Here is a 112,664-nt window from a genome sequence, read left to right as displayed (position 1 = left end):
GGCCTCGGCGAGCGGCATGGCCAACGCACAACCTTCACCCGCAACCTGATCGACACGCTGCGTCGCCGCGAGTTGGAGGCGCTCGGCAAAAAGCTCTCGGCCGAAACCGGCCAGCCCTTCAACCGCACCCGCGGCGGCGAGTTTGTCGCCGGTTCCTACCGGCGACGTTTCACGCTCGCCTCCGGCCGCTTCGCCATGATCGATGACGGCCTCGGTTTCCAACTGGTGCCTTGGACGCCGTCCCTGGAAAAGCATCTTGGCCGCCACGTCTCGGGCATCGCCCGCGATGACGGCGGCATCGACTGGAGCTTCTCCCGCAAGCGGAGCCTCGGTCTCTAACCTCATGTTGAAGAAAGGACCGCTTCTATGTCCGCCACCAAGATACTCTGGGGCCAGATCCTCGCCGTCTTGATGATTGTGCTAATCACCACCTGGGGCGCGACGGAGTGGGTGGCCTGGCGCCTGGCATTCCAGCCCGAGCTCGGCAGGCCATGGTTCCGTGTCCTGGGCTTTCCGTTTTACCTTCCGCCGTCATTCTTCTGGTGGTGGTATGGCTTCGATGCCTACGCGCCGTCGATCTTCGTCGAGGGAGCCTTTATCGCGGCTTCCGGCGGTTTCGCCTGCGTCGCCGTCGCCATCGGCATGTCGGTCTGGCGGGCACGCGAGGCCAAGAAGGTCGAGACCTACGGCTCCGCCCGCTGGGCCGACAAGCAGGAGGTCAAGGCAACGGGCCTTCTCGGCTCCGATGGAGTGGTGCTTGGGCGGTTTGACGGCGCCTATCTGCGCCACGACGGACCGGAGCATGTGCTGTGCTTTGCGCCCACACGTTCGGGCAAGGGTGTCGGCCTCGTCGTCCCGTCACTGCTGACCTGGCCGAGTTCAGCCGTCGTCCACGACATCAAGGGCGAAAACTGGCAGCTCACCGCGGGCTTCCGCGCCAGGCATGGCCGTGTCCTGCTGTTCGATCCAACCAATCCGAAATCCTCATCCTACAACCCGCTGCTTGAGGTGCGCCGCGGCGAATGGGAAGTCCGTGACGTTCAAAACATCGCTGACATCCTCGTCGATCCCGAAGGCTCACTCGAGAGGCGAAACCATTGGGAGAAAACCAGCCATGCCCTTCTGGTCGGCGCGATCTTGCATGTCCTCTACGCCGAGCAGGACAAGACGCTTGCCGGCGTCGCCGGTTTCCTCTCCGATCCGAAGCGTCCGATCGAATCGACGCTGTCGGCGATGATGAAAACAGCGCATCTGGGTGAGGGCGGTCCGCACCCGGTCATCGCCAGCGCCGCGCGGGAGCTCTTGAACAAATCCGACAACGAGCGCTCTGGCGTGCTCTCCACCGCCATGTCGTTCCTTGGCCTCTATCGCGATCCTGTCGTGGCAGAGGTGACCCGCCGCTGTGACTGGCGCATCAGCGACCTCGTCGACGACAAGCATCCGACGACACTCTACCTCGTCGTGCCGCCGTCCGACATCAACCGGACCAAGCCAGTCATTCGCCTGATCCTCAATCAGATTGGTCGTCGCCTGACCGAAGATCTGCAGGTGAGGGCGCAAGGGCACCGGCTGCTCCTGATGCTTGACGAGTTCCCGGCGCTTGGCCGTCTCGACTTCTTCGAGTCTGCGCTCGCCTTCATGGCCGGCTACGGGCTGAAAAGCTTCCTGATCGCTCAATCCCTCAATCAGATCGAGAGGGCATACGGCGCCAACAACTCGATCCTCGACAACTGCCATGTCCGGGTAAGCTTTGCCACCAATGATGAGCGCACCGCCAAGCGGGTGTCCGACGCGCTGGGAACAGCGACCGAGATGAGGGCCATGAGGAACTATGCCGGCCACCGGCTGTCGCCGTGGCTCGGTCATCTCATGGTCTCCCGCTCCGAGACGGCTCGTCCGCTGCTCACACCTGGTGAAGTGATGCAGCTGCCGGCTACAGACGAGATTGTCATGGTCTCGGGGGCGCCGCCGATCCGCGCCAAAAAGGCGCGCTATCACGAGGATGCTCGCCTCCGGGAGCGTATCTTGCCGCCGCCGGTGCTGATGGCGGCGGCGGAGGAGGGGAGGCCCGACGACTGGACGAAACTGCCTCTGCCTTCCCGTCCGCAGATTGCTGAAGCCATGTCGGCGCCGTCGGTCACTGATGACGACACAACTGATTCCGAGCGTCGTCGGCAACCCGAGCTCAGTCGCGTTGAGCCGGTCGTGAAGCCTTCGACCGAGAACGAATTCGAGATCGATCACCAGGACGACGTGGAAGACAGTGTTGCCCGCAATCGTCGACTGACGCGCCTCATGCAGGGCATTGCGCGGCAGGCGTCGCTCGACCCCGGTGACGGCGTGGATATGTGAGGACCCCATGGTAAAGCCACCCCGCAAACAACGCCTTTCCGTCTATCTCGATCCAAAGGTCATGAGCAGGCTGGCCGAACATGCGGCGCGCCGAGATTTTTCGCGGTCGCTCGTCGCCGAGGCAGCCATCGAGTCGTTTCTCTCACCCGATGCCGCCGAGCGACAGGAGGCGGCGATCACCAAGCGGCTTGACCAGCTCGATCGCCGTATGACACGCCAGGAGCGCGATGTCGCAATTGCCGTGGAGACGCTCGCCGTTTTCGTCCGCTTCTGGCTGGCGACAACACCGGCTTTGCCCGAGCCAGCGGCACAGGCCGCCCATGCCAAGGCGGGCGGGCGCTATGATGCCTTTGTCACCGCACTCGGCCGGCGCCTGGCGAGAGGTCCAAAGCTTCGGCAGGAGATCTCCGAGGACATCGGTGGCGGTCTGGACACACACCAGCCCGGCAAGCCCGTGGGCTAAATGGACTGGCGGACTGAGATTTTGCAAGCCTCGACCAGGATTCTTGGTTGAAAATTATAGTCTGTATGCTATAAGGCGAGGAACGATGAAAGACCAAAAGCGCACCGTATGGATGGGATCACGAAGGGCGACCTGCGCGAGTTTCCGCTCGATGTTCGCCGGTTGATGGGTGTCGCAATCAACGACGCCCAGAATGGTGAGGAGCACCCGGCTGTCAAAGCCCTGAAAGGGTTTGGGGGCCGCAGCATCCTCGAGGTGGTCGACGACTTCGACGGCGATACCTACCGCGCGGTCTACACCGTCCGCTTCGCTGGCGTGATCTACGTCCTTCATTGCTTCCAGAAGAAGTCGAAGAAGGGCAGGGAGACACCCAGGCACGAAATCGACCTCATGACAGTGCGATTGAAGGCCGCCGAGGCGCACTACCGCGAAAACTATGGGAAAGGAACAAAGTCATGACAGAAGACATCACCGCCGAAGTGAGCAGCGGCAACGTGTTTGCGGACCTCGGCTTTGACAATCCCGAAGAGGAATTGCTCAAGACCAAGCTGGCCCGCGAGATCCGCGCCATTATCAAGCGCCGGCGCCTGACCCAGGCGAAGTCGGCCGAGCTGCTCGGGATGAAACAGCCGGATGTCTCCGCGATCGTCACCGGGCGAACGGGCAAGTTTTCAATAGACAGGCTGGTTCGCTGTCTGGACCGGCTCGACTACAAAGTCGACGTGGTGGTTCGCCACAAGACTCGACGGTCAACTCGTGCTGAAGCCGCTTGATCAAACGGCTTTGCCGACGAGCGGACAATTGATATCCAGGTTTGGATGGGCGCCACCGCAACCAGGACGGTAGGATTAGCGAAAAGCTCGCAGCTGGGCTCTCTAAGCCCCGTACCCAAGGCGCGCGATTAGATCTCAATCCAAGCGTAGGCGGCACCAAAGATCCCGAGCGTCATAGCAATAAACCAAGCCCATCCCTTCAACGAGGCGCGCACGTCTTCAGGCTTTGCGCCTTTTTCGTTGTCGTATTCGTCCATAATCAGGCTCCATGTTTTCGATCTTGGGTTCGGTACAAAATCAAGAGACGCTGGGCAACCCTCCTAGCTGTCGCAGCGGATTCGCCTTTGTACGGCGTGATATGCGCAGTCTAATACGTGGATTACGGGTACCGGCCTGTCGAGGACCATATAAATAATCGCCGTACCTAAAGCAGAACTAATAATCGCCGCCTCGCGCCGTTTACGTCGGCACCGCCAATCTCCTGTATTTGCACGCTACGCCACTACGCCTCGATATAGATGTTGAAACCACTCGAGATGTGGCTCTCTTAATCGTCCCCGTCCAGGGGCCGCCCATGTTCCCCCGGATCGAAACGGGGACAGGATGGCAGCTTCGCCTCACAATTCAGAAGGTCTGGCGCGCGGCGCACGCATGTTGCGCACAGCGCTCGGACCCGCGATCGCGCGCTATCTCGACGACGCCGGCATCGTCGAAGTGATGCTCAACCCCGATGGGCGTTTGTGGATCGATCGTCTGTCCGAAGGGTTGTCCGACACAGGAGAGCGTCTGTCGGCGGCGGACGGCGAGCGTATCGTTCGCCTCGTTGCTCATCATGTCGGTGCCGAAGTCCATGCCGGCGCCCCACGCGTCTCGGCCGAGCTGCCCGAGACGGGGGAGCGGTTCGAGGGGCTTCTTCCTCCCGTCGTCGCGGCGCCCGCCTTCGCGATCCGCAAGCCCGCCGTCGCCATCTTCACCCTTGAAGACTATGTCGCGGCAAGGATCATGTCGGCGCAGCAGGCGGACACACTGCGCCGGGGCGTTGCCAACCGCGCGAACATCCTCGTTGCAGGCGGCACATCCACGGGCAAGACCACGCTGATCAACGCGCTGCTCGCTGAGGTGGCCAAGACCGCCGATCGCGTGGTCATCATCGAGGATACGCGCGAACTGCAATGCGCGGCACCCAATCTCGTGGCAATGCGCACGAAAGACGGCGTCGCGTCTCTATCTGATCTTGTTCGCTCATCGCTGCGCCTGCGCCCCGACCGCATTCCGGTCGGCGAGGTGCGCGGGGCCGAGGCGCTCGAACTGCTCAAGGCCTGGGGCACCGGCCACCCCGGCGGCCTCGGCACGATCCACGCAGGCAGCGCCATCGGCGCGCTGCGTCGGATGGAGCAACTCATCCAGGAAGCCGTCGTCACCGTCCCGCGCGCGCTGATCGCCGAAACGATCGACCTGGTTGCTGTCCTTTCCGGCCGCGGCTCCGCGCGCCGGCTGTCCGAACTCGCCCGTGTCGATGGCTTGCGTCCAGACGGTGATTACCAAGTCGCGCCAGCCGTCCTCGAGGGCGACGACAGCCCGACCTTGCTCATCCAAAGCCCTGAAGGAGAAAATCCGTGATCCAACGCCTGCGCCTCGCGCGCCATCGTCTTGCCATGACCGTTTCGGTTGCCACGCTCATCCTCGTGATGGCCGCGCCCGCTTTTGCCTCCGGCTCGTCGATGCCGTGGGAACAGCCGCTGCAACAGATCCTCCAGTCGATCGAGGGCCCTGTCGCCAAGATCATGGCGGTAATCATCATCATCGTCACCGGCCTGACGCTCGCCTTCGGCGACACGTCTGGCGGCTTCCGCCGGCTCATCCAGATCGTGTTCGGCCTGTCCATCGCTTTCGCGGCGTCGAGCTTCTTCCTGTCGTTCTTCTCGTTCGGCGGCGGAGCGCTGATCTGATGGCGGGTTCGGTCGAACAGAGCGGGTCAATGCCGGACTACGCAGTGCCGGGTTATGCGGTCCTCGTGCACCGCGCGCTGACCGAGCCGATCCTGCTCGGCGGCGCCCCGCGCGCCATTGCCATCATGATCGGGACGCTTGCGGGCGCCGTGGGGCTGGGGCTGCGTCTGTGGCTCGTCGGCATCGCCATCTGGGCGATCGGCCATGTTGCCGCCGTCTGGGCCGCCAAGCGCGATCCGCTCTTCGTCGACGTCGTTCGCCGGCATCTGCGCATCCCCGCGCATCTCACGGTCTAAGCGAGGTCGCGCCGATGATGAACCTTGCCGAATATCGTAACCGTAGCAGTCGGCTCGCCGACTTCCTGCCCTGGGTGTCTTTGGTCGGCGCCGGCGTCGTCCTCAACAAGGACGGCAGCTTCCAGCGCACCGCGCGCTTTCGCGGTCCCGATCTCGACAGCGCCGTTCCGGCCGAACTGGTTGCCGTCGCCGGCCGCCTCAACAATGCCTTCCGGCGTCTCGGCTCCGGCTGGGCGATCTTCGTCGAGGCGCAGCGCCATGCCTCGACCCGTTATCCCGACAGCAGCTTTCCGGATGCGGCCTCGACGCTGGTCGACGCGGAGCGCAAGGCGGGCTTCGAGGAGGCTGGCGCGCATTTCGAGTCCAGCTACTTCCTGACGCTCACCTATCTCGCGCCCGCCGAAGATACTGCGCGAGCGGAACGCTTGCTCTACGAAGGCCGCGAGAAGAGGGGCCTCGACCCCAATGCGGTACTGACCGAGTTCGCCGATCGCAGTGACCGCGTCCTGCGCCTTGTCGAAGCCTTCATGCCGGAGTGCCGCTGGCTCGATGACGCCGAGACGCTGACCTATCTGCATGGCTGCGTCTCGACCAATCGCCACCGGGTCCGCGTGCCCGAAACGCCGATGTATCTCGATGCCATGCTGGCCGATCAGCCGCTGACCGGCGGGCTCGAGCCCCGGCTTGGCGCGTCGCATCTGCGCATTCTCACGGTCACGGGGTTCCCGACCGCGACCACGCCGGGTCTGCTCGACGAACTGAACCGGCTGTCCTTCCCGTATCGCTGGTCGACACGCGCGATCCTGCTCGACAAGACCGATGCGACCAGGCTGCTGACAAAGATTCGGCGTCAGTGGTTCGCCAAGCGCAAATCGGTCGCGGCGATCCTCAAGGAGGTGATGACGAACGAGGCGTCCGTCCTCGTGGACACCGACGCCGCAAACAAGGCCGCCGATGCCGACATGGCGCTGCAGGAACTCGGCGCCGACTATGCGGGCATGGCGTATGTCACCGCGACGGTGATGGTTTGGGACGATGAACCCGGCATCGCCGACGAAAAACTGCGCCTGGTCGAAAAGGTCATCCAGGGCCGCGATTTTACGGCGATCATTGAAACCATCAACGCCGTCGACGCCTGGCTCGGCAGCCTGCCGGGTCACGTCTACGCCAACGTCCGTCAACCTCCCATCTCCACCCTCAATCTCGCCCACATCATCCCGCTTTCCGCGGTGTGGGCGGGGCCGGAACGGGACGAGCATTTTGCAGCGCCCCCTCTGCTCTTCGGCAAGACCGAAGGCTCGACCCCGTTCCGGCTTTCGCTTCACGTCGGCGACGTCGGCCACACGCTGATCGTCGGCCCGACCGGCGCGGGCAAGTCCGTGCTGCTGGCACTGATGGCGCTGCAGTTCCGCCGCTATCCAGGGTCACAGGTATTCGCCTTCGATTTCGGCGGCTCGATCCGCGCGGCCGCACTCGCCATGGGCGGCGACTGGCATGATCTCGGCGGCGATCTCAGTGATGGGGCGATCGACAGCGTCAGCCTTCAGCCGTTCGCCCGTATTCATCATGTCCCCGAGCGCGCCTGGGCCGCCGACTGGATCGTGTCGATCCTGACGCGGGAGAACGTGGCGATCACGCCTGAGGTCAAGGAGCATATCTGGACGGCGTTGAGCTCCCTGGCCTCCGCGCCTGTCGAGGAGCGCACCATCACCGGTCTGGTCGTCCTGCTGCAATCAAATGATCTCAAGCAGGCATTGCGTCCCTATTGCGTTGGGGGTCCCTACGGCCGCCTGCTCGATGCCGAGCGCGAACATCTCGGATCGGCGTCGGTCCAGGCATTCGAAACCGAAGGACTGATCGGAACGGGTGCTGCGCCCGCCGTCCTGTCCTATCTCTTCCATCGCATCGAGGACCGGCTCGATGGCTCGCCAACACTTCTCATCATCGACGAAGGCTGGCTTGCGCTCGACGATGATGGTTTTGCCGGCCAGCTCCGCGAATGGCTGAAGACGCTACGCAAGAAGAACGCCAGCGTCATCTTCGCCACGCAGTCGCTCAGCGACATCGATGGTTCGGCGATCGCGCCGGCGATCATCGAGAGCTGTCAGACCCGGCTTCTCCTGCCGAACGAGCGCGCCATCGAGCCGCAGATCACGGCGATCTATCGCCGCTTCGGCCTCAACGATCGGCAGATCGAGATCATCGCGCGGGCGATGCCGAAGCGCGACTATTACTGCCAGTCCCGTCGCGGCAATCGGTTGTTCGAGCTCGGCCTGTCGGATGTGGCGCTCGCGCTCTGCGCCGTATCCGCCAAGACCGACCAGTCCGCGATTTCCCGCATCGTCGCCGAGCATGGCCGCAGCGGTTTCCTCGCTGCCTGGCTTAGCCACCGTGGCGTCGGCTGGGCCGCTGAACTCGTTCCCGCCCTAACCAGCCCCGCCGTCACCAACAAGGAGAAGTCCCCATGAAACTGCGCCGTTCACTTGCCCTGCGGTTCGCTGCAGCCCTGCTTTCCGCACCCCCCGCCTTCTCGCCCATCCTGGCGACGCCGGCACACGCCTTGATCGTTTTCGATCCCTCGAACTATTCGCAAAACGTCCTGACGGCAGCGCGCTCGCTCGAGCAGATCACCAACCAGATCACCTCGCTTCAGAACCAGGCGCAGATGCTCATCAACCAAGCCCGCAATCTCGCAAGCCTGCCGTTCTCCTCGCTGCAACAGCTCCAGCAGTCCGTGCAGCGTACGCAGCAATTGCTGGGCCAGGCGCAGAACGTTGCCTATGATGTCCAGCAGATCGATCAGGCCTTCCAGCAGAAATACGGCAACGTCTCTCTGTCGGCTTCGGATCAGCAACTCGTCGCCGACGCGCGTTCGCGCTGGGGCAACACGGTCGGTGGCCTTCAGGATGCCATGCGTGTGCAGGCGGGCGTCGTCGGCAACATTGACACCAATCGCAGTGAGATGTCGGCGCTGGTCGGCCAGAGCCAAGGTGCGACCGGAGCGCTTCAGGCAACACAGGCCGGCAACCAGCTCCTCGCGCTTCAGACGCAGCAGCTCGCCGATCTCACCGCGGTCGTCGCCGCGAACGGCCGGGCGCAGGCCCTGCAATCGGCCGAGCAGGCCACCGCTGCCGATCAGGGCCGCGAGCAGCGCCGCCGCTTCCTGACGCAGGGCTCGGGCTACCAACCCGGCAGTGCGCAGATGTTCTATGGCACGAACTGAGGCCGGCGCGATGGATGGCAAGACCCTCGCTCGTGTCAGTGCAGTCGTCTTCATCGCGGTCGCTTTGACAGTGACCGCGATCGAAATGAGCAGCAAGGACGAGCAGCCTGACGCTATTGCGACGGGGGACCGTTCCATCGCGTCACAAGACCCGCTCGCGGCCGAATTGCGCAGCTGTACCGGGATCGGCGAGGCCGGCCCTCGCGATCCCGGCTGCCTGAAAGCGTGGGCAGAGAACCGGCGCCGGTTTTTCGGTCAACGTGACCCGGCAACCGCGCCTGCTCCGGTAGCGCCGACAACGCTGTTTCCGAATGTGCCGGCGTCAGACCGGAAAGAAGGGAAGCGGACGGAAGTGACCGCTCCGGCGATGCAGGTCGAGCCGGCTCGGCCGGAGGCTCGCTGACATGGGCGGCATGGGGGTCATCGACCATTTCCTCGAAGTCTTCACGCGCTACATCGACAGCGGCTTCGGCCTGCTCGGCGGGGAGGTCGGCTTTATCGCGACGACCCTGATCGTCATCGACGTGACGTTGGCTGCGCTCTTCTGGTCCTGGGGGGCGGACGACGACATCATGGCGCGCCTCGTCAAGAAGACGCTGTTCGTCGGCGTCTTCGCCTATCTCATCTCCAACTGGAACAATCTCGCCCGCATCGTCTTCGAAAGCTTCGCCGGGCTTGGCCTGAAAGCTTCGGGTACGGGTTTTACCGTCAACGATCTCATGCGCCCGGGCAAGGTGGCGCAGACCGGGCTCGATGCCGGCCGGCCGTTGCTGGACTCGATCTCGAACCTGATGGGCTATTGGTCCTTCTTCGAGAACTTCATCCAGATCGCCTGCATGTTCTTCGCCTGGGCGCTGGTGCTGCTGGCCTTCTTCATCCTGGCAATCCAGCTCTTCGTCACGCTGATCGAGTTCAAGCTGACGACGCTCGCCGGGTTCGTGCTCATACCCTTCGGTCTGTTCGGCAAATCCGCGTTCATGGCCGAGCGGGTGCTCGGCAACGTCATCTCGTCCGGAATCAAGGTGCTCGTGCTCGCCGTGATCATCGGCATTGGCACGACCCTCTTTTCCGAGTTCACCTCGGGATTCGGCGGGACCACGCCGTCGATCGACGACGCCATGGCGATCGTCCTGGCCGCGCTGTCGCTGCTCGGCCTTGGGATCTTTGGACCGGGCATTGCCAACGGTCTCGTCTCCGGCGGCGCGGCTGTCAGCGGCGGAGCTGCAGCGGCGGCTCGTGGCGGTGCTGCCACCGCGGGTAGGGCATCCACAGCCTACGGCCTCGGCGCGGCCGGAGAGTCTGGCTTTTCCAGCGTTGCATCCGGGATCGGCGGTGTCATCGCAGCCGGCGCGCAGGGCGCCATCTCACCGCTCAAGCGCGCGGCCAACAATGCGGCCGGCAGCATGAAGCACAGCTACCAGTCGGGCGCTCGCGCTGCCTTCGAGACGACGGGCGGATCATCCACCGCTGGCACAATCGGCGCGAACGCCCCCGAATCCGGCTCCGCTTCCGTCGCGTCCTCCGCAAACGAAAGTCAGCCCGCCTGGGCGCAACGCATGAAGCGCTCGCAACAGATGACCCACGGCGTCCAGGCCGCCGCCCACGCCGTTCGCAGTGGCGACAGCCATGGCGGCGGCTCCTCAATCAACCTCTCTGAAAGAGACTGAGCATGTTCAAACGACCGTCCACGCACTATGGCAAATCCCCACAGCCCGAGACACCCTACCAGCGCGCCGCCCAGGTCTGGGACGAGCGCATCGGTTCGGCTCGCGTGCAGGCGCGCAACTGGCGCACCATGGCCTTTGGTTGCCTGGCGCTCGCTGCGGGGTTCTCCGCCGCGCTCGTCTGGCAATCCGCCAACGGCTCGATCGTGCCTTGGGTGGTGCAGGTCGATCGTCTCGGCCAGGCGCAGGCTGTGGGGCCTGCGGCCGGCGACTATCAGCCGAACGATCCGCAGATCGCCTTCTACCTGGCGCACTTCATCGAACAGGTGAGGTCGATCCCCGCCGATCCGGTCATCGTGCGGCAGAACTGGCTGCGCGCCTATGACTTCGCGACGCAGGGCGGGGCGCTGGCTCTCAACGACTATGCGCGCGCCAATGACCCGTTCACCAAGGTCGGCAAACAGCAAGTCGCCGTCGACGTGTCGTCGGTCATCCGCGCATCGCCGGTGAGCTTCCGCATCGCGTGGATCGAGCGCCGCTATCAGGATGGTTCACTCGCTTCCACGGAGCGCTGGTCCGCCATTCTCACCATTGTCGTGCAGCCCCCGCGCGACGCCGACACGCTGAGGAAGAATCCGCTTGGCGTCTACATCAACGCCATCAACTGGTCGAAGGAGCTTGGACAATGATGCCCGCATCCTGCAATACCGCCCCCCGGGGGTGTCCGGCTTTCCTCGTTCGCGCAATGCCGACGTTCCGTAGGACAGCCTTTCCAGCACTTCTGCTTTTGACCTTGGCGCTTGCGGGCTGTGCCACCAGGCAGAAGCCGCCGGAGATATCCTATGACAATCCTATCCCGGCCGTGCAGGCGGTCGATCCGTCCCCGCCCGTCAAGGTGGTAGAGCTGTCGAAGCCGCTGCCGCTTCCCGGCCAGTTGAAGCCGGTCGGTAAGGACGCAAGGCCCGACCCGGAACCGACCGATCCGACCGCGCGCGTAAATCTGGCAAACGCGGCCGCGCGGGTCCAGCCTGTCCGCAACGGCTTCATCAACTCGATGCAGGTCTATCCGTGCGTCGATGGCGCGCTCTACCAGGTCTATGCCTCGCCGGGGCAGATCACCGACATCGCGCTGCAGCCCGGCGAGCAGCTCGTCGGCTCCGGTCCCGTCGCCGCCGGCGACACTGTGCGCTGGATCATCGGCGATACCGAGAGCGGTACGGGCGGGGCCAAGCAAGTCCACATCCTCGTCAAGCCGACTCGCGCCGACCTGATAACCAATCTCGTCATCAATACCGATCGGCGTACCTATCACATGGAACTGCGCTCGACGCCGTCGACCTATATGGCGTCGGTCTCCTGGCAATACCCGCAGGACCAACTCATCGCCTTGCGCAGGCAGAACCAGCAAGCTGAGGCTGCACAGCCGGTCTCGACAGGCATCGATCTTTCTCGCGTCAATTTCCGCTACGAGGTGACGGGCGATCGCGCACCGTGGCGGCCGCTGCGCGCCTTCGACGATGGCAAGCAGGTGTTCATCGAGTTCCCGCGGGGCATCGGCCAGGGTGAGATGCCGCCACTCTTCGTGGTAGGGCCGGAAGGCGACACGTCCGAGCTGGTCAACTATCGCGTGCGCGGCAACTACATGATCGTCGACCGGATGTTTGCCGCCGCCGAGTTGCGCTTCGGCGCCGGCAAGAACCAGAGGCGCGTCCGCGTCTCCCGCACCGATGGGGTAAGGAGCAGTCGATTTTCATGGATGCATGGCCCTGGTGAGACCCCGCCAGCGACGAACCTCCGAACAGGCAGGGGAGGGTCGTCATCATGAGCGACAAAATGGATCCCGGGAAGAAAGAAGGCCGGGGGCCGGCGAATGACGCCCGGCCGGAGGCACCGGTCGAGGATGACGCCCGGCCGTTGACAGGTGAGCCGGCCGCGGCCATGCGGCTGCGCGCCGAGCCGTCGCGCGTGACGCGTCTGTCCCGCAAGGCGTTGGCCGGATTGGGGCTCGCCGCTAGCCTCGCTGTCGGCGGTGCGCTGATTTACGCGCTTCAGAACCGTCAGCAAGGCCAGGGTCAGGAGCTCTATTCAACCGATAATCGTTCGACGCCCGATGGGCTCGCCGGTCTGCCAAAGGACTATACGGGCGTTCCAAAGCTTGGCCCACCGCTTCCCGGCGATCTCGGCCGCCCGATCCTCAACGCGCAGAATGGCGGCACCGCGCCATCGACAGGCCCCGTTGGACCGGACCCGGAGGAGCAGCGCCGGGAGCTGGAACTGGAAGCGGCGAGGACCGCGCGTCTGTTCGCGTCCACGCAAACGTGGCCCGCAAGCGACGCGACCGCCGCTCAGCTTGGAACAGGCACGACAGGCACCATGCCACAGACCGACCTCGCCAGCCTTGGCCTCACGCCGCAGCCGGCGACACTCTCGGCGCAGGACCGCCAGCGCGCGTTCCTCGATCAGCCGCCGGACAAGCGCACGGTCTCAGCCGATCGCGTCGCGGCGCCGGCGTCGAAAAACGTCCTGCAGGCGGGCGCCGTCATCGCAGCCGCCCTCATCACTGGCATCCGCTCCGACCTGCCGGGCCAGATTACCGCGCAGGTAACGGAGAATGTCTATGACAGCCCCACCGGACAAGTCCGTCTCATTCCGCAGGGGACGCGCCTCATCGGCCAATATGACAATGGTGTGGGCTTCGGCCAGCGTCGCGTGTTGCTGGTCTGGACCAGGCTGATTTTCCCCAACGGCCGCTCCATCCTTCTGGAACGTGAGCCTGGCGCGGATGCCGAGGGCTATGCTGGTGTCGAGGACGGCGTCGACTATCACTGGGGCGAGTTGTTCAAGGCTGCAGCACTTTCCACGGTTCTGAGCATCGGGGCGCAAGCAGGCTCATCGGGCCAGGAGAGCGACATCATGCGCGCTCTGCGCCAGGGCGCCTCGGACAGCATCAGCCAGACAGGCCAGCAGATCGTCCAGCGGCAGCTCAACATAGCGCCGACGCTCACCATCCCACCGGGATTCCCGGTGCGCGTCATCGTCACGCGCGATCTCGTGCTTGAACCTTATGGAGGCTGAAATGGCCAAGCTGAAGCTGGGGCCAATCGCTGACGACAAGCCTGTCAAGGTCATGGTGGAACTACCCGCGGCATTGCACCGTGACCTGATCGCTTATGCCGAGATACTCGGCCGCGAAGCGGGGCAACGGCCAGCCGATGCGCCGCGCCTCATCGTTGCGATGTTGGAGCGGTTCATTGGAACGGATCGGGGCTTTGCCAGGGCAAAGCGCTCGGAGGGTGGTTGAAGGCCGGACGACTGACGTCGAACCGGGTCAGTCGCGCCCCGTTCATGGAGTTATTTCAGGTTTCGCGCTTGACGGGGGTAGGCCCGGGTCGCGTTGCGGTCACCAGGTTTCTTGCGGTCCCAACCAGCCGCAGGAGTGCACGCTTTGGATTAGATTCCAGCCACACTGCCTTGATCGAACTGGTGCTGCTCTGGCCACTGATGGGTTTCCACACTGTAGCGTCGATGGCGACGGTCCTGGCAAAACCTTCGCCGGCCAGAGTAACGCCTTCACCGAGTTGCACCTTGAGGGTGACGGTCGCTTCGCTCGCGGAACATATTTGAACAGCGGGGCCACCATCCGCGGCAATCTTTTCCAGCAAAACCGGATCCTGCGGCGAACCGACCGAAACCAGCAGACAAGTATCTGCAAGATCCCTCCATCTGACTTCCGGCCTTCCAGCGAGCGGATGGCCACCGGGCAGGAGAACAAACAAGCGCTCGTGCCCAAATAGCTCGCTGCGGCATAAGGCGCCGTTCTCGAGCCCGTGCGTGAAGACGATGTCAAGGCGCCGGCGACGTATTGCCGCCAGACACTGTTCATGGGGAACGTCCTCGATGGCGATGCTCACGTCCGGATGTAAGCTGCGAGATCGATCGACAATCCGCGCCACGAACGCCCGGCCTATCTGGCCGCACAACCCTATCTTGATTGTTTTGGCATCATGGTCGCCGCGACCACCTCCGGCCAAGGCATCTTGCAAGCCTTCATAGTGAGCCCGGACGAGGTCAGTCCAGGCCCGGCCTGCTTCAGTCAGCCGAACACCATGGACGTCGCGATCAAACAGCTGCATGTCCAGCAATTGCTCGAGAGCAACGATGTTGCGGCTGACACAGGATTCCCTCACTCTAAGGACTCTTGCTGCCTGCCTGAGGCTACCATGGTCGACAGCTGCGAAGACATGGTCCAGACGGCGCAACGTGTTGTTGACCTGTCTCAAGGCTCAAGCGCCTATTCCTGCGCGGCGGCGACGCTAACCGGCAGGGTCAGACTGGTTTCGTAGACGTACTCGAGCGGAATGGCTGGAGTGGCCATCTGGGAAAGGTACCGGTTGAGGTTTTCCGCGCTATTGCTCGCAGCGAGGCTACAGAAATTTCCGCTGTTCCACGTCAGGGAGCAGTAGCTGAAATGCGCGCGTATTGCGCCGGCCATCTCTGCCAAAGTCACCTCATTGCCGAACATCGTATTCAGAACGAGGCTTTGCTTCTTCTCGATTTCGTCTGGGGGAAAATAGCGCGCCTTGAAACCAAAATCCTTCTGATATTCGCGACGCCTGTAGTCCGGCTCCTCGGTTGCCCGGAACTTTTCGACGAAGACGAAGATTCCGTCCGCCTTGAGGTGCTGGGTCACGAACTCGATCTGGCTTGCTCTGTTGGGCGAGTACATCTGGAAGGTCGTATCTTCGAGAATAATATCGAAACCGCGGGCGAAATTTGCCAGTCGCGGATCCGAGCCCAGGACGTCCTTTGTCAAATGATGAAAGGGACCAATGAAAAAGTCGGCGTGCGGTGGTTGGCCATAGGCCATGAAGCATTTGTAATTCTCCGCGTTTGGGCTGCACGACAGCGTGCGTATTTGTCCCTTGGACAGTTCGGACAACGTTCTCGCCATCGTGCCTTCCGCCGTTCCAAGGCTGTATAGCGAAAGCGGAGCGCCGCTATGCCCTGCGTATTTCAGCACTGCGTAGGCCATCCGGCACTCTTCCTCCAATCTGTAGGGAATGCTGCCGTGATAATGCTGGTCGAAAAAGCCTTGTCGTGCCGCATGCAGTCTGACTAGGCCGCGCAGCAGTTCATCGCTCGGCAGAAGGCGGGCGTCGGCGACGGGCTTGCGGATTGGCATCCCGCTCTTGCCAGCGGCGGTCGCGGCGAAAAAGCCGGCTAGCCCGTTGATCCGTGGGCCATGGTCGCACTCAGCCAGAAAGTCGTCGAGTCCACGCATCGCAGTATGCCTCCAGCACCGTTCCATTGGTGAGATGCCGATACGTCGATGGGGGAAATTCCACTAAGATAAGTGGGGTCTAATATTTCGCCGGGCTCAAGTATTGGCTGAGCCAACTCGTAGTCCTGCCGGATACAGGCGGCTTTCACTCGTTTGCCATTTTTTCGCTAAAGTCACATCTTCTACCAATCCAGAGTTATTTGCGTGTTGTTCAGCAACCCATGGTTCGCCACATCATGCGACGACTGGTCACTCGCCAGTAAGGAGGCTGTGGATACGTGAATACTCTTGCCCTCGACCCGACCGAGAATCGCCGGTCACGTCACCAATCGCTTGCCCACAAGTATGAGAGTTGGGGGAGCGTGCGGGCGGACGTAGTCAAAAGAACAGGGCTTGAGCGCCAGGAGACAAGACTCCTCCAGCCAAACCATGTGTTCTTGATGAACCTGAAAGGCACAGCAAGCCGCGGCGAAGACATTGTGGACGGACGCCGGATGGCATTTTCGCCGCGCCGGGCCGGTTCGATAATCTTCATGCCGGCCGGCACTGATTGGAATGGGTGGGACGAGGGGGACGCGACCGCTTCCTATCTCCTGGTCTCGATTGAAAAAGGGTTCGCCGACGATGTGTTTGCGGGAATGGCTGCCCATCGCCCGGCAGTGCTGCCGCCTTCGATCGGATTTCGGGACGGCACTGTAGAGCTGGCGTTGCAGAGGATTGCGTTGGAGCTCAGGCAGCCTGACCCCATCAGCGCAACGATGGTGGAGTGCCAGGCCACGCAAGCGCTCGGGCAAATGTTCAGGTTGAACGGCTTCCATCAGGAACCGGCAAAAGGCGGTTTGTCATCGTTCGATCTCAAGCGAGCGGTGGGAATGATCGAGGCGTTGTCGGACGGCAGACCTACGCTCGCCGATCTGGCAAAAGAGATTGGGGTTAGCCGGTTCCATTTCTGGAGGGCCTTCAAGCAGTCGACAGGCATGACGCCGCACGCATTCATTGCGCAGCGACGGTTGGAGCAATCCGCGGACATGCTGCGATCAACCAATTTGTCGGCGACGGAAATCGCGATGGAATGTGGTTTCGGCAGCTCGAGCCATTTCACGACCGCCTTTAAACGGGCCTTCGGCGCGGCGCCCATGGAATTTCGACGTAACTGCAGAATCTAGGCCGCCGCTTGTCGGTTCTCAGCAAGTATCGGAAAACCCCGACATCACAGTAAAGCAGGGTTGGCGGAAGAAGGTATCCATCGGCGGTCAGCCGGATACGCCGCTCATGTCAAACCTGGTTCGAATTCATCATGGCAAAGGACGGCCCAACCGGGCCAAACCCTGCCTCGGATTGCTGGCCAGCACGCTATCGGCGGCTGTTGCCCGAAACGGCTACTACATCGCATCCGCCTGGATTCTCGTCGAGCGAGGGTACGGAACCGCCGGTGTCGCGACGTTCCTTGCGATCGTCAGCGTTGTCGAATTCATCGCGAGCCCTTTGGCCGGCGTAGCGGCGGATCGATTTGACAGGCGATGCTTGAACGTTGCGGCAGACCTCAGCCGCTTCCTCCTTATGCTGGCTACCGCTTGCGCGTTCCTCTACATGGACGTGTTTCTGATCATTTGCCTGTCAGCGGCCTTCTTTTCGTTTTGCGACCGTGTCGCGCTAACGAGCTCTCAATCAATGATCCCCGTGATAGCTGACGGCCGCGATCTTGTAGCCACGAATTCCGCCGTCTTCTTCGTCATGCAGTTTGGCAACCTCGGCGCAGCTCTGCTTGCAGGGCCGTTGCTGCATGAGCGCTCCCCAGCCCTGCCATTCACCGTTCTTGCTGCCTTCTTCCTGTTTTCAGCGGGCTGCCTAGCCTTGATGCGGCTGCAACCGGTTTCGCGCGATGTCCGCATCGCCAAAATCTCGGCAGCCCAAATCGATCCGAGCCTGCGTCGTCTCATTGTCGTCTACGCGCTTCTCTATACAAGCGCGGTGCTTGTCAGCGTCATGGGATCTAGCTTCGTCTTCCAGGAGCAGAAGGGTACTGCCGTGAATTTCGGCTACCTTGAGGCCGCATGGTCAGCGGGCTCACTGATCGGCGCGGTCTCTCTATTCCGGATTGAAAGATCGATGAGCACTCATGCGCTCCATCTCATGCTGTTGGGCTTAACGGCGCTGGTACTCATGGCGCTGGCATCTCTGCCCACGCCCTGGACAGTGATCCTTTTTGCCGCGCTCGGATTTATATACAATCTTGGACGCGTCAGCGTTGAATGCACATTGCAGTCGCTTATATCGATCTATCTGTTGGGCCGGGCAAAAGGCATTATGCACAGTGTGGCCGTGGCGCTCGGACTACTCATCTTCGGCATCGCCGCCGCTGTCGGAGATCGAGCATTTCCTTCGACGATTTTCTTCAGCTTCGGAGTGGTGCTCCTCATCAGTATTTTGTGTTTGAGCGTCGGTGCCGGTCAGCCGGAAGAAAAGGGTGAATCGTGAGGTGGAAGAGCTAACAGCAGGCGTAGATGCGAAACAGGCAGTCTTGGGGTCGCTGGAGGCACTCTACCCCTGGATGAAACCTTATCATTCCCGGCCGATCCGCGATTATGCGTTTCGCCTGTTTACGACGCCGGCTTCGGGTCCCATGCCAGAAATCCGGCTCCAAGCCTTCACCAAACTACTCGGCATCATCAGGAGGGCAGCGACACGAAACGGATTGTCGACCGACACCGCCTCGGAAATCTGCAGGGATTTCGAAAGGCGCCGCGTGTTGCAGACAGGCCCTCATTTGTTTCTCCTTATGGAGCCAGAAGCCTATTACACGCATATCTTCAGCCTCCTTGGTCTCTCGGCGCATGGCTGTTCGACCTATGTTTCCTACGCCGTTTCAACGGTGAACCTTGTTGAAAAGCCACGCAAGGGGCCAGGCTGGCTCACCATTGACGGGAAGCCGGTCAACGTCTTTGGCCTGAGCCGAAGCCGGATGATCGGATACAGCCTGCTAGCCGGGCGGGGACCCTATAAGTTCGAGTTGTTACCGACGGAACCAAACACTGGGGGCGACGCGCTCACGCTGCTTCGTGCCGTTCTGCCGAAGACGCAGTTCGAGCGCCCCGCGCATGCCATCAAGGCAGCCAATCTCATCCTTTGGCCAAAAATGTTCGGAGGCCACTTTGCCTTCCTGCAGATCGACGACGAGGATATCACCGACCTGGTGGCGGCCCATCTGTCGGACGAAAATTCGTGGCTGCGTATGAGACTGCTGGAAGACCCGAAGTTCGCCTCCAATATCCTTGCCGGCCTCGATGGGCTTGCGTCCGGCCCCTGGAGTGGCTGGCTCTCGCGCGGTACTGATTTCTTCTGGCTCTATGAAAATGGTAAACGCCATCCGCTGCGCCTGATCGCCGGCGAACTCATCGATCCTGCGACCGGTAGGAAGGTGGCGTGCTTCACAGCCCCCGACATCCTCGAGCGGCTGGCAAACCGCAGCCTTGTCCCAAATCTCCTGCTGATGTTTCTGGTTTTGTCGATCCTGCCCGGCGTACGCGCGCTTGGAGGCAGCTACCAACCGATCTACTACCCCCTGATGCGCTATGTCGTCTGCCGGGCGCTCGAGGCCGCAGGCGTGGATGAAGATCTACGGCGGGCTCTCGCAACCGACGACGCACCGGGTGCTTGGGGACATCGGGTAATTGAGTGTGATGATGATCCGCTTGAGCTATTCCTGAATGGCGGGAACGGCGCGATGAGTAATCTTATCGACCGTTTGGGCGACATTTCCTTCGCCGAGGCATGTGGAGGCATGAAAGGCTTCGTGTCAGACCCGTCGTGGCATGAACTTCACAGCCGCCTGCGGAACGGGCTGGTCACGCCGGCCGACGAGGAATGGGCCTTCTCCTGAACTGTTTATATGATCTAGCGGCTGGCATATGTGCCGGGATGCGAAGTGCTGCTTTGCGCCTCATCTAAGCCGCTCCGGATCGAATCAGCTGATCCCGAAACCTGCCGTAAGTTCACAATTAGCATGGCCGCATATTCTGGCAGGGCACGTATGTGTTTGAGCAGCTTTTTGCTCGTCGCCTCTCTCGAACGTAGCAACGGGGGAATTTTCACTCCAACGTACTTCCCGCGTGAATCGCGTGCGCCACCAGCTGCGTTTACATGCATACCGAAGCGTTCCTGAAGTGGGCCGTTGCGGGCAAAAAAGCCTCGTCGAGCGGCCCTGCCAATTCTTCAGAGCGAGGCACCCATAGGTTACCGTGCCGGTGCATCGGGAGGTGCGGAACCGGTGTGGGGTCCCAGCTGACTCGCTCGTGGACAACGTGGCCATCTACCGACCAAATGATGGTGTTTGGTCGCCATTCAATCGCATAGGTATGGAAATCTTCAGTCGCGTCGAAGCCTAGTTCGATACGGCACGGAGACCCTCGGTAACCGAAGCCCATCGCACTCCCTTCATCACCAGGGTTGAAGTAAACATTGACCAGCATGCGCTGCGGGTCGTTTCCGGAAAGCTCGACGTCGATTTCTTGTCGCGGGGACTCTCGATGAAGGAAGAAACCGGTTACGAGGCCCGATCCCGGGGCGGCCTTGATTTCAGCCTCGAAACGCCCGTGACCGAAGGGGCGCGTTGAGGCGAAAGCGCCAGACTGAAATGGCCTGACTCCGTCGATCGCCTTTGACAGGGTGAGCTGGACGCCATCGGGCCCGTGCCGGAGCCCCACCGTGGCGAACGAAGCCAGATTGCCTGGAAAGGTCTCTACGAGAGTTTTTAGCCAAGGACTCGGGCTGTCCATGCCGGCTGCCAAGACGGTCGTCCCCGGTGAAGACATGTGCCGGTTCGATACCCGCCCGCGCTCCCATATGGCCTGTGCGGGCAAAACCCAAGGAGAGTCATCGAGTAGGGACACCTCCGTAAAGGTTCTCGCAATCGCTGTAGGGGAGCCATCCGATCGGTCGTCGCGGAACATCCTCCACGTACGGGGCGTGCCAATCGGGAAGGCGTGTACAGGTTCGGTCAGACCTAAAGGCGCGCAGAGCTGCGCCCAGGTCCGGCCATCTTGGCGCTCGTTCAGCACCGTTAATCGGGAAGGTCGCTTCAGCTCAAGGGCTGTCCGGAACGCGGCGTTCGGCTCGACAATGAATTTTGTCCCACTTTGTTTGATCGCCGCAGACAGGGCTTCGGGCGTCAGCGGGGCATCGACGAGAGCGTCGAAGATGCCTCCGAGTGCCGAAAGCTGCTTGGCATCGATTGGCTTTTCGTCGCCGTCGAAGGCTCTCACACGCAGTCCTAGCATCGACAGTGCCATGGCCAGGCTTTCCTGTTGACCGCCGGAACTCCAGGCCAACACTTGGCCAGACGGCGCTTGGTCCGGCCGCATTGCGCCTGATCCGGAATCCACAATTCCCGCCCGAGCGAGATAGGGCAACACCGAGTAGGAATTGTCCGACGGCCCGTCCTCTCTCTGGAGGATCGCAGGTGATGCCAGGGCAAGTGCGCCGAGTTCGGAGAGCCGATGGTTGATCCAGAGGTCGGCCGGTCCCACAACCGGCATCGATCGTAAAAGCGCTGCGGCCCCGTCGGGCGACAGCACGTAGCCCGACAGAAACCAGAGACCGCGTACGGGGCGAAACAGTGCTTCGCACTCGTCGATTCGTTCCGCAGTGCCTCCCGCGTCCCGATAAGACAGGTAGAGCAGGGGCGGTCCGTGATCTTTCCCGCAGCGCTCCAATGCTGCGCGCCACCCTCGGTCGATAGCGGTGGCAGCGCCGCGTCGGAACCAAATGTCGTCCTCCAGCACTAGGACGTGCCCATCAGATCCGTTCGCAATGGCCTTCCATGCCTCGATATGCGATCTCGCGACGGCGACTTCCTGCCGCGTCATCCTGATCGGCTCGTCCAGCCCGAAACACTCCTGCAGCCGCGCGTCGGGTTGCACGAACAACTGAGCGCCCATGCGATATGTCGTGTCGACATCGGCGGTCGCGGCTACGGCCCTTCCATCGCGAGCATCTATCGCGGCAAGCCGATGGGCTATTGATGTCAGCGAAGCGCCATTGTGTGTTCGGAAACGACCGAGTTCCCGGCAAACGCGCCTCCATCTGTTTGGCTGCCTGTCCAGGTTTATCACCACGATAGACTCAATCCTGTCTTTGCCCGGACCGAACGCTAAGATCCGAGGGCCGGGGATGGCACCCAGCGCCGCACGAGATATACGGAAGGTGAGTGCGCGCAAGGAACTCGAAGCTTTTAGAAGGTTCATTGAGCCAAACTTCCTGACATGGCAGTCTCAGCAGACGTCCATATTCCGCCAATTGCGAGCATCGTTTCGATAGGAAAGATCCCAGCGCGTTTCCGCGATCACGCTCCAGTCCCGGATCAGTTCAAAGTCCAGATCGGCGCCGACGCCCTGCAACGCATGTGCATGTGCTGCGAGGCTGGCCGTAAGGTTACCGGGGCCGGTCGTAGACTGGATTTCCGGTCGCGGGCGTCTGCCCAGCAGCCTCTCCGTTGCGCGGGCGAGAGCACGTCGTAAAAGGGGGTGCCTGGGTGGCGCTATGATGGGATTGTTGTTGACGTAAAATATGCGATTGGCGGTGGGCAGATCGTGTTGCCAGATCTGTGCCGCCGTAATCATTTTCCCGGTCGGAATGTCGTAGCAGAGCGGCTGCAGCTTTAACTTGCTGTCAAGAAGCAATTGCTTCCAGCCGTCGCCCACCAGCACGTCATCAGCATCGACGTACAAGCCACCCTCGGCCAGCATGACGCACATCCGCAAATAGTCGCTGCGCATCGCCGGATGCCGACATCGCTCGAACGCCGCACGCTCGGGGGGTCCGTATACATCACTGATGTATGCAGCGGCTGACGCGTCATGAAAGGTTCGAAACTCGAAGCCCTCCTCCTTCTGCAACGGGTTCCAACTGTTGAGGCATTCTCGCACGTCGCCCGGTACATCGTTCGGATCGTGCCAGTATCGCACCAAGATGCGGGGGATCGCCGCATCATCTATCGTTTCGTTGATACTGGGCAAAGAGCATTCATTGAGCTTTTGCAAGGTGAGGTACCGAATGAAGGCAGACCGTAAATGATCGTCCTCCTCGAAGCCGGGTTGGTACATGCCGAAGGCGCCTCTTTGGTTGTGAACGATTTGACTGCAAAGTGGCGGGAAGATGGGCTTGTAACAAGGTCATGCCGGTAGAGGCGGTCGGCTCTTGTCGATAAGCAGATCGCACAGGAACCCCGCAAGTGGATATTCCGCGACCAAAATAGGCCACCGCGCAATTCGTAACTCATGGCTAGTTCGACCGCTTTTTAAATAGGTCGTCAAAAATGCGATCGGCACCCCATGCCTGGGCGGATGTGAAGGCGAGCAAGCGTTCGTCCTCAGGGTTAAGCGGTTGCTCTCCTGGCTTGTAGCCGAGATCGTGCTCTGCTTCGGACCATGCGTGCTGAAAAAGCGTCTTGATCTGCAGCTCGAAGACATCCGGGACGAGGGCCTTGTCCTCAGCAGCGCCATACAGGTCGCTCGGCATTAGGAGAATGTGGTGCCTACCAAAGTATCCAAACTCCCATTGGTGCTGAGGAACGACGTGTTTCGATTCGATTGGTCGAAACTCCCGAAGGATGACCTCTTCGATCACCGGAACGTCGCTCGAATAGAAGGCAATTATCCTCGCGCCGATCTGATCTTGAATCTGGTTGAGCGGGTCATCGTATTTCAGCTTATCGCCGTCCGCCTTCTCCGCCTTACTCATGAAGCGATCGATTGACTTTGGACGTGCGGTCACGCGGTCAACGCGAGGGGTGCCCGCAAAAATTTCGGTCAGATTGCCGATCAACGCTGTCGCTACTGGCGTCAGCGCTTTGGTGTACCGATTCGTATAGTCGGTTCGAAGGTCCGTCATTTTGACCTCGCTATCTTTTCACTCACGACAGAACCTACAGTGGAGTACTTGTATTCTCCGTCAACTTCAGCGTGGACCGGCTCCTTCGTGAAGACCTCATCAAAGTCGGCCGACGGCGCGGTAAGCACCGCTCCGGAGCTCAGCTCCACGGTGCGGTAAGGCACCTGCTCAGTGAACACAGGAGCGTCGAAAACGAAATTCTCAGCCTGGATTGCCGGATCCTTTATCTCGGCGAGGATTGCGTTTCGGGTGGGCTCAGAGAAGTGGAAGTGGTCGAGAAAGCCGTTCACGCTGGTGGTCTGTCCCTGCATACCTGGGCCGAGAGTGACCGCCGACGCGATCTCACTTTTCACGGTTACGTCCTTGGCTTTGCTGACCGCTGCTTTGAGCGCGAGCGCAAGCCGGCGCGTTCCGCGCGTAGGGGTCGTTCGAAGGCCGGAATCGAGGAAATCGTTGATCCAGTATTGAGAGACCTCACGCTCTCGACTCTCGATCTGTTTGTCGATGGCGCGGCCCGTCCAGAAGCCGTTGGTCAGCGACGTATGCTGGTAGACGACCGCTTTGTATGAGTAAGCGTTTCTCATAAAGACGCGCTCAAGAAAGGCGAGGGTCAGGGTTGCCGCCTCTGCCTCCGCCAACACTGCACTGTGAGCTGGGAAGCGCGACACGACGATCTTACGGTTTTGGCCGTCCTGACCCGCCACGAGAAACAGCAGTCCCAGGCCTGACCGTTTGGTGGTGTGCTGCGCCAGCCGCTCGGCCAATAGACGGCCGGTGTCGATCGTCCCGTTGGTGAGGTGATTGATCAGAAGTGCTCGGCATGGGTTCGTCTGGGTGCCGTCTGCTCCCAGGCTGAACGCAATGTCGATTGTATACTCGTTATCTGATCGCAGATATACCTCTTCCAACAGGTCGAAGAGCTTACCCTGTAGTGGGACAGCAGAGCCATTGATAGCGTCGACCTCGCCGGCTCCTTTGCCGGGATAGACAAGGTATGTATAAATACTTTGAATAGGCACGCTATTCCCCCCTGAAGTAAGTGCAGAAAAATCGCAAAATCGCCCCTTTGCTGCGGCTTACTCCGCCACATAGAAGCTTCTAGCACGGAATGTATCTCAAACATTTGCCTGAAGATTGTCAAACGGCAGGCGCTAGAATGCGCTGCAGAAAGGAAAACGACCTCCCCATGATGCGATCTCCGTCAACGGGAGCTCTCATCGGGCCATTCTCAAACCTTCGCTATTCGGGACAGAAGGGCGGCTATCGCTGATGAGCGATGCCGACATCTGCCGGTTCGCTACCCGCCCAAACGCTGAGGGCGGCAATGCGCCTCATGTCGGCCGTTTAGACCCATTTTCGGCGTTCCCAAAAGCGGACATTGCGAGCGCTAGGCGGCACATCTAAGTGGCGACACACCGGACATTGATCGCGAGGATAGCCACAACACAATGGACTAGCGCTGCTACTGACGGCCGTATTTCTTGAAGGTCGCGTTCCTTCGCGATCCTCTGAGGTGCATTACGCATCGCCGCGACGAAGGCAGCGGCCTCAGCGCCGCAGTTGATCATTGGGCAAATCACTCCGTAGGCTCTGGTGCTCGATAGGGCAGGGACTATTCTAGCCGCCAAGACTAAAATTCGGTGGGCACACCCACCTGAAGTCGCATAAAATGCAGTCCGGAACTCAATCAGGACCAAGGCCAACAAGAGGCCACAAACAGGGTTAAGCGCCGGGAGGCTTGGCGGGCGAGATGAGCGTGCCATTCGAAAATCTGCCGGCGCAGACAGAAGTGCATCCGGCATCATCCCTGTTTCCAGGACGGCCGTCATCAAGACTGTCGATAAGCGAAGCGGCGAGATCCATTCATTGCTGCAAAGGTGGATCGGAATAGCGTGTGCCAAAGGTCAAAGGTCAACCGCGGTGCACGCAGCGAGTTCGTCGACGGTCCCGGGTGCTGACCGAGATATGCCCTCATATCTTGGTCCGCTCGCGCCTTGCGCGGAGCGAGCCACCATTCACCAAGGGAACCCAATCCAGCGGTCGCCCGTTTATTCACGCCAGGGCCTTCCTGGTTGCTCCAAGCCTTTGCCCGCTGGCTTCGGTCTCAGCAGCTATCGTACTTCTCGCGCGCGCCGGAAACTCTGCACTAACGAGAAATTCGAGCGATTCCCGGCGCGAGGCTCGCGGAGAACGCGGCTCTACTTAAACGCGGCTCTACTTACATGACCGAGACGATCGCAGGGGCCAGCGCCGCAACGCGCATCTCCGCAATCGCTCCCGGCGGAAGCCCATGCTACACAATCCGTACAAACCGCTTCAAGCTTTGTTGGAATTGCTCATGCCTCTTCCGAGAGCAGGAGTGGTTTTCGCCCACCAAGAATATAGGCGACGGATTCGAGGATGATGCCGTTGGTGTTGACGTCGCTGACCCGGATGGCCTTGCCTGTCTTTTCCGAAATGCCGGAGGAGAAGCCCATGCCCGGCATTTTCGCTCGATCCCTGACCAGGTCGACCAGGATGGTCGAATAATCACCGGGGCGTGACGCGTGCCAGAGATAGGCGCCCTTGGCGCTGACCAGACGCAGGGAATCAGCCAGTTTTGCCGCCTTGTCCGGGGCCGAGGTTTTCATCGTGTCGACCGTGAAATTGCCGCCAATGTCGGTCAACTGATACCCCTGATAGGTAAAATAGGGTGGGCCGACCATGGCGCTTTCCGAGACGCAGGTGACAATGCCGGTCTCACGATAGCGCTTGAGCTGGGCGGCGTAGAGGATGTCGGCCATCAGGCGGCCGTGCGGTGAACCGCCCAGCTCGATCACCTCGGTGACGTGAGGTTCGGTGGCGATCCGCCCGCGGCGCTGGATTTCCCCCAGCGCAACAACGGCCTCGTCCATGTTGCGGTCCGGATGGGCTGTATCGAAGACCGGCTTGAGCTCTTCGCCCCACATGCTGTAGCCGCGGCCGGCATAGCCGGCATAGCTGTTCGCATGCGCGGACGAAATGCGGCCCTTGTCGCTGACGACATGCATTTCGCCGCCCTTGAGTACGGGCTTGAACGACCAACCCGACACAAGGTCGAAAACAGGGAACGCGCCGGACGTGTAGTTGTCGAGGATCTTCAGAGCGATCAGCAAGCGTCCGGTGTCGGCGCTGTCGAAGCCGTCGCGCTGGCCAGCTTGCGACTTCAAGGCGCGCTCGGTGTGCGGCAGTTTTCCGCCTGCATAACGGAAGCTGGTTTCGCCCAGGAAAGCAATGATCCGGCTGACGGTCGTCTCGAATTCGGTTTGGCCGATGATGCCGAGACGCTCGGCCGACAAGGCGGCGAGGATGTACGATCCGACATCCCACATCGTCGTGAACGGGTAGCCCGTCTGCTTGCCGAACTCGATCCATGACGTGGCCGGAACCATGCCGTTGTAATTCTTCGCGCCCCAGTCGAAATAGCTCCAGGCCAGTGCCGCATCTGCTTTCAGCACGCCGTCGTCCAGCGGATACGGATCCGGTTTGATCCAGTCGCGCACCGACACATCGGCGCGCGCGCTGCGAATGCGATCGACCTTCGGCATCGCCGGACTGACGGCGCGACAATATTCGTCGAAGTTGACGAGTTTCGTGCCGGGCTGACTGGAAAGCTCGGCCAGCATGTCGAGGACCAGCGCCTGCTTTTCCGGCGTGTTGGCAGTCTGCGGATGGATGCAGAACACCGCATCGTTGTGGGTGCCAAAATAGTCGAGCACCTGCTGCCTGGTGAAATAGGGGAGGTCGGGGGTCCAGGCTTTCTCGAATTTCATGGTGTTGGAGACGTGCAGGATGCCACGCCTGTCGATCCCGCTGAACCAGCGCAGATCGCCCTTCTCGGCGCTGAAAACGGGCGTGCCGGTGGCAGCCACAGCATTCAGCGTGTTGTCGTCGAAGGCGTCGTTGGGCGGGATGTAGGAAGTCGGGAACTTGCCCGTGGAGCGATAGACCTCGCTGATACCGTCCCTGATCAGGTCGAAGTCCTTTTGCGACGAATTGCCGAGCAGTTCCTGTGGCGTATGGTTCCAGCCATGTGCGGCGATATCGTAGTGCTTTTCCGGCAGCATGGCGCGCAGAAAGGCCTTGATTTTTTCATCCGTGGACAAACGGCCCGACCGCGGCGCGGGGATGATCGCATCGGTGACGGGATAGCCGGACTCGATCAAATCGTAGACAAAAGCCATATGGCTCGGGTCGGTGTCGCGGTCGACGCGGAGATCATCGACCCGGACGACGATGAGGCGGTTGGTCTGCTTGCTCTGGACGTAGAGTTTTTGCGGCAGAATGCTCCGCACCTTGCCGCTCGCGATGGCATCGACCGCCGCCTGTGCGACGGTCGCCCCATAACCGGCCAGATCGCCGTCGCTGAGGCCTGCCAGTGCCGCAAACGGGATATCGACAATGATCGGATTTTTGCGGTCGGTCAGGCCGGCAATGTTGGCGCCGAGGGTCGGCACATCCATCGGGCCTGAACTCGCGGCCGCCGGCCTGGTCGAGGTCAGGGCGGAAGCGAAGACATTGACCAGGTTGGTGTCGGTGCTCCAGTAGCCGCCATTAACCGGCTGCAGCCCGACCTTGTCCTCGAGCCCGCCATGCAGCCTGATCAGCGAACGGATACCGGCCGCGCGCAGCGACGAGGCGTCCTGGTGCGACCGCAACGGCGAATTGGTTGTCATTGTCAAAGCCGTGATGACCGCCTTCGACTGATATCTCTGGTACTCGTTGGCCAGATAGGAAAAGGCGGCCTGGATGTCGCTGGCCTGCCGCGCCTGGAAATAGGGATCCGCAGAAGTGATGGTGTCCGTGTGCGCGCCGAATTCGATCCCGCCCGTATTGAGCAGGATCGTCTGGCGCAGCCATTTGGCCACGTCGGAATTGTAATCAAGCAAAGCACCAGTGGCATCGACGGGCGCGATGGTGACCAGGATCGGCACCTTGCGGGCCAGGAACGCATCGGTAAGTGCTGCGAGCCGGGCCGGCTTTGCCCTGGCATCAAGTCCGCTGATGGCGACGATCAGCGGGTTGGGCAATGTCTCGGCGGTCGCGGCCCGCGAAATGCCTTTGCCCGCGAATGCGAGCAGCGGCATCGCAAGACCACCAAGAAGGGCAGTCCGTCGGGTTATGTTCATGTTTTCCTCCCGTCGAGGACGACTGGCACGTATCGTTCCGGACTGATCCAGCGGCCGTCCGATTTTGCGGAAAGCGACTTGAGCAGCGCGCGCAGGAAAAGAGCAGCGTCGAGCAGCCGGATGAATGGAAATGCAAGGCCATAAACAAGCAGACTTGGACGGCACTCAATGACGGCGACGACGAAGGTGAGCGAGTAGTCGACCGCAAGGAACAGGGCCAGCAGGCCGAGTGGAGACACCGGATGCACAGCCAATTCATTGAGCGAGATGGCCGGAATCTCGATACCCGTTGCGAGATAGAAGATCGCGGCGAAAGGCAGTGCCAGCGCAAACAATGAGATGACCATCAACTCCGTCAGCAGTCCGCCCAGCGACAGCCAGAACCGGCTTGGCCAGATCCCGTGGCGCCATACGGTCTGCCAGAAGCCGAGGTACCAGCGCTGAACTTGCTTGCGATAGTCGTTTAGTGTGAAGGGGTCTTCGGAAGAGCAGCGGGCCAGTGGCGAGTAGGCAACACGCCCCAGCCGCTTGTGCTGGACCTCGAAGGTCATATTGAAATCCTCGATGACAAGTCCGGGCGCGGTGATATCGATGAAGCGCAGCGCGTCGGTGCGATACATGCTGGCAAAGCCCGGCGCGATATAGGTGACATTGGTCCATTTCCAGGACTGTCCGTATTGAAATGCTGTCTGCAGAATCCGATAGAGCCGCGTCCGGTAGGCCGCAAACAGCATGTCAATGCTTGGCCAGCGGTGGTCGCGCCAGCGCGACAGGACATGGCCTGCAACTGCCGCCACACCGGGATCGTCGAACAATGGCAGTGCGTGGCGGAAATAATGCTGATCGATTTCGGAATCCGCGTCCTGGATCAGCACGGCCTTGTATCGATCGCAAAGACGGTAGTGCCGTATCGCCTGGTCGATGGCCTTGGCCTTGCCGCCATTGGGCTGGATGTCGAGAGCCCTGCAGCCGGCAGCGCGAGCAATCGCCACTGTGGCGTCGCGGGAACCGTCACTGGCCACGTAGATTTGTCTGGCCGGAATGATCTGCTTCAGCGCTGCGATGCATTTCGGCAGGGCGATCGCTTCATTGTGCGCGGGAATGACGACGGCTACATCGGCGAGGCGGACACTCGGCAGTGCGCCCGTGGCATTTCGCGATCCGAATTCGCTCACGAACCTGATGACGCCGATCGTGCACCAGAAGATGATGTTGATGCCCAGCGAAGCGCTGAGCACCATCATGGCTATGTTGGCCGCCGCGACCTCGTTCATGTCAGGGCCGGTCGCAGATCGGGATCGAGTCCTGCGGAAATTCGACGTCCCAAAAGCTGACTGGTCACCGCGCCGTTGCTGCAGGGCGGATGAGCGTTGATCGATGCCAGCAGATCGCGATGGCTCTGGCGAATGCCGTCGGCGAGCGAGACCTGCGGGCGCCATCCCAGCGCCCGTACTTTTGCGGTGTCGGGGCACCGGCCGCGATGATCGGCAATGAAGTGTTTCTTGAACTGTGCCTTGCCCGCGAGGCCGGTTGCCGTCTTCACCAGCTCGAACAAGTCGCAGATGGTGATCTGCGTATCGCCGCCAATGTTGTAGACCTCGCCTTTCTTGCCTTTTTCCATGACGGTGACCAGGCCGTCGACCAAATCGTCGACATGGAGGAAGGTCCGGGTCTGGGCGCCGTCGCCATAGATCGGCACCGGCTTGCCGGCAATCAGCCGCGACAGCATCTGCGGGATAACCCGCTGGTCATCGGGCGACATTGCTGCACCGTAGGTGTTGAAGATACGCACAATGCGGACATCGACATCGTACTTCTGGGCCCAGAAGTGAGCGAGGGCTTCGCCGAAGCGCTTGCCTTCCTCATAGGGGCTGCGCGGGCCGACAGGATCGACCTTGCCGACATAGCTTTCCGGCTGCGGAAAGATTTCTGGGTCGCCATAAACCTCTGCGGTGCTGGCGAAGAGGTAGCTGGCCTTTGACCGGCGTGCGACCTTGAGCAGGTTCAATGCGCCAATCGAAGAGGTCATGAGCATTTCTTCGCCGAGCAACGCAATATTGGGTACGCCGGTCGGGCAGGCAAGGTTGTAGACGTGACTGTAGCGGCGCCGCAGCAAGCGGTCGCAGGATGCCGTATCCGTCACATCGAGCTTGATGAAGTTGAAGTTCGGATATCGGGCAAGATCCGTCACATTGGCCTTGCGGCCTGTCGAAAAATTGTCGACGCAATCCACGGTAGCGCCATTCTCAAGCAGACTGCGCGCGAGGTTCGTTCCGACGAACCCTGCACCTCCCGCTATCAGGCATCTGACTTCTCTGATGTATGTACCCATAATGGCGACACTCCTGCATTGAAGACGAAGGACAACCGCACCCCCTCATTGTGCGCCCCAGGCATCGAAACAACTTTTCCACAGGCAAATGCAACTAATTGTTAACGATATGACTAACGGGAGTGGTTAACTATCGTATTGTAATCATTGGATTTTTTGGGACACAATTTGCTATATGAGCTATTACGCAACAAAGTTGTATGATTTTGGCACATCTCTTGCTCTTGACATTTTCAATGCTCAGCAGCAGCCGGAATCCCGTCTTTCTCACCTCCTGGGCCGTTTGAATGCGGAATTTTGCCGGATAAATACGGATTGGCACAAAGGTTGCGCTCTGTCTCAAGGCGGGAGACGCAATTCGCGGCTCTCAGGTTGTTGAGATTGCAGCGCGAACGTCCTCGCCTTGCATCTTTGGAGGCGCAATTGAACATTCATACGGACAAGATGCGCGGTGCCTTGCTTCTTTCCAGACTGGAAAACCGCACGGCGACAATCGGTGTTGTCGGGCTTGGTTATGTCGGCCTTCCACTGGCCGCTGTCACAGCGCGCGCCGGCTTCAAGGTCATCGGATTCGACGTCGACCACAGCAAGGTCGAGAAACTGAAAACAGGCCGCTCCTACATTGGCGCGGTCAGCGACGAAACGCTGCAGTCGATCATGGCCGAAGGCTCGTTTACGCCGACATGCGACTTCGCCAGCTTTGCCGAATGCGATGTCATTTCCATATGCGTTCCGACGCCGCTGACCAGGCAGCGCGAACCCGATCTTTCCTTCGTCGAGAACACGACGCGCGCAATTGCTGACTATCTGCGCAAGGACCAGTTGATCGTACTTGAATCCACCACCTATCCCGGCACGACCGACGAGGTGATGAAGCCTATTCTGGAAGCCGGCGGGTACCGGTCCGGGCGTGATTTCTTCCTCGGCTATTCGCCGGAGCGCGAGGACCCAGGCAGCGTCGGCTTCGAAACCGCGACCATCCCCAAGGTCGTTGCGGGCGATGGCGCGATCGCGGCCAGGCTGGTGGCGCAGTTCTATGGTGCCATCGTCGACAAGGTTGTGCCGGTGTCCTCCATCAAGGTCGCGGAGGTGGTCAAGCTGACCGAAAACATCTTCCGCGCGGTGAACATCGCGTTGGTCAACGAACTCAAGGTCATTTATGCCGCAATGGGCATCGATATCTGGGAGGTGATCGAGGCAGCCAAGACCAAGCCCTTCGGCTACATGCCATTCTACCCGGGACCGGGGCTTGGCGGGCACTGTATCCCTATCGACCCGTTCTATCTGACGTGGAAGTCCCGGGAGTTCGAGGTGTCGACAAAATTCATCGAACTGGCCGGCGAGATCAACGTGTCGATGCCGCACTATGTCATGTCGAAGCTGTCGGAGGCACTGGATACGCAGCTTGGTCTTCCACTCAGCCAGGCATCCATTCTCATCGTCGGCGTCGCCTACAAGAAGAATGTTTCCGACGTGCGTGAAAGTCCGGCGCTCAAGCTCATCGAGTTGCTGGAAACAAGAGCCGCGGACATCGCCTATCACGACCCGCACGTGGCGCGCATTCCAAAGACGCGCAAGCACCCGACGCTTGCCGGCAAGGATTGCATCAAGTTAAGCCGTGATTCCATCGGCGCTTACGACGCCGTGGTCATCGTGACTGATCACGACGATATTGACTACGGCTTGCTGGCCAACCATTCGAGGCTCATCATCGACACGCGAAACGCCATGCAGCGCAATGGCATAGTCTGCGACCGGGTGGTTAAAGCGTAGGATTTCGGGCAGGGCAGGGTCAACGCCGTGGCGCACCCTGCAACGCCCGCACCACGGCGTCAAAAGCCGGCTTTGGCTGAAGCCCGTCATCGAACAAGGCAGGGCGAGCCTTACCGGATCGGCGCCTTTCCCGTGTCTGGCGCCGGACCACCCAATTGTCGAAATCCGAGATGCCCCAGAACACCAGGCGCTTGACCGATCGTCTGCTGAGAACCACCGTCAGAAAGTCTTCGTAGTAGGCTGCGACCGCATTGTCACGAACCGCAGTGTCGACGGGCATGGTGGAGTCGTTGACGTCGAGTTCCGAAATGAAGACATCGAGACCGAGATCCGCTAGCCGGTCGATGAAGCGCACGGTCGATTCAGCCGACGCTTTGTGGATCGACGACAGGTGGCCCTGGATGCCGATCGCATGCAGCGGGCTGCCCATGGCCTTGATCTGCACGATCAGCCGCAACATGTTGTCTTGCTTGGCATGCGACCAGTCGGTGGCGCATTCCAGATTGTAGTCGTTGATGGCGAGGCGGGCGGCCGGGGCACATTCGTGCGCGAGGCGCAGACAGTAGTCGATGAACTGCAGGCCGAATGGCTGGATGAAGAACTCGTCGCGCAACGGCGCCTGCTCGCCGACAATCTCGTTGAAAACATCCCACGAGACCGCCTGGGGGTAGTGTTGCATGACATCACGGATGAAGCCGCCATAATTGTGCTTCACCCGATCGAATTTTTCACTTTGCGCCCAGCGGATCGGCTCTTGGTGCCAGAACAGCGTATGGCCGTGGAACGCCATGTTGTTCGAGCCAGCAAAATTTGCAATCGCGTTACAGGGTTCGAAATTGTACGTCGAGGTCCGCCTCGGTCGCACAAATCGTGGTTTCAGTTGCCATTCCGGGACGATTAGTCGGGAATGATGAGCAAGCAATCGACGATACCGCGCGTCGACATTTCCGGAAAAGGCACAACCTATCTCCAAACCGCTATTTTTGCCCAATTCCGCAAGGGAGGGATATGCTGTTGCCAAGCCCCATTTGATATCATCTTGTTCCATTGTTTCTACTAAGTGTGCGGGCAGTTGTAGCGGTCGACAGCGTCTTGCGCGTTCCAGTTCGGCTGTCGTGGCGCCCCACACGCATCAAGGCTTCCATAGCGTCTGGCGCGGCGCCTACGGCACGGTCGTCACGGCTATCGTGCGCCTGCCCGACGGACGCGTTGCCGGTGCCTTTACCACAACCGGCGGCATCGGGTGACATACGGATACCGATCTGCCAAGTTGACGCCAACAAGACTGTGCAGGTCGTGGCAAGCGCAACCGTTGGCCGGGAGGGGGTGTTCGTGTATGGGTCAGCGCCGCTGATTGGCTTTTTGCGATCGAGACTGTTGCAGGCAATTGCGGTGTCTGGCGCTCTGGCGTGCCTGGTCGAGGGCTGCGCGAACCCGCGCGTCATTGAAAGCGCCGTCCCGGCGGTTCCCCCATCCAAGGCCGCTCCCCCATCCCCTGCGGTTCCCCCGGCGCCGGCGGCTCCTCCGGCCGGAGCCCAGCCATCCTGCACCGCGCAATGGCGGGCTCGAGGCCACACGACCCAGCCCCAGGCACAGGCGTTCGCCAAAAAGTGCCTTGACGGGCAAGGCGCGGTGGAAAAGCAGCTCGACAACAAGATAGTCACCCGCAAGGTGACGGCGCTGATCAATGCAGACACACCCTTGACTGCGCTGGAACCCTCCGACATCGCAACTTTCTGCCCCGGCTACATGCTGCAAGACAGAAACGGGCGGGCGGTTTTCTGGCGCACGATGATTGCTGACCTGGCCGCTGAAGAGTCCGTAAACAATACCTCGGCGGCCTTTTGGGAAGCGGATCAGGGCCAATATTCCATCGGGCTGCTGCAGCTGTCGCTGGCAGATGAAGAGAGATACAGATGCGGCTTCAAGTCGGAGGTCGACATCACCGATCCCAACCGCAACCTCGCCTGCGGGATCAAGGTCGTGACGATGCTCGTCGGGGCGGACGGCATGATCGGCGGCGGCGCGGGGCGCGAGATGAAGGGGGCCGGAGCCTATTGGCAGAACCTTCGGCAGCCATCCGTAGTGCGCACCCGGTTGATCAACACTACCAAGGCGGTCCCGCAGTGCAGACCCGACCCGCGCAGCTCGTAGCCGATACCGACGGCGCCGGCAGCTCGCGTCCGGGAGTGCCTGCATCCTGAAATCCTTGACCCGCCTGTCACCCGCGCTATGGTCGCGGCCATGTCAAAACCAGCACCTGCATCCACCGCGCCGCTCATCGTCATCGATCTCCAGACCGGCATGTTCGACGGCATCGCCGAGCCGCCGATCCATGATGCGGCGGGCATCGCCGCGCGTGTCCAGGCGCTGTTGGAATGGGCACGCCGCGGCGGGCGCAAGATCGCTTTCATCAGGCATGATGGACCGGCGGGAGACCCGCTGGCGCCCGGCGCGCCGGGCTGGCCGGTGTGGCCGGCACTCGGCCAGGCCGACAGCGAGCCGACCTTCGCCAAGAATGTCGGCGACGCCTTCAGCAATGCCGCACTTGGCGAATAGGTTGCAGGGCAGGGCGCGGGTGAGGTCGTGCTCATCGGCGCGCAGAGCGACTATTGTGTTGCGGCCACCGTGAAGGGCGCCTTTGCTCGCGGGCTCGGCGTCACCGTGGTGTCCGACGCCCACAGCACGCTGGACAGCCCCAGTGAGACGGCCGCGCAGATCATCGCCCGGCATAATGCCGATTTCGCCAGCGCCGGTGTGACGCTGGTGACGACAAAATCCTTGACCGGCGTTTGATCCTCGCTCCGCTGTGATGTCGGTGCCGCATGCAAATAGCACCGTGCTGATCACCGGAGCCCGGGCGCCGGTGGCGTTGCATCTGGCGCGGCTGCTGCACGGCGCCGGGCGGCGAGTGATCCTGGCCGACAGCCCGGCACATCCGATCGCTGCGGCGAGCACGGCATGCGCGCTTTATCGCCGCCTGCCGCCGCCTCGTTTTGCGCCCGATGCCTATGCCGAGGCGGTGGAAGCGCTGGTACGCAGCGAGGGCGTCGTCCTCGTCATCCCGACCTGCGAGGAGGTTTTCTATCTCGGCCAGCTCTGGCGCGACCGCGCCATGACTGCCCGCCTGTTTGCGCCTGACATGGATCTGCTCGCCCGGGTCCACGACAAGCACGCCTCATCCGGCTGGTTGAAAGCCTCGGCCTCGCCGTGCCGAAAACGACGCTGCTGCAGAGCAGGCACGATCTGCAGGCTGTGCACGACCGGTCGCGCGAGCTGGTGTTCAAGCCGGTCTGGTCGCGTTTTGCCAGCCATGTCCTGCTGCGCCCGTCACCTGAAGAACTCGACGCCATCAGCCCTTCGCCGGAAATGCCGTGGGTGGCGCAGCGTTTCATTGCCGGCGAGGAGATCAGCGCCTATGCGGTGGCCCGTGACGGCAAGCTCAAGGCGCTGGCGTTCTATCGTTCGCTCTATCGTGCCGGCAAGGGCGCCGGCATCTGCTTCGAGCGGGTCGAGAATGTGGCCGCGCGCGAGCTGCGCGTCGCGCTCCCTGGCCTCTGCCAGCAGCGTTTCGCGCGGCGGCATGGAGATGATGGCGTTCACGCGCGGGTTGAATGCGTAGATGCGGTCGAGATAAGCGGTCATCACCTCGACGCAAGAAACTTGCTTCGATTTGATAGCGCTCGAAAGCCCGATGCCGTCCATAAGGACGATGTCGGAGATCCTACCGGTAGCCATTGCCTTGCGTCCCCAGTCTCATCCGTCGAGCACCCCGGCACTTCGGTACCGCCCGGCGGCCGGAATCTTACTAGCAGGCTCTCTTTCCTCAGTGCAACGCGAGTGACCGCAGACAATTTGGGCCGGCCCGATGTGAGCGAGGGCCGCTTCTGGCGCAAAGCGGTCTGCACTAGGCTGGACGCAACGGTCGGCTTTCTTGCCAGTCATCCTGAAAGCTGCCAGGCCGTTAACGGCCTATAAGCCGCCGAGCAGCAATGCGCCTCATGACAGTCGTTCCCACGGTCCAGTCCATTCACCAAAAGCGGACATCGCCAATGGCCAGGCCTCAGGCTGTCATCTGCCCAACATTGGTCTGGAACGACCGAAATCCAATGGCTCGGAGCTATCTTCCTTTGGCTCGGCAGTAATGCCAGACTGGATGGAGGGAGCACGACATGAGTGAGAACCGCAAAATAGCAGCGATCCTGGTCTCGGATGTAGTCGGCTACAGCCGGCTAGCCGGCGCGGATGAGGATCGCATCTTGGCACGGCTGCGGGCGCTGCGCAGCGATCTCATCGATCCCACCATCGCTGTTCATCGTGGTCGCGTCGTCAAGCGCACGGGCGACGGGAGCCTTGTCGAGTTCAGCAGCGTGGTAGAAGCAGTGCGATGCGCGATCGAAGTGCAGAACGCCATGCTTGAGCGCAATGCCGGGGTGCCGGTTAATCGCCGCATTGAGTTCCGGATCGGCATTCACCTGGGCGACGTCGTGCAAGAACGCGATGGTGACCTAATGGGCGATGGTGTCAACATCGCCGCACGTCTCGAAGGCATCTGCGAACCCGGCAATATCTGTCTTTCCGAGCAAGCCTATTGGCAGGTAAAGTCACGGCTCGATATCGCGATCAACGATCGTGGCGCGGTCCAGCTGAAGAACATCACCGATCCGGTCCGGGTTTATTCGCTACAGGTCGGCATTCCCTCCAAGGCAAAGCCCGCGACAGCAGCCGAGCCCCTTGTGCTGGAGAAGCTTTCGCAGCCGCTCGCACCGCCCGACAAGCCTTCGGTTGCGGTGCTGCCCTTCGTCAACATGAGTGGCGATGCCGAACAGGAATTTTTCACCGACGGGCTGACGGAGGACATCATCACCGATCTGTCGAATGTGTCCGGCTTCTTCGTCATCGCCCGCAACTCCACCTTTGCCTATAAAGGCAAACCCACCGACGTCCGTCAGATCGCACGCGATCTGGGCGTCAAATATGTTCTCGAGGGAAGCGCGAGGCGGTCCGTCCAGCGGTTGCGCGTCAATGTGCAGCTTATCAATGCGGCAGAAGGCGGCAATCACGTGTGGGCCGAGCGCTTCGATCGTGAAATCGCCGACATCTTCGACGTTCAGGACGAGGTCACGCGACGCGTTGTTGAAGCGATTTCCGGCAAGATTGGTGTGAAGGATATTTCTGCTCGCTCCAGGCCGTCAAGTCTTGAAGCCTATGACCTTTGTGTTAGGTCGCGAGACAAATGTAACATCTCCAGAACAGATAACAGTGAGGCGTGCGCTGATTTGGAACGTGCCATACAGATCGATCCAAACTACTGCGAAGCACACAGCAATCTTGCCATCTCACTTTTATTTGGCTGGATGTTCTGGGGAGAGCCGCAGATACCTGGCCGCGCAAAGGCCGTGACGCACGCGCAGCGAGCCGTAAAGATCGAGCCGGGCGATTCCCATGCTCGCAGGATACTGGGCTGTGTCCTGCTATATGATCGAAATTTGGATGAAGCAAAAATCCAATTTGAGGCTGCCGTTCGGCTTAATCCAAATAATGCAGATGCGGTTGCATGGATGGGTGAGCTTCAAGTCTACTTGGGCAACCCTCACGCAGCGCTGATAGCTTGTGCAGAGGCGCTGCGGTTGAATCCTCGTCCACCCGGTTGGTATTTCTGGACCATGGGAACGGCCCAGATTTCCTCCGGCCATTATGAAGAAGCCGTGGTGACCTTGAGCAGGGAAGAGACATATGGGACCGGTTCAAGATTGACCCTAATTGCTGCGCTTGCCCTTGCCGGTCGCGTTCCTGAGGCACGGGAGGAAGGCGGTCTTTTTCTTGCTAGCAGTCCAGACTGGACGGCAGGGGAGCAGGCGGCGAACTTGCCCTTTAGGAGCCCGAGCTTTGCTCAGCCCTTTATTGATGGCTGGCGTCTGGCCGACTTGCCAATTTAAGGCGGTATGGAAAAGGAGTCGTTTTCCAAGGAGCTCGGAAGCAATCTATATCATCGAAAGAATCGATAGGGGCGCCCGGCATCTCAGGGGCACCGGCGACGGTCGACGTTCAACGGTTCATCCGCTAGAACATCGATAGCCAGATGGGCAAGTTCGCGCTCGTGCTCCCTGTATTCTTCTTTTGTGTACTGATAGCCCCAGTCCACGCTAGGCCAATCTGGTTTGATGTTGTTTGCCAAACGACCTTGCGCCCGCGCGTCATCGAGCCGCCCGAGCTTCGCCAGGCATCCGGCCGCATAAACGTGAATATAGTAATAGGGGCTGCTGATAGTGGCGAAAGACTTTATCGCCTCCTCGTACTGTCGCGTCATCATGAACGCCATGCCCATAGTCTCACGGAGAGACGCGGGAAGGAACAGTGGACTGGCGCGGATTGTTTTTAGCGATCTGTCGATAGCCTCGCTCGCCTGTCCCGTGCAAAGCAGGTAGTACGCCATCATGTCATTGAGATCGGCGTCATCAGGTGTCAGCTGGAGACCGCGCTGGAACATTTCCGACGCCGCGTCGAACTTCTTGTCGAGCATAAGGCACATCCCTCGAACACCCAAGCACCTGCTGTCCTCGCCGTCGAGCCGTACGGCGAGTTCTGTTTCGGTGTTTGCTTTTTCCAACGCATGTGGGGCAAGCGTTTGCCAATAGACGCGAACGTGCATATGGCCCACCGCCGCATGAGCGCGAGCAAACTTTGGATCAAGCTTCACCGCACTTTCGAATTCCGCCATGGCATCCGGAATATCGTCGTTGCGCCAGCGATTGACGATCTCCATACCGCGCAAATAATGGTCATAGGCGCCCAAGTTCTCAGTCGGTTTGCGCCGCGATGCTTTCACGACGTCGGATTCGACATACCCCGGAACGGCGGCCACGATGCTTCGAGTCACTTCGTCCTGAACTGCGAAGATGTCTTCTAGGTCACGATCATAGCGTTCCGCCCAGACGTGACTACCGGTCGCTGCCTCAATCAGCTGGGCAGTGATGCGCACGCGTTTGCCGACCTTGCGAACGCTGCCCTCGACCAAGTAGCGGACGCCAAGCTTTCGCCCCGCCTCTGCGATGTCCACGGCGGCTCGCTTGAAGATGAAGGAGGAGTTCCGGGCGATCACGAACAGACCATGATTGCGCGCCAGTTCTGTGATGATGTCCTCGGTGATGCCGTCCGAGAAATACTCCTGTTCCGGATCGCCGCTCATGTTGTTGAAGGGCAGCACCGCGATCGACGGTTTCTCATTGGCGACCGGAACTACTCCGACCGGTTGCATGAACGGCGCGTCGGGAAAGAGGTTGACGTTGTAGACGCGCACCGGCCGCTCGATGTTCTTGAGCGTCTGCTCGCCAGTATCTTCGAAGGTGAGCGCGAGCCTGTTGCCGAGACTGTCCCGGACAGAGCCGGATACGGCAACGCCGCCCGGCCTGGCGATGCTCTCGATCCGCGCCGCGATGTTGACGCCATCACCGAAGATGTCGTCGTCCTCGATGATGATATCTCCGAGGTTGATCCCGATGCGGAACTCGATGCGCCTGTCCGCCGGCACGTCGGCATTTCGCTCGCGCATCTTGTGCTGGATGTCGGTGGCGCAGGCCACGGCATTTACGACGCTGGGGAACTCTACCAGCAAGCCATCGCCGGTCAGCTTGACGATCCTGCCCTGATGCTCGGCGATCTTAGCGTCCACCAGTTCGTGGCGATGCGCCTTGAACGCCGACAGGGTTCCGCGCTCGTCGCGACCCATGAGCCTGGAGTAGCCGACGACATCGGCCGCGAGGATGGCGGCAAGGCGACGCTGATTGCGTTCTTCGGCCATTGGCAATGCGGCAACCTAGAGCGAAGGAAATCGCACGGACTGTATGGGCCCTCGGGTGTGGAGTCTATCACGACTCTTGGCTGCTATTGGGTTAGCTTCTCACCTTGGTCGCGCCGCGCCGAACGTCCGCTATCGTCCTTCGGACGCCATGAGCCGACCTTCCGAATTCGGCCCATTTCGGCCTTTCAATGACGTGCTTCGCCACGCAGCTATCCGCCGTTTTTGACGTCTCGCGCCTTTACACCGCGACGTTCTGCATACTCGATCAATGCGAGCTCAATGACAGCGGTTACCGAACGACGTTCCGACTCTGCGAGTTGTTCAGCCAGAGCCAGCACAGATGGGTCCAAACGAGTTGTGAATGGCTTTTTTATCATTGTCGCTTTTCAGCTTGAACTTGGGGCAGAAAAAATGCATAACAAAGCACGTGCGGTGCACATGCATCGCACAGGCGACGATCGATCAAGGTCCAGGAGACTTTGATCGGCCTGACCACAACCGCGCTGACAAGGGTTCGGATCATGGCTGATTCCGACAATACCACGACTTTGCCTCTCGTCATCCGCAGGAGGGTGCTTGGGCAATTGCAATTGCGAGCGGAATCCCTCTTCCCCGCTAACTGCCGTTCAAACCAGAGGATCCAAGAGCCGTACACCTTCACCCTTTTGGCCAGCGGACAAGAATTCGACACCGGCTTTTATCAAAGCCGCCTCAATGGCCTGCAAAGTGCTGATCCGGGAATCTACCTTCCCGTTTTCCAACCGGACCAGCGCATTCAGCGACACAATTGCCTTGTCGGCAAGCTCCTGCTGCGACCAACCAAGCAAGGCCCGTGCGGCTCGAATCTGTCGTGGACTGACCATGGGTCCACAATCGGCAGGCCGATTTTGTTTGCCACCTATAGGGTCATTTTGCACCCTATAAGGTATATTAAATGGCGATTCGACTTCCAGATGACGTTGATCGAGAAACCCGGAGCGTACGCGAAAACTCTCCAATCCAGGCTGACTAATGGAGCATGAAACGGCCTTGTTGAAACCGCAACGCTCCATCCTCCTTCGGATGGAGCCGAAGCCAAAGATCGAGAGTGACCCTCATCCCGCCGATCAGCATGTCGGCAGGCAGATTGCAACGGTTCGCGTCCAATCGGACGTCTCGCAAGCCCAGCTTGCCCGATCCATAGGCATCAGCTTCCAGCAGCTCCAGAAATACGAGAACGCCAGGAACCGCGTGAGCGCGTCGATGCTCTACGAGATCGCTACGTCGCTGGACGTTCCCGTCAGTCGCTTCTTCGACGGCCTGCCGGGAAACGATGAGGCCCGCGTCGAGGCGCGGCCCCTGCCGGTCGATGAGCGCCTGGATTTCATTGCGAGCGCGGAGGGCCGGCGCCTGATCGAGGGGCTTGTAAAGCTTCCGCCGCGTGTGCGCGGTCGCGTCTCGTCCCTGATCGCAGCGTTAGGAGAAGAATTGGCCCTGCCAGACACAAAGGCGGACAGCGAAACGGCCGGCGAATCCCCGCCGGCCGAACACAAGACGGCCTAACGGCCAGCGGCCCGTCAGCCGAATTTTCGGGCAGCGGGTAGGGCGATGCGGCCGCGAGGCGAGGACACTTCGATTTCGATGCCGAACGCCCGCGAGCGGGTCGCGAATCCCTCGAGGATGTCTCGCGCCGCGCTTCCAGTGACAGCGACGGGTACCAATCTGCCCGCCGCTGATCCGAGGGACTGAGGGTCCGCGCCGATCACGACGGGCAGGAGGTCTATCCCAGCAAGGTTTCCGCGCGCGTCATAGCGGCACGCTGCGACAATGCTTTGCCAGACTTCCGGTGGATTCCATTCGGTTTCGTCAGGATGGACGTGGAAGAGGAAATTTCCGAGGCCGTAGAAGATCGGGGAGCCGTTGTAGATTTCAACGGCCTGGAGCACCGGAGCGCCGTGGCTGACGAAGAGGTTTGCACCGGCGTCGATGCACATCCGCGCAAAGGTCTGCACCCAGCGCGGCACGTCCTGCCAACCTGGTTCCCAATGATGGTGGTGCAGATAGGCGATGACGAAATCGCCTTGTGCCGCCGCGTGCCGGATGGCGGCCAAATGGACACTCGCGCTCCGCTGATCGACTTCGATGAGGCGACCGAAGTCGGCGGCTTGCGCGAATACGGTGCCGTAGAAATTGATCTCCTTGTCGGCCGACACCTCGATCGGGTCCTCCGGTTGCGCATAGTTGGCCAGTTCAAAGGGGGAGCTTTGCAAATGAGCGCCCAGCCTTGCCAGTCTGTGGAAATGTCCATCCGGCACCCCCATCTTGCGAACGGTGTTCAAACGATTGACGCCGGGCCGAGGCGGCCGGAAGGCGGTGCGGTCCTCGGCATACATGTTGGTCGGGCCGGGGCCCGCATCCATCGCAAGAAGCGCGACCTCGCGCGCGCCCAGCCGGTGGCGGCCCGGTTTCCTCGCTTCCGTCTCGTCGGCCCCGATGCCGGCATGCAGGAAGCCACGCGCCTCCACTTCCTCCAGCGTCGAGAGGATACCGCCGGCGGCAAGATCGAAGGCGTGGTTGTTTGCCAGCGCAAGCGCGTTGAAACCAATGGCCTGCAATGCGTCGAGCACTTCAGCCCTGGAATATCCGAAGTATTTGCCCTTGGTTGGCCACCCGCCGTGCTTGCCGAGGATGGTCGACTCGAAGTTGGTGAAGACGACGTCGCCTTGGCGCAGGAAGTCCGTAACCGCGATGAAGCGTTGGTCTATGACGTCACGGATGTCGTGCTTGATCAAGGATTGGCCGGTAACGACTGCGCAGAACTGGTCTTTCATGGGGCTCGCCTTGAAGGAGGGGAGGGCGCTGGCGTTGCGGCCAGCGCCACGTCAATGTCGAAATCGGTTGCCGCCTATTGCGAGAGCGCAGGCGAGATATCGCTCTTGAACCATTTCAGGCTCAGCGCCTTGATCGTTCCGTCCTTGGTGGCCGCGTCGATGGCCGTGTTGAACTTGGCGAGAAGTTCGGCATCGTCCTTGCGCATGCCGGCGCCGACGCCCGGCCCCCAAAGCCCACCCTTCAACTCCGGCCCGAAAAACACAACATCCGAACCGGAAGGCGTCTCCAGAAAATCTCGCCAGGTGAAATAGTCGGCGAGGCCGCCGTCGATGCGACCCGCGGCAAGATCGAGCTTCATGTTGTCCTGGCTGTCATAACTGCGGATCGTCACGACATCGCCCAGCATTTCCTTCACGACCGCTTCCGAATTTGACGAGCGCAGGGCCCCGATCGCCTTGCCCGCGAGTGTCGATCTGAGGCGTTCAATGGTCGCCTTCTCCTTGTCCCCGGTGGTCGAGAGGTTGAGCTTCTCGTTGGTGTCGCCGGCGTCGAGACCAAGGTCCTTGCGCACAACGAACTGGTTGAAGCCGGTGGCGTAGGGAACAGAGAACGCGATCTTCTGCTTGCGTTTTTCCGTGATCGCCATCCCGGACATGATGACGTCGAACTTGCCGACAAGCAGTGCCGGGATGATCCCGTCCCAATCCTGCGGCACGAAGGTACATTTGATCTGGATGCGACGGCACAGTTCCTGTCCAACATCGATATCGTAGCCGTAGAGTTGACCGTTCGCGTCGGTGCCGTCCCAGGGCGGCGAGGCGCCTTCAGTGGCAATTGATATGACGCGCGCGCTTTCGGCGCCGGCGGGGAATGCCGACATCAGGGATGCGATAGAAACAGCAATAGCCAGGGGTATGCGCATGATGCACCTCTTCGTTGGTTTGGATGGAAAGGGGAGCCCAGAACCTGCGGCGTCAGGGCAGAGGCGTCGTGATCTCTGGGTCAGGTGGGGCGGGGCGCAATCGCGCCTTTCGACGTCGCACCGGATGGCCGTCGGTCGAAAGCCATCGCTCCAGCAACTGGATCGCTTTCACCGCGATCGACGTCAGCGATAGATAGATCGCTCCGGCGATGATGAAGATCTCGTACGGTGCGAACGTGGTCGACACCATCTGTCTCGCCATGCCGGTAATCTCGAGCAGCGTTACTGTGCTCGCCAGGGAAGAGCCTTTGATCATTCCCACGACCTCGTTGCCGTAGGCCGGGAGCGATATCCTGAAAGCGATCGGGAAGGTGACCAGGCGAGCGATCTGGAAGCGTTTCAAGCCGAGAGACGTGGCCGCCTCGGTGACACCCTTAGGCACGGACTGGAGACCACGGCACAGGATCTCGGTGGTGTGCGCCGCGCTGTTCAGCGAAAATGTCAGAAGGGCGCACCAAAAAGGGTCGCGCAGGATCACCCAGATGACGCTGGCTTGCACCGCCTCGATCTGAGCGAGGCCGTAGTAGAGCAGGAAGAGCTGAACAAGCATCGGCGTGCCGCGAATGACATAGGTGTAGGCGAGCACCGCGAACGAGAGGCTGGGACGTCCGAAGGCGCGGATGAAGGCCAGCGGCACGGACAGAAGAAATCCGGCCGTCAGCGACAAGACCGTCAGGGTCAATGTGAGACCAACGCCCGAAGGCAGGACAACCATTGCGTCAAACATCAAGCCGAGGTTCATGGGTCGCTCCCTCCTATCGGCCGAGCGACGGATAGCGCCGCTCAACCAGCCGGATCGACAGCAGCGTGACGGTGGTCAGCGAGAGATAGAGAGCGGAGGCCGCAAGGTAGAAAGTTAAGGGAGCACGCAAGGACCCGGCCCCCACATACGCAACGCGCATGATGTCGGTCAGGCCGACGATCGAAACCAGCGCGGTATCCTTGAAGAGCGAAATCCAGAGATTGCCATAGGCAGGCAGCGCCAACCGCAGCATTTGTGGTCCGATGACGAACATCCAGCGCTGCCAGGCATTCAGCCCAAGCGACTTTGCCGCTTCGGTTTGGCCCGCTGGCACTGCCGCAATCGCGCCGCGGAACACTTCGGTCGCATAACCGCTGAAAACGACCGAGAGCGCGATAACGCCTGCGGTGAATGCGTTCACCTCGACATACCGGCCGGCGATCTTGCTGGCGAGCGTGGTTCCGCCGAAGTAGATGAGCAGGATAATGAGAAGTTCTGGTACACCACGGACGACTGTGGTGTAGGCGGTCACGACCGCGTAGAGGCGCGTTTGTGCCGTGCCCTTCGAAATAGCCAAGAACAGGCCAAATGCCGTACCCAGGCAGCCGCTGACAAGGGCCAGACTGATGGTCACGGTGAGTGCGACAACAAACTGAGTAGTAAAACCACCCATGGGGCGCGTTCCTTAGCTCGCAATACGGCGAGATACGACGGTCCGCGTCACTCAGACCAAGTCGTATAACCCAAGGTTGCGAATTGTTATATTGATAATTTGGAGTTAATTTGAGATATTTCCCAATTCTAGCGTGTCAAATTACACACTCAATCTATAATTTTTATTATTTTATCTATAACGCGCCGTTATATACTGAGGTGGTTCGGTGCTCCTCAGGATGGCGATTTCTGCTTCCCGGGTGGGCGTTGTCAGGGAAAGGCGCGCAAGGAATGGAGTTGTTGCAGAGCGACCTCAAGCTCCGTCAACTGAAGGTCTTCCGGGAAGTGTTGCGGGCCGGTTCGACAAGGCGAGCAGCAGTTGCACTCGGGATAAGCCAGCCCGCCGTTAGTCAACATGTGAAGCAGCTTGAGACCACGCTCGGCATGACACTCTTCAAGAGATCAGCCAACCGCATCGTCCCCTTGCAGCAAGCCTGGGAACTCCTGCGAAACGTAGAACTTGCCCTGACGTCCCTGGATCGGCTGGAAGCGTCGATCTTCGCTATGAAGAACGAGGAAAAGCAACGGATTGCGATTGCCGCGCCCTCTGTTTTCGGTTTCGTGACCTTGCCCAAGGTCGTGGCGATCATCCACTCAAAGACCGCTTCGAATGTCCGGTCGATTTCTGGAAGCTACGAGCAGATCGGCGAACACATCATGGCCGGCCGTGCCGATCTCGGCATCTCGAGACTGCCGCTGGATCCACGTCTGTTTGAGTGGGCGCCGCTTGGGTCGGCTCGCAACGTATGCATCTTCCATCCCGACCACCGCTTTTCGAAACAGACCTGTATCGAGGCGCAAGACCTGGCAGGCGAGACGATCGTCGATATCGATCCCCAGTTCGCCGCTCATCAAATGAACTTCAACGCCTTGCGCTTCGCCGGCGTTGAGCCAGACATACTGGTGGAATTCGATTGCAACGGTCACGAAGCCGGATACGTCTCGGCTGGCCTGGGCATTTCGATCACAAACGAGATCATCGCGCGTGAGTACGCGGCGTTTAGGCTGGGAGTAAGGCCAGTAGAACCGTCCGCGCTCTATCACTACGTTGCGATTTGGCAGAGGGGCAGGACCTTTTCCAACGCGTTGAATGTATCTCTCGAGGCCACAATCGCTGCGTTTTCGAATATGCCGACTACGAGAGGGTGATATCTCGTGAGGGATGGTGGCCTGCGATACTTCTCCCCATCTCTGCCCGGGCGTCTCGGGCTTCCCCGGGGTCCTTTTCACTGCTGGAGATGGTGACGTGTCCGCCGGAGCTTACCGCCTGGCTTCTGCTTAGGCGCGCTTGAACGGTGACGTCTGTCAGGACCACCTGATAACGGCGCGATTACAAAGGAATGCCAGCAGGTGTTGGAAAATGGCGGCGATTAAGGCTGCCCTGTTGCTCCTGCTTGCCGCGAGGTCCTCACTTATTGGATTTCTTTGGATATTGGCTCGAGGAACAAGAGATAGGACCGGTTAGGATCGGAGCCTGCGGGCCACCCGAGGATCACCGACTGTATCTGAGGTATCCTCTTGGCAGCGATACTCTTCACTTATTCGTAGACCAGCACATAAGTATTGCCGACACTATCGTGCAATGGATTTGCGGCCGCCGTCAGTCGATTACTAGCGCATTCAACACAGGAGATATGCCATGCGCGATCAAGGGCTTAGCAATTCACGTGTCGCAGCAATCATCAAAACGAAGAACGAAGTCAGCGTCAACCAGGCGCGGTGGATACTCATTCCGCTGTTCGGATTGTGGATCTTGGTTCCCGCTGCGGGCATGATCCTCGGGTGAAGAAATGACCCCGGCGGTGAGTGCAGCCAGGGCGCTGGAGAAAGTCCAATCCGAACTTGCACGCACTACTCGGATCATGAGCCTGTGCTGCTCTGACCGCATCGATTGCGCACGAGGTACACCAGCGGGTTTCAGGCATTATCGCCAATGCCGGCACCTGTCTCCGGGCACTGGCGGCTGATCGACAAAACGTCGATCGAGCGCTGGGAATTGCGCGGCGTTCCATTCGGGACGGCAATCGGGCGGCGAGGTGGGCGTCGGTACAAAAGTATTGCCGATACCAACGTGCAATAGCATCCAAAAGATTGCGTAGGTCATCTCCATATCACTTCTGACCCTCGTCAGATGTACCTTTGGACGCCCATCGTCATTGGGACGATGGAAAAAACAAGAGAGGTCTACACCATGAACATCAAAGCGATTGGTCTCGGTGCATTTGCACTTTTTTGTGTCGGCAGCACAGCCCTCGCCGGCGCACTCGATGTCGTCGACAACATCGGGCCATTCTACACTGACGCCTCGATGAAGACCCTGAAGCCTATGCCTGAGTTCAAGGCGGTCTTCATGGCCAAGCCGAAGCCCATGCGCGAAATGATCATGCGCGAATGCAACGACGCGGCGATGAGCAAGCCCTACGCCGAGTTCTGCGCCAACGTGAATGCCCTCGGCGGGATGAAATAGTCCCCCGTCATTGCCCCCGCGAACGGCGCCTAAAATGGTGGCGGGCAAGCCCGCCATCAATTTTCCGCGCCGAAGACCACAATCAACCATGGAGGGAGTTCGTGCATGAAGACGAACCTCTTGTTGGCCTCGTTCCTACTCATCACTTCGATTGGGCTGCCGAATGGCAGTTTTGGGGCCGACGCTATGGGACTATCGATGAGTTCCAAAGGATCGCAGGGCTCATCCGTCCAGGGCTCGATTTTCGGCTGGTTTGCCGGCCAATCGGAGTTGGCGTCAATCGCGCAAGCCGAAGAGTGGCTCAATTCGCCACCACTGACGCCGACGGCACTCCGTGGAAAAGTCGTCCTTGTCAGTTTCTGGACTTACACCTGCATCAACTGGATGCGCGCACAGCCCTATCTCCGCGCTTGGTCGGAAAAATACCGAAACCAGGGGTTGGTTGTGATCGGCGTCCACTCGCCGGAGTTCCGGTTTGAGAAGAACATCGACAACGTCCGCCGAGAGGTGAAAGCGCTGGGGGTCGACTATCCCGTCGCCGTCGACAGCAAGGGAGCGATCTGGAGCGCTTTCAACAACAACTTCTGGCCGGCATTCTATTTCATCGATGCTCAAGGGCGAGTGCGTGATCAGTATTTCGGTGAAGGATCCTACAACGAGTCCGAGAAGATCATTCAGCGATTGCTGGCAGAGGGTGGCAACGAGGTCGTAGGCAGTGATCTGGTGTCGGTCGATGCGCGCGGCCTCGAAGCCGCAGCCGACAAAGCCAACCTGAAGTCTCGGGAAAATTATGTTGGCTATGAACGTACCCAAGGCTTTGCGTCCCTTAGCGGAGTAATTCGCAACAAGCCGCATCTCTTCGAAGCGCCGGCACAGTTGCGCCTGAACGAATGGGCGCTTACGGGCGACTGGATCATGGGAAGCGACGGCGTGTCGGCGAAAAGGGCCAATGGCCGCATAACGTACCGCTTTCACGCCCGCGATCTGCATCTTGTTATGGGGCCGGCATCGCCGGGAACGTCCGTAGAGTTCCGCGTCCTTGTCGATGGTCACCCACCAGGCGGATCTCACGGAGTTGACGTTGATGAACACGGCAACGGAACGGTAAGCGAACAACGCCTGTTCCAGCTTATCCGACAACTAGGGCCGATCGTAGATCGCCAATTCGACATCGAATTTTTTGGCCCCGGCGTCGAGGTATTCTGCTTCACGTTTGGCTGATTACCAAGCTGTCGCCGATCCCCGCGACCTCCTTGATCGAGCCGAGCAAAAGCGGGATTACCAGTGGACGCTTCATTCTCTCAATTGGGCGCGGAAATTCCTTCTTTTCATCATCTTGAATAACAGCTGTCTAGAGGCGTCAAAGCTAACGCTGGCTCATTCAACCATAACCTTATCCGCGGTATTTAGGGCAGAGCATCAGGAAAGCTGGTGCCGCGAATATGCCGCCTGTGGCGCCCGGGCGTAGTGGCTCCGAAGCCGCCGATTATAAGTATTTTCGCCCTGTGGCTGCCGATTCTGCGATTAAGGATTGGACGAATAGCCATGGGGGAGAAAGGCCGTTATTCTAAGCCTCGTTCACGTTCGATGCAGGAATAACGAGATCACGGAGTAGGAAAATCGCATGCTATGCGGCGGAGGTGCTGACACGGGCGAAATTCACGCCCGCCCCAACGACAAGGCGCCCATCCCCTGCCCGATGGATGGTGAATAGAGTTGTGGTGCCATGAGCCAAACCCACACACTACAACCGTCATCTATCCGCTTCCCGGTGCAACCGCGGCTGGTACCGGCGATCAAGGCGGCGCGTTATCTGCACCTGACGCTGCGGGAATTCATGGAATTGCTGCCCACGTTGCAGGATCAAGGCTTTCCCAAGTCCTGCCCAATTACCGGCAACTACGACCTGGTTGCGATCGACGCCTGGTTGGATCGACGCGCGGGTCTTGCAGGATCAGGATCCGGCGCGCAGTCTAGCATCGACATTGCAAGAGCGAGGCTGGCGACCCTTGGGTAAGATCAAGTTGAAGCACTACGTCATTCGTAAGGGCAAATACGGCTACTGGCTGCCGACGCCTAAGATGATCGAAGCTGGCTTCGAATGCATTTCCTGTGGAATCGACGGGCCTGAGGCCTGGACGATCGCCAGGGAGTGGGAAGACCGCTGGCAGGAATTTCGCAAGGGCAGGGAGCCGTCGCGCCTGCATGTATGGCCAAAGGATTCGATCGGCGACGCCTTCGCACGCTACCGCCGCATGGATGCATGGAGGCGCAAGCCACCGCGCACCCGCGAGGATTGGGAGCGCGGCTGGACCTTCATCGAGCCGTACTTCGCCGACCTGCCGCCAGCCGACATCACGCTCGAGCTGCTCGACGACTGGTATGGCCGTCTGCTGCGGGTCAAGGGGGTCGACACCGCCTACCGTGCCGTAAAGACGTGGCGTTCGCTCTACAATGTCATGGCAGGCATGAAGCTATGCCCGCCTGGCTCCGACCCATCGCAGGCGATCCGCCGCCAGACGCCAACACCGCGGCACCAGACGTGGACGGCAGGCGAGGCCGTGCGCATGGTCAAGGGCGCCTGGCGCGCCGGCTACCGCGGACTGGCGTGCATCATCGCCGTTGCGTGGGACACGAGCTTCTCACCGGTCGACGTGCGCACGCTCACACCGGCGCAGGCAATGCAGACAGCACAGGAATGGGGTTTTCTGATTGCACGCAGCAAGAGTGGCGAGGCGGCTTTCGGCACGCTGTCGTCACGCACGCAGCGCCTGGTGCTGGCCTATGTCGAATCACTGGGCGTCACCCTGCTTGACGATGCGCCCATCTTTCGCTCGCGCGGTTTCGCGCCGGGCCCGAAGGGCGGACGGCCGCGCGCCGGCGTGCCTTACACGAAGGATTCCCTGGTCGACGACTTCGCCGATCTGCGCACGCTGGTGTTCGGGACAGCGGAGAAGCGGCGGCTGATGGACATGCGGCGTTCCGGCGCGGTCGAGGCGAATGCCGGAGGCGCGTCGGTCGAGGCAATCTCGGCCAAGATGGGCAATTCGATCGACGAGAACAAGGCGCTGCAGAAGACCTATATGCCGGTCAATCTGGCCGCCGTCCGCTCAGCCGATGCCAGCCGCCGCAAGGGCAGAAAGCTGCTTGGCCTGGAACGGAACGAATACAGAAAGTTGAAACTCTCCGGAGAATGAGAGTTGAAACTTTTCAAGGGGCGGTAGCTAACCCCTTGAAATTAATGGCGCGAGTGACGGGGCTCGAACCCGCGACCTCCGGCGTGACAGGCCGGCACTCTAACCAACTGAGCTACACCCGCGCATTGGACGAGCACGTGTCAGCCGTGTTCGTCGTTGGGGCGGTGGATAAGGGGTTCGCCACCGGGTGTCAAGCGCAGCTGGACAGCATAAACGCAAACAGGAGATGGTTTTTTGACAGGCGGCACTTTGCCCGCGAAAACCAGTATGCGGCTAAGCTCGCAGCTGTTCATTTGGTCTTGCGAAGCCGGTTGCGACCGCTTAAAGGTCCGGCCGGAGCGGGCGATTAGCTCAGTTGGTAGAGCGCTTCGTTTACACCGAAGATGTCGGCGGTTCGAGCCCGTCATCGCCCACCATATCCCGGCCGACCATATCTCGAATGCCGGGCGCGGCCGCAATGAGCCGCACCCGCACTTCTTTCCCAGTGCAACCTATCGCTTGACGTAGCAGTTCTTCTTCACGCGGCGGATGGGATCCTCGCCAAAGGCGTCGACGCTGCATGTGACGCCGTTCCTGAATACGCCCTGGACGTACTGGCCACGCGCCCCGTATCTCACCAGTTTGCGGCCACGGAACTCGCAGAACCGCCCCTCCGAGGCGCAGGCCACCCATCTGCCGCCGCCCTGGCCGTAGTCGTCATCGCCGTAATTGTCGTCGTCATCATCATTGTCGCCATAGTCGTTACCGCCCCCGCGCTTCACGATATAGCAAGCCTTGTCGCGGCCGGGCGCCGGGTCGCCAAAGACGCGATTCGTACACGGCACGGCACGACGATCGATGAAGCGCGAAGTGGTCTGCCCGCGCGCGCCGTAGACCACTTCCGAGGGGTAGGGCAGGCGGCAGATTTCGCCTTCGTCGGCGCATCGCTGCATCCGCTGGGCGGATGCGGTGGCTGGAAAAAGAATAGAGACGGACGAGGCCAGGCCGACCAGGCAGATGAATGTAAACGTCATCCGGATCAAAGCATTGAAGGTTTTTGACACGATTTGTCTCCCGTTCGATTCGACCAGCATGGTACAGCAGCCTTGTTAAATACACGATGAACGAAAGCCCTCCGGGAAGGCAGGACAATGATGGATCATCCAGGGCGCCTGATGCTGCGGTTGCTGTTCGCATTGGCAATCGTCGGCACTGGACGCTTCGCCTATGCAGGGAATGCGGGCGACGGCGTCGACCAGCCGGCCGCCAAGGCTTCCTTGCTCAAGGCCTATCCCGGACTTTTCACCATTTCGGGCAATGTACTGACCTGGACCGACGGCACCACGATGGTGTGGGACGACGGCAAGGCGCGCGACGCCGACGCGCTGCTGGAGAGCCCCGACATCGAAGACATGTTTCGCTACGTCTATCCCGGAGCAGCGGAGGGCGCCCTGGTCCCAGCGGAGGATTTCGATCCCGGCCGCATCCGGAACGAACCTTTCTTCGAAAAGCTCTACGGGGCAAGTGCCGCCGAGGTGGGCAAGCACATCGCCAACGTCAAATGGTTGCCGAAGCTCGGCAAGAAAACCATGCAGGTGACCAAGGTGTTTGGCATCAACGACCGGCTGGGCAAGGTCTCCGCTGCGCTCGAGGCGATGCCCGCGGAGCTGAGCCGTTATGGGCTCAAGCCCGGCGGCGGCTTTGTCTGGCGGCCGATCGCCGGCACGAACCGGTTGAGCGTCCACTCCTTCGGGGCGGCCTTCGACGTCAATGTCGGCTTCTCCGACTACTGGTACAACAACAGGAACAAAACCAACCCCAAGGCCCCCATTCCGTTCAAGAACCGGATCCCGCTGGAAGTCGTGGAGTTGTTCGAGAAAAACGGCTTCATCTGGGGCGGGCGCTGGTATCACTACGACTCCATGCATTTCGAGTACCGGCCTGAATTGCTGCTGTATAAGAAATCCGGCTGATCACGGCGGCAGCAGCCGGAAATCCTTGCCTTCAGGCAGCAGCTGGCCGCCGTCGACGACGATGGTCGTGCCGGTGATGTAGCTGGCATCGTCCGAGGCGAGGAACAGGAAGGCGTTGGCGACGTCGCGCGGGCTGCCGAGCCGTCCCAACGGGATCGAATCCTCCATGTTCTTGATGTAGGCGGCGCCCCGATGCAGTTCGATCGCTTCGGTCAGGATGTTGCCGGGCTCGACGCCGTTGACGGTGATGCCGTAGCCGGAAAACTCCAGCGCCGCCGAGCGGATGAAGCCGTTGATGCCGGCCTTGCTGGCGGCATAGTGGCCATGTCCGGGGCTGGTGACGTGCGGACCGGTGATCGACGAGGTGTAGAGCATACGCCCGTAACCTTGCGCCTTCATCGGCGCCAGCGCCGCCAGCGTGGCATTGAAGGTGCCGCGCAGATTGACCGCCATCACCCGGTCCCAGTCGTCCGGGCTGGTGTTCTCGATGAGCTGCCAGGGATAGATACCGGCATTCTGCACGATGATGTCGAGACGAGTGTGGCGGCTCAATGCCAGGGCTACCGCGGCCTCAGCATCGGCCATTTGCGAGATGTCGGTGCGGACGAAGGCAGCGCCGAGCTCGTCCGCGGTCGCTTGACCGGCCCCGGCTTCGCTGTCGGCCAGGACCAGTCTTGCGCCTTCTTCGGCAAAGCGCTGCGCGATGCCCTTGCCGATGCCGCGCGCGCTGCCGACGATCAGCGCGACCTTGCTTTCGAGCCGTCCTGTCATGCCAGCCGTCTCCTATGCCAGTCTTTGGCGAATGGTTTGCTTGAAGGCGTCGAGCAGCACGGCGGCGAGCACCAAAAGGCCGTGGATGACCTGGGTGAAGTTGGCCGGCAGGCCCATCAGATTGATCGCCGTGTTGATGCAGGAGAGCAGCAGCACGCCGGCATAGACGCCGGGCAAGGTGCCGACACCGCCTTTCAGGCTGACGCCGCCGATGACGACGGCGGCAAAGGCGTTGAACAACAGCCCGGTGCCGAGATTGGCGGTGGCGCCCGAGGTGCGGATGGCGAGCAGCCAGCCGGCGAGGCCGGCAATGGCGCCGGCCAGCACGAAGGCGATGATCAAATTGCGGTTGACGCGGATGCCGGCGCGGAAGGTCGCGGTCTCGTTGCCGCCGATCATCACGAGGTGGCGGCCGAACGGCGTCTTGGCCATGATCAGCGAGAACAGGACGAAACAGGCGACGGCGATCCAGGCGGTCAGCGGTAGGCCGGCCAGCCGCTGGATGCCGAACCAGCGGATGGCCGGCGCCAGATCCTGTGCCGAGCGGCCGCCGGAAATCACCAGCACCAGGCCGCGCACCCAGATGTAGGACGCCAGCGTGATGATGAAGGCGCTCATCTTCACCTTGACCACGAGATAGCCGTTGAAGGCGCCGATGAGGCCGCCGACGGCGAGCGCAACGAGCAGCGAAACCGGAACCATCAGCCACTGCGGATTGAGCTGTATGCCCATGCCGATGCCCGACGAGCAGAACAGGATGCCGACCGCCATGGCGCTGAGTGCGGCCACCGATTCCACCGACAGGTCCATATGGCCGGCAATGATGACCAGCGACAGGCCGATCGACATCACGCCGAGAACGCTCGAGGCCTCGATGATGTTGGCGAAGATGCCGAGCTGGAAGTAGTTCGGGACGAAGATGGAAAAGACAACCAGCACAAAGATCAGCATGAACCAGACGAGGTTGTCGAGGACGAACTCCAGGGCTTTGCGGGTGCGCGGGTTCATGGGCTGATCCGGTTGGCGCTCCCGAGAAAATCAGGCTGAGAAATCAACTCGATTTCGTCGGGTTCAGGCGCGGGTTTAGGTTCGCCACGGTGTCCTGGGACGCGGCGTCGTGAATGGGCAGGCTCCGGGCCGCAATGGCCCGGAGCGCTTCGCTAGGCGACTATTCGACAGACTTGATCGTGTCCGTCGGCGGCTTCTGGTTGCCCCAGAAGGCCGGATTGTCGACGTTTTCCTTGGTGATGGCGGCGCCCGGGATCTTGATGTTGGGGCCCCAGCTCTCCTTGGTCACGGTCGACTTCAAGCCGAGCACGTCATACTCGCCAGGCTTGATTTCCTGCTTGCCGGCGATCTTGTCCATGAACATCGCCACGGCCGCGGCCTGCGCGTAGAGCGGTTGCTCGACTTCGACATTGAGCCAGCCCTTGCGGATCAGGTCGAGACCGACCGGAGCGCCGTTCGAGCTCATCAGCATGACGTCGCCCGGCTTCTTGCCGGCGGCCTCGAGCGAGGCGACGGCTGCGACCGACAGGTGCGCGGCATGGCTGAAGATCAGGTCGATGTCGGGGTTGGCGAGCATCTGGTCGGCAACGATCGTGCCGGCGTTGCTGGCTTCCCATTGCATGGCCGGCAGCGAGATGATCTTGACGTCAGGAAACGCCTTCAACTTCTCCTCGAAACCCTTCTGGATGTCGAGCGTGTAGGGATCGCCGGGATCGCCGAGCACCTGCAGGATCTTGCCCTTCACCGAACCGTTCTTGGCGGTCAGAAGCTTTTGCGCCTGCTCGGCGGCGACGTAGCCGATCTCGACCGTGCCCGCCACCGAGGTGAAATCGGACGGGGTCGAGGTGATCTGGCGGTCGAACTCGACCACCGGGATGCCGGCCGCACGCGCCGCTTCGATGGACGGCTTCAGCGCGTTGAAATCGACGGCGGCCAGGATGATCGCCGCCGGCTTCAGCGCAATGACGTCGTTCATCTGCGATTGCTGCGCGTCGGTCTTGTTGTCGGCGTTGAGTGTTTTCACCTCATAGCCGACCTGCTTGAGGAACAGCTCCAGCGCGCTCACCGAGCCGGTCTGGAATTCATCGAGCAGGGTCGGGACCATGTAATAGACGGTGCCCTTGGTCTGGGACATTGCCGGCGTGAGCGAGGCAAGAGCCAGTGCCAGGATACCGAAGACAAGAACCAGTATTCGCTTCATGTCGTTCGCTCCTCTTTTATACCGGACCCCTCTTTTGTCCCTCAACCTGCCGGTCCGGCACCGGCAAGCGTCTCACCGGTGATCATGTTGATCACCGCATCGGGACTTGTTTTGTTGCGTGCGACATCGCCGGCCACGACGCCTTGCCGGATCACCACGATCCGGTCGGCGACCTGGAAAGCCTGTTGCATGATGTGGGTGATGATGACGACGCCGATGCCCTGGTTGGCCACCTGGCGGATCATCTCGAGACCGCGCCTGGTCTGCTCGACGCCGAGTGCCGCGAACGGCTCGTCAAGCAGCACCAGCTTGCCGCCCCAGTGCACGAAGCGGTTGAGCTCGATGGCCTGGCGTTGGCCGCCCGAGAGATGCTCGACATTGGTGCGCAGCGACGGGATGCGGGTGCCGGCACTTGCCAGCGCCTTGCCGACCACGGCCTCCATGGCGCGCTCGTCGAGGATGGGGACACCGAGAACCTTGCGGGTGATTTCGCGGCCCATGAAGAAATTGGCGACGACGTCGACATTGGTGCAGAGCGACAGGTCCTGGTAGACGGTCTCGATGCCGGCAGCCTTGGCCTCGGCCGGCGTTTTCGCCAGGAATTCCTTGCCCTCGAACAGCATGCGGCCGGAGCTCGGCTCGAGGCCGCCGGCGATGATCTTGACCAGTGTCGACTTGCCGGCGCCGTTGTCGCCGAGCAGCGCCACGACTTCGCCCTTGCCGATCGAGAAGCTGATGCCCCTCAGCGCATGAATGGCGCCGTAATTCTTGGTGACGTTTTCGAGTACCAGCAGCGGTTCGGTCATGCCGCCACTCCCTTGCTGTGCATGAGGTCTGACCGGCGCTCGCGCTCGGCAATGAACATCTGGCCGAAGCGCGGCGACAGCACGCCCGAAACGGCCAATGCGGCAGCGCCGCGCAGCACCGAATGCTTGCCGCCGGTCGCCACCGTCACGCGCGGTGTCTTGCGGTCGCGCCGCGCCGAGACCGAATTGGGAAGCTGTCCCGCCGCGCCGACCAGCTTTTCCAGGAGCTCGGTGGGGGCGAGCCCGCCGAGGATGACGGTTTCGGGGTCGAACACATTCTCGATTGTGACGATGGCGTTGCGGAAGATCGGCGCGATCTCGGCCACCCAGGCGGCATCGCTGATGTTGCGGCGGCGACGTGCTTCGAGCGAGAGATACCGTTCGAGGCAGCCGCTGTTGCCGCATGGGCAAGGCTCGCCGCCCGGAACGGCAGGGATGTGTCCGATTTCGCCGGCATTGCCCCAGGCGCCGCGCATCACCGCGCCGTCATGCACGATGACGCCGCCGAGGCCGACGCCGAAATAGAGGTAGTAGTATTCGGAATAACCCGAGCCGAGACCGTAAAGCCGTTCGCCCATGGCCGCCGCCGCCATGTCGGTTTCGAAGAAGGCCGGCAGCCCGGTCGACGCCGCCAGCCGTTCCGGCAGCGCGACATCCTTCCAGCCGGCCATGGTCGTCGGGCCGACGAAGCTCATCGACTCCACGCCGAACGGTCCAGGCAGCGCCATGCCGATGCCGAGCACGCGTCCGCCGGGCCGCAGCGCGGTCAACTCGGGCACCATCGCGCCGATCAGCTCGAAGGCATGGTCGGGCGTCGCATGCGGCGCCTCGCGATGCATGCTCTCGATGACATCGCCGCTGAGATTGATGAGCGCCGCGTCGATCCCCAGCGGGGTGAGGTGGACGCCGACGGCATAGCCGCCCTCGGGGTTGATCCTGAGCGTCGCCGGCGGCAACCCGCGTCCGCGCGGCTCTTCGCGCAGCGACAGCACATAACCATGCTCTTCGAGTTCGCGAACGATGGTCGATACGGTCTGGACGGTGAGGCCAACGCGGCCGGCAATGTCGCCGCGAGCTATGGGACCGTGAAGGCGGATGGACTCCAGCACGATGCGCCGGTTGTAAGGCCGCCCGAACTCCTGATTGGTTCCCCGCAGTGCCATGTCCCGCGCCCTTTAGGAAGGCCAAGACTTGCACAGGCAATTTATTCAGTCAAATGGAATTCAAAAATAATTCGGAATGGTTCCCAGACGCGGTGCAGGACCTGTCCCATGTGCCGCGCTGGCCGATTGCAGCCGGGCTGAAACCACCGCAATGGTGAATGACGTCAGGCGGGCGCGGGGCTCGCCCGACCAGTGATCCAGCAGGAAAACCGATGATCGAATTGCCTTTTGCGCGCGATGAGTACCAGCGGCGGCTCAAGAAGATCCGCGCCGAGATGGCGGCGCGTGGGCTGGAACTGCTGGTCGTCAACGATGTCGCCAACCAGCATTACATCACCGGCTATGACGGCTGGTCGTTCTACACGCCGCAGATCGTGCTTGTCCCGATCGAAAACGAGGCCGAGCCGGTCTGGATCGGCCGCGCCATGGATGCGGCAGGCGGCTTGCTGACGGCCTGGATGAAGCCGGAGAATGTGGTCGGCTTCCCCGAGGACCACGTGCAGCGCGCCGATCGCCATCCGATGGACTGGATAGCGGCCTGCATCGTCGCCAAGGGCTGGGGCGCGAGACATATCGGCATCGAGCTCGAAGCCTATTATTTCTCGCCGAAGGCGCATGCCCGGCTCGTCGCCGGCCTGCCCAATGCGAAATGGCACGACGCCGATCTGCTGGTGAACTGGATCCGCGCCGTCAAATCCGCGCCCGAAATTGCTTATCTGCGCAAGGCGTCGACACTTGCCGAATCGGCGGTTTCGCGGGCCTTCGAAGTCATCGCGCCAGGCGTGCGCGAATGCGATGCGATTGCCGCGATCCAGGCGGCGCAGATTGCCGGCAGTCCAGACTTCGCCGGCGACATCACGGCACTGCCGCCGACCATCCTCGGCGGCGAGAATGCATCGGCTCCGCACATCATGTGGAGCGATCGGCGCTTCGGCAAGGACGAAACGATTGCGCTCGAACTTGCCGGTGTCTGCCGCCGCTATGCCGCAGGCCTCGCCCGAACGATGCAGCTCGGCAAGACGCCGGCCCGTGTCGCCGACACCGCAAAGGCGGTGATCGAAGGCATGGATGCGGTGCTCGACGCGGTCAGGCCGGGGACCACAGCCGAAGCGGTCGAGGCCGCATGGCGCAAGGTTATCCAGCGCTACGGGCTGAAGAAGGAATCGCGCATCGGCTACTCCATCGGCGTCGCTTATCCCCCGGATTGGGGCGAGCACACGATCAGCCTGCGGCCCGGCGACAAGACCGCGCTGCAACCCGGCAACGTCCTGCACTCCATTCTTGGCATGTGGATGGATGGCTGGGGCATCGAGATCAGCGAGACCATTCTGGTGACCGAGACCGGCCATGAGACGCTGACCAAATTCCCGCGAGACATCCATGTCAAATCCTGACCGGTCGGCAGCACCGGGCGGTGCCGCGCCCCCGCATCGATGCCGGAATTCTCGATCGGATGGTCGAGATCCGCCGTCATCTGCACCGCCATCCCGAATTATCGAACCGAAAGATTGGGACGGGAGCTTATCTCAGGCCGATGCTGGCCGGGCACGGGATATCAGACACTCCGCGACGTCGCCCGCTACGGCCTGGCCGTCGATATCGTCGGCTCCGCGAGGCCGTCAATCGCAATGTGGCGATAAGGTGATGCATGCCTGCGGCCATGACGCCCATGGCTCGATGGGCTTCGCAGTGGCCGTGCATCTGCCTCAGCCCAGGGACAGTTTTGTCGGCACGGGTCCGCGCTTGGTGCGACCCTGGATCGCGGAACCAGCGGGCAGGGCGCGGCGAAGTTGGGCAGCAACCAGCCTGGCTTGACCCTACAGATACTGCTCGACCTTCTTGCCGACGGTCAGGAAGCGCAGCGGGTCGATGGCCTCGCCATTGTGGCGGACTTCGTAGTGCAGGTGCGGGCCGGTCGAACGGCCGCTGCTGCCGGTTTTGCCAATGATGTCGCCGGCTGCGAGTTTTTGGCCGACGGCAACGTCGATCTCGCTCAGATGGCCGTAGCGCGTGGCAAAGCCGTTGCCGTGATCGACCTCGACCATGCGGCCATAGCCGCCGTTCCAGCCGGCCTTGGTAACGATTCCGGCCGCCGTGACCTTGGCTGCCATGCCGACCGGCGCGCGGAAATCCATGCCCGAGTGCAGGGCAGCGGTGCCGAGGATGGGGTCAGTGCGCACGCCGAACGGGCTGGTGACGGAGTGGCCCGGCGCCGGGTTGGCGAGCGGCAGCCGCCGCGCCTCTTTCTTCAACTGGTCGAGCGTATCCAGCGCCTCGTCCAGTTCCTTGACCTTGCTGTCGAACATCATCGAGCTGTCAAGCGGGATCAGCGGTCCGCCGACATCGCTTTCGTTTTTGCCGAAATCACTGTCGACCGGCAGACCGGCCGCTTCCAGCGCCTGGGTGATGGCATCGGCGTTCTTGTAGGCGTTGTCGGCCAGGGTTTCGATGCGGGTGAGTTGCTGGCTCTCGATAGCCTTCAGTGAATCATTGATCGAGACGAACAATTTGTCGGCGCGGTCCGCAGCCGTTTCGCTGGGCAGCGGATCGGAACGTGTCGACCACAGCGAGAATGGCCTGGTGTCGCCCGAACCAAGGCTGGCGACCGAATAGGCGAGTGGCTCGCCGCCAGTCAGTTCGGCATGTTCGTCGGGTTTTGTTGTCGCTGCGGCATCAGCGGTTGGCAGCGTCCCGACTTCGTTTTCGGCCCGCTCGAGAATCGGGCCGAGGCGGCCATGGCGCTGGCTGAGCTGGCTCTGCCGCTCGATCAATTCGCTGACCTTGGTTTCCATCAGTTTTTGGTCGAGAAGCTGGCGGCTGGTGATGCGGTCGACCTGCGCGCGCAATGCGGAAATGCGATCTTCATAGGCCTGCTGCATGCGCGCCTGCCGGGCCGTGGTGGCGCCGATCAGATCGTCGCGCAGTACGAGATAGGAGGTCGCCAAGAGATAGCCGATGGCGATCGCCGCCAGTGCCGAGCCGAAAAAGGCGACGAGCCACGGCCGGATGGTGAAATGCCGTATTTCATTGCCCCGCGCAATGATGACCGTATGCGGCTCCTTGCGCCTGCCGAAGACCGCTGACTGACCGGTTAGGTTCACGGGACCAAGCTTTCGTTACGACACCAACGAAGCCCGATTACACATTATTAGGGTTAACAAAGTTTTGCCGTCGCGGGCGCGCTAGTGACCAACGGTGTCAGCCAACCGCATATATGTCTTATGCCCCTAATGCACTGCGCGGCGTTGGCCAGATCGGTGGCGCCTCAGAGCGCGCGGACCGCCTCCAGCACTGCTTCGGCATGGCCTTTCACCCGGACCTTGCGCCAGATCCCGGCGATCCGCCCGTCCTTGCCGATCAGGAACGTCGCCCGCTCGACGCCCATATAGTTGCGGCCATACATCGTCTTTTCGACCCACAGATTGTAAGCCTCGATCACCTTGCGCTCCTCGTCGGCAACCAGGTCGACGGTGAGATCGTATTTGGTTTTGAACTTGTCGTGCTTCTTCACGCTGTCCGGCGACAGGCCGATCACCACGGCGCCGGCCTTTTCGAACTCCGGCTTCAGCTGCGAAAAGCTGATCGCCTCATTGGTACAACTTGTGGTGTCGTCCTGCGGATAGAAATAAAGTACAACGGGCTTCCCCCGCATCGAGGCAAGGCTGATCGAGCCGCCGCCGTCGCGCGGAAGATCGAATTGCGGCGCAACGTCGCCAACGTCGAGATCAGCCATATCAATGCCCTTGTTTGAGGTTACGCGGCCCTAAATCAAAGAGATAGAGCATGATGTCTGGACAAACGGAAACCGTTTGTCCGAGAAAACCGCCTCACACTTTTCGGCATCATGCTCTAGCCTGCGTCGTTATAGTGTCGGGCGGGGATTCGTCCACGATCGAATTCGCACAACGGAAAATTGCGTGGATCAGGAAGAACCGCAGCACGAGAAAATCCGGTTCAGGCGTGACGAGATCACCGACCTGGGGGCTTTCCCGTCCGCTTGCCGCGTGCCGCCGCTCGGCAAGGCACGGATCGGCCGCGGCTTTCGCATCCTTGCCCGGCTGTTTGCCGGCATTGGAGCCCTTGTGCTGCTGGCGGCGGCCGCCGTCTACGTCATCGGCGCCACCGGCATCGGCAGCGAACGGCTGCGGTTGGAAGCCGAAACGGCGATCGAGAAACTGGCCGGTTTCGACGTCAAAGTCGCCGTCGGTCCTGCCAGCCTGACACTTGACGGATCGAGCTTCATTGCGCTGCAGGTCAAGGATGTCAGCGTCGAGACGGCCGACGGCAAGCCGATGGCCGATGCCGGGCGCGTCCGCTTCGGCATCCGGCTGGTCCCGCTGCTTTCGGGCGAGGTTCGGCTGACCAGCGCCAGGATTTCCGACGCCCATATCGTCACCGCGGCAATGCCGTCGGGTGGTGACTGGATAGCGCGCCTGCGCAATCAAGACGGTCTCATCGATCCGGAAAAACTGGCCGCCGTCGTCTTCAGTGACGTCAATCGTGCACTCGATGCCGTGCGCGAGGATTCGATGCGCCGCATCGATCTCAAAAATGTCGCGTTCGAGCTGCCCGAGGCCGGATCGGTCAAGCTGGTCACGATCGCCAACGCCACGGTGCTGCAGTCAGGCCCCGGCAGCATGGAGTTCTCGTCCGAGGCGGATGTCGATGGCCGCGCGCTCACCGTCACGGCCACCGCCACCCGCGATACGAGCTCGATGCGCGTTACCGCCTTGAACGCCGCCATCGACATGGCGGATGTCGCGGAGACAACGCCGGCGGCCGGCGGGCGAACCGGCGCGATGGCTTTGAAGCTCACGGGATCCGAAGGCTCGGGCGAGACCGATTCGCGGCTGACGGGCTCGCTGTCGCTAACCGGCTCGGTGCTCGACCTCGGCACACGCGGGCTGTTGCCGGCCGATGTCGATGTCGACGCCGCCCTTGTCTCCGGCTCCAACAAGATCGATGTCGGCAGGCTGGTTCTAAAGACCGGGCGCTCGGCGTTCAATTTCGCCGGCTCGATCGGGCCAAAGCCGTCGACCGGCGCGGCCGGCGAGGAGCCTTCCTATCGTTACGACCTGACCAGCGACGGCTCGACGCTGGCGCCTTCGGAATCGCCCGAGCCGGCGCTGAATTTCTTCGCCCGCATCGCCGGCGTCTATCAGATCAAGAGCCGCAAGCTTGTCGCCGACCAGATCGGCATCAGGTCGGGATCGGGGAGCGAAGTGCTGGGAACCGCTGCGGTTTCCTTCATCGACAACGGACCGCCGGGTATCTCGGTGTCGCTCAACGTCCACGACATGGCGGTCTCGCACGTCAAGCAATTGTGGCCCTGGTTCTCGGCCAAGAACGCGCGGCTGTGGGTGCTGCAGAACCTGTTTGGCGGCCGCGTCGTCGATGCCAGCCTGCAGTTCCAGGTCGTGCCGGGGCGTCTCGGCAACGGCGTGCCGCTTTCGGCCGACGAGGTGTTCGGCCGCTTCCAGGTCGAGGGCTCGCGTTTCGACACCGCCGGCCGCATCCCGCCGATACGCGATGCCGTCGGCGTCGTTTCCTTCCACGGCAACGATGTCGACGTCGCGCTGTCGTCGGGCAGCGTCTATATGCCGAGCGGCCGCACCGTGGCGGCAAGCAATGGCACACTGTCGGTAAAGGCGGCAAACCACCCGCCGGTGATCGGCGCGCTCGACATCGACGTCGCCGGCGAGGCGCCGGCCATCGCCGAACTTGCCTCCTACGAACCGATCAACGCCATGCGCCATGTCGGCATCTTGCCGGACGACCTGTCGGGCACGGTGACCGGCCACGTCAAGGCCGACATTCCGTTGCAATCCGGCGTCGACACGTCGAAGCTCGATTGGCTGGTATCGCTCGACTACAAGGACCTGTCGCTCGCCAAGCCGTTCGAAGGCCAGATGGTGACCGATGCCGACGGCTCGATCGAAGTCGGGCCCGGCAAGGCGGTGATCTCTGCCAAGGCGCGGCTGAACGGCATTCCAGCCGAGCTCGATCTGGTTGAGCCGCTCAGGGATGGCGGGCCGCCGCGCAGCCGCAAGGTGGCGCTTGTGCTCGACGACAAGACGCGCGCCATCGCCATGCCTGGCCTGTCGCCGCTGATTTCCGGCACTATCAAGGTGGCAATCGACAAGAGCGGCGAAGGCGGCAGCCAGAACGTCGACGTTGACCTGACGAGCGCCAGGCTGGACATTCCCTGGGCAGGCTGGAGCAAGGGGCCGGGCATTCCCGCCAATGCCACTTTTACCATGAGCAAGTCCGGCGATACCACGACGCTGTCCGACTTCGACCTCGACGGAAAGAGCTTTTCGGTCGAAGGCGACGTCGTCCTGGTCAAGGGCGCGCTGTCTTCGGCCCGCTTCAGCAAAGTCGCCTTGAACCGGGGCGACGATGTCGCTGTGACGGTGAAGCGGTCGGGCAAGGGCTTTGCCGTCGATGTCAGCGGCAACGCGCTCGATGCCCGCTCGCTGATCAAGCAGTTCACCTCCGATGTCGATACCGCCACCAAAACCACCGGCACGGACGCGGTTTCGGTCAGCGCCGACGTCAATTCGCTAACCGGGTTCCATGACGAGGTCCTGTCCAATTTGAAGCTCGACTACAGTGCCGCCGGCTCCAGAGTGAACAGGCTCAAGGTCAGCGCCGCGGCAAGTTCCGGCGCCGCCATCACCATCAGCAATACGGCAGGCAATGGTGCTCGCGCGCTCACCATGAAGTCGGCCGACGCAGGCGCCATATTGCGCTTCCTCAACATCTACGAGCACATGGAAGGCGGATCGATCACGCTGGCGCTGAGCGGCACAGCCGACGGCCCGATGCGGGGACAGGTCGATTCGAGCAACTTCTTCATCGTCAATGAACCCAAGCTCGCCTCCATCGTCTCGACCACGCCAACCGGCGATAGCCGCAGCTTGAACGAAGCGGTCAAGGGCAAGATCGACACTTCGCGGGTAAAATTCGAGCGCGGCTTTACCGAGATCGACAAGGGGTCGGGCTATTTGAAATTGGCGAATGGCGTGCTGCGCGGCCCGCGCATCGGCACCACCTTCCAAGGCACGCTCTACGACCAGAACAACAATATGGACATGACCGGAACCTTCATGCCGGCCTATGGCCTCAACCGCATCTTCGGCGAGTTGCCGTTGGTCGGCGTTCTGCTCGGCAATGGCCGCGACCGCGGGCTGATCGGCGTCACCTACCGGCTTAAGGGCAACGCCAACAAGCCGGTGCTGGACATCAACCCGCTATCGGTGATCGCGCCGGGCATTTTCCGCTCGATCTTCGAGTATCGTTGAGGATCCCAGAAGACGGCTCAGACCGGCCGCACCAGAACGTGTTTTTTCTTGCCCACTGAAAGCTTTGCGACGTTTTCCGGACTCAAATCCTGAGGCGTCACCATCCGCCGGTCGTCCGAAACCGGCTGGTCATTGAGGCGCACGGCGCCACCCTGTATGTGACGCCTTGCCTCGCCGTTGGACCCGGCAAGGCCCGCGGTGACCAGCAGCGACAGGATGCCGATGCCACCTTCCAGCGCCGCGCCATCCACCTCGACGCTCGGCAGGGTTTCGGCCGTCACGCCTTCCTCGAACGTCTTGCGCGCGGTTTCCTCGGCCGCGAGCGCCGCCTCGCGGCCGTGCACGATGGCCGTGGTTTCGGTGGCCAGCACCTTCTTGGCCTCGTTGATCTCCGAGCCGCCAAGGGCGGCCAGCCGCGCGATCTCCGACAGCGGCAGCCGGGTGAAGATCTTCAGGAAGCGCTCGACGTCGGCATCCTCGGTGTTGCGCCAGTATTGCCAGAAGTCATAGGGCGAGAAGAGGTCGCCGTTCAGCCACACCGCGCCCTTGGCCGATTTGCCCATCTTGGCGCCCGACGATGTCGTCAGCAGCGGCGTGGTCAGCGCATAAAGCTGCGGCGTGCCCATGCGGTGGCCGAGATCGACGCCGTTGATGATGTTGCCCCACTGGTCCGAACCGCCCATCTGCAGCCGGCAGTCGTGGCGGCGGCTGAGCTCGACGAAATCATAGCCTTGCAGGATCATGTAGTTGAATTCGAGGAAGGACAGCGACTGTTCGCGCTCGAGCCGCAGCCTGACGCTGTCGAAGGTCAGCATCCGGTTGACCGAAAAGTGGCGGCCGACATCGCGCAGGAACTCGACATAGTTGAGCTTCATCAGCCAGTCGGCATTGTTGACCATGATGGCGTCATTGCCAGTGTCGCCGAAGCGCAGGATGCGGCCAAAAATTCGCTTGATGCCTTCGATGTTGGTGGCGATCGCCTCGGGCGTCAAAAGGCTGCGCTGGTCGTCGCGGAAGGACGGGTCGCCGATCATCGAGGTGCCGCCGCCCATCAGCGCGATCGGCCGGTGTCCGGTCTCCTGCATCCAGTAGAGCATGGTCGCCGATATCAGATTGCCGATGTGCAGGCTGGTCGCCGTGGCGTCGTAGCCGACATAGGCGGTCACGGTTTCCTTCGCGAAAAGTTGATCCAGCCCGGTCTCATCCGAAATCTGGTGGATGAAGCCGCGCTCGCTCATGACGCGCAGGAAATCGGACTTGAAGGCGGACATTGTTTCTTCCTGAAAGCGCCGGGTCCGAACGGCCCGGCATGGCCTGAACGCGGGCGTTTAGCATCCAAGCGCGTCAAGCAAAAGTGGTTTCCGATTTTGCGCCGGCATGGACAGCCTATTCTGCACTGCCGCGCATGCTTGCTTCATCCTGTCGGCTGGCGTAATGAGGCGCCGCGCCAACGGGTTCGATCCGCTGGAACGGCACCGCACGGCATCCACCGAATGCCATATCTTGTGACAGAGCCCGACGCGATATGCCGGACGCATTGATATCCATCGTCATTCCCTGCCGCAACGAGGCGGCGAACCTGCCGCTGCTGATCGACGAGATCGAGGCGGCGATGACCGGGCGCGATTTCGAAATCATCGTCGTCAATGACGGTTCGACTGACGACACCGCTTCGGTGCTTGCCGCTGAAGCCGCCAAACGTCCGTTTCCGCTTCGGCAGCTGCGGCACGAAAAATCCGCCGGCCAGTCGCTTTCGGTGCGCTCGGGCGCTTGGGCGGCGCGCGGCTCGATCGTCGCCACCATCGACGGCGACGGCCAGAACGACCCGCAATATATCCCCGTTCTGGTCGATGCGCTGCGTCGGGCAGGGCCCGATTTCGGCGCCGCGCAGGGGCAGCGATTGAAGCGCCGCGACAGCAAGATCAAGCAATTGGCATCGCGTTTCGCCAACTGGCTGCGCGGCGCGATCCTGCATGACGACACCCGCGACACTGGCTGCGGCCTGAAGGCGATCCACACCGATATCCTACGCAAACTGCCCTTCTTCGACGGCACGCATCGTTTCGTTCCGGCCCTGGTCATCCAGGAAGGCTACCGCGTCGTCCATTGCGACGTCGTCGACCGCTCGCGCCGCCACGGCAAGTCGAATTACGGCATCTTCGATCGCGGCCTGCAGGGCGCGCTCGATCTCGCCGGCGTCTGGTGGCTTCGGCGCCGGCGCCGCAGAATGCCAAAGGTAGAGGAAATCACGCATGGCTAACGTGTTTCAGGAATTGGCGACCTGGCTGCACCAGGTTTTCGTCAAGCAGTTCGACGCCTGGGTTCTGCTCGGCTTCGTTGCCCAGTTCTTCTTCACCATGCGCTTCCTGGTGCAGTGGATCGCTTCGGAAAAGGCCAAGCGCAGCGTCGTGCCGATCGCTTTCTGGTTCTTCTCGCTGTTCGGCGGCGGGCTGCTGCTCGTCTACGCCATCCAGCGTGAGGATCCGGTGTTCATCGCCGGCCAGGCCATGGGCATGGTGATCTATGTCAGAAATTTATGGCTCATCGCCAATGAGCGCAAGGCGGCGATGACCAAGGTCGACTGAGCCACCAGTCCCGCCAAATCCAGTCTGTCCGGTGTTGACCAGTCTGTCCGGTGTCGAAATGAGCAGGAACTACATCTTTCTCTTCCTGTTCAGCCTGATGATGACGGCGTCGGGACTGGCCTCTTTGCCGCCGCTCGACCGCGACGAGCCGCGCTTCGTCCAGGCGACCAAGCAGATGACGGAGACCGGCGACTATGTCGACATCCGCTTCCAGGACGCGTCGCGCTACCAAAAGCCGATCGGCATCTACTGGCTGCAATCGGCGGCGGTGACGCTGAGCGGCGAGGGGGCACAGGCGCCGATCTGGATTTACCGGCTGATCTCGGCGCTGGGCATCGCCATCGCCGTCGTCGCAATCGCCTGGACCGGGGCCAATCTGTTCGGCGCCAATGCCGGTCTTGCCGCCGGCCTGGTCATGGCGGCGATTTTCGCCACCGCCTTCGAAGGCCGTGACGCCAAGACCGACGCGATGCTGCTTGCCTGCTGCGTTCTGGCGCAAGGCGCGCTGGCGCAGATTTATCTGGCATCGCGCCGCAACGAGCCTGTCGCCGGCCATCTGCCGTGGATTTTCTGGGCTGCGCAGGGCGCGGCTATCCTCATCAAGGGGCCGATTGCACCGCTGCTGTCGGCGCTGACGGTGCTCACGCTGGTTGCTTTCGAGCGCGACTGGCGCTGGCTGGCGAGGCTGAAAGCCGGGCGTGGGCTGATTCTGGTGCTGTTGATCGTGCTGCCTTGGCTCGCCCTCATCACCTGGAAGAGCAACGGCGCCTTCCTGCAGCAGGCCGTCGGCAAGGATATGCTCGGCAAGGTCGCGCAAGGCGAGGAGTCGCACGGCGTTCCGCCGGGCTTCTACGTGCTGACCTATTGCCTGTTCATGTGGCCGTTCGGCCTTGTGGCGCTCGGCGCCGGACTGCAGGCGCTCAACCGATTGCGCGACGATCCGCGCCTGCGTTTCTGCCTCGCCTGGTACGTTCCGTTCTGGCTCGTCTTCGAATTGATCCCGACGAAACTGCCGCATTATGTGCTGCCGGCCTATCCCGGCATGGCCCTGCTCATCGGCTGGCTTTTGACGCTGACGCCGCAAGAGGCAAATGCGCCGCTCAGGCGCTGGCAGACATGGCTGTGGTGGGCGACCGCATTCGGCACCGTTCTGGTGACAGTCGGTCTCGCCGTGCTTTGCGTCGGTGCGCCGATCTATCTCATGAAGACATTTTTATGGTGGAGCGTTCCGGCCGCCGCGGCAGCATTGGGCGCCGGCTACCTCGCTGTTTCGCGCCAGACGCTGGTGCCGCTGGTCCGCATCGGCGGGGCTGCGGTTTGCGCCGGTATAACCTACGCCCTGCTGTTCGGTGTCATCGTGCCGTCACTGAAACCGATTTGGATGAGCCGGGAAATCGAGGCTGCGGTTCGCGCCGATCGTCCCTGTGAGATGAGCGTGCTCGCCTCCGCGCAATATCACGAACCGAGCCTGGTATTTCTGGTGGGCACAAAGACGGTACTGACCGATGTCGACGGGGTTGCGCAACATCTGCTTGGCGATCCGGCCTGCGCGCTGGGCCTGGCGCCGGTCGGCGATGAAAAACGGCTGGATGACCTGCTGGCAGGGCAAGGCAAGAAGGCCAGCCGCGTCGCCGAGATCGACGGCATCAACTATTCGTCAGGTGATAAATTGTCGCTCGGCCTGTACCGTGTGGCGAACTGATAGCTCTTCAATGATCGCGCCGAGCTCCGCATGTTGATGAAGTCGCCATCGCCGGCGCGTGCCGCTTTGCCTGCCATGCTCCGGCAGTCTGTCGCTAATTTCCGCGATACTTTCGGGATTGTACGGCATCGCCTGGCGACGCGCCCGGCGCGCTACCCGAAAATCCTGTGGTCGGTCTGGGTTGTGGCCTGGCTTTTGCTGACGATCGCGGTGTCGCTCCGTTTCGACCATCTTGCAGGGACCATGGCGAGGGAGTGGGCTTCAGGCTCGACCAATGTCTTCCGCATCGCCGAGTTTTTTACCTTCTTCGGCCTAGGCGGCTGGTATCTTGTCCCGTCGGTATTGGTGCTGATTGCCGCGAATCTGACGGATTGGCGCAGCCTTTCCCGGCGCGCGCGGATGACCTTCTACAACTGGACCTGCTTTGCTTTCATGGTGCTGGGTTCGATCGCACTCTCGGCCATGGTCGTCAACGTGCTGAAATATGGCGTGGGCAGAGCCAGGCCGATGAATTTCGACAAGCTCGGCGATTTGTCGCTGCATCCTTTTTCCTTGGAGGCGCGCTTTGCCAGCTTCCCGTCCGGCCATGCCACGACCATGGGCGTCATTTTCGGCATTGCACTGCTGTTGTTGCCCCAGCGCAGATGGGTGCTGCTGGCAGCAACCTTGTCGGTCGCATCGACCCGGATCTTTATCGGCGCGCACTACCCGAGCGACACTGTCGCCGGATTCGGCCTTGGCTGTGCTGTTGCCATCGTCTGCGCGATGGTGCTTGGCCGGCTGGGATGTATCTTCCGCTACACGGCGTCGGGGTTGCCGGTGGCAAAAACTACGTTCCGCCTATTCCGTCGGGCTCGCAAACCAAACCAAAACGATGCGCCGAGACAAGACGAATTTCCGCATTGGAGCAGCGCCGGCAAGCAACTGAATTGCTGACGCCTTTGGAACCATCTAAGACCACCCCAGCTAGCTGTCGATGCCACCCCAGCTCCGCACCAGCCGAGCCATGTCAGGCGCGCCGGCGGCGTCCTTCTCCAGCCCTTCGGCGACACCGACGCGGTCGGCGACAGGCCGGTTCTGGCTGACTTTCCACTTGCCGCTGATTTCGGCGATCTCGATCTCAAGCCCGACAATGCCCTTGATTTGCGACTGGATGAAGGTCGGCGGCGCATCGGTCACCGCCCAGGGTGCCTCGCGGGCGCCTTCCTGCGACAGCGTCAGCTCGGTGATCTGCTGTGCGATCCAGGCGGAATCCTCGATCACTCTGACGGTTCCTCGCACCTGGACAATGGCGTAGTTCCAGGTCGGCACGACCTTGCCGGTCTCGCGCTTGGTCTCGTACCAGGACGGCGTCACATAGGCGTCGGCGCCCTGGAAGACGACCAGCACCGGCGATGTCGGATTGTCGGCCAGCTGACGCCATTGCGGGTTGGCCCTGGCCAGATGGGCGCGCAGCCGGCCATTCGGCCCAACCTCTGCATCAAGCAGGAAAGGAATGGCATTGGCGACCGGGCCATCGGTGCCGTTGGAGATCAGCAACCCCAGCGGATGCGTCCGGATCAGCCCGTGCAGGACGTCCGGCCGCGTTTCCTGGAAATGGGGAGGCTGGTACATGATNCATGATCGGTCATGCCTTCTTGCGCTGGCTGAACCGGCATTGTGCACCGTTCAGCCGAGCCGCGCCACATGTCAGGCTGGCTTCACCGTTTGGATCAGCCGAAATGGCATTGTCGCGCCCATGATGGGCACGACTGTGACGGCATCGGACCGGGAGTTTTTGTTTTGACGCAATTCCGGACGGAAAACCCGTTTACACTTTTCCTGGAATTGCTCTTAGCGCAGCCGCTTCGGCCGCGGATCGGACAATTCGCCGGCCAGCCGTCGGTCGAGATAGTCGGCGCATTCCTCGAGCAGCAGATCGGCGTCGTTGGCGAAGAAGTGGTTGGCGCCTGGCAAGGTCTTCTGCGTGATGGTGATGCCCTTTTGCGTGTGCAGCTTGTCGACCAGGCCCTGCACATCCTTGGGCGGCGCCACCTTGTCGGCATCGCCATGGATGATCAGACCCGATGACGGGCAGGGCGCCAGGAACGAGAAATCATAGGTGTTGGGCTGCGGCGCGATCGAGATGAAGCCCTCGATCTCGGGCCGGCGCATCAGAAGCTGCATGCCGATCCAGGAGCCGAAGGAATAACCGGCCACCCAGCAGCTCTTGGAATCCGGATGCAGCGACTGCACCCAGTCGAGCGCTGCGGCGGCATCCGACAATTCGCCGGTGCCGTGGTCGAATTCGCCCTGGCTGCGGCCGATGCCGCGGAAGTTGAAGCGAAGCGTGGTGAAATCGCGCTTCTGGAACATGTAGAAGAGGTCATAGACGATCTTGTTGTTCATCGTGCCGCCGAATTGCGGGTGCGGATGCAACACGATGGCAATCGGCGCGCTCTTCTCCTTGGAAGGCTGGTAGCGGCCCTCCAGGCGGCCGGCCGGACCGGTGAAAATGACCTCAGGCATGAAATACTCCAAATGGCATACGAATGCGCGGCGCCCGGAACAACTCTTTACTCTAGCCCCAGCCCTTCCGGGCCTTGACGCAGGGCAAGCGTCTTCTTAGAAGCTAGTTTAGAATTGTTCAAAACTGGATAGCCAGCCGTGACGGCCCGGCCATCCTCGCCGCAAGCCGCGTAAATAGGACGTCTTGCCTTGCAATTTCAAGGAAATAACGCGCTATCCTTGCGGAAAGGGTCTTGACGGGATCGATTGGGTGAAAATGGCCGCAGCACGCGCCTATCTCGACTACAATGCCAGCGCGCCGCTCATTGCCGAGGCGCGCGAGGCGATGATTACCGCGCTCGATCTCGTCGCCAATCCGTCGTCGGTGCATGCCGAGGGGCGCGCGGCGCGGCGCCTGATCGACACTGCCCGGCGCGATGTGGCGGCACTTGTCGGCGCCAAGGCCGAGCATGTCGTCTTCACCTCCGGCGCGACGGAAGCCGCATCGACGCTGCTGACGCCGGATTGGCGGATGGGCCGTGGCACGGTGCGCATGAGCCGGCTCTATGTCTGCGAGGCCGACCACCCTTGCCTGTTGAACGGCGGCCGCTTCCCGGCAACACAGGTTTCGCAGATCGGCGTCGACGCCGATGGCATCGCTGACCTCGCTCAGCTGACAGCCGCTCTGGCCGCGCATGACAAGGCCGAAGGCCTGCCGTTGGTCGCGATCCATGCGGCCAACAACGAGACCGGCGTCATCCAGCCGATTGATCGCATCGCCGCAATCGTCAAGGTCGTGGGCGGCATTCTGGTGGTCGACGCGGTGCAGGCTGCGGGCCGCGTTCCCATCGATATGTCAGCGGCTTACGCCGACTATTTGATTCTGTCTTCGCACAAGATCGGCGGCCCCAAGGGTGTCGGCGCCGTCGTTGCGGCAGCCGATCTGATGATGCCGAAGCCGCTGATCAATGGCGGGGGCCAGGAAAAGGGCCATCGCGGCGGCACCGAAAACCTGGCGGCCATCGCCGGCTTTGGCGCTGCGGCGCGGCAGGCTTTGGCCGGACTGAACCATGTCGATACGCTTGCGCACCGCCGCGACGAAGTCGAAACCATCATCAAAACACTGGTGCCGGACCCAGAAATCTTCGGATCCGGCGCGCCAAGGCTTGCCAACACGACATTCTTCGCTATTCCCGGCGTGAAGGCCGAGACGGCGCAGATCGCGTTCGATCTGGCCGGCGTGGCGCTGTCGGCGGGATCGGCCTGTTCGTCGGGCAAGGTCGGGCCGAGCCATGTGCTGAAAGCCATGGGTCATGGCGACAGCCTGGGCGCTTTGCGCGTGTCCATCGGTCGCGCAACGAGCGCCGGGGACATCGAACTGTTTCGTACGGCGCTGGCCGAAATCGCCCAGCGCCGGGCGGGCAGGGAACAAGCCGCCTGAAGGCGACAAAGAATTCAGGCCTCGCGGCCTGGTAGAGCCGTGCGTTTGCAAGTGGCCGGGTGAATTCCCGGCCGAGACGCACTATATGAAACTTACGCCGCCTTCGGCGCCTCATGGGCAGCCCTCGGCGATGCCATAGTTTGAAAACTGTCGGGCCTTGACCCCGGCGTGGATGGAGAACGCTTATGCCTGCTGTGCAGGACACGATCGATCGGGTCCGAAAGATCGACGTCGACCAGTACAAATACGGATTCCAGACAGAGATCGCGATGGACAAGGCCCCCAAGGGCCTGAGCGAAGACATTATTCGCTTCATCTCGGCCAAGAAGGATGAACCGTCCTGGATGCTGGAATGGCGTCTGGAAGCCTATCGGCGCTGGTTGACCCTGGAAGAGCCGACCTGGGCGCGCGTCCATTATCCGAAGATCGATTTTCAGGACCTCTATTACTACGCGGCGCCCAAGAGCACGCCCGGCCCGACCTCGCTGAGCGACGTCGATCCCGAGCTGTTGAAGGTCTACGAGAAGCTCGGCATTCCGCTGCGGGAACAAGAAATCCTCGCTGGCGTGCAGAAGACCGACGTCTCCGATCTCGAGGAGCCCAGCGACAATGTCTACAAATCGGGCCGTGTCGCGGTCGACGCGGTGTTCGATTCCGTTTCCGTCGTCACCACGTTCAAGAAGGAACTGGCGCAGGCCGGCGTCATCTTCTGCTCGATCTCGGAGGCCATCCGCGAGCATCCGGAGCTGGTGCAGAAATATCTCGGCTCGGTCGTGCCGACATCCGACAATTTCTACGCCACGCTGAATTCGGCTGTCTTCACCGACGGCTCGTTCGTCTTCGTGCCCAAGGGCGTGCGCTGCCCGATGGAGCTGTCGACCTATTTCCGCATGAACGAGAAGAACACCGGCCAGTTCGAGCGCACGCTGATCATCGCCGAGGAGGGGGCTTACGTCTCCTATCTCGAAGGCTGCACGGCGCCGCAGCGCGACGAGAACCAGCTGCATGCCGCCGTCGTCGAACTGGTGGCGCTCGACGATGCCGAGATCAAATATTCGACGGTGCAGAACTGGTACCCCGGCGATGCCGAGGGCAAGGGCGGCATCTACAATTTCGTCACCAAGCGCGGCGACTGCCGCGGCCACCGTTCGAAGATCTCGTGGACGCAGGTCGAGACCGGTTCGGCGATCACCTGGAAATATCCCAGCTGCATCCTGCGCGGCGACGATTCCTCCGGCGAGTTCTATTCGATCGCTGTGTCGAACGGCTACCAGCAGGTCGATAGCGGCACCAAGATGATCCATCTCGGCAAGAACACGTCGAGCCGCATCATCTCCAAGGGCATTGCCGCCGGCTTCTCGCAGAACACCTATCGCGGCCAGGTCTCGGCGCACCGCAAGGCGACCAACGCCCGCAACTTCACCAATTGCGATAGTCTCCTGATCGGCGACCAGTGCGGCGCGCACACCGTGCCCTACATGGAAGCCAAGAACTCGACGGCGCAGTTCGAGCATGAGGCGACGACGTCAAAGATTTCCGAGGACCAGAAGTTCTACGTCATGCAGCGCGGCATCCCGGAAGAGGAGGCGATCGCGCTGATCGTCAACGGCTTCGTCAAGGATGTCATCCAGCAGCTGCCGATGGAGTTCGCGGTCGAAGCGCAGAAGCTTATCGGCATCAGCCTCGAGGGCTCGGTCGGCTGACCGGACAATATATCCAGGAAAGAAAAAATGCTTGAGATCAAGAACCTGCATGCCCGCATCGTCGATGACGGCACCGAGATCATCCGCGGCCTGAACCTGACGGTGAAAAACGGCGAGGTCGCTGCCATCATGGGTCCGAACGGCTCGGGCAAATCGACGCTGTCCTACATCCTCGCCGGCCGTGAGGACTATGAGGTCACCGAAGGCGACATCCTCTATAACGGCCAGTCGATCCTCGAAATGGATCCGGCCGAGCGCGCCACCGCGGGCATCTTCCTCGCCTTCCAGTATCCGATGGAGATACCTGGCGTCGCGACCATGGAATTCCTGAAGGTGGCGATGAACGAGCAGCGCAAGGCGCGCGGCGAGGAGCCGCTAAAAATTCCGGAATTTTTGAAGCGGGTGAAAGAGGCGGCAGCCTCGCTCTCGATGGACATGGCGATGCTGAAGCGGCCGCTCAATGTCGGCTTTTCCGGCGGCGAGAAGAAGCGGGCCGAGATCCTGCAGATGAAGCTGCTGGAGCCAAAGCTCTGCGTGCTCGACGAGACCGATTCAGGCCTAGACATCGATGCGCTGAAGATCGTCTCGGACGGCGTCAACGCGCTGCGTTCGCCCGACCGTGCCATCATCGTCATCACCCACTACCAGCGCCTGCTCGAGCACATCGTGCCCGATAGCGTGCACGTCCTATACAAGGGCCAGGTGATCAAGTCCGGCGACAAGTCGCTGGCGCTCGATCTCGAAGCCAATGGCTATGCCGGCGTGATCGGCGAAGCCGCGTGAGACGCCAGAAGGCCATTTTATGCTGAAAGGCGGGGCAAAACTGATGAATATGCATACACAACCCCAGCGCACGCAGGCCGAAACGGCGTTGATCGACGCTTTCGGCGAGCGTCTGTCGTTGCTGCCGGGTGACGGCGCGGTGATGCTGAAGCGCGACGACGCCATCGAGGCGATCAAGCACGGGCTGCCGACGCGGCGCATCGAATCCTGGCATTACACTGACCTGCACCGGCTGTTGACCGCGGTGCCGGCATTCGATCCGACGGCCGCCGCCAAAACGCTAACGCCCATCGTCGAAGGTTCCGCCGTGCTGGCGGTTCTGAACGGCGTCTCGAGTGCGAAATTCCCCGCGATCGAGGGCGTGACGATCCAGCGCCTGTCGGAAAAGCTGACCGACGGCTCGATTGCACCCGGCCTCGAGCCCTATGGCAGCGATGACGCCATCGGCGCGCTGAACACTGCTTTCGTCGCCGACGGCTATTTCGTCGACATCGCCGATGGCGCAGCACTGGAAAAGCCGATCGAATTGCAGAACCTGCAAGCCGGCGGACAGACCCATGTGCGCTTTCCCGTGCGTGTCGGCGCCGGCGCCAAGGCTGCGATCGTCGAGCGTCAGGCGGGCGAGGGCGCGGCTCTGGCCAGCTCCGTCAGCCAGCTGGTGTTGGGCGAGGGCGCCGAGGTGACCTGGCTGATCATCCAGGAACAGCCGGAAACGGCCACCCATCTGGCGCAGTTCAAGGCGCATCTCGGCAAGAATTCGAAGCTGACGCTGTTCTTAATGAATGCCGGCGGCAAGCTTGTGCGCCAGGAGATCGTGGTGAAGACCACGGGCGAAGGCGCCGATTTCAAATTGCGCGGCATCAACCTTCTGGCCGGCGACACCCACACCGACGTGACCATGGTGCTCGACCATGCCGTGCCGCATACGACATCGACGGAAGTGATCCGCAATGTGGTGACCGGCAAGGCGCGCGGCGTCTTCCAGGGCCGCATCAACGTCCACCAATACGCGCAGAAGACCAACGCTAAGATGGCCTGCAACACGCTGCTTTTGTCGGATGATGGCGAGTTCTCGACCAAGCCGGAGCTGGAAATCTTCGCCGACGACGTCATCTGCGGCCACGGCGCGACCGTTACCGAGATCGACCACAACCATCTGTTCTACCTGATGGCGCGCGGCATCGACGNCATCGACGAGAAGAGCGCCCGTGGCCTGCTGGTCAAGGCGTTCGTCGCCGAAGTGATCGAGGAACTGGACGACGAAACCATCGTCGAGGCCCTGGAAACAAGGCTGGACGACTGGTTCGTGGCCCATGGGTAAGCACCTCTTTCCCTTCTCCCCTTGTGGGGTCCGAAGGACGGGCGAGGCAAGTGACTCGCCCCGGGCGGTGGCCGAGCGAAGCTCGGTCGGATGAGGGGTGCGTGACGAAGTGAGGCGGTGCCTCAAGAGAGCTTGTAATGGACCAGAAGATCGAAACAACCCCATACGACGTCGAGGCGATCCGCCGCGACTTCCCGATCCTGTCGCGCGAAGTCTACGGCAAACCGCTGGTCTATCTCGACAATGGCGCCTCGGCGCAGAAGCCGCAGGTGGTGCTGGATACGATCCAGCACGCCTATTCCCAGGAATACGCCAACGTGCATCGCGGCCTGCATTTCCTGTCGAATGCCTCAACCGACGCCTATGAGAAGGCGCGCGAGACGGTGCGCCGTTTCCTCAATGCGCCAAGCACCGACAACATCGTCTTCACCTCCAACACGACAGCCGCCATCAACACCGTCGCTTACGGCTATGGCATGCCCAATATCGGCGCGGGCGACGAGATCGTGCTGTCGATCATGGAGCACCACTCCAACATCGTGCCGTGGCATTTCATCCGGGAGCGGCAGGGCGCCAAGCTGGTCTGGGTGCCGGTCGACGATCTCGGCATCTTCCACATCGAGGACTTCGAAAAGCGCCTGACCGACAAGACCAAGCTCGTCGCCATCACGCATATGTCGAACGCGCTGGGCACGGTAACCCCGATCAAGGAGATCGTGCGCATCGCGCATTCGCGTGGAATTCCCGTACTTGTCGACGGCAGCCAGAGCGCCGTGCACATGCCGATCGACGTCCAGGACCTCGATTGCGATTTCTTCGTCTTCACCGGCCACAAGGTCTACGGGCCCTCCGGCATCGGCGTGCTCTACGGCAAGAAGGACATTCTGCAGGGCATGCGCCCCTTCATGGGCGGCGGCGAAATGATCGAGGAGGTGACTGAAGACATCGTCACCTACAACGAGCCGCCGCACCGCTTCGAGGCCGGCACGCCGCCGATCGTGCAGGCGATTGGCCTGGGTGCAGCATTGGAATACATGGAAAAGGTTGGCCGCGAGCGCATTGCCGCCCATGAGGCCGATCTCAAGACCTATGCGCATGAACGGCTGCGCGCCATCAACTCGCTGCGCATCTTCGGCGACGCGCCGGACAAGGGCGCCATCATTTCTTTCGAATTGCAGGGCATTCATGCCCATGACGTGTCGATGGTGATAGACAGGCAGGGTGTTGCCGTCCGCGCGGGCACCCATTGCGCCCAGCCGCTGTTGAAACGCTTTGGCGTAACCTCCACATGCAGGGCATCGTTCGGCATGTATAATAACAGGGCCGAAGTCGACGCTTTGGCCGATGCGCTGGAAAAAGCGCGCAAGTTCTTCGGGTGACAGGTTCTTTGGATGACGACCATGGATGATGCGAGCCACACCACCGCGCCGGAAGCAGCCATCAATCCGCTGGTTTCCGCCTCGGCCATTCCCGCCGACGAGCTGGCGCGGCTGACCGACGACATCGTCTCGGCGCTGAAGACGGTCTATGACCCGGAAATACCGGCCGACATCTATGAGCTCGGCCTCATCTACAAGATCGACATCGAGGACAACCGCGCGGTCAAGATCGACATGACGCTGACCGCGCCCGGCTGTCCGGTGGCCGGCGAAATGCCCGGCTGGGTGGAAAACGCCGTCGGCGCCGTCGAAGGCGTCTCTGGCGTCGAGGTCAACATGACCTTCGACCCGCCCTGGTCGCCCGACCGCATGTCGGAAGAGGCGCAGGTGGCGGTGGGCTGGTACTAGGTTGACTGAGGTTGGTGCACTTGCACCAGTGGTAAAACTTCACCATTTTAGGTGAGGAATCATTCGGCAGGCCTTGAACCTGCATGGGATGGAAGAGGAAAGAGAATGGGACGCTTCGCCGTCATCACGATGACCGAAAAGGCAGCCGACCGGGTGCGCGAGATCGTCGCCACGCGCGACAATGCGCATGGCATTCGCCTCGGCATCAAGAAGGGCGGCTGCGCCGGCATGGAATACACGGTCGACCTGGTGACCGAGCCCAACACCAAGGACGACCATATCGAACGCGACGGCGCGCATGTCTATGTCGCGCCCGAGGCTGCCCTTTTCCTGTTCGGCACCGAGATGGATTTCGAGCAGACCACGCTGCGCACCGGCTTCACCTTCCACAACCCGAACCAGAGTTCGGCCTGCGGCTGCGGCGAATCCGTCGAACTGAAGCCCGCCGACCTGAAGGCGCTGGCTGAGGCGCGCGCTTCGGCCTGATCTTCCTTATCCCCGTTCACGGGGAGGTGAGGAATGGTCCGCGCAGCGGGCGAAAAGCCAATTGCTTGGCTTTTCGAATGACGAACGGCCCGAAGGGCCGGGTGAGGGGCAGTGCTAACCATCGCAAGTCGCGCTCCGAGCCCTCACTTCACCCACATCTTCGTCCGCTTGTGCCAGTCGGCGATCGATTCCTCGGGATAGACGTCGAACGCCTTGTCCTTTTTGCCGATCACCGGCTCGACCCAACTCGCCTTGTATTTCAACATCAGATGCACCTTCTCCGGCGGCTTCGGCAGCTCGCTGTCGATTGCCGAGGCGAAGGGGTGGACCAGGTCCGGCCATGTCGGATCGTAGAGCCAGAGCGCCGAACCGCACTTCTTGCAGAAATTGCGCTCGCCCGTCGAAATCTCACACTTTGGATGCTCGTCGTCCGCGATCTCTGCCTGGTAGACGCCGAGATTGCGCTTGCCCTTGATTTTCAGCGTCTTGTAATCGGCGCCGAGATTGATGGCGAAGCCGCCGCCGCCCTGCTGCTTGCGGCAGATCGAGCAGTAGCACAGCATGAACGGCACCGGCGTGTTGCTCTCCACCTCGAAATGGACGGCATCGCAGCGGCAGGATCCCTTGAGCAGCAGCGGCATGACAAAACTCCGACGGATGGCTCTCAACTTGCCAGCATGGTTTTTGGTTGCAGCCATGGCAAGCCCGGTGACATGATTGCGGCATGGACAATGAACGCATCGAAGAGCTGTTCGAAGGCCTCGGCCCGGTCAGTATCCGAAAACTGTTCGGCGGCAAGGGTATCTATTTCGACGGCGTCATCGTCGCCATCGTGCTGCGCGGCGAATTGCTGCTCAAGGCTGACGAGCAAAGCGCGCCCGATTTCGAAGCCGCCGGCTGCAAGCAATGGACCTATACCGGCACCCGCCACGGCAAGCTGGTTGCGATGCCGTACTGGAGCATTCCCGACGACGCGTTTGATGACCCTGACGAGATGAGGGTGTGGGCGCGCCGGGCGTATGAGGCGGGACGCCGGGCGGGGAAGTAGTAACCCTGGGGCATTTCTCATGGCTATGTTCATCAGACCAGAGCGACCTGACGATAAGCAGACCATTCACGACCTGACCATCGCGGCTTTCGAACCCACGCCGTTCAGCGATGGTTCGGAGGCTCCGATCATTACCAAGTTGCGGAATGATGGTGATCTGACGGTTTCGCTTGTTGCCGTCAGAGGTGGAGACATCGTGGGGCACGTAGCCTTCTCGCCAGTTACGGTTGGAGTTGAAAGCGACGGATGGTACGGGCTTGGTCCGGTATCTGTGTGGCCGGATAAGCAGCGGCAAGGCATCGGAAGTGCATTGATCAACGAGGGGCTTGCGATCCTCAAGACGAACGGAGCAAAAGGCTGCGTCTTGATCGGTGATCCAGCCTATTACGGGCGCTTCGGCTTCAGAAGCGACGGCAATTTGAGCTATCAAGAACTGCCCGCGCAATATGTGCAATCACTCCCCTTCCAGAGCGAGCCCGCGACCGGGCAGCTGAAATTCAGCCCTGCATTCGACCGGTAGGACAGATTCAAAGCCGAGGCGATTGGTTTTGACCCTACAGCGCCGTCGCAATCCTCGCCGCCAGCCGCGCATTGTTCTCGACCAGCGCGATGTTGGTCTTCAAGCTCCGGCCGCCGGTCAGTTCGAGGATTTTGCCCAACAGGAAGGGCGTCACCGCCTTACCGGTCACATTCTGCACTTCCGCCGCCGTCTGCGCGGCCTCGATATAGCCGGCCATCTCGTCGGCCGGGATTTCATCGTCCTGCGGCACCGGGTTGGCGATCAGCATGCCGCCGACCAGGCCAAGTGCCGCCCTGGTCTTGTAGAAATGCGCGATCTCTTCCGGTCTGTGCAGGGTCAGCGGCGCGCGGAACGGCGAATGCCGCGACCAGAAGGCCGGCATCGTCTCGCAGCCATGGCCAATCACCGGCACGCCGCACGTCTCCAGCACTTCCAGCGTCTTTTCGATGTCGAGGATCGCCTTGGCGCCGGCCGAGACGACGATGACCGGCGTGCGCGCCAACTCGTCGAGATCGGCCGAGATGTCGAAGCTCTTTTCCGCGCCCTTGTGGACGCCGCCAATGCCGCCGGTGGCGAACACCTTTATCCCGACCATGTCAGCGGCGATCATGGTGGCGGCGACCGTGGTGCCGCCGGTGCGGCCTTGCGCCACCGCAAAGCCGAGATCGGCGCGCGACAGCTTCATGGCGTCGCCGGTCATCGCCAGCGACTCGCGCTCGCCGTCGGAAAGCCCGATCTTGATGCGGCCGGCGACCACGGCGATCGTCGCTGGCACCGCGCCATTGTCCAGGATTATCTTTTCGACATTGGCGGCCATGGCGCCATTGTCGGGGTAAGGCATGCCATGGGTGATGATGGTGCTTTCCAGGGCCACGACGGGGCGGCCAGCGGCGAGCGCCTCGGCCACGGGCGCGTGGAGGTCGATGAAGGGGCGGGCGCTTTGCGGTGTCATGATGGTCTCCGATCCGGAGATCCGCGCGTCCGCTTGGACGTGGCGCTCCGGCAATGGCAATTGGCCGCCCTCATGCCATTTCCTGCGCGTCGGGCACAAGAGCCAGTGCCTCGGTGAAGGTCGCGGCGGTGAAGGCCGGCACGGCATCCGAACTTTCGATGGCGAGCGTCGCCGCGGCAACGCCTTCGCGGAGGGCCTGGCGCAATGCCAGGCCGCGCAGCAGGGCAGCGATGGTGGCGCCGGCCAGCGCGTCGCCGGCGCCGGTGACGTCGGCGACTTTTCTCGGCGCCGGCGGCAGGATAGAGAAGGCGCCGGCTTCGTCGAATCCCAGCACCGGGCCGTCGCCCGCCGTCACCACGCCACTGGTGAGGCCGCTGCAGCGCAGTCCGTCGACGGTCTCGCGCTCGGTGGCATTGGCATCGACGCCGGCCAGCACCATGGCCTCGCGCCGGTTCATGAAGACCTGCGCGAGTTCCTTCAGCACCGGTATCAGCCGCACCACCTTGGCCGGCGAAATGGCGATGGCGAACACCGGCTTGCCGGCGGCGAGCCCCACCAGCCGCTCCAGCGCCGTTGATGGCAGATTGGCGTCGCAGAGCACCGCATCGGCCTCGGCGACCACCTCGCGCACCTTGGAGCGGCGGATCTGCTTGGGGAACGCCAAATCGTAGAGCGCCATATCGGCAAAGCCGGTGATCAGCTCGCCGTCGCGATCGATCAGCGCCGTGTAGCTCGGCGTCGTGCGGTCGAGGAAAACCGCCGACAGGTCGGCAATGCCGGAGTCGGCGATGGCGCGCGCAACCGTCTCGGCCGAGGCATCGCCGCCGCGCACCGACAAAAGCGAGGCCGAGACGCCGCGCCGCACCAGGCTGCGCAGCGCGTTGAAGACGCCGCCGCCGACATCCTCGCGCATCGTGCCGGGGTTGGACGCCGCGGGCACGTACGTGCCCGACACCTGGCCGCGGCGATCGATATGGGCGCCGCCCACCGCCAGTATCTTTGCTGATTTCACCATAACGGCGATATGACCTTTGTTATTCGAGCCGCACAAGCGCTACGCTGTGCGGCGGAGCTTCGCAGGCAAGCCGGCGATTCGGCCGATCGAAACAGCCGGCGCGTCTGGCCCAATGGTGGATACATCCGGAAACGAAACCATGAGACAAAAAAAGAACAAATCCGGATAAAGGTTGCTTTTCAGATATTTGACCCCTCTTGCCAAACGAGAACAAAAGTAGTACAAAATGGGCAGGGATTACGGATTGTCCGGCCTTCATTGACGACCAAGGGGTGATGTATCATGGCTCAGAATTCTTTGCGGCTTGTAGAGGACAAAGCGGTGGACAAATCAAAGGCTCTGGACGCGGCGCTGTCGCAAATCGAGCGCGCCTTCGGCAAGGGCTCGATCATGCGGCTTGGCGCCAACGAGCAGGTCGTCGAGATCGAAACCGTGCCGACCGGATCGCTGGGCCTCGACATCGCGCTTGGCGTCGGCGGCCTGCCGCGCGGCCGCATCGTCGAGATCTACGGGCCGGAAAGCTCGGGCAAGACGACGCTGGCGCTGCACACGGTGGCGGAAGCCCAGAAGAAGGGCGGCATCTGTGCCTTCGTCGATGCCGAGCACGCGCTCGACCCGGTCTATGCCCGCAAGCTCGGCGTCGACCTCGAAAACCTGCTGATCTCGCAGCCCGACACCGGCGAGCAGGCGCTGGAAATCTGCGACACGCTGGTGCGTTCCGGCGCCATCGACGTTCTGGTGGTCGATTCGGTGGCGGCGCTGACGCCGCGCGCCGAAATCGAAGGCGAGATGGGCGATTCTCTGCCCGGTCTTCAGGCGCGTCTGATGAGCCAGGCGCTGCGCAAGCTGACCGCCTCGATCTCGCGCTCCAACACCATGGTCATCTTCATCAACCAGATCCGCATGAAGATCGGCGTCATGTTCGGTTCGCCCGAAACCACGACCGGCGGCAACGCGCTGAAATTCTACGCTTCGGTGCGCCTCGACATCCGCCGCATCGGCTCGGTCAAGGACCGCGACGAGGTCGTCGGCAACCAGACCCGCGTCAAGGTCGTCAAGAACAAGCTGGCGCCGCCCTTCAAGGTGGTCGAGTTCGACATCATGTATGGCGAGGGCGTGTCCAAGACCGGCGAACTGGTCGATCTCGGCGTCAAGGCCGGCGTGGTCGAGAAGTCGGGCGCCTGGTTCTCCTACAATTCGCAGCGTCTCGGCCAGGGTCGCGAAAACGCCAAACTGTTCCTGCGCGACAATCCCGACACGGCGCGCGAGATCGAACTGGCACTGCGGCAGAATGCCGGGCTGATTGCCGAGAAGTTTCTCGAAAATGGCGGCCCCGAGCGCGGCGAAAGCGACGACGGCTTCGAGGAAGAATCCGGCGCCATGTAGGGCACGGCCAGAGTTCGGCCATAAATCCAGTCCATTATCCGATGCTTAAGTAACCGAGTTCTTTAGTATTGCGTTTCAAACCGCCGGCCTTCGCGCCGGCGGTTTTCGTTTTTGGGCAGCGTGAAGCCGGCTTGGCAGTTGCCGGATTGGCCCAATTCCGTGTTTCTGGACAGGGTGGGGCGTGCCCGCTAAAAGGCCAAGTCAATCTTCTAAAAAGCAGAGACCAGTGTCCGCCGGCCGTGCCGGCGGTTTTCGCGAAAAGGCAGCACTCATGAGTGGCGTGAACGAGATCCGGTCGACATTCCTCGACTATTTCCGCAAGGAGGGCCACGAGGTCGTGGCCTCGAGCCCGCTGGTGCCGCGCAACGACCCGACGCTGATGTTCACCAATGCCGGCATGGTGCAGTTCAAGAACGTCTTCACCGGCCTGGAGAAGCGGTCCTATTCGCGCGCCACCACTGCGCAGAAAAGCGTGCGCGCCGGCGGCAAGCACAACGACCTCGACAATGTCGGCTACACCGCGCGCCATCTGACCTTCTTCGAAATGCTCGGCAATTTCTCCTTCGGCGACTATTTCAAGGAGCGCGCCATCGAACTGGCCTGGAACCTGATCACCAAGGAGTTCGGGCTGAACAAGGACAAGCTGCTGGTCACCGTCTATCACACCGATGACGAGGCGGCCGGCTTCTGGAAGAAGATCGCCGGTTTCTCCGATGACCGCATCATCCGCATCCCGACCTCCGACAATTTCTGGGCTATGGGCGACACCGGACCGTGCGGGCCGTGCTCGGAAATCTTCATCGACCGTGGCGAGCACATCTGGGGCGGCCCTCCCGGCAGCCCGGAGGAGGACGGCGACCGCTTCCTTGAATTCTGGAACCTGGTGTTCATGCAATATGAGCAGGTCACCAAGGATGAGCGCATCGACCTGCCGCGGCCGTCGATCGACACCGGCATGGGCCTGGAGCGCATGGCCTCCATCCTGCAAGGGGTGGAGAGCGTCTTCGAGACCGACCTGTTCCGTCATCTGATCGATGCGGCCTCGTCAGCGCTCGGGCAGGGACCCGACAAGGAGACGGTCGCCTCCTTCCGCGTCATTGCCGATCATCTGCGCTCGTCCTCTTTCCTGGTTGCCGACGGCGTGCTGCCGTCGAACGAAGGCCGCGGCTATGTGCTGCGCCGCATCATGCGCCGCGCCATGCGCCATGCGCAGTTGCTCGGCGCCAAGGAGCCGTTGATGTGGAAGGTGGTGCCGGCGCTAGTGCGTGAGATGGGCCAGGCCTATCCCGAACTGCTGCGCGGCGAACAGCTGATTACCGAGACGCTGAAGCTCGAGGAGACCAGGTTCCGCAAGACGCTGGTGCGCGGCCTCGGCCTGCTCTCGGAGGCGACGGATACGCTGCACGCCGGCGATATGCTGGATGGCGAGACGGCGTTCAAGCTCTATGACACGTACGGCTTCCCGCTCGATCTGACGCAGGACGCACTGCGCCAGCGCAACATCTCGGTCGACCTTGCCGGCTTCACCCATGCGATGGAGCAGCAGAAGGCCGAAGCGCGCAAGCATTGGGCTGGCTCCGGCGACGCGGCCACCGAGACCATCTGGTTTTCTGTACGCGAGAAGGCCGGCGCCACCNCGCCACCGAATTCCTCGGCTACGAGACCGAACAGGCGGAAGGCCTCATCCAGGCCCTGGTCAAGGACGGCAAGACAGTCGATAGCGCCGGCAAGGGCGACGCGGTGGCGGTGGTCGTCAACCAGACGCCGTTCTATGGCGAGTCGGGCGGCCAGATGGGCGACACCGGCATCATCTCCGGCGAAGGTTTCTCGATCGAGGTTTCCGACACGCAGAAAAAGGCCGACGGCCTGTTCGTGCATCTGGGCAAGGTGACGAACGGCACGGTCAAGCCAGGTGCAGCCGTCGAGCTGAAGGTTGACCATGCGCGCCGCACCCGGCTGCGTGCCAACCATTCGGCAACGCATCTGATCCATGAGGCGCTGCGCGAGGTGCTGGGCACCCATGTCGCGCAGAAAGGTTCGCTGGTCGCGCCCGAGCGCCTGCGCTTCGACATCTCGCACAACAAGCCGATCTCGGCCGAAGATCTCGAAGAGGTCGAGCGCATGGCCAACGAAATCGTCGTCCAGAACAGCCCGGTGACGACGCGCCTGATGTCGGTCGATGACGCCATTGCCGAGGGCGCCATGGCGCTGTTCGGCGAGAAATATGGTGACGAGGTGCGTGTCGTCTCGATGGGCACCGGCGTGCATGGCGCCAAGGCCAATAGACCCTATTCCGTCGAACTTTGTGGCGGCACCCATGTCCGGGCGACCGGCGATATCGGCCTGGTCCGTGTCGTCTCCGACAGCGCGGTCGCCGCCGGCGTGCGCCGCATCGAGGCGCTGACCGGCGAAGCCGCGCGCAAACATCTCGATGAGCAGGACAGACGCCTGAAGGCAACTGCGGCCGTGCTGAAGATCTCGCCGGCCGACGTGCCGGCGCGTGTCGAGACGCTGCTCGAGGAGCGCAAGAAGCTTGAGAAGGAGCTGAGCGAAGCGCGCAAGAAACTCGCGCTGGGCGGTGGGGCCGCGGCCGATGCTCCGGCCACCACCGAAACCGTCGCCGGTATCGGCTTCCTCGGCAAAGCGGTTTCCGGCGTGTCGCCGAAGGATTTGAAGCCGCTGGCCGATGCCGGCAAGACTTCGCTCGGCTCAGGCGTCGTCGTCTTCGTCGGTGCGGGCGAAGACAACAAGGCAAGCGTCGTGGTCGCAGTGACGGACGATCTCGTCGGCCGCTTCAGCGCTGTCGATCTTGTGCGCGTTGCCTCGGCCGCATTGGGCGGGCAGGGCGGTGGCGGACGGCCCGACATGGCGCAAGCCGGCGGCCCGGACGCCTCCAAGGCCAATGATGCGATCGCCGCGGTGAGGGCGGCGCTGGAGGCGGCCTGAAAGCCACCCTATGCCTGATCTGGTTTTGTGTGCGGCTTTCCGGCCTTCGCCGCCGTGCTTGCCATTCTGTGGCTGATAGTGGCAAGCCGGCAATCAGCTCCTAGACGGTCCGTCTAGCTAGTTCAGGTGGACAGCCAGATCAGCACGTCCGCGGCCATCGAAATCAGCGACCGTAAAAAGTTCAGCGCCGGGCCGGGCGATTTCAGCTGCTCTTCGGCGTGATGAAGATGGGCGAGCTCTTCCTCGCGGATCGCCAGGATGATGCCGTGCAAGTCGTGGTCGCGGTTGGCGAGAAAAAACAGCTGATCATCCAGATGGCGGTGCACCGCCGCTTCAACAGCCGCCGTGCAGGCCCAGATGCCTTGCGGACCAATCAGGGCGGTCACAAAACCCAGCAGCCAGCCACCCCAGCTCCAGAATTGCATCACCCGGCACGGTCGCGCCTTCCGCGCCGGCATGGCGGCACGGAAGGCGGCGCAATGCGTGCGCTCGTGCCCGAGCATCTCCGACAAGGATGGCACGCAATCCGGCCAGAAGCGCCTGGCGACAAGAATCTGCGCCGAATAGATCCTGATCGCACCGAACTCACCGGCGTGGTTGACCCTGACAATTCTGGCGATGGTGAGCGCGTCCTGGCGAGATGGGTCAGCCATGGCCCGAACCCATATCAGCCCGCCGCCAGGCTCGGACGTTTTGCGATGCCGTCCCACCAGGCCTGGATGTCGGCGAACGCCGCAAGCAGCTTTTGCCCGTCGGCGACCTTGACGAAATAGGCGATGATGGATGCCGCATACAGGTCGACCAGCGTCAGCTGGTCGCCGAGCAGCCACGGCCCGGGAGGCTTGAGTGCGGTGAGCACCCGCAGCACCGTTTCCGCCTGGCGCAGCCCGTTGGCGACCAGTGCCTCGTCTGGCGCTTCCTTCTCAAGCCGCTCGACGGCGACGTCCCAGACCATCGATCTGTAGGCATAGGCGTCGAGCATGCCGATGATCTGGTTCATCGTTGCGCGGGTGCGGGCGTCTTTTGGCTGCAGTGCCGGGCCGTCGAACGCCTCGTCGACATAGCGGGCGATTGCGCTGGTTTCGAACAGGCGAAACCCGCCGTGCTCGAAGGCCGGAATGCGGCCGAAAGGGTGATGCTCGAAGTACCAGGCGGGAGTGCCCTCGGCGGCAAAGACATCGACCGGCACAAGGTCGTAGTCGATGCCTTTTTCCGCCAGCACGAGGCGGACGATGCGCACATAGACGCTGTAGTCCGCCCCGTAGACGACCGGCTTGGCCATGGCTGCCGGCTTACGCCATCGCCTTCTGCAAATTCTCGTCGATCTTGTCGAGGAAGCCGGTGGTCGACAGCCATGGTTGGTCGGGACCGATCAAGAGCGACAGGTCCTTGGTCATGAAGCCGCTCTCAACCGTCTGGATGCAGACCTTCTCCAGCGTGTCGGCAAATCGCTTCAACTCGGCATTATCGTCGAGCTTGGCGCGGTGGGCGAGGCCGCGCGTCCAGGCGAAGATCGAGGCGATCGAATTGGTCGAGGTTTCCTCGCCCTTCTGGTGCTGGCGATAGTGGCGCGTCACGGTGCCGTGCGCGGCCTCCGCTTCCACCGTCTTGCCGTCCGGCGTCATCAGCACGGAGGTCATCAGGCCAAGCGAGCCAAAACCTTGCGCCACCGTGTCGGACTGGACGTCGCCGTCATAATTCTTGCAGGCCCAGACGTAGCCGCCAGACCATTTCAGGGCGGAGGCCACCATGTCGTCGATCAGCCGGTGCTCGTACCACAGCTTCTTCGCCTTGAACTCGGCCTCGAATTCAGCCTCGTAGACCTCCTGGAAAATGTCCTTGAAGCGGCCATCATAGGCTTTGAGGATGGTGTTCTTGGTCGAGAGATAAACCGGATAATTGCGCAGCAGGCCGTAATTCAGCGAGGCGCGGGCGAATTCGCGGATGGAGTCGTCGAGATTGTACATCGCCATGGCAACGCCGGCGCCGGGTGCGTCGTACACGTCATGCTCGATCACCTTGCCGTCCTCGCCGACGAACTTGATGGTCAGCTTGCCCTTGCCGGGGAAGCGGAAATCGGTGGCGCGATACTGGTCGCCGAAGGCATGACGGCCGACGATGATCGGCTTGGTCCATCCCGGCACCAAGCGCGGCACGTTCTTCATGATGATCGGTTCGCGAAAAATGGTGCCGCCGAGAATGTTGCGGATGGTGCCGTTGGGCGACTTCCACATCTTCTTCAGCTTGAATTCCTCGACGCGCTGCTCGTCGGGCGTGATCGTCGCGCATTTCACGCCGACGCCCCATTTCTTGATGGCATTGGCCGAATCGATGGTCACTTGGTCGTTGGTGGCGTCGCGGTGCTCGACGCCGAGGTCGTAATATTCGAGCTTCAGGTCGAGATAAGGGTGGATCAGCTTGTCCTTGATGAACTGCCAGATGATGCGGGTCATCTCGTCGCCGTCGAGCTCGACGACCGGGTTCGCCACCTTGATCTTCGCCATGAAAAGAATGCCTCGCTTTTGGGGAACAAAACGGCCTCGCCCGCATGGCTTCGGCCGGGTATGCGGAGCGTATATCAAAGCCTATTTGGCCGCGCAAACGACCATCCGTGCAGAATGGGTCGTCTGTGCCGCGACCGGTGTTTGCAAAAGCTTCATTTTGCCGAGCGGATGTGGCAGGGAACGCTGAAATGCCGCAAACAGCAGTTCATTGAGATCATGTCCGCCGTCGATCATCCTGAAAACGCATCCGCCGCCGGGCCGGCGATCATCCTGGTCGAGCCGCAGCTCGGCGAGAACATCGGCATGGTTGCGCGCGCCATGGCCAATTTCGGCCTTGCCGAACTGAGACTGGTCAACCCGCGTGACGGCTGGCCGAGCGAGAAGGCGCGCGCCGCCGCCAGCCGCGCCGACCATGTCATCGATGCCGTAACAGTGTTCGGCGACCTGGCGTCCGCCGTCGCCGACCTCAACTTCGTCTTCGCCACCACGGCGCGGGAGCGCGACGGCTTCAAACCCGTGCGTGGTCCGGTCGAAGCGGGCAGGGCGCTGAGGGCGCGTCAGATGGCCGGCCTGCGCACCGGCATCTTGTTCGGCCGCGAGCGTTTTGGGCTCTACAATGACGAGGTCGGGCTGGCCGACGAGATCGTCACCTTCCCGGTCGATCCCGGCTTTTCGTCGCTCAACATCGCCCAGGCCGTGCTGTTGATGTCCTATGAATGGATGAAGTCGGGCCTGGAAGACGAGACGGCGACCAATTTCTCCAGCCCTGAAATGAAGCCGGCAAGCAAGGAAGAGTTGCACGGGCTGTTTGCCTATCTCGAAGGCGCGCTCGAAGCGCGCGGCTATTTCCGCCCGGCGCCCAAGAAACCCAAGATGGTCGACAATCTGCGCGCCGTCTTGACGCGCGCCGGTTTCGCCGAGCCGGAACTGAAAGTGCTGCGTGGCATCATCTCGTCGCTCGACCGGTTTTCGCCGGCCATGCCGCGCGGTGACGGCTCGCCGGGAGACGATCCAAGGCGTTTGCCGGCCGCTGCGCGAAAACGCCAGGCAGACAAAGAAGATTAGAAATCGCTAAGCTTCGAACGGCTGAAGTAACCGAATTTTATTTGCCTCTCGTCCATTGTTGTCAAAACGGTGGGGTGGCAAATGTTCACGTCCAAAATCGGCCGTATGCGCTTCTTCTTCTATTCGCTCGGCGTAGCCCTGCTCGAGGCCGTTCTTGCTGTGCTGTGCATCGTTGGCACGATCGGCTTTGAGGGGCTGGTCAACTCGGCGCCCGGTCCATCGCGGCAAGGGATGGCAGGCGCGGTTCTGGTCGTTTCACTCCTGGCCATGGTCATGCGTGCCAACATCGCCTGGCGACGCAGCCGCGACGCCAGCGGCAAAGCCTGGATCCTGTGGTCCTACATCGTGTTCTGCGCCATCTACGCCTTTCTGCAGGCAGGCACGCTGCTGGTCATCGATTTCAACAATCCGGAAAGCACGTCCAGCGGTCTCAACCTGCTTGCGCTGTCGATCTTTGGCCTTTGGTGCACGATCCTGGTGGCTAAGCCGGTGGCGGGCATCAATATCGAGGAACTGACATCGGTATTCGATTTCGATGGCGATACGCCCATGCCTGCGGGATCCGGCCGGATGGCCAGCAGCACGGCACAGTCTTCCATGCGCAACGCCACACCGGCCACGCGCTCGGTGCCGTCCGCCCAACCTTTGGGCCGTCCTCGGCCCGCCGGCTTCGGCAAGCGCGGGCTCTAGAGCAATCGAGGCAAGGTCGTCTTCGCAGGCTTTGCTAAGAACTTGCTGACATTCGCCACTTCAAGGCCATGATGGTTGCAGATAGAACGGCATTGGCCAATGACCGCCAAGCCTTCTGATCCAGCCTCTTTCATGGTCCTTATCAATGAGCCACCGTCCGATACTGATGTTCGATTCCGGCGTTGGCGGATTGACCGTGCTGCGCGAAGCGCGCGTGCTGATGCCTGACCGGCGCTTCGTCTACGTCGCCGATGACAAGGCCTTTCCCTACGGCGCCTGGGAAGAGCCGGCGCTGCAGGCCCATATAGTCGAGCTCTTCGCCAAGCTGCTCGACCGTTTTGATCCGGAAATTTCGGTCGTCGCCTGCAATACCGCTTCGACGCTGGTGATCGATGCGTTGCGGGAAAAATTCCCTGGCCATCCCTTTGTCGGCACCGTGCCGGCGATCAAGCCGGCGGCCGAGCGCACCCGGTCCGGGCTGGTCTCGGTGCTGGCGACGCCGGGCACGGTGAAGCGCCAGTACACGCGCGACCTGATCGGCAAATGGGCGCAGAAATGCCATGTGCGGCTGGTCGGCAGCAACAATCTCGCCGGACTGGCCGAGGCCTACATGCGCGAGGGCTTTGTCGACGAGGAGGCCGTGCGTGCCGAGATCGCACCGTGTTTCGTCCAGCATGACGATTTGCGCACGGACATCGTCGTGCTCGCCTGCACGCACTATCCGTTCCTGGCCAATCGCATGCGCAAGACCGCGCCCTGGCCGGTCGACTGGATCGACCCGGCCGAAGCGATTGCGCGGCGTGCTCTGTCGCTGCTTCCGGCTGTCGACGGGCCATTGCCGCAAAGCGAGCCCGACATCGCCGTCTTTACCTCGGGAAAGGCGGACTTCGCCATCAGCCGGCTGATGCAGGGTTTTGGATTGAGCGCGCGCTAATGCATGTCGCCCAAAAGTGCGCAGCGGTTTTGGGACAACGACATGCATAAAAGCAAAAAAAGTAAAGCGCGTCGCCGACGCGCTTTAGACAGGCTCGAAGACAATGACGCGCCGATCCGGATCGGCCGAAACAAGCCTTAGCGTCAGGCCATCGCCCTGCCTGAACCCTGAGGCCTTCACATTCGCAACGACAGGCATGTCCGAGAGCTGAACGCGCACACGCTGATCACCGACGTCGGTGACGACGGCCTTGAATGTTTTACCCATGCGCCCCCTCAGCATCACCGCCTCGGCAAGGTCGATGGCCGCGTGGTTGATCTGCGAGGCGCGGGCGCCTGCGCGGCCCATCACCTTCGGCAGTCTGGAAAACGCCTCGGTAACGGCTTGCGGCACCGGCTGGCCGTTGGCGATGGCCAGCACGCAGCGCACGACGTAGCGATCGGCCAGCCGCCTCAGGGGCGCGGTGGCGTGGGCATAGGTCGCGGCCATCGCCTCGTGCCAGGGGACAACGCCTTCTTCATAGGGTTGGTAGGACGCACCGGAGCCGGCGCGGCGGATTTCCAGCATCAGCGCTGCCTGGTGCATGTTGGTCGGATCGAGGGTTCGCTGATAGTCGGACAGGCTGGTCGAAGGAGGCCAGGACAGGCCTAAGGCCCGTGCCGCGCTGCGCAGTCTTTGTACTTTGGAAGCATCGGGCGGCGCCATCACCCGGAACAAGCCGGTCCGGTGTGCCAGCATGGCGTCGGCAATCGCCATGTTGGCGGCCAGCGAAAGTGCTGCGTTGTCTTGCTCGGATTGCAGCAGCGGTCTGAACGCAAGCTGGAACGTGCCATCGGCAAGCTGTTCCACCTCCTGCTCGGGCGGGTCGACGCGCGAAGCGCCGCGACGGTCTTCGGCCGCCGCCATGCGCCGCGCGATTTCGGCGAAGCCGACTGGGACGTCGGCGGCCTGCACGCTGTCATAGGCGAGCTTGGCGCGGCTTTGAATGATTGCCCGCTCCGCGCCATCCAGCCTTACCGCTCCGTCCTCGGCAATCCGGACCGTGAAGATGACAGCCGGACGCGGAGCGCCGGGCAGCAAGCTCGCGGCGCCCTCGGCAATGACCCGGGGATAGAGCCCGGCCTTGCCGTCCGGCAAATACAGGGTTTCGCCCCGCGCCCAGGCTTCGCGATCCACCGCGTCGCCGTCCGCGACGAACCAGGCTACGTCGGCAATCGCATAGTGCAACAGAAGGTCGCTACCGCTCGCTTCGATCGAAAACGCTTGGTCAAGATCGGTGGAAGCCGCGGGATCGAGCGTCACGAAAGGCATCGCCGTGCGGTCGGCATGCTGGTCGGGCACGCGCCTGGCCGCCGTCTGTGCCATGGCCATTACATCAGGGGGAAATCCCTCCGGCACATGGAACTCGGTGCGGATTTTCGCGAGGCCGGTAGCGAGTGCCTGCGAGGGATCGTTCAACGATTTCATGGCGCCGTCCTACACCGGCGTTGCGGGCACGGGAAGGTGGTTTTGCCGGCAGTGCCGGCCGACCATGGGCTGGCATGAGCGCGGAACGGAAGTTGACCGCCACCGCTGGAACCGTCGCCGGAGCGCAACGTTTCTTCCCCTGGCAGCAAAGGAGGAGCCGATATGCCTGCAACCTCAAAAGCACAGCAAAAGGCCGCTGGCGCAGCCCTGTCGGCCAAGCGCGGCGAGACCAGGAAGAGCGAGCTTCAAGGCGCGTCGAAGTCGATGTACAATTCGATGAGCGAAAAACAGCTCGAGGAATTCGCGGAGACCAAGCGCAAAGGCCTGCCGGAGAAGAAATCGGCAGACTGAAACCTTGAACCGAGTTGATAAACAAAGCCCGTGGCCGAAACCACGGGCTTCTTCGATTCAGGCCAAGCCCGAAACCCCTGACGTCACCAGCAGCGCCTCACCTTGTAGCGGATGACCTTCTTGTGGCCATGCCGCCAGATGACCTTCTTCTTCACCACGACATGGCAGGTCTGACGATGCTTGTGGCCCTGCCAGTGCTTGGCCATCGCTGGCTCGGGCACGGCGATCGACATCGTCCCGGCCAGGACGGCTGCACCGACCAACGAGAGGAAAAACTTCTTCATGCGACTTCGGGCTCCTTTGGCTCCAGTCCCTTCCTAAATGCCGTCGGCGCAACAACCTCCCGCCGCATCCGGCACTCAACGCCAAAGACGTGATATGGTTGCCGGGCCCAGCGCCAGCGACGCGCTTGACTCTGCTCAAATCTCCGTTTAACGAGCGCACCAACACCGGGCCGCAATGCCCGGTTGTTTCTTTTGCATGGCAAGCCCGGGAAAGCAGGTTTATCGTTTCCTGGGTTTTGTCTAGACTGACGTGTCCCGTGGGTTTTCCGCCGCGTTGCGTGGGAAAACCCTGTCAGGCCTCGAAAACGGAGGCCAGAGGAGGGCGCGTTTCCTTCACCCGGACCATGAGGCTCCGGGTGGTTTGTTTTGAAAGGGAATGCGATGAGCAAGCGCGAATCCGCGAAGTACAAGATCGACCGCCGTCTCGGCGAAAACATCTGGGGCCGCCCGAAGTCCCCGGTCAACAAGCGTGAATACGGCCCCGGCCAGCACGGCCAGCGCCGCAAGGGCAAGCTTTCCGATTTCGGCCTGCAGCTGCGCGCCAAGCAGAAGCTGAAGGGTCACTATGGTGATGTCTCCGAAAAGCAGTTCCGCAAAGTCTATGAAGAGGCTGATCGCCGCAAGGGCGACACCTCCGAGAACCTGATCGGCCTGCTCGAGTCGCGTCTCGACGCGGTCGTCTACCGCTCCAAGTTCGTGCCCACCATTTTCGCGGCTCGCCAGTTCGTCAACCACGGCCACGTCAACGTCAACGGCAAGCGCGTCAACATCGGCTCGTACCGTTGCAAGCCGGGCGATGTCGTCGAAGTGCGCGAAAAGTCGAAGCAGCTGGTCATCGTGCTGGAAGCGGTCGGCCTCGCCGAGCGCGACGTGCCGGACTATATCGAAGTCGATCACAACAAGATGGTCGCGACCTTCTCGCGCATCCCCGGCCTGGCCGATGTTCCGTTCGCCGTGCAGATGGAGCCGAACCTGGTCGTCGAATTCTATTCGCGCTAAGCGATCGCTTTTCTGCGATACTGGAAAGGGCCGCCCGTCGAGGCGGCCTTTTCTTTGTCGGCCATGTCCGCTAATCCGGCACTCTCGGCTATGGAAAGCGACAAGCCATGAACATGCTGGCAGACATCGAAACAGTTGAACCGATTGCTGAAGGCGGCTTCCATCCGCTGTTTGCCGACGTGCCGTCTTCCGTCGAGTTCAACAAACTGCGTAAGCGGCTGTTGCGGTTAACCCGTCAGGCGGTCGAGGATTTCGCCATGGCGAGGCCCGGCGACCGCTGGCTGGTGGCCTTGTCCGGCGGCAAGGATTCCTACGGGCTGCTGGCCGTGCTGCTCGATCTCAAATGGCGCGGGCTGCTGCCGGTCGAGCTGCTGGCCTGCAATCTCGACCAGGGCCAGCCGAATTTTCCGAAGCACATTTTGCCCGACTACCTCGATGCGCATGGCATTGCCCATCGCATCGAGTATCAGGACACCTATTCGGTGGTCACCGACAAGCTGCCTCAGGGCAGCACCTATTGTTCGCTGTGCTCGCGGCTGCGGCGCGGCCATCTCTATCGCATCGCGCGCGAGGAGGGCTGTTCGGCGCTGGTGCTCGGCCACCACCGCGAGGACATTCTCGAAACCTTCTTCATGAATCTGTTCCATGGCGGCCGCCTTGCCGCCATGCCGCCAAAGCTGCTCAACGACGACGGCGACGTCATGGTGCTGCGGCCGCTGAGCTACTGCGCCGAGGTCGATCTGGAAAAATTCGCCGCCGCTATGAAATTCCCGATCATTCCCTGCGATCTCTGCGGCAGCCAGGAAGGCCTGCAGCGCAACGCCATGAAGGCGATGCTGGACGATATGGAAAAGCGCATGCCGGGCCGCAAGGATACGATGCTGCGCGCGCTGTCCAACACCAGGCCGTCGCATCTGCTCGACAGAAAGCTGTTCGACTTTGCCGCCCTCAATGGCAGCCTCAGCACAGGACAAGACATTTCCGATGATATTTGACGACCAAGCGATCGACTGGCTGGCCGAGCTTCTCGCCGATGCAGCCAGGGCCGAAATCATGCCACGCTTTCGCCGGCTGGGCGAGGGCGACATCAGACAGAAGACCTCGGCTGCCGACCTGGTGACCGAGGCCGACATCAACGCCGAGCGGCTGATCACGGCCAGGCTGCGCGAGCGCTATCCCACGGCGATGATCGTCGGCGAGGAAGCCTGTTCCGACAATCCGGCGCTGCTTCAGGGGCTCGGCGATGCCGACCTCGCCTTCGTCGTCGACCCGGTCGACGGCACCTTCAACTTCGCCTCCGGCGTGCCGCTCTTCGGCGTCATGCTGAGCGTCGTCGTCAAGGGCGAAACCGTCGCCGGTATCATCCATGACCCCGTAGGCCGGGACTGGCTGATCGGCGCCAAGGGCGCCGGCAGCCATATCCGCCATGCGCATGGCGCGCTGGAGACGGTGCACGTCGCCGATGCCGTGCCGATCTCGCAGATGACCGGCTCCGTCTCCTGGCAATATCTGGCGGAACCGCAACGCTCGCTCCTGGCGCGCAACCAGACCAAGACCCTGTCGCAGTTCGGCTATCGCTGCGCGGCACATGAATACCGTCTTCTGGCCAGCGGCCATGCCCATTTCGTCGTCTACAACAAACTGATGCCGTGGGACCATCTGGTCGGTGTGCTGATCCACGCCGAGGCCGGCGGCTACACCGCGCGGATCGACGGTAGCGCCTATCTGCCCTCGCATATCGACGGCGGCATTCTTGTCGCCCCGGACAAGGAAAGCTGGCAGGAGTTGCGCAGGGAACTCTGGGCGCAATAGTCGGTCCAACTGCCGGTAGACGCTTTCGTCAAGTATATTGGCTCTGTTATAGTGGTCCAATCTCTCGCGAAGCCGGAGCCGCGAAATGAAACATCGGTCCGCAATTGTCGCAACGGCACTTGCACTTGCCCTGGTCGCCTGCGCCACTGAGGCACGATCGCAGGAGCGCGCGTGTCGTAGCCCCGATCCCATCGACACCATCGACGAAATGTTCGACGCGATCTTTGCCTGTTGGCAGCCGCCGCCTGGAAGTGCTGGCATGACCCTGACGCTGAGTTTCTCAATTCGCAAAAACGGCACGCTGATGGGCAAACCGCGCGCCACTTTCTCCCATATGGGAGATGATGCCTCGCTCAACCGGGTCTTTGTGTCATCCGTGCTCGAAGCGCTCGACAAGGCTCTGCCGATGCCGCTGTCGGACAGCATGGGTGGCGCCATCGCAGGGCGCCCGCTGTTCCCTCGTTTCACGGCAGTGATTGGCGGCGCATCCTGAAACGCGTCGCTTGAAGGTGGCTGCGGTCTGAGACAAATAAAACTCGTAGCGCAGAACAGTTGCTCAATGCAGGTCGGTGACGTGCCCTGAAATGGGTGGGTTGTGCGGCTGGAACATCTTGCCGCGCTCGGCGATCAGGATCATCAGCAGGGCCGCGACCGAGACGCTGCAGAAGCCGGCGGCAAGCGGCGTCACCGTGCCGTTGAAGGCCTGGCCGATCAGCGTGCCGAGGATGCCGCCGAGAAAAGTCTGCATGAAGCCCAGGATGGACGACGCGGTGCCCGCCAGTTGGCCGAGCGGCTCCATCGCGAGCGCGTTGAAATTCGCGCCGAGCCCGCCGAAAGGCAGCATCGCGGAGGCAAAGAAGGTGATGAACAGCCAGAGCGGCATGTTCATTTCGAGCGAGACGACCAGCCAGGCAAGGCTGATGCACAGGAACAGAAGCAGCGCGCCTTGCGACAGCCGGCGCATGCCGACCCGTCCGACCAGCCGCGAGTTGAGGTAGTTCGAGAAGGCCAGCACGCCCGCAACGCCGGCGAAGATGACCGGGAATAGCTCGCCGACGTGGAAGATGTCGATATAGATCTGCTGCGCGGAGATGATGAAGCCGAACATGGCGGCGAAGATGAAGGTGCTGGCGAAAGCATAGCAGAGCGTGAGGCGGTTTGTGAGCACGATGCGGAAGCCGTCGATCACCGAAGAGACAGTCAACGGCCGGCGATGTTCGGGATGCAGAGTCTCCGGCAGGCGCAGCAGCGACCACGCCGACACGATCAGCGCCCCGACCGCCATGGTGACGAAGATCCAGTGCCAGGTTGCGAACAGCATGATGACCTGGCCGATCCCGGGCGCGATCACCGGGATGGCCATGAACACCATGAAGATCAGCGACATCACCTCGGCCATGCGCCGGCCGTCGAACGTATCGCGCACGATCGAGACGGCGATGACGCGTGTGGCGGCAGCACCGATGCCTTGCACAAGCCGGCACAGCAACAGGATGGCGAAGGACGGGGCGATGGCCGCGGCCGCAGCCGCCACGACATAGATCGCCAGCCCGGCGACCAATGGCGCGCGGCGCCCGAACCGGTCCGAAATCGGCCCGAAGAAAAGCTGTCCGCCGCCGAAGCCGAGCATATAGGCGGTGATCACATATTGGCGGTGGTTTTCATTTTCGACGCCGAGCGTGGCGCCGATCTGCTGCAGCGCCGGCAGCATGATGTCGATGGCCAGCGAGTTCAACGCCATCAGTGCCGCGCACAGCGCGATGAATTCCCAGCGCGGAATAGGCAATTTGCGTGCCTGTTGCGGCGCTTTTGCTGGCTGGTCCACGGCGGGTCCGATCTTCAAAACGAATATGCGCCGGCATGCCGGCGCATAAGTTCGTCCTCACTCGATAGGGGGAGGTAACATTTTGCCGGGGCGAGGCTGCCCCGTCTCAACTCAGAATCAGGCTGTCGCTTTGACGCTGACGCCCTTGTCGACGAGCAACGTCTGCAACTCGCCCGCCTGAAACATTTCGCGGATGATGTCGCAGCCGCCGACGAATTCGCCCTTGACGTAAAGCTGCGGGATCGTCGGCCAGTTCGAATATTCCTTGATGCCCTGGCGCAGTTCAGCCGAGGTCAGCACGTCGACGCCCTTGTAGTCGGCGCCGATGTAATCGAGGATCTGGACGACCTGGCCGGAAAAGCCGCACTGCGGAAAACCGGGCGTGCCCTTCATGAAAAGGACGACGTCGTTGCCCTTCACTTCGCTGTCGATGTAGTCGTTGATGCCGCTCATGAGATATCCTTTCACGCCTGTGGGAGTCAGGCTCGAAGCATAGCCATCAAATAAACCCATAGATGGGCCGAAACAAGATGTTTGCGCCGCCGTCGCGGAAATGGCGCAAAGGATCGCCTGTCTTGGGCCAAGCATCCGAGCCGATTGCAACCTTCGGAACATGATGAAAAGACGATATGGCGCCGCCCTTCCGATCGCCATCCTGCTGGCGGCGATTGCCGTTGTCTGGTGGCCGAGACGCCCGGAGCCGCCGCCGCTGGTCATTGGCGGTGACCTGCCCGCGCCTTGCCGGAATGTCGCCTTCGAGGCGGTGACCTATGTCGTCTGCGAGACCGATCTTCGCGCCGACATCATCGGTGTTTTCCACGCCGGCGCCGATGGCAAGCCTTTTGGTTCGCTCGAAGCCTTCGACAAGGCGGTTGCGGGCGAGGGGAGGCCGGTGCTGCTCGCCATGAATGGCGGCATGTATCACGAGGATTTGTCGCCGGTCGGCCTGCTGGTCGAGGACGGCAGCGAAAAGTCACGGCTCAATCTTGCCGACGGCGAAGGCAATTTCTTCCTGAAGCCGAACGGCGTCTTTCTGGTCGGCAAGGACGGCAAGGCGGCTGTCATGGAAAGCAACGCCTATGCCGCCGCCAAACCCGATGTCGCCTTCGCCACGCAGTCGGGCCCGATGCTGGTGATCGATGGCCAGATTCATCCACGCTTCGAGCCGAACGGAACCTCGCGCTACGTCCGCAACGGCGTCGGCGTGCGCGATGAAAACACCGTTTTGCTGGCGATCTCGCGGTCTGAGGTAAGTTTCGGCAGCTTTGCGCGGCTGTTCCGCGACGCGCTACAATGCCGCAACGCGCTGTTCCTCGACGGCGCGGTCTCCGCGCTTTCGGATGGCGACAGGATGATTGTCGGCGGAAGATATCCGGCAGGGCCGATCATTGCCGTGTTGGCAAGCCAGCCGCCGACGCGCTAGGCCAGCCTGGCGTCAGTCCGGCACACTGGTCTGCAACGCCAGCGCGTGCAGCACGCCGCCCATATTGCCCTTCAGCGCATCATAGACCATCTGGTGCTGCTGGACGCGGCTCTTTCCGCGGAAGCTTTCGGCCACCACTTCGGCTGCATAGTGATCGCCGTCACCGGCGAGGTCGCGGATCGTCACCTTGGCGTCCGGAATGCCGTCCTTGATCAGTTTTTCGATGTCGTGGGCATCCATTGCCATGGCAAAATCCTGTTCTGGGCGGCTAGGCACGAGTGACTCGGACGGCAGCCTAAAGCCTTTCTGGTCCGGGTTGAAGCCGTTCTGTCGGCGACGCAGTGTCTAGGCCATCCTGCCGCGGGTGAACCACACCATCTTCTGTGATGTCGTCGCGGGTCGAGAACCCCCGGCCAAGGCTGAACACCAGGACATAGAGCGGGATGTTGAGCGCCAGGTTGATAATCGGGAGATAGCTGGTCATCTGCCACAAGGGCGAAAAGAATGGTTGGCCATAGCCGTCGCAGATCAGCGATGACCCGTATTCCCACAGCGCGCCGGTAATGACCGCAATGGCAAATAGCTTGATGCAGGTGGCGACATGCCTTGCGCGCGCCGGGTTCGGCAAAAGGCGGCTCCACAGCACCAGGCAGACGATGGGGATCGCATAGATCAGACTTTGCAAGGCCAGCATCTGCAGTGTGCCATTGGCCGCCTCAAGGAACTGGTCACGCCTTTCCAGCAGCGGACAGACCTCGCTCGAGGTCGTCGACAGCAGGAAAAAGACGAACGGCCCGAGGAACCAGAAGAAGAACAGCGACGGCCAGAAGACGACTGCGATCAGCGTCCGGGCTGCCAGGCTGGTCAACTGGACTTGTCCATGAAGTTCGGGAACCAGCCTTCGTGGGCGGCGGTCAATTCGCTGACCGGGATCGCCCTGGCATCGCCGAGCTTCAGTTCGTTTCCACCGGTCGAGCCGATCCATGGCGCAAAGATGCCGAGCCTGCTCTGTTCCTCGCGGATGGCGTCCCATTCCTTGCTCTGCGGATCGACGGACAGCGTCAGGAGGTAGCGGCCCTGGTCCTCGCCGAACCAGACCGGGATCGGGTCGGTGCCGGCGAGCCCCGGAATGGTGGCGCCGATGCCGGACGCCATCGCCATTTCGGCCAGGGCTATCGCCAGGCCGCCATCGGAAAGGTCATGCGCCGCGGTGACGACACCCGACGCGATCAGCGCGCGCACATGGTCGCCGACGCGCTTTTCGTGCGCGAGGTCGACGGGTGGCGGCGGCCCGTCGGTCCGACCGTGAATGTCTCTGAAATAGGCGGACTGGCCGAGATGGCTGCCCCAGCTTGGGGGCGCGCCGACCAGCAGGATCATCTGGCCCTCGGCGGCAAAGCCGATACGGGTCATCTTCGACCAGTCGGCAATCAGCCCCACGCCGCCGATGGTCGGCGTCGGCAGGATACCTTGGCCATTGGTTTCGTTGTAGAGCGAGACATTGCCCGACACGATCGGGAAGCCGAGCGCCCGGCAGGCATCGCCAATGCCTTTCACCGCGCCGACCAGTTGGCCCATGATCTCAGGCCGTTCCGGATTGCCGAAATTGAGGTTGTCGGTGGCCGCCAGCGGCAGCGCGCCGGTGGCGGTGAGGTTGCGCCAGCATTCGGCCACCGCCTGCTTGCCGCCTTCGTACGGGTCGGCCTCGCAATAGCGCGGCGTGACGTCGGAGGAGAAGGCGAGCGCCTTGGTCGGATGGCCTTCGACGCGCACCACGCCGGCGTCGCCGCCGGGAAGCTGCAGCGAATTGCCCTGGATCAGCGTGTCGTACTGCTCCCACACCCAGCGGCGCGACGACAGGTTCGGCCCGCCGAGCAGTTTCAACAGCGCATCGGCAACGTCGGCCTTCGGCGCATCGCCGGCTGCGAGCGCCGCCGGCTTCTTCGGCTCGACCCAGGGGCGGTCATATTCCGGCGCCTTGTCGCCAAGGTCCTTGATCGGCAGATTGGCGACCTCGTCGCCCTGATGGATGACGCGGAAACGCAGATCGTCGGTGGTCTTGCCGACGATAGCGAAGTCGAGGCCCCATTTGTGGAAGATCGCCTCGGCTTCCTTTTCCTTCTCGGGGCGCAGCACCATCAGCATGCGCTCCTGACTCTCCGACAGCATCATCTCATAGGCGCTCATGCGCTCTTCGCGCACCGGCACCTGGTCGAGGTGAAGCTCGATGCCGAGGTCGCCCTTGGCGCCCATCTCGACCGCCGAACAGGTGAGGCCGGCCGCACCCATGTCCTGGATGGCGATGACGGCGCCAGACGCCATCAGCTCAAGACAGGCTTCGAGCAGGCATTTTTCGGTGAAGGGATCGCCGACCTGCACGGTCGGGCGCTTCTCGTCGATCTTGTCGTCGAACTCGGCCGAGGCCATCGTGGCGCCGCCGACGCCGTCGCGCCCGGTCTTGGCGCCGAGATAGACGACCGGCAGGCCGACGCCCTTGGCTTCCGACAGGAAGATCGCATCGGTCTTGGCGAGGCCCGCGGCAAAGGCGTTGACCAGGATGTTGCCGTTGTAGCGGGCGTCGAAATTGACCTCGCCGCCGACGGTCGGCACGCCAAAGGCGTTGCCGTATCCTCCGACGCCGGAAACCACGCCGCTGACCAGGTGCCTGGTCTTGGGATGGTCCGGTGCGCCGAAGCGCAAAGCGTTCATCGCCGCAATCGGCCGCGCGCCCATGGTGAAGACGTCGCGCAATATGCCGCCGACGCCGGTCGCCGCACCCTGGTAGGGCTCGATGTAGGAGGGATGGTTGTGGCTCTCCATCTTGAAGACGACGCAGTCGCCGTCGCCGATATCGACCACGCCGGCGTTCTCGCCCGGACCCTGGATGACCTGCGGCCCGGTGGTCGGCAGCGTGCGCAGCCATTTCTTCGAGGATTTGTAGGAGCAGTGCTCATTCCACATCGCCGAGAAGATGCCGAGTTCGGTAAAGCTCGGTTCGCGCCCGACCAGATCGAGGATGCGCTGGTATTCGTCGGGCTTCAGCCCATGCGCGGCTATGAGTTCCGGGGTGATCGGCACGGAATTGGAAATGGTCATGGGCGGCGATTGATGTCCATGGGAGAGGGGAATTTGAGTCCCCTCATATCGCAAGCTTTGGCGTGATACACCCCATTGGATGACGAAAAACGCCGGAAAACCACAGGGCGACGATGGTAGCGGGGAGCCGCTGGGGAACGCTATGGCATCCCGGCCGTTAGGCCTCAAACCAATCAGGAGATTTCGACATGGCCACCAAGCAAGGCAAGAAAGACAATCGCCTCTCCGACAAGGAGGCCATGCATATTGCCGAGACCACCGACGTTTCGCCCAAGCAGGCCAAGGACCTGGCCGAGAAGCACGGCAAGGACAAGGGCGCGAAGGAAGCCAAAAACTTCAAGGCAGAGGGCTGAACCTGAAGATCGGGATACAGGAGGATCGAGTCAGGACGAACTGTCGTAGCCGGCGCGGCCTTCCTCCAGCAGCCGCCGGATCACCGCGACGCCGCCGGTGATGTCCTCTCGCCGCCTTGGCTGCGAGACGCCGAAACGCACGCCGTGAAAAACCTGCTCGGAACGCCCCGCCTTGAACTCGTCCTCGTCGTCGAGGAGCACGCCATTTTCGAGGCATGCGCTCCTGAAAGTGCCGGACAGCCAGGGATCGGGCAGCGTCAGCCAGACGAAGGGCACGCTGCCGTGTGACTTGAAGGCGAAACCGGCCAGTGTCTCGCGCACGATGGCGATCCGGGCGGCAATTTCGGCAATGCTGCGTTTGCGGATATCGCCAGCCTGCCCTGACAGCACCAGCCGCGCATTCACCTCCGCCAGCAGGAACGGCATTCCGCCGGTCATCATCTTGTGGGCGACGCGGATGCGATGGCGATAGGCGGGCGGGCAGGAGAGCCAGCCGCCGCGAACACCTGCCGCGACCGATTTCGACAGACCGCCGGCGACAATGGTGCGCTCGGGCGCATATTCGGCGATGAGCGGCGTCGGATCTTCGGTCAGGCCGCCATAGAGATCGTCCTCGATGACGATGACATTGTACGCGCGCGCGACGCGGGCGATCGCCTCGCGGCGCGAAACCGACAGGATCGCCAGCGTCGGGTTCTGCACCGTCGGCATCAGGAAGATCATCTTCGGGTGCTTCTGCGCGCAGACGCGTTCGAAATCCTCGGGATCGAGGCCTTCTTCGTCCGATGCCACCAGTGCTATGCGCCGCCCGATCAGCCCGGCGCTGCGGGCGATCTGCGAATAGGTGAGGTGCTCGAAGACGACATAGTCGCCCGGCGTGGTCAGTGCCGCAATCGCCGCCATCACCGCGGCATGCGTGCCAAGCGTGGGAACGATGGTGTCGGCCGCCGGACGGAACGAATTGCGCGACAGCCACCGGGCGCCGGCCTCGAACCAGCGCTCCGGAAAATCCCTGGTGTAGCTCGAAATCTCGTGCGGGTGTTCCTGCACCGTGCGCGAGAGCATGTCAGCGACAATGGCGCCCTGGCCGATGTCGGGCGCGGCAGTGCTGTCGAAACGCAGTTTGCCGGGCGGCGCATCGACATAGCGCGTGCCTTGCACGGCAGGCTCGGCGAATTCGGGTGACGCTTCCGATTGCTGCGCCAGCACATAGGTCCCGCGACCGACTTCGCCGCTCACCAGGCCGCGCTCGCGCAGCAGCTGATAGGCTCGGCCGATCGTGCCGACCGTCGTGCCGATATCATAGGCGAGATCGCGCTGCGGCGGCAATTTTGCCCCGGCATCGATGACGCCCTTGTCGATGTCCGACTCGATGCTGTCGGCAAGGCGCTGGTAAAGCGGGCCGGAACCGATGGTGAGGTCAGGGAGCCAATTTGTCATGGTGACAATTCTGTATATTGCACCAGATCGGGTGTCAATGCATATCAGAACCGTACCAAGATGGGTACAATTTGCAAGGTTGGCAGAAAGACAATGGATACAATCGAGACAATCCGCTGCGCGGGCATTGAATTGGTCGGGCCGCGCCCGTCCAGCCGGCGAGGCTTTGTCGGCCGGATCGTGCATGTAGTCAGATCGCTGGCGCGATGGATCGACGTGCTGATCGAGCGCCGTCGCGGCCGCCTGGCTTTGCTCGAAATGACCGACGAGCAGCTCAGGGACATCGGTGTGTCGCGTGACGACGCTCACCGCGAAGGCATCAGGCGATTCTGGGACTAACTTGTAGTCTGGTCAGCGGCGTGTGCCCGGAGCCCTGAGGCGTGAGACGCCCTTATCGGCAAGCACGGCGAGGATGCACAGCACCAGGAAAACACCGGTGACGGCCAGCGCCGCAAGGGCGACGTTGGCCGCGCCGTTTTTCGCAACGTCGAGGAACGGGTAGGGTACTTCGCCTGCGATCGGTGCGCGCGCCAGCGCATAGGCGAGATAGGCGATCGGATAGGCCATCCACCACGAAATGTCGCTCCAGCGTGTCCTGCCGTCAGCGCCTGCAACAAGCCACCACAGCACGAACAGCACCGGCGTCACATAGTGCAGCAGCACGTCACAGAGCAGGAACAGCCCCTGCGGCTGCCAGAGCTGCGCCAGAACCGTCGCGTAGACGATGAAGACCAGGGCGATGGAAGCCGCCACGCCCGCCCGCATCCGCGGCCCGGCAAAGGCCGGCAGCCAGGCGTAGCCCGAAGGCGACAGCAGCGAGACATGGACCAGCACTGCACCGATGTTGGTCAGGATGGTGAAGAAGCTGAACAGAAAGACGATGGAGCCGAGAAAACTGCGGCCGGCTTCCATCGATGCCGGGATGGTGATGCACGCTTGCAGGACAAGCCCGGCCAGACCGATGATCAATCCCGCAAACTGCAGGAAGCGGCCCATGGCGTCAGGCGGCCGCGTTGCAGGAGGGGTTGCCCGTTTGCCAGCGCGCAATGTCGGATCCGATGCGCGCGCCGAGCGGATCGTCCATCAGCGGACCGAACACGTCGACGCGGCTGGAATTGCCTTGCGCCTGGACGACCAGCAGCGGCTTGCCGCCATAATGCTTGGCCGGCACCAGCAGGAAGCGGGGCGTGCCGCTGAACGAATTCAGCTCATTGGCCATCTGATAGGATTTGAAGGCGGGATCCTTGCTGGCGATCCAGCATTTGTGGGCCGATATCGCTACCTGTTCCATGGCCAGCAGCGAAGCGCTCTTGCCCGTGGGGACCGGCGCGCTCTTCGGGCTGGACTGGCAGGACGCCAACGCCAAGCCGGCAGCAGCCAGGGGACCTAGGCGAACAATCGTCAGTCTCATGGTCAACCGCCCCCGCGTTTTGAAAGGAATTCGAAGAGATATCAGGCGGCGATGCCGAGTGCGCCTTCGAACAGCGCCCGGCCGTCACTGCCGCCATGCGCGGCCTCGATCAGGTTTTCCGGATGCGGCATCAGGCCGAGCACATTGCCCTTCTCGCTGATGATGCCGGCAATGTCGTTGATCGAGCCATTGGGATTGGTGCCTTCGGCATAGCGGAACACAACCTGTCCTTCGCCCTCGAGGCGCGCAAGCGTGTCGGCATCGGCGAAATAATTGCCGTCATGATGCGCAACCGGCGTGCGGATGATTTGGCCCGGCTGATAGCGGCGGGTGAACATGGTGTTGGCGTTGGCGATCTGCAGCTTCACCTCACGGCAAACGAATTTCAGCGAAGCATTGCGCATCAGCGCGCCGGGCAGCAGGCCGGCCTCGACCAGAATCTGGAACCCGTTGCAGACGCCAATGACCATGACGCCCTTGGCGGCCTTTTCAGCGACTGCCCGCATCACCGGCATCCGCGCGGCAATGGCGCCGCAGCGCAGATAATCGCCGAAGGAGAAGCCGCCGGGAATGGCGATCAGGTCGACATCGGGGATTTCAGTGTCGGTCTGCCAGACGGTCGCCGGCGCCTGCCCGGAAATCTTGGTCAGCGCCGCAATCATGTCGCGGTCGCGGTTGAGGCCGGGGAGAAGAACGACAGCTGATTTCATATCAAGCGATCTCCACCGCGTAATTCTCGATCACCGTATTCGCCAGCAGCTTGTCGCACATGGCTTTCAGATCGGCTTCAGCCTTGGCCTTGTCGGTCTCCGAGAGCTCGAGGTCGAAGACCTTGCCCTGCCGCACCTGGCCGACGCCGCCGAACCCCAGTCCGGACAGCGCGTGCTCTATGGCTTTTCCCTGCGGGTCGAGCACGCCGTTCTTGAGGGTGACGGTGATGCGGGCCTTGATCATGCTGGACAGGTTCCTGTTCGAAGACTTAGCAATTCCAGGAAAAGTGTGAAGCGGTTTTCCGTCCGGAATTGCGTCAAGAAATGAAGACTTAATGCGGCTTGCCTTTGAGGCCATCGGTCGAGGCGACGAGCACCGGGCCGGTCGGGCGCGGCGGCTCGTTCTCGTTCATGATGCCAAGGCGGCGGGCAACTTCCTGATAGGCTTCGACGAGGCCGCCCATATCGCGGCGGAAACGGTCCTTGTCGAGCTTGTCCTGCGTTGCCACGTCCCACAGCCGGCACGAATCCGGCGAGATCTCGTCGGCAACGACGATGCGCATCATGTCGCCCTCGAACAGGCGGCCGCATTCGATCTTGAAATCCACGAGCTGGATGCCGACACCCATGAACAGGCCGGAGAGGAAGTCGTTGACGCGGATGGCCAGCGCCATGACGTCGTCGATCTCCTGCGGGCTTGCCCAGCCGAAAGCGGTGATGTGCTCTTCCGACACCATCGGATCGTCGAGCGCATCGGCCTTGTAATAGAATTCGATGATCGAACGCGGCAGAACGGTGCCTTCCTCGATGCCGAGGCGCTTGGACAGCGAGCCGGCGGCGACATTGCGCACCACCACTTCGAGCGGAATGATCTCGACTTCCTTGATCAGCTGCTCGCGCATGTTGAGCCGGCGGATGAAGTGGGTCGGAATGCCCATGCGGTTCAGATGGTTGAAGATGTACTCGGAAATGCGGTTGTTGAGCACACCCTTGCCGTCGATGACCTCATGTTTCTTCTTGTTGAATGCGGTCGCATCATCTTTGAAGAACTGGATAAGCGTGCCCGGTTCCGGTCCCTCATAGAGGATCTTGGCCTTGCCTTCATAAATGCGGCGGCGATTTTTCATCTGATTTTTCTCTGGATTTGCGGGCAGGCGGCAAGCGACCAGTTCCTGTCCGTCTGCCTAAATTGGTGCGGCGACGGGTGGGGTTCAATGCCGGGTCTATCCCAATCACAGCGTTTGCTCAATCGGCAAATCCTTTCCATCGACCGCTTTCAGGAATGAAATGCCGCAGCGCAGCAAGTGATGTAGCATATTGACCGGCCCGCGCCCTTTTGGTTTGTGCTGCGGCAACACACATATCCATCGCCAACGCGAATCGATTTCATCGGAGGGAAGCCATGAGCAGCATGAAAGACCGCGAAGAGGGTTTTGAGCGCAAATTCGCCTTCGACGAAGAACTTCGCTTCAAGGCTTCCGCACGCCGCAACAAGGCGCTCGGTCTGTGGGCCGCCGAAAAGCTGGGCAAATCCGGCACTGACGCCGACGCCTATGCCAAGGAAGTTGTGGTTTCCGATATCGAGGAAGCCGGCGATCACGACGTATTCCGCAAGATCCGCAAGGATTTCGACGCCGCCGGCGTCGACCAGTCGGATCACCAGATCCGCCGCACCATGGACGAACTGATGGCGCAGGCGATCGAGCAGATCAAGAACACCTAGAGCGAGTAGCGCTGGACCAATCGACCGCCCGGTCCAGCCGGGCGGTTTTTCTTTGTCTTTTCAGCCTTTTCCGGCTGAAACTGTGCGTAGGCCTGTTACAAGGCTCTACCCAACGAGGAAAGCACCCATGTCCCTGAAGTCACGCCTGGCGGCGGATGAAACGCTGTTCACCGCCTGGTCCGGCGTTCCGGACGCTTTGACGGTCGAAATCATCGCCAAGCAGGGTTTTGACGCCGTCACCCTCGATATGCAGCATGGCGGACACCACGAAGACTCGGTCTTGCGCGGCCTGGTGCCGGTGCTGGCCGCCAACAAGCCGGCGCTGGTGCGCATTCCGGTCGGCCGCTTCGACATGGCCAGCCGCGCCCTCGATTTCGGTGCCGAGGCGGTGATTGCACCGATGGTGAATTCGGTGGCCGATGCAAAACTCTTTGCCGCGGCGATGAAATATCCGCCGATGGGCGAGCGCTCCTGGGGCCCGACCTATGCTTTTCCGCGCCATGGCAAAGGCGACCACGCCGAATGGCTGCGCGACACCAATCAACGCACCATGGCCTTTGCCATGGTCGAAACGCGCGCCGCACTCGATGCGCTGGACGGCATCCTCGACACGCCGGGCATTGACGGCATCTTCCTCGGCCCATCGGATTTCTCCATCGCCTGGTCGAATGGCGCCACCGTCAATTCGACGCTGGAAAGCATGATGGAAACCGTCGCCTCCATCGCCGAGCGGACGCGCAAGGCGGGCAAGCATGCGGCAATCTACGTCGTTGAGCCGGCGATTGCCGGCCGCGTCGTGGCGATGGGCTACCGGCTGCTGGCGATGGGCTCGGACCATGCGCTGATTTCGCTCGGCGCAAAGATACTCATCAAAAGCATGAACGATTCGATCAAGGGCTGAGGCGTGGTGCCTTGCCCGGTCAGGCCTTGAGGTCGGTCAGGAACTTGGCGAAGGTCATCGACCCTTCCGGCCACGGGCCGAAGCCGGCATCCTCATTGAGGTGACCGGTTTCGCCGGCATCGATGAACAGCGAACCCCAGGCGCCGGCAATGTCCTCGGCAACCTCGAAGGCGCAGAACGGATCGTTGCGGCTGGCGATGACGATGGACGGGAAGGGCAGCGGTTCGCGTGCATAGGGGCCAAAGGTCATCAGGTGACGCGGCCTTATCTCCGGGTTGGCGACGTCGGGCGGCGCGACAAAGAACGCACCGGCGACCGGCTTCCTGAACTGCGGAATGGCCTGCACCGCGGCCGCCACGCCCAGGGAATGGGCAACGATCACCACCGGCCGCTCGGCCTCGTTGACAGCGTTCGCCACGCTCGCCGTCCAGTCCTCGCGCACCGGCTTCGACCACTCCGCCTGCTCGACCCGGCGCGCCGTCGACAGTTTCGACTGCCAGCGTGTCTGCCAGTGTTGGGGGCCGGAATTGGTGTAGCCCGGCACGATCAGAATATCTGCGTCTTTGACTTTCATGGCGCTGAGATAGCGAGCGGCCGTGTCTCGTGCAACCCGCGCTGACGCATGCGGTGCATCACAATCGTGAACAACCTGTTCGATTCTTTCCATCTTGTGTGAACGATCAGGATCGACGATTTGAGGCAGGAAGAGATGGACAACAGAATAGACTGGTGGCGCGGCCTGGGATAACGCGCTGAACGGAGAGTTTTATGAGCGAACTGCCTTTTGCCGCGACGACCCCCGTCAGCGTGTCACGCGTGGGCCTGAAGGCGCGCGACGCCGAAGGACTTGCCGATTACTACCGGGCTGTTGTCGGCCTGCAGGAATTGAGCCGCGCCGATGGCGCCATCACGCTGGGCGCTGCCGAGCGCCCGCTGCTGGTCATCGAGCCTGACGCAGCGGCCAAGCCCGACGATCCGCGCAGCGCCGGCCTTTTCCACACCGCTTTCCTTCTGCCCAGCCGCGCCGATCTCGGCCGTTGGATAAACCATGCCGCCGCCAACAAGATCCGCATCGAGGGCGCCTCCGACCATCTGGTCAGCGAGGCTTTGTACCTGACCGACCCCGAAGGCAACGGCATTGAAGTCTATAGGGACCGTCTGCCGCAGGAGTGGAAGTGGAACGGCGACAAGATCGCCATGGCGACCGAGCGGCTGAATCTGGCCGCCGTGGTTGGCAGCGTGCCGGCCGGTGACGCCGGCTGGCAGGGCGCGCCGCAAAACAGCATTATCGGCCATGTCCATCTGCGCGTCGGCCGGCCGGAAGATGCCGAGGCCTGGTGGCACGACGAATTTGGCTTCGACACGGTCGCTAAGTATGGAGGGCAGGCGGTGTTCCTGTCGTCGGGAGGCTACCACCATCATATCGGTGGCAATTCGTGGCACAGCGCCGGCGCC

Annotated in this window: 110 protein-coding genes, 2 tRNA genes and 2 pseudogenes (2 of these 114 running past the window's edge); 64 read left to right on the top strand and 50 right to left on the bottom strand. The window is 61.8% G+C overall.

Annotated elements, in window-relative coordinates:
• The 5 genes from X730_RS152910 to X730_RS152930 all read left to right on the top strand — a co-directional run.
• Positions 1-339, top strand: partial view of a VirD2 family relaxase/mobilization nuclease gene (locus X730_RS152910; protein ID WP_023826222.1) — the final stretch only. Its footprint begins 1,401 nt before the window's first position; 339 of the gene's 1,740 nt are visible here — the last part of the coding sequence; its start codon lies beyond the left edge, outside the window; it ends in the stop codon at positions 337-339.
• A 27-nt stretch (positions 340-366) separates the two neighbouring features.
• Positions 367-2,352: a conjugal transfer protein TraG gene (locus X730_RS152915; RefSeq protein WP_023826221.1), complete on the top strand. Its 1,986-nt coding sequence runs from the start codon at positions 367-369 to the stop codon at positions 2,350-2,352.
• Between the two features lie 7 nt (positions 2,353-2,359).
• Entirely contained in the window at positions 2,360-2,815 is a 456-nt protein-coding gene (locus tag X730_RS152920) for a ribbon-helix-helix domain-containing protein (protein WP_023826220.1), read from the top strand.
• 108 nt (positions 2,816-2,923) lie between these two features.
• Entirely contained in the window at positions 2,924-3,274 is a 351-nt protein-coding gene (locus tag X730_RS152925) for a type II toxin-antitoxin system RelE/ParE family toxin (RefSeq protein WP_031196858.1), read from the top strand.
• Complete coding sequence (locus X730_RS152930; RefSeq protein ID WP_023826218.1) at positions 3,271-3,588, top strand: helix-turn-helix transcriptional regulator; 318 nt, start codon at positions 3,271-3,273, stop codon at positions 3,586-3,588. Before X730_RS152925 ends, X730_RS152930 begins: the two co-directional genes overlap by 4 nt.
• A gap of 128 nt (positions 3,589-3,716) precedes the next feature.
• On the opposite strand, the gene X730_RS1000000169095 is transcribed toward X730_RS152930, so the two are convergent.
• A complete protein-coding gene (locus X730_RS1000000169095; RefSeq protein ID WP_023826217.1) occupies positions 3,717-3,845 on the bottom strand; it encodes a hypothetical protein in 129 nt (42 codons plus the stop codon).
• A 346-nt stretch (positions 3,846-4,191) separates the two neighbouring features.
• Here X730_RS1000000169095 and trbB point away from each other — a divergent pair, with 346 nt between their 5' ends.
• The 11 genes from trbB to X730_RS152985 are packed head-to-tail and all read left to right on the top strand — an operon-like array spanning position 4,192 to position 14,021.
• Positions 4,192-5,208 carry a P-type conjugative transfer ATPase TrbB gene (gene trbB / locus X730_RS152935; protein WP_023826216.1) on the top strand — a complete coding sequence of 339 codons (1,017 nt, stop codon included), beginning with the start codon at positions 4,192-4,194 and terminating at the stop codon, positions 5,206-5,208.
• Between the two features lie 35 nt (positions 5,209-5,243).
• Complete coding sequence (locus X730_RS152940) at positions 5,244-5,537, top strand: TrbC/VirB2 family protein (protein ID WP_245261355.1); 294 nt, start codon at positions 5,244-5,246, stop codon at positions 5,535-5,537.
• Positions 5,537-5,833 carry a VirB3 family type IV secretion system protein gene (locus tag X730_RS152945; protein ID WP_023826214.1) on the top strand — a complete coding sequence of 99 codons (297 nt, stop codon included), beginning with the start codon at positions 5,537-5,539 and terminating at the stop codon, positions 5,831-5,833. Before X730_RS152940 ends, X730_RS152945 begins: the two co-directional genes overlap by 1 nt.
• A gap of 14 nt (positions 5,834-5,847) precedes the next feature.
• Complete coding sequence (trbE, locus tag X730_RS152950) at positions 5,848-8,301, top strand: conjugal transfer protein TrbE (protein WP_023826213.1); 2,454 nt, start codon at positions 5,848-5,850, stop codon at positions 8,299-8,301.
• Positions 8,298-9,056 (top strand): P-type conjugative transfer protein TrbJ, encoded by a 759-nt coding sequence (trbJ, locus tag X730_RS152955; RefSeq protein ID WP_023826212.1) that lies wholly within the window; start codon positions 8,298-8,300, stop codon positions 9,054-9,056. Before trbE ends, trbJ begins: the two co-directional genes overlap by 4 nt.
• Before the next feature lie 10 nt (positions 9,057-9,066).
• Positions 9,067-9,459: a putative entry exclusion protein TrbK-alt gene (trbK-alt, locus tag X730_RS152960; protein WP_023826211.1), complete on the top strand. Its 393-nt coding sequence runs from the start codon at positions 9,067-9,069 to the stop codon at positions 9,457-9,459.
• A 1-nt stretch (position 9,460) separates the two neighbouring features.
• On the top strand, positions 9,461-10,723 hold the full coding sequence (gene trbL, locus X730_RS152965) for a P-type conjugative transfer protein TrbL (RefSeq protein ID WP_023826210.1): 1,263 nt from the start codon (positions 9,461-9,463) through the stop codon (positions 10,721-10,723).
• Positions 10,724-10,725: 2 nt separating this feature from the next.
• Entirely contained in the window at positions 10,726-11,409 is a 684-nt protein-coding gene (gene trbF, locus X730_RS152970; RefSeq protein ID WP_023826209.1) for a conjugal transfer protein TrbF, read from the top strand.
• A gap of 56 nt (positions 11,410-11,465) precedes the next feature.
• Positions 11,466-12,545 (top strand): P-type conjugative transfer protein TrbG, encoded by a 1,080-nt coding sequence (trbG, locus tag X730_RS152975; protein WP_050588103.1) that lies wholly within the window; start codon positions 11,466-11,468, stop codon positions 12,543-12,545.
• Complete coding sequence (locus X730_RS152980) at positions 12,542-13,795, top strand: TrbI/VirB10 family protein (protein ID WP_023826207.1); 1,254 nt, start codon at positions 12,542-12,544, stop codon at positions 13,793-13,795. The genes trbG and X730_RS152980 overlap by 4 nt, the downstream gene beginning before the upstream one ends.
• 1 nt (position 13,796) lies before the next feature.
• Positions 13,797-14,021, top strand: a complete 225-nt coding sequence (locus tag X730_RS152985; RefSeq protein ID WP_023826206.1) for a DUF2274 domain-containing protein — start codon at positions 13,797-13,799, stop codon at positions 14,019-14,021.
• Between the two features lie 55 nt (positions 14,022-14,076).
• On the opposite strand, the gene X730_RS152990 is transcribed toward X730_RS152985, so the two are convergent.
• Both X730_RS152990 and X730_RS0133630 read right to left on the bottom strand, forming a co-directional pair.
• Positions 14,077-15,000, bottom strand: coding sequence for a LysR family transcriptional regulator (locus tag X730_RS152990; RefSeq protein WP_023826205.1), 924 nt, complete (start codon positions 14,998-15,000; stop codon positions 14,077-14,079).
• A gap of 11 nt (positions 15,001-15,011) precedes the next feature.
• On the bottom strand, positions 15,012-16,001 hold the full coding sequence (locus tag X730_RS0133630; RefSeq protein WP_031196854.1) for a class I SAM-dependent methyltransferase: 990 nt from the start codon (positions 15,999-16,001) through the stop codon (positions 15,012-15,014).
• 440 nt (positions 16,002-16,441) lie between these two features.
• On the opposite strand from X730_RS0133630, the gene X730_RS152995 reads away from it, so the two are divergent.
• From X730_RS152995 to X730_RS153005, 3 genes are all read left to right on the top strand, one after another.
• Positions 16,442-17,167, top strand: coding sequence for an AraC family transcriptional regulator (locus X730_RS152995; protein ID WP_245261345.1), 726 nt, complete (start codon positions 16,442-16,444; stop codon positions 17,165-17,167).
• 106 nt (positions 17,168-17,273) lie between these two features.
• A complete protein-coding gene (locus X730_RS153000; RefSeq protein ID WP_031196852.1) occupies positions 17,274-18,479 on the top strand; it encodes an MFS transporter in 1,206 nt (401 codons plus the stop codon).
• A complete protein-coding gene (locus X730_RS153005; protein WP_023826202.1) occupies positions 18,469-19,881 on the top strand; it encodes a hypothetical protein in 1,413 nt (470 codons plus the stop codon). Before X730_RS153000 ends, X730_RS153005 begins: the two co-directional genes overlap by 11 nt.
• Positions 19,882-20,137: 256 nt before the next feature.
• On the opposite strand, the gene X730_RS153010 is transcribed toward X730_RS153005, so the two are convergent.
• From X730_RS153010 to X730_RS0133625, 7 genes are all read right to left on the bottom strand, one after another.
• Positions 20,138-21,937: a family 16 glycosylhydrolase gene (locus X730_RS153010; RefSeq protein WP_196814817.1), complete on the bottom strand. Its 1,800-nt coding sequence runs from the start codon at positions 21,935-21,937 to the stop codon at positions 20,138-20,140.
• Positions 21,938-22,270: 333 nt separating this feature from the next.
• Entirely contained in the window at positions 22,271-23,101 is an 831-nt protein-coding gene (locus tag X730_RS153015; RefSeq protein ID WP_023826200.1) for a glycosyltransferase, read from the bottom strand.
• A 178-nt stretch (positions 23,102-23,279) separates the two neighbouring features.
• Complete coding sequence (locus tag X730_RS1000000165315; protein ID WP_023826199.1) at positions 23,280-23,888, bottom strand: RelA/SpoT domain-containing protein; 609 nt, start codon at positions 23,886-23,888, stop codon at positions 23,280-23,282.
• The gene (locus tag X730_RS153020; protein WP_023826198.1) at positions 23,885-24,907 is read right to left on the bottom strand and encodes a hypothetical protein; all 1,023 of its coding nucleotides are present in this window, start codon (positions 24,905-24,907) and stop codon (positions 23,885-23,887) included. The genes X730_RS1000000165315 and X730_RS153020 overlap by 4 nt, the downstream gene beginning before the upstream one ends.
• Before the next feature lie 1,317 nt (positions 24,908-26,224).
• The gene (locus X730_RS153025) at positions 26,225-28,993 is read right to left on the bottom strand and encodes a DUF3131 domain-containing protein (protein ID WP_023826197.1); all 2,769 of its coding nucleotides are present in this window, start codon (positions 28,991-28,993) and stop codon (positions 26,225-26,227) included.
• A 38-nt stretch (positions 28,994-29,031) separates the two neighbouring features.
• Entirely contained in the window at positions 29,032-30,309 is a 1,278-nt protein-coding gene (locus tag X730_RS153030; RefSeq protein ID WP_023756169.1) for a glycosyltransferase family 2 protein, read from the bottom strand.
• Positions 30,306-31,367: an NAD-dependent epimerase/dehydratase family protein gene (locus X730_RS0133625; RefSeq protein WP_081731572.1), complete on the bottom strand. Its 1,062-nt coding sequence runs from the start codon at positions 31,365-31,367 to the stop codon at positions 30,306-30,308. Before X730_RS0133625 ends, X730_RS153030 begins: the two co-directional genes overlap by 4 nt.
• 444 nt (positions 31,368-31,811) lie before the next feature.
• Between X730_RS0133625 and X730_RS153035 the strand changes: the two genes are divergently transcribed.
• Complete coding sequence (locus X730_RS153035; RefSeq protein WP_031196845.1) at positions 31,812-33,140, top strand: nucleotide sugar dehydrogenase; 1,329 nt, start codon at positions 31,812-31,814, stop codon at positions 33,138-33,140.
• 19 nt (positions 33,141-33,159) lie between these two features.
• On the opposite strand, the gene X730_RS153040 is transcribed toward X730_RS153035, so the two are convergent.
• Complete coding sequence (locus tag X730_RS153040) at positions 33,160-34,188, bottom strand: endo-1,4-beta-xylanase (protein ID WP_081731558.1); 1,029 nt, start codon at positions 34,186-34,188, stop codon at positions 33,160-33,162.
• A gap of 584 nt (positions 34,189-34,772) precedes the next feature.
• Between X730_RS153040 and X730_RS153045 the strand changes: the two genes are divergently transcribed.
• The 4 genes and pseudogenes from X730_RS153045 to X730_RS153055 all read left to right on the top strand — a co-directional run bounded on the left by X730_RS153045 (position 34,773) and on the right by X730_RS153055 (position 39,079).
• Entirely contained in the window at positions 34,773-35,294 is a 522-nt protein-coding gene (locus tag X730_RS153045) for a hypothetical protein (protein WP_023756164.1), read from the top strand.
• Between the two features lie 78 nt (positions 35,295-35,372).
• Positions 35,373-35,936: pseudogene (locus X730_RS01000000164395) on the top strand (isochorismatase family protein).
• 414 nt (positions 35,937-36,350) lie between these two features.
• A complete protein-coding gene (locus X730_RS1000000168150) occupies positions 36,351-37,118 on the top strand; it encodes a hypothetical protein (RefSeq protein ID WP_196814816.1) in 768 nt (255 codons plus the stop codon).
• A gap of 194 nt (positions 37,119-37,312) precedes the next feature.
• Positions 37,313-39,079, top strand: a complete 1,767-nt coding sequence (locus X730_RS153055) for an adenylate/guanylate cyclase domain-containing protein (protein WP_023826192.1) — start codon at positions 37,313-37,315, stop codon at positions 39,077-39,079.
• A gap of 83 nt (positions 39,080-39,162) precedes the next feature.
• On the opposite strand, the gene X730_RS1000000165310 is transcribed toward X730_RS153055, so the two are convergent.
• Together X730_RS1000000165310 and X730_RS1000000166125 are read right to left on the bottom strand one after the other, a co-directional pair.
• A complete protein-coding gene (locus X730_RS1000000165310) occupies positions 39,163-40,941 on the bottom strand; it encodes an adenylate/guanylate cyclase domain-containing protein (RefSeq protein WP_023826191.1) in 1,779 nt (592 codons plus the stop codon).
• A 626-nt stretch (positions 40,942-41,567) separates the two neighbouring features.
• Positions 41,568-41,804, bottom strand: coding sequence for a helix-turn-helix domain-containing protein (locus X730_RS1000000166125; protein ID WP_032909948.1), 237 nt, complete (start codon positions 41,802-41,804; stop codon positions 41,568-41,570).
• 148 nt (positions 41,805-41,952) lie between these two features.
• Here X730_RS1000000166125 and X730_RS153060 point away from each other — a divergent pair, with 148 nt between their 5' ends.
• Complete coding sequence (locus X730_RS153060; RefSeq protein WP_023826189.1) at positions 41,953-42,483, top strand: helix-turn-helix transcriptional regulator; 531 nt, start codon at positions 41,953-41,955, stop codon at positions 42,481-42,483.
• 14 nt (positions 42,484-42,497) lie between these two features.
• Here X730_RS153060 and X730_RS153065 read toward each other — a convergent pair whose 3' ends face one another.
• The 4 genes from X730_RS153065 to X730_RS0133615 all read right to left on the bottom strand — a co-directional run bounded on the left by X730_RS153065 (position 42,498) and on the right by X730_RS0133615 (position 46,149).
• The gene (locus X730_RS153065; RefSeq protein ID WP_023826188.1) at positions 42,498-43,751 is read right to left on the bottom strand and encodes a CapA family protein; all 1,254 of its coding nucleotides are present in this window, start codon (positions 43,749-43,751) and stop codon (positions 42,498-42,500) included.
• 74 nt (positions 43,752-43,825) lie between these two features.
• The gene (locus tag X730_RS153070; RefSeq protein WP_023826187.1) at positions 43,826-44,674 is read right to left on the bottom strand and encodes a transporter substrate-binding domain-containing protein; all 849 of its coding nucleotides are present in this window, start codon (positions 44,672-44,674) and stop codon (positions 43,826-43,828) included.
• Positions 44,675-44,726: 52 nt separating this feature from the next.
• Positions 44,727-45,476, bottom strand: coding sequence for an ABC transporter permease subunit (locus tag X730_RS153075; protein WP_023826186.1), 750 nt, complete (start codon positions 45,474-45,476; stop codon positions 44,727-44,729).
• A 13-nt stretch (positions 45,477-45,489) separates the two neighbouring features.
• Entirely contained in the window at positions 45,490-46,149 is a 660-nt protein-coding gene (locus X730_RS0133615; protein WP_031196838.1) for an ABC transporter permease subunit, read from the bottom strand.
• Positions 46,150-46,421: 272 nt separating this feature from the next.
• Between X730_RS0133615 and X730_RS153080 the strand changes: the two genes are divergently transcribed.
• The 6 genes from X730_RS153080 to X730_RS153095 all read left to right on the top strand — a co-directional run bounded on the left by X730_RS153080 (position 46,422) and on the right by X730_RS153095 (position 51,854).
• Entirely contained in the window at positions 46,422-47,339 is a 918-nt protein-coding gene (locus X730_RS153080) for a LysR family transcriptional regulator (protein WP_023826185.1), read from the top strand.
• Between the two features lie 490 nt (positions 47,340-47,829).
• The gene (locus tag X730_RS1000000167500) at positions 47,830-47,976 is read left to right on the top strand and encodes a hypothetical protein (protein WP_023669155.1); all 147 of its coding nucleotides are present in this window, start codon (positions 47,830-47,832) and stop codon (positions 47,974-47,976) included.
• A gap of 405 nt (positions 47,977-48,381) precedes the next feature.
• Positions 48,382-48,657: a hypothetical protein gene (locus X730_RS153085; protein ID WP_023812738.1), complete on the top strand. Its 276-nt coding sequence runs from the start codon at positions 48,382-48,384 to the stop codon at positions 48,655-48,657.
• 105 nt (positions 48,658-48,762) lie between these two features.
• Complete coding sequence (locus X730_RS153090; protein ID WP_081731556.1) at positions 48,763-49,878, top strand: redoxin family protein; 1,116 nt, start codon at positions 48,763-48,765, stop codon at positions 49,876-49,878.
• Between the two features lie 505 nt (positions 49,879-50,383).
• Positions 50,384-50,674, top strand: a complete 291-nt coding sequence (locus X730_RS0133610) for a hypothetical protein (protein WP_023826182.1) — start codon at positions 50,384-50,386, stop codon at positions 50,672-50,674.
• Positions 50,667-51,854, top strand: a complete 1,188-nt coding sequence (locus X730_RS153095) for a hypothetical protein (protein WP_023826181.1) — start codon at positions 50,667-50,669, stop codon at positions 51,852-51,854. Before X730_RS0133610 ends, X730_RS153095 begins: the two co-directional genes overlap by 8 nt.
• A 45-nt stretch (positions 51,855-51,899) precedes the next feature.
• Here X730_RS153095 and X730_RS153100 read toward each other — a convergent pair.
• Positions 51,900-51,976 (bottom strand) — tRNA-Asp (locus tag X730_RS153100).
• Positions 51,977-52,194: 218 nt separating this feature from the next.
• On the opposite strand from X730_RS153100, the gene X730_RS153105 reads away from it, so the two are divergent.
• Positions 52,195-52,270, top strand: a tRNA-Val gene (locus X730_RS153105).
• A gap of 75 nt (positions 52,271-52,345) precedes the next feature.
• On the opposite strand, the gene X730_RS153110 is transcribed toward X730_RS153105, so the two are convergent.
• Positions 52,346-52,927, bottom strand: a complete 582-nt coding sequence (locus X730_RS153110; protein WP_245261344.1) for a hypothetical protein — start codon at positions 52,925-52,927, stop codon at positions 52,346-52,348.
• A 57-nt stretch (positions 52,928-52,984) separates the two neighbouring features.
• On the opposite strand from X730_RS153110, the gene X730_RS153115 reads away from it, so the two are divergent.
• Positions 52,985-53,806, top strand: coding sequence for a M15 family metallopeptidase (locus X730_RS153115; protein ID WP_023826180.1), 822 nt, complete (start codon positions 52,985-52,987; stop codon positions 53,804-53,806).
• Here X730_RS153115 and X730_RS153120 read toward each other — a convergent pair whose 3' ends face one another.
• The 5 genes from X730_RS153120 to X730_RS153140 form a co-directional block, all read right to left on the bottom strand.
• The gene (locus tag X730_RS153120; RefSeq protein ID WP_023684843.1) at positions 53,807-54,577 is read right to left on the bottom strand and encodes an SDR family oxidoreductase; all 771 of its coding nucleotides are present in this window, start codon (positions 54,575-54,577) and stop codon (positions 53,807-53,809) included.
• 12 nt (positions 54,578-54,589) lie between these two features.
• A complete protein-coding gene (locus tag X730_RS153125; protein ID WP_023684844.1) occupies positions 54,590-55,585 on the bottom strand; it encodes an ABC transporter permease in 996 nt (331 codons plus the stop codon).
• 160 nt (positions 55,586-55,745) lie between these two features.
• Positions 55,746-56,786, bottom strand: a complete 1,041-nt coding sequence (locus X730_RS153130; protein WP_023684845.1) for a sugar ABC transporter substrate-binding protein — start codon at positions 56,784-56,786, stop codon at positions 55,746-55,748.
• 41 nt (positions 56,787-56,827) lie between these two features.
• Positions 56,828-57,592 carry an ATP-binding cassette domain-containing protein gene (locus X730_RS153135; RefSeq protein WP_023669142.1) on the bottom strand — a complete coding sequence of 255 codons (765 nt, stop codon included), beginning with the start codon at positions 57,590-57,592 and terminating at the stop codon, positions 56,828-56,830.
• Positions 57,589-58,755 (bottom strand): ROK family transcriptional regulator, encoded by a 1,167-nt coding sequence (locus X730_RS153140; RefSeq protein WP_023684846.1) that lies wholly within the window; start codon positions 58,753-58,755, stop codon positions 57,589-57,591. Before X730_RS153140 ends, X730_RS153135 begins: the two co-directional genes overlap by 4 nt.
• A 212-nt stretch (positions 58,756-58,967) precedes the next feature.
• Between X730_RS153140 and X730_RS153145 the strand changes: the two genes are divergently transcribed.
• Positions 58,968-60,149 carry a M24 family metallopeptidase gene (locus X730_RS153145; protein WP_023815071.1) on the top strand — a complete coding sequence of 394 codons (1,182 nt, stop codon included), beginning with the start codon at positions 58,968-58,970 and terminating at the stop codon, positions 60,147-60,149.
• A gap of 423 nt (positions 60,150-60,572) precedes the next feature.
• Here X730_RS153145 and X730_RS153150 read toward each other — a convergent pair whose 3' ends face one another.
• The gene (locus X730_RS153150; protein ID WP_023826179.1) at positions 60,573-61,856 is read right to left on the bottom strand and encodes a M23 family metallopeptidase; all 1,284 of its coding nucleotides are present in this window, start codon (positions 61,854-61,856) and stop codon (positions 60,573-60,575) included.
• Positions 61,857-62,020: 164 nt separating this feature from the next.
• A complete protein-coding gene (locus tag X730_RS153155) occupies positions 62,021-62,488 on the bottom strand; it encodes a peroxiredoxin (protein WP_023706427.1) in 468 nt (155 codons plus the stop codon).
• Between the two features lie 184 nt (positions 62,489-62,672).
• Between X730_RS153155 and X730_RS153160 the strand changes: the two genes are divergently transcribed.
• Positions 62,673-66,059: a DUF3971 domain-containing protein gene (locus X730_RS153160; protein WP_023826178.1), complete on the top strand. Its 3,387-nt coding sequence runs from the start codon at positions 62,673-62,675 to the stop codon at positions 66,057-66,059.
• Between the two features lie 17 nt (positions 66,060-66,076).
• Here X730_RS153160 and tyrS read toward each other — a convergent pair whose 3' ends face one another.
• Entirely contained in the window at positions 66,077-67,330 is a 1,254-nt protein-coding gene (gene tyrS, locus X730_RS153165) for a tyrosine--tRNA ligase (protein ID WP_023826177.1), read from the bottom strand.
• Positions 67,331-67,584: 254 nt separating this feature from the next.
• Here tyrS and X730_RS153170 point away from each other — a divergent pair, with 254 nt between their 5' ends.
• From X730_RS153170 to X730_RS153185, 4 genes are read left to right on the top strand one after another with little or no spacing between them, the layout of a single operon-like run.
• Entirely contained in the window at positions 67,585-68,319 is a 735-nt protein-coding gene (locus tag X730_RS153170; RefSeq protein ID WP_023739402.1) for a glycosyltransferase family 2 protein, read from the top strand.
• Positions 68,312-68,644: a lipid-A-disaccharide synthase N-terminal domain-containing protein gene (locus X730_RS153175; RefSeq protein ID WP_023669132.1), complete on the top strand. Its 333-nt coding sequence runs from the start codon at positions 68,312-68,314 to the stop codon at positions 68,642-68,644. Before X730_RS153170 ends, X730_RS153175 begins: the two co-directional genes overlap by 8 nt.
• 58 nt (positions 68,645-68,702) lie before the next feature.
• Positions 68,703-70,346 (top strand): glycosyltransferase family 39 protein, encoded by a 1,644-nt coding sequence (locus X730_RS153180; protein ID WP_023819423.1) that lies wholly within the window; start codon positions 68,703-68,705, stop codon positions 70,344-70,346.
• Positions 70,347-70,376: 30 nt separating this feature from the next.
• Positions 70,377-71,282 carry a phosphatase PAP2 family protein gene (locus X730_RS153185; RefSeq protein WP_023826176.1) on the top strand — a complete coding sequence of 302 codons (906 nt, stop codon included), beginning with the start codon at positions 70,377-70,379 and terminating at the stop codon, positions 71,280-71,282.
• 30 nt (positions 71,283-71,312) lie between these two features.
• Here the strand turns inward: X730_RS153185 and X730_RS153190 are convergent, their stop codons facing one another.
• Positions 71,313-71,960: an FMN-binding negative transcriptional regulator gene (locus X730_RS153190; RefSeq protein ID WP_023700865.1), complete on the bottom strand. Its 648-nt coding sequence runs from the start codon at positions 71,958-71,960 to the stop codon at positions 71,313-71,315.
• 219 nt (positions 71,961-72,179) lie between these two features.
• Entirely contained in the window at positions 72,180-72,854 is a 675-nt protein-coding gene (locus tag X730_RS153195; protein ID WP_023669128.1) for an alpha/beta hydrolase, read from the bottom strand.
• A gap of 256 nt (positions 72,855-73,110) precedes the next feature.
• Here X730_RS153195 and X730_RS153200 point away from each other — a divergent pair, with 256 nt between their 5' ends.
• The 7 genes from X730_RS153200 to sufA all read left to right on the top strand — a co-directional run bounded on the left by X730_RS153200 (position 73,111) and on the right by sufA (position 80,354).
• On the top strand, positions 73,111-74,274 hold the full coding sequence (locus X730_RS153200; RefSeq protein ID WP_023826174.1) for a cysteine desulfurase family protein: 1,164 nt from the start codon (positions 73,111-73,113) through the stop codon (positions 74,272-74,274).
• A 185-nt stretch (positions 74,275-74,459) separates the two neighbouring features.
• A complete protein-coding gene (gene sufB / locus X730_RS153205) occupies positions 74,460-75,977 on the top strand; it encodes a Fe-S cluster assembly protein SufB (RefSeq protein WP_023706434.1) in 1,518 nt (505 codons plus the stop codon).
• Positions 75,978-76,004: 27 nt separating this feature from the next.
• Positions 76,005-76,760: a Fe-S cluster assembly ATPase SufC gene (gene sufC / locus X730_RS153210; protein ID WP_023684862.1), complete on the top strand. Its 756-nt coding sequence runs from the start codon at positions 76,005-76,007 to the stop codon at positions 76,758-76,760.
• 43 nt (positions 76,761-76,803) lie between these two features.
• The gene (gene sufD / locus X730_RS153215; RefSeq protein ID WP_023826173.1) at positions 76,804-78,081 is read left to right on the top strand and encodes a Fe-S cluster assembly protein SufD; all 1,278 of its coding nucleotides are present in this window, start codon (positions 76,804-76,806) and stop codon (positions 78,079-78,081) included.
• 137 nt (positions 78,082-78,218) lie between these two features.
• Positions 78,219-79,460, top strand: a complete 1,242-nt coding sequence (locus tag X730_RS153220; RefSeq protein WP_023826172.1) for a cysteine desulfurase — start codon at positions 78,219-78,221, stop codon at positions 79,458-79,460.
• A gap of 21 nt (positions 79,461-79,481) precedes the next feature.
• Positions 79,482-79,868: an SUF system Fe-S cluster assembly protein gene (locus X730_RS153225; RefSeq protein ID WP_023709315.1), complete on the top strand. Its 387-nt coding sequence runs from the start codon at positions 79,482-79,484 to the stop codon at positions 79,866-79,868.
• A 105-nt stretch (positions 79,869-79,973) separates the two neighbouring features.
• On the top strand, positions 79,974-80,354 hold the full coding sequence (gene sufA / locus X730_RS153230; protein ID WP_013532156.1) for a Fe-S cluster assembly scaffold SufA: 381 nt from the start codon (positions 79,974-79,976) through the stop codon (positions 80,352-80,354).
• Between the two features lie 143 nt (positions 80,355-80,497).
• On the opposite strand, the gene X730_RS153235 is transcribed toward sufA, so the two are convergent.
• Entirely contained in the window at positions 80,498-80,995 is a 498-nt protein-coding gene (locus X730_RS153235; protein ID WP_023706439.1) for a GFA family protein, read from the bottom strand.
• An 83-nt stretch (positions 80,996-81,078) separates the two neighbouring features.
• On the opposite strand from X730_RS153235, the gene X730_RS153240 reads away from it, so the two are divergent.
• Both X730_RS153240 and X730_RS153245 read left to right on the top strand, forming a co-directional pair.
• Entirely contained in the window at positions 81,079-81,402 is a 324-nt protein-coding gene (locus tag X730_RS153240; RefSeq protein ID WP_023669120.1) for a TfoX/Sxy family protein, read from the top strand.
• Positions 81,403-81,427: 25 nt separating this feature from the next.
• Positions 81,428-81,922, top strand: coding sequence for an N-acetyltransferase (locus tag X730_RS153245; RefSeq protein ID WP_023826171.1), 495 nt, complete (start codon positions 81,428-81,430; stop codon positions 81,920-81,922).
• Positions 81,923-81,956: 34 nt separating this feature from the next.
• On the opposite strand, the gene X730_RS153250 is transcribed toward X730_RS153245, so the two are convergent.
• Together X730_RS153250 and X730_RS153255 are read right to left on the bottom strand one after the other, a co-directional pair.
• A complete protein-coding gene (locus tag X730_RS153250; RefSeq protein WP_023826170.1) occupies positions 81,957-82,874 on the bottom strand; it encodes a pseudouridine-5'-phosphate glycosidase in 918 nt (305 codons plus the stop codon).
• Between the two features lie 70 nt (positions 82,875-82,944).
• Complete coding sequence (locus tag X730_RS153255) at positions 82,945-83,889, bottom strand: carbohydrate kinase family protein (protein WP_023826169.1); 945 nt, start codon at positions 83,887-83,889, stop codon at positions 82,945-82,947.
• A gap of 282 nt (positions 83,890-84,171) precedes the next feature.
• On the opposite strand from X730_RS153255, the gene recA reads away from it, so the two are divergent.
• Complete coding sequence (recA, locus tag X730_RS153260; protein WP_023669117.1) at positions 84,172-85,275, top strand: recombinase RecA; 1,104 nt, start codon at positions 84,172-84,174, stop codon at positions 85,273-85,275.
• 271 nt (positions 85,276-85,546) lie between these two features.
• Positions 85,547-88,221: pseudogene (gene alaS / locus X730_RS01000000164380) on the top strand (alanine--tRNA ligase).
• Between the two features lie 122 nt (positions 88,222-88,343).
• Here the strand turns inward: alaS and X730_RS153265 are convergent.
• The 3 genes from X730_RS153265 to X730_RS153275 are packed head-to-tail and all read right to left on the bottom strand — an operon-like array spanning position 88,344 to position 90,725.
• Complete coding sequence (locus X730_RS153265) at positions 88,344-88,874, bottom strand: demethoxyubiquinone hydroxylase family protein (RefSeq protein WP_023826168.1); 531 nt, start codon at positions 88,872-88,874, stop codon at positions 88,344-88,346.
• Between the two features lie 14 nt (positions 88,875-88,888).
• Positions 88,889-89,503 (bottom strand): glutathione S-transferase family protein, encoded by a 615-nt coding sequence (locus X730_RS153270; protein ID WP_023826167.1) that lies wholly within the window; start codon positions 89,501-89,503, stop codon positions 88,889-88,891.
• 10 nt (positions 89,504-89,513) lie between these two features.
• Entirely contained in the window at positions 89,514-90,725 is a 1,212-nt protein-coding gene (locus X730_RS153275) for an NADP-dependent isocitrate dehydrogenase (protein ID WP_023669114.1), read from the bottom strand.
• Positions 90,726-90,941: 216 nt separating this feature from the next.
• Between X730_RS153275 and X730_RS153280 the strand changes: the two genes are divergently transcribed.
• The 3 genes from X730_RS153280 to murI all read left to right on the top strand — a co-directional run bounded on the left by X730_RS153280 (position 90,942) and on the right by murI (position 93,414).
• Positions 90,942-91,790, top strand: a complete 849-nt coding sequence (locus tag X730_RS153280; RefSeq protein WP_023690202.1) for an RNA methyltransferase — start codon at positions 90,942-90,944, stop codon at positions 91,788-91,790.
• Between the two features lie 81 nt (positions 91,791-91,871).
• Positions 91,872-92,480: a hypothetical protein gene (locus X730_RS153285; protein WP_023826166.1), complete on the top strand. Its 609-nt coding sequence runs from the start codon at positions 91,872-91,874 to the stop codon at positions 92,478-92,480.
• Positions 92,481-92,625: 145 nt separating this feature from the next.
• Positions 92,626-93,414 carry a glutamate racemase gene (murI, locus tag X730_RS153290; protein ID WP_023684874.1) on the top strand — a complete coding sequence of 263 codons (789 nt, stop codon included), beginning with the start codon at positions 92,626-92,628 and terminating at the stop codon, positions 93,412-93,414.
• Between the two features lie 84 nt (positions 93,415-93,498).
• Here the strand turns inward: murI and X730_RS153295 are convergent, their stop codons facing one another.
• Positions 93,499-94,881 (bottom strand): RNB domain-containing ribonuclease, encoded by a 1,383-nt coding sequence (locus X730_RS153295; protein WP_023826165.1) that lies wholly within the window; start codon positions 94,879-94,881, stop codon positions 93,499-93,501.
• Positions 94,882-95,043: 162 nt separating this feature from the next.
• Here X730_RS153295 and X730_RS153300 point away from each other — a divergent pair, with 162 nt between their 5' ends.
• Positions 95,044-95,232 carry a DUF3008 family protein gene (locus X730_RS153300; protein ID WP_023684876.1) on the top strand — a complete coding sequence of 63 codons (189 nt, stop codon included), beginning with the start codon at positions 95,044-95,046 and terminating at the stop codon, positions 95,230-95,232.
• 83 nt (positions 95,233-95,315) lie between these two features.
• Here the strand turns inward: X730_RS153300 and X730_RS153305 are convergent, their stop codons facing one another.
• Positions 95,316-95,516 (bottom strand): hypothetical protein, encoded by a 201-nt coding sequence (locus X730_RS153305; RefSeq protein WP_023826164.1) that lies wholly within the window; start codon positions 95,514-95,516, stop codon positions 95,316-95,318.
• Positions 95,517-95,897: 381 nt separating this feature from the next.
• Here X730_RS153305 and rpsD point away from each other — a divergent pair, with 381 nt between their 5' ends.
• From rpsD to X730_RS1000000168610, 4 genes are all read left to right on the top strand, one after another.
• Positions 95,898-96,515 (top strand): 30S ribosomal protein S4, encoded by a 618-nt coding sequence (gene rpsD / locus X730_RS153310; RefSeq protein WP_023669107.1) that lies wholly within the window; start codon positions 95,898-95,900, stop codon positions 96,513-96,515.
• Between the two features lie 107 nt (positions 96,516-96,622).
• Positions 96,623-97,510, top strand: coding sequence for a tRNA 2-thiocytidine(32) synthetase TtcA (gene ttcA, locus X730_RS153315; protein WP_023669106.1), 888 nt, complete (start codon positions 96,623-96,625; stop codon positions 97,508-97,510).
• On the top strand, positions 97,500-98,327 hold the full coding sequence (locus tag X730_RS153320) for an inositol monophosphatase family protein (protein WP_023684879.1): 828 nt from the start codon (positions 97,500-97,502) through the stop codon (positions 98,325-98,327). Before ttcA ends, X730_RS153320 begins: the two co-directional genes overlap by 11 nt.
• 259 nt (positions 98,328-98,586) lie before the next feature.
• A complete protein-coding gene (locus X730_RS1000000168610; protein WP_245259853.1) occupies positions 98,587-98,820 on the top strand; it encodes a hypothetical protein in 234 nt (77 codons plus the stop codon).
• Between the two features lie 63 nt (positions 98,821-98,883).
• Here X730_RS1000000168610 and X730_RS153330 read toward each other — a convergent pair whose 3' ends face one another.
• Together X730_RS153330 and grxD are read right to left on the bottom strand one after the other, a co-directional pair.
• A complete protein-coding gene (locus X730_RS153330) occupies positions 98,884-100,152 on the bottom strand; it encodes a multidrug effflux MFS transporter (protein WP_023711497.1) in 1,269 nt (422 codons plus the stop codon).
• A 117-nt stretch (positions 100,153-100,269) separates the two neighbouring features.
• Positions 100,270-100,605, bottom strand: a complete 336-nt coding sequence (gene grxD, locus X730_RS153335) for a Grx4 family monothiol glutaredoxin (protein WP_023669102.1) — start codon at positions 100,603-100,605, stop codon at positions 100,270-100,272.
• A gap of 163 nt (positions 100,606-100,768) precedes the next feature.
• On the opposite strand from grxD, the gene X730_RS153340 reads away from it, so the two are divergent.
• Positions 100,769-101,575, top strand: coding sequence for a phosphodiester glycosidase family protein (locus X730_RS153340; RefSeq protein WP_245261343.1), 807 nt, complete (start codon positions 100,769-100,771; stop codon positions 101,573-101,575).
• A 12-nt stretch (positions 101,576-101,587) separates the two neighbouring features.
• On the opposite strand, the gene X730_RS153345 is transcribed toward X730_RS153340, so the two are convergent.
• The 3 genes from X730_RS153345 to purL are packed head-to-tail and all read right to left on the bottom strand — an operon-like array spanning position 101,588 to position 104,671.
• Positions 101,588-101,821, bottom strand: coding sequence for a BolA family transcriptional regulator (locus X730_RS153345; RefSeq protein WP_010909092.1), 234 nt, complete (start codon positions 101,819-101,821; stop codon positions 101,588-101,590).
• A 49-nt stretch (positions 101,822-101,870) separates the two neighbouring features.
• Positions 101,871-102,443 (bottom strand): hypothetical protein, encoded by a 573-nt coding sequence (locus X730_RS153350; protein WP_023826162.1) that lies wholly within the window; start codon positions 102,441-102,443, stop codon positions 101,871-101,873.
• Positions 102,440-104,671, bottom strand: coding sequence for a phosphoribosylformylglycinamidine synthase subunit PurL (purL, locus tag X730_RS153355; RefSeq protein ID WP_023826161.1), 2,232 nt, complete (start codon positions 104,669-104,671; stop codon positions 102,440-102,442). Before purL ends, X730_RS153350 begins: the two co-directional genes overlap by 4 nt.
• 188 nt (positions 104,672-104,859) lie before the next feature.
• On the opposite strand from purL, the gene X730_RS1000000168145 reads away from it, so the two are divergent.
• Positions 104,860-105,024 carry a hypothetical protein gene (locus tag X730_RS1000000168145; RefSeq protein WP_023669098.1) on the top strand — a complete coding sequence of 55 codons (165 nt, stop codon included), beginning with the start codon at positions 104,860-104,862 and terminating at the stop codon, positions 105,022-105,024.
• A 30-nt stretch (positions 105,025-105,054) separates the two neighbouring features.
• Here X730_RS1000000168145 and X730_RS153360 read toward each other — a convergent pair whose 3' ends face one another.
• On the bottom strand, positions 105,055-106,464 hold the full coding sequence (locus tag X730_RS153360; RefSeq protein WP_023748567.1) for a PLP-dependent aminotransferase family protein: 1,410 nt from the start codon (positions 106,462-106,464) through the stop codon (positions 105,055-105,057).
• Positions 106,465-106,557: 93 nt separating this feature from the next.
• On the opposite strand from X730_RS153360, the gene X730_RS153365 reads away from it, so the two are divergent.
• Complete coding sequence (locus X730_RS153365; RefSeq protein ID WP_023700852.1) at positions 106,558-106,803, top strand: DUF1127 domain-containing protein; 246 nt, start codon at positions 106,558-106,560, stop codon at positions 106,801-106,803.
• A gap of 12 nt (positions 106,804-106,815) precedes the next feature.
• On the opposite strand, the gene X730_RS153370 is transcribed toward X730_RS153365, so the two are convergent.
• From X730_RS153370 to X730_RS1000000169090, 6 genes are all read right to left on the bottom strand, one after another.
• Positions 106,816-107,460 carry a Pr6Pr family membrane protein gene (locus X730_RS153370; RefSeq protein ID WP_023684887.1) on the bottom strand — a complete coding sequence of 215 codons (645 nt, stop codon included), beginning with the start codon at positions 107,458-107,460 and terminating at the stop codon, positions 106,816-106,818.
• Between the two features lie 4 nt (positions 107,461-107,464).
• Positions 107,465-107,875, bottom strand: coding sequence for a hypothetical protein (locus tag X730_RS153375; RefSeq protein ID WP_023669094.1), 411 nt, complete (start codon positions 107,873-107,875; stop codon positions 107,465-107,467).
• 41 nt (positions 107,876-107,916) lie between these two features.
• A complete protein-coding gene (gene purQ / locus X730_RS153380) occupies positions 107,917-108,585 on the bottom strand; it encodes a phosphoribosylformylglycinamidine synthase subunit PurQ (RefSeq protein ID WP_023684888.1) in 669 nt (222 codons plus the stop codon).
• 1 nt (position 108,586) lies between these two features.
• Positions 108,587-108,829 carry a phosphoribosylformylglycinamidine synthase subunit PurS gene (purS, locus tag X730_RS153385; RefSeq protein WP_023669092.1) on the bottom strand — a complete coding sequence of 81 codons (243 nt, stop codon included), beginning with the start codon at positions 108,827-108,829 and terminating at the stop codon, positions 108,587-108,589.
• A gap of 88 nt (positions 108,830-108,917) precedes the next feature.
• Positions 108,918-109,712, bottom strand: a complete 795-nt coding sequence (gene purC / locus X730_RS153390; RefSeq protein WP_013532127.1) for a phosphoribosylaminoimidazolesuccinocarboxamide synthase — start codon at positions 109,710-109,712, stop codon at positions 108,918-108,920.
• Positions 109,713-109,817: 105 nt separating this feature from the next.
• Complete coding sequence (locus tag X730_RS1000000169090) at positions 109,818-109,940, bottom strand: hypothetical protein (RefSeq protein ID WP_280790911.1); 123 nt, start codon at positions 109,938-109,940, stop codon at positions 109,818-109,820.
• 47 nt (positions 109,941-109,987) lie between these two features.
• On the opposite strand from X730_RS1000000169090, the gene X730_RS153395 reads away from it, so the two are divergent.
• Positions 109,988-110,308 (top strand): DUF1476 domain-containing protein, encoded by a 321-nt coding sequence (locus tag X730_RS153395; RefSeq protein ID WP_023669091.1) that lies wholly within the window; start codon positions 109,988-109,990, stop codon positions 110,306-110,308.
• 127 nt (positions 110,309-110,435) lie between these two features.
• Positions 110,436-111,209 carry an HpcH/HpaI aldolase/citrate lyase family protein gene (locus tag X730_RS153400; RefSeq protein WP_023669090.1) on the top strand — a complete coding sequence of 258 codons (774 nt, stop codon included), beginning with the start codon at positions 110,436-110,438 and terminating at the stop codon, positions 111,207-111,209.
• Between the two features lie 19 nt (positions 111,210-111,228).
• Here X730_RS153400 and X730_RS153405 read toward each other — a convergent pair whose 3' ends face one another.
• Complete coding sequence (locus tag X730_RS153405; RefSeq protein WP_023694132.1) at positions 111,229-111,783, bottom strand: alpha/beta hydrolase; 555 nt, start codon at positions 111,781-111,783, stop codon at positions 111,229-111,231.
• Positions 111,784-111,977: 194 nt separating this feature from the next.
• Between X730_RS153405 and X730_RS153410 the strand changes: the two genes are divergently transcribed.
• Positions 111,978-112,664, top strand: the 5' portion of a protein-coding gene (locus X730_RS153410; RefSeq protein WP_023694133.1) for a VOC family protein. The gene runs 129 nt beyond the window's last position; the window shows 687 of its 816 coding nt (coding positions 1-687); the start codon lies at positions 111,978-111,980; the stop codon falls past the right edge of the window.

It is taken from the genome of Mesorhizobium sp. L103C131B0 (assembly GCF_000502275.1).
Classification (GTDB): Bacteria; Pseudomonadota; Alphaproteobacteria; order Rhizobiales; family Rhizobiaceae; genus Mesorhizobium.
This window is presented reverse-complemented; position numbering and strand designations above follow the sequence as displayed.

What these genes read in the sequence shown, in the direction of transcription:
- X730_RS152915 (WP_023826221.1), top strand. Translation starts at nt 367, where the DNA reads ATGTCCGCCACCAAGATACTCTGGGGCCAGATCCTCGCCGTCTTGATG.
- X730_RS152920 (WP_023826220.1), top strand. Translation starts at nt 2,360, where the DNA reads ATGGTAAAGCCACCCCGCAAACAACGCCTTTCCGTCTATCTCGATCCA.
- X730_RS152925 (WP_031196858.1), top strand. Translation starts at nt 2,924, where the DNA reads ATGGATGGGATCACGAAGGGCGACCTGCGCGAGTTTCCGCTCGATGTT.
- X730_RS152930 (WP_023826218.1), top strand. Translation starts at nt 3,271, where the DNA reads ATGACAGAAGACATCACCGCCGAAGTGAGCAGCGGCAACGTGTTTGCG.
- X730_RS1000000169095 (WP_023826217.1), bottom strand. Translation starts at nt 3,845, where the DNA reads ATGGACGAATACGACAACGAAAAAGGCGCAAAGCCTGAAGACGTGCGC.
- trbB (WP_023826216.1), top strand. Translation starts at nt 4,192, where the DNA reads ATGGCAGCTTCGCCTCACAATTCAGAAGGTCTGGCGCGCGGCGCACGC.
- X730_RS152940 (WP_245261355.1), top strand. Translation starts at nt 5,244, where the DNA reads ATGACCGTTTCGGTTGCCACGCTCATCCTCGTGATGGCCGCGCCCGCT.
- X730_RS152945 (WP_023826214.1), top strand. Translation starts at nt 5,537, where the DNA reads ATGGCGGGTTCGGTCGAACAGAGCGGGTCAATGCCGGACTACGCAGTG.
- trbE (WP_023826213.1), top strand. Translation starts at nt 5,848, where the DNA reads ATGATGAACCTTGCCGAATATCGTAACCGTAGCAGTCGGCTCGCCGAC.
- trbJ (WP_023826212.1), top strand. Translation starts at nt 8,298, where the DNA reads ATGAAACTGCGCCGTTCACTTGCCCTGCGGTTCGCTGCAGCCCTGCTT.
- trbK-alt (WP_023826211.1), top strand. Translation starts at nt 9,067, where the DNA reads ATGGATGGCAAGACCCTCGCTCGTGTCAGTGCAGTCGTCTTCATCGCG.
- trbL (WP_023826210.1), top strand. Translation starts at nt 9,461, where the DNA reads ATGGGCGGCATGGGGGTCATCGACCATTTCCTCGAAGTCTTCACGCGC.
- trbF (WP_023826209.1), top strand. Translation starts at nt 10,726, where the DNA reads ATGTTCAAACGACCGTCCACGCACTATGGCAAATCCCCACAGCCCGAG.
- trbG (WP_050588103.1), top strand. Translation starts at nt 11,466, where the DNA reads ATGCCGACGTTCCGTAGGACAGCCTTTCCAGCACTTCTGCTTTTGACC.
- X730_RS152980 (WP_023826207.1), top strand. Translation starts at nt 12,542, where the DNA reads ATGAGCGACAAAATGGATCCCGGGAAGAAAGAAGGCCGGGGGCCGGCG.
- X730_RS152985 (WP_023826206.1), top strand. Translation starts at nt 13,797, where the DNA reads ATGGCCAAGCTGAAGCTGGGGCCAATCGCTGACGACAAGCCTGTCAAG.
- X730_RS0133630 (WP_031196854.1), bottom strand. Translation starts at nt 16,001, where the DNA reads ATGCGTGGACTCGACGACTTTCTGGCTGAGTGCGACCATGGCCCACGG.
- X730_RS152995 (WP_245261345.1), top strand. Translation starts at nt 16,442, where the DNA reads ATGAACCTGAAAGGCACAGCAAGCCGCGGCGAAGACATTGTGGACGGA.
- X730_RS153000 (WP_031196852.1), top strand. Translation starts at nt 17,274, where the DNA reads ATGTCAAACCTGGTTCGAATTCATCATGGCAAAGGACGGCCCAACCGG.
- X730_RS153010 (WP_196814817.1), bottom strand. Translation starts at nt 21,937, where the DNA reads ATGGGCGCTCAGTTGTTCGTGCAACCCGACGCGCGGCTGCAGGAGTGT.
- X730_RS153015 (WP_023826200.1), bottom strand. Translation starts at nt 23,101, where the DNA reads ATGTACCAACCCGGCTTCGAGGAGGACGATCATTTACGGTCTGCCTTC.
- X730_RS1000000165315 (WP_023826199.1), bottom strand. Translation starts at nt 23,888, where the DNA reads ATGACGGACCTTCGAACCGACTATACGAATCGGTACACCAAAGCGCTG.
- X730_RS153025 (WP_023826197.1), bottom strand. Translation starts at nt 28,993, where the DNA reads ATGCCGCTGCTCGCATTCGCGGGCAAAGGCATTTCGCGGGCCGCGACC.
- X730_RS153030 (WP_023756169.1), bottom strand. Translation starts at nt 30,309, where the DNA reads ATGAACGAGGTCGCGGCGGCCAACATAGCCATGATGGTGCTCAGCGCT.
- X730_RS0133625 (WP_081731572.1), bottom strand. Translation starts at nt 31,367, where the DNA reads ATGGGTACATACATCAGAGAAGTCAGATGCCTGATAGCGGGAGGTGCA.
- X730_RS153035 (WP_031196845.1), top strand. Translation starts at nt 31,812, where the DNA reads ATGCGCGGTGCCTTGCTTCTTTCCAGACTGGAAAACCGCACGGCGACA.
- X730_RS153040 (WP_081731558.1), bottom strand. Translation starts at nt 34,188, where the DNA reads ATGGAACAAGATGATATCAAATGGGGCTTGGCAACAGCATATCCCTCC.
- X730_RS153055 (WP_023826192.1), top strand. Translation starts at nt 37,313, where the DNA reads ATGAGTGAGAACCGCAAAATAGCAGCGATCCTGGTCTCGGATGTAGTC.
- X730_RS1000000165310 (WP_023826191.1), bottom strand. Translation starts at nt 40,941, where the DNA reads ATGGCCGAAGAACGCAATCAGCGTCGCCTTGCCGCCATCCTCGCGGCC.
- X730_RS1000000166125 (WP_032909948.1), bottom strand. Translation starts at nt 41,804, where the DNA reads ATGGTCAGTCCACGACAGATTCGAGCCGCACGGGCCTTGCTTGGTTGG.
- X730_RS153060 (WP_023826189.1), top strand. Translation starts at nt 41,953, where the DNA reads ATGGAGCATGAAACGGCCTTGTTGAAACCGCAACGCTCCATCCTCCTT.
- X730_RS153065 (WP_023826188.1), bottom strand. Translation starts at nt 43,751, where the DNA reads ATGAAAGACCAGTTCTGCGCAGTCGTTACCGGCCAATCCTTGATCAAG.
- X730_RS153070 (WP_023826187.1), bottom strand. Translation starts at nt 44,674, where the DNA reads ATGCGCATACCCCTGGCTATTGCTGTTTCTATCGCATCCCTGATGTCG.
- X730_RS153075 (WP_023826186.1), bottom strand. Translation starts at nt 45,476, where the DNA reads ATGAACCTCGGCTTGATGTTTGACGCAATGGTTGTCCTGCCTTCGGGC.
- X730_RS0133615 (WP_031196838.1), bottom strand. Translation starts at nt 46,149, where the DNA reads ATGGGTGGTTTTACTACTCAGTTTGTTGTCGCACTCACCGTGACCATC.
- X730_RS153080 (WP_023826185.1), top strand. Translation starts at nt 46,422, where the DNA reads ATGGAGTTGTTGCAGAGCGACCTCAAGCTCCGTCAACTGAAGGTCTTC.
- X730_RS1000000167500 (WP_023669155.1), top strand. Translation starts at nt 47,830, where the DNA reads ATGCGCGATCAAGGGCTTAGCAATTCACGTGTCGCAGCAATCATCAAA.
- X730_RS153085 (WP_023812738.1), top strand. Translation starts at nt 48,382, where the DNA reads ATGAACATCAAAGCGATTGGTCTCGGTGCATTTGCACTTTTTTGTGTC.
- X730_RS153090 (WP_081731556.1), top strand. Translation starts at nt 48,763, where the DNA reads ATGAAGACGAACCTCTTGTTGGCCTCGTTCCTACTCATCACTTCGATT.
- X730_RS0133610 (WP_023826182.1), top strand. Translation starts at nt 50,384, where the DNA reads ATGAGCCAAACCCACACACTACAACCGTCATCTATCCGCTTCCCGGTG.
- X730_RS153110 (WP_245261344.1), bottom strand. Translation starts at nt 52,927, where the DNA reads ATGCTGGTCGAATCGAACGGGAGACAAATCGTGTCAAAAACCTTCAAT.
- X730_RS153115 (WP_023826180.1), top strand. Translation starts at nt 52,985, where the DNA reads ATGATGGATCATCCAGGGCGCCTGATGCTGCGGTTGCTGTTCGCATTG.
- X730_RS153120 (WP_023684843.1), bottom strand. Translation starts at nt 54,577, where the DNA reads ATGACAGGACGGCTCGAAAGCAAGGTCGCGCTGATCGTCGGCAGCGCG.
- X730_RS153125 (WP_023684844.1), bottom strand. Translation starts at nt 55,585, where the DNA reads ATGAACCCGCGCACCCGCAAAGCCCTGGAGTTCGTCCTCGACAACCTC.
- X730_RS153130 (WP_023684845.1), bottom strand. Translation starts at nt 56,786, where the DNA reads ATGAAGCGAATACTGGTTCTTGTCTTCGGTATCCTGGCACTGGCTCTT.
- X730_RS153135 (WP_023669142.1), bottom strand. Translation starts at nt 57,592, where the DNA reads ATGACCGAACCGCTGCTGGTACTCGAAAACGTCACCAAGAATTACGGC.
- X730_RS153140 (WP_023684846.1), bottom strand. Translation starts at nt 58,755, where the DNA reads ATGGCACTGCGGGGAACCAATCAGGAGTTCGGGCGGCCTTACAACCGG.
- X730_RS153145 (WP_023815071.1), top strand. Translation starts at nt 58,968, where the DNA reads ATGATCGAATTGCCTTTTGCGCGCGATGAGTACCAGCGGCGGCTCAAG.
- X730_RS153155 (WP_023706427.1), bottom strand. Translation starts at nt 62,488, where the DNA reads ATGGCTGATCTCGACGTTGGCGACGTTGCGCCGCAATTCGATCTTCCG.
- tyrS (WP_023826177.1), bottom strand. Translation starts at nt 67,330, where the DNA reads ATGTCCGCCTTCAAGTCCGATTTCCTGCGCGTCATGAGCGAGCGCGGC.
- X730_RS153170 (WP_023739402.1), top strand. Translation starts at nt 67,585, where the DNA reads ATGCCGGACGCATTGATATCCATCGTCATTCCCTGCCGCAACGAGGCG.
- X730_RS153175 (WP_023669132.1), top strand. Translation starts at nt 68,312, where the DNA reads ATGGCTAACGTGTTTCAGGAATTGGCGACCTGGCTGCACCAGGTTTTC.
- X730_RS153180 (WP_023819423.1), top strand. Translation starts at nt 68,703, where the DNA reads ATGAGCAGGAACTACATCTTTCTCTTCCTGTTCAGCCTGATGATGACG.
- X730_RS153185 (WP_023826176.1), top strand. Translation starts at nt 70,377, where the DNA reads ATGTTGATGAAGTCGCCATCGCCGGCGCGTGCCGCTTTGCCTGCCATG.
- X730_RS153190 (WP_023700865.1), bottom strand. Translation starts at nt 71,960, where the DNA reads ATGTACCAGCCTCCCCATTTCCAGGAAACGCGGCCGGACGTCCTGCAC.
- X730_RS153195 (WP_023669128.1), bottom strand. Translation starts at nt 72,854, where the DNA reads ATGCCTGAGGTCATTTTCACCGGTCCGGCCGGCCGCCTGGAGGGCCGC.
- X730_RS153200 (WP_023826174.1), top strand. Translation starts at nt 73,111, where the DNA reads ATGGCCGCAGCACGCGCCTATCTCGACTACAATGCCAGCGCGCCGCTC.
- sufB (WP_023706434.1), top strand. Translation starts at nt 74,460, where the DNA reads ATGCCTGCTGTGCAGGACACGATCGATCGGGTCCGAAAGATCGACGTC.
- sufC (WP_023684862.1), top strand. Translation starts at nt 76,005, where the DNA reads ATGCTTGAGATCAAGAACCTGCATGCCCGCATCGTCGATGACGGCACC.
- X730_RS153220 (WP_023826172.1), top strand. Translation starts at nt 78,219, where the DNA reads ATGGACCAGAAGATCGAAACAACCCCATACGACGTCGAGGCGATCCGC.
- X730_RS153225 (WP_023709315.1), top strand. Translation starts at nt 79,482, where the DNA reads ATGGATGATGCGAGCCACACCACCGCGCCGGAAGCAGCCATCAATCCG.
- sufA (WP_013532156.1), top strand. Translation starts at nt 79,974, where the DNA reads ATGGGACGCTTCGCCGTCATCACGATGACCGAAAAGGCAGCCGACCGG.
- X730_RS153235 (WP_023706439.1), bottom strand. Translation starts at nt 80,995, where the DNA reads ATGCCGCTGCTGCTCAAGGGATCCTGCCGCTGCGATGCCGTCCATTTC.
- X730_RS153240 (WP_023669120.1), top strand. Translation starts at nt 81,079, where the DNA reads ATGGACAATGAACGCATCGAAGAGCTGTTCGAAGGCCTCGGCCCGGTC.
- X730_RS153245 (WP_023826171.1), top strand. Translation starts at nt 81,428, where the DNA reads ATGTTCATCAGACCAGAGCGACCTGACGATAAGCAGACCATTCACGAC.
- X730_RS153250 (WP_023826170.1), bottom strand. Translation starts at nt 82,874, where the DNA reads ATGACACCGCAAAGCGCCCGCCCCTTCATCGACCTCCACGCGCCCGTG.
- X730_RS153255 (WP_023826169.1), bottom strand. Translation starts at nt 83,889, where the DNA reads ATGGTGAAATCAGCAAAGATACTGGCGGTGGGCGGCGCCCATATCGAT.
- recA (WP_023669117.1), top strand. Translation starts at nt 84,172, where the DNA reads ATGGCTCAGAATTCTTTGCGGCTTGTAGAGGACAAAGCGGTGGACAAA.
- X730_RS153265 (WP_023826168.1), bottom strand. Translation starts at nt 88,874, where the DNA reads ATGGCTGACCCATCTCGCCAGGACGCGCTCACCATCGCCAGAATTGTC.
- X730_RS153270 (WP_023826167.1), bottom strand. Translation starts at nt 89,503, where the DNA reads ATGGCCAAGCCGGTCGTCTACGGGGCGGACTACAGCGTCTATGTGCGC.
- X730_RS153275 (WP_023669114.1), bottom strand. Translation starts at nt 90,725, where the DNA reads ATGGCGAAGATCAAGGTGGCGAACCCGGTCGTCGAGCTCGACGGCGAC.
- X730_RS153280 (WP_023690202.1), top strand. Translation starts at nt 90,942, where the DNA reads ATGTCCGCCGTCGATCATCCTGAAAACGCATCCGCCGCCGGGCCGGCG.
- X730_RS153285 (WP_023826166.1), top strand. Translation starts at nt 91,872, where the DNA reads ATGTTCACGTCCAAAATCGGCCGTATGCGCTTCTTCTTCTATTCGCTC.
- murI (WP_023684874.1), top strand. Translation starts at nt 92,626, where the DNA reads ATGAGCCACCGTCCGATACTGATGTTCGATTCCGGCGTTGGCGGATTG.
- X730_RS153295 (WP_023826165.1), bottom strand. Translation starts at nt 94,881, where the DNA reads ATGAAATCGTTGAACGATCCCTCGCAGGCACTCGCTACCGGCCTCGCG.
- X730_RS153300 (WP_023684876.1), top strand. Translation starts at nt 95,044, where the DNA reads ATGCCTGCAACCTCAAAAGCACAGCAAAAGGCCGCTGGCGCAGCCCTG.
- X730_RS153305 (WP_023826164.1), bottom strand. Translation starts at nt 95,516, where the DNA reads ATGAAGAAGTTTTTCCTCTCGTTGGTCGGTGCAGCCGTCCTGGCCGGG.
- rpsD (WP_023669107.1), top strand. Translation starts at nt 95,898, where the DNA reads ATGAGCAAGCGCGAATCCGCGAAGTACAAGATCGACCGCCGTCTCGGC.
- ttcA (WP_023669106.1), top strand. Translation starts at nt 96,623, where the DNA reads ATGAACATGCTGGCAGACATCGAAACAGTTGAACCGATTGCTGAAGGC.
- X730_RS153320 (WP_023684879.1), top strand. Translation starts at nt 97,500, where the DNA reads ATGATATTTGACGACCAAGCGATCGACTGGCTGGCCGAGCTTCTCGCC.
- X730_RS1000000168610 (WP_245259853.1), top strand. Translation starts at nt 98,587, where the DNA reads ATGACCCTGACGCTGAGTTTCTCAATTCGCAAAAACGGCACGCTGATG.
- grxD (WP_023669102.1), bottom strand. Translation starts at nt 100,605, where the DNA reads ATGAGCGGCATCAACGACTACATCGACAGCGAAGTGAAGGGCAACGAC.
- X730_RS153340 (WP_245261343.1), top strand. Translation starts at nt 100,769, where the DNA reads ATGAAAAGACGATATGGCGCCGCCCTTCCGATCGCCATCCTGCTGGCG.
- X730_RS153345 (WP_010909092.1), bottom strand. Translation starts at nt 101,821, where the DNA reads ATGGCAATGGATGCCCACGACATCGAAAAACTGATCAAGGACGGCATT.
- purL (WP_023826161.1), bottom strand. Translation starts at nt 104,671, where the DNA reads ATGACCATTTCCAATTCCGTGCCGATCACCCCGGAACTCATAGCCGCG.
- X730_RS1000000168145 (WP_023669098.1), top strand. Translation starts at nt 104,860, where the DNA reads ATGGCCACCAAGCAAGGCAAGAAAGACAATCGCCTCTCCGACAAGGAG.
- X730_RS153360 (WP_023748567.1), bottom strand. Translation starts at nt 106,464, where the DNA reads ATGACAAATTGGCTCCCTGACCTCACCATCGGTTCCGGCCCGCTTTAC.
- X730_RS153365 (WP_023700852.1), top strand. Translation starts at nt 106,558, where the DNA reads ATGGATACAATCGAGACAATCCGCTGCGCGGGCATTGAATTGGTCGGG.
- X730_RS153370 (WP_023684887.1), bottom strand. Translation starts at nt 107,460, where the DNA reads ATGGGCCGCTTCCTGCAGTTTGCGGGATTGATCATCGGTCTGGCCGGG.
- X730_RS153375 (WP_023669094.1), bottom strand. Translation starts at nt 107,875, where the DNA reads ATGAGACTGACGATTGTTCGCCTAGGTCCCCTGGCTGCTGCCGGCTTG.
- purQ (WP_023684888.1), bottom strand. Translation starts at nt 108,585, where the DNA reads ATGAAATCAGCTGTCGTTCTTCTCCCCGGCCTCAACCGCGACCGCGAC.
- purS (WP_023669092.1), bottom strand. Translation starts at nt 108,829, where the DNA reads ATGATCAAGGCCCGCATCACCGTCACCCTCAAGAACGGCGTGCTCGAC.
- purC (WP_013532127.1), bottom strand. Translation starts at nt 109,712, where the DNA reads ATGAAAAATCGCCGCCGCATTTATGAAGGCAAGGCCAAGATCCTCTAT.
- X730_RS153395 (WP_023669091.1), top strand. Translation starts at nt 109,988, where the DNA reads ATGAGCAGCATGAAAGACCGCGAAGAGGGTTTTGAGCGCAAATTCGCC.
- X730_RS153400 (WP_023669090.1), top strand. Translation starts at nt 110,436, where the DNA reads ATGTCCCTGAAGTCACGCCTGGCGGCGGATGAAACGCTGTTCACCGCC.
- X730_RS153405 (WP_023694132.1), bottom strand. Translation starts at nt 111,783, where the DNA reads ATGAAAGTCAAAGACGCAGATATTCTGATCGTGCCGGGCTACACCAAT.